General features: G+C 61.2%; 109 protein-coding genes, 1 tRNA gene and 5 pseudogenes (1 of these 115 only partly in view). 62 read left to right on the forward strand and 53 right to left on the reverse strand.

The annotated features are described in order from the left end of the window. Positions 1-49: 49 nt before the first annotated feature. The 3 genes from N2597_RS03255 (at position 50) to N2597_RS03265 (ending at position 4,555) form a co-directional block, all read left to right on the forward strand. Positions 50-736 (forward strand): PspA/IM30 family protein, encoded by a 687-nt coding sequence (locus tag N2597_RS03255; protein WP_183599121.1) that lies wholly within the window; start codon positions 50-52, stop codon positions 734-736. A gap of 47 nt (positions 737-783) precedes the next feature. Next, positions 784-1,065, forward strand: coding sequence for a YiaA/YiaB family inner membrane protein (locus N2597_RS03260; RefSeq protein ID WP_011424367.1), 282 nt, complete (start codon positions 784-786; stop codon positions 1,063-1,065). 94 nt (positions 1,066-1,159) lie between these two features. After that, positions 1,160-4,555, forward strand: a complete 3,396-nt coding sequence (locus N2597_RS03265) for an acyl-[ACP]--phospholipid O-acyltransferase (protein ID WP_183599119.1) — start codon at positions 1,160-1,162, stop codon at positions 4,553-4,555. A 516-nt stretch (positions 4,556-5,071) separates the two neighbouring features. Here N2597_RS03265 and N2597_RS03270 read toward each other — a convergent pair. Then, the gene (locus N2597_RS03270) at positions 5,072-5,356 is read right to left on the reverse strand and encodes a GIY-YIG nuclease family protein (RefSeq protein WP_039618365.1); all 285 of its coding nucleotides are present in this window, start codon (positions 5,354-5,356) and stop codon (positions 5,072-5,074) included. Between the two features lie 907 nt (positions 5,357-6,263). Between N2597_RS03270 and N2597_RS03275 the strand changes: the two genes are divergently transcribed. Further along, positions 6,264-9,239 carry an NAD(P)-dependent oxidoreductase gene (locus N2597_RS03275; protein WP_183599117.1) on the forward strand — a complete coding sequence of 992 codons (2,976 nt, stop codon included), beginning with the start codon at positions 6,264-6,266 and terminating at the stop codon, positions 9,237-9,239. Between the two features lie 140 nt (positions 9,240-9,379). On the opposite strand, the gene N2597_RS03280 is transcribed toward N2597_RS03275, so the two are convergent. Continuing rightward, positions 9,380-11,311 (reverse strand): adenylate/guanylate cyclase domain-containing protein, encoded by a 1,932-nt coding sequence (locus N2597_RS03280; RefSeq protein WP_183599115.1) that lies wholly within the window; start codon positions 11,309-11,311, stop codon positions 9,380-9,382. A gap of 363 nt (positions 11,312-11,674) precedes the next feature. Continuing rightward, positions 11,675-12,082: a hypothetical protein gene (locus N2597_RS03285; protein WP_010055906.1), complete on the reverse strand. Its 408-nt coding sequence runs from the start codon at positions 12,080-12,082 to the stop codon at positions 11,675-11,677. Positions 12,083-12,344: 262 nt separating this feature from the next. On the opposite strand from N2597_RS03285, the gene N2597_RS03290 reads away from it, so the two are divergent. The 3 genes from N2597_RS03290 (at position 12,345) to N2597_RS03300 (ending at position 13,769) form a co-directional block, all read left to right on the forward strand. Continuing rightward, positions 12,345-12,421: transfer RNA gene (locus N2597_RS03290), tRNA-Pro, on the forward strand. A gap of 212 nt (positions 12,422-12,633) precedes the next feature. Next, positions 12,634-13,341: a hypothetical protein gene (locus N2597_RS03295; RefSeq protein ID WP_183599113.1), complete on the forward strand. Its 708-nt coding sequence runs from the start codon at positions 12,634-12,636 to the stop codon at positions 13,339-13,341. Between the two features lie 188 nt (positions 13,342-13,529). Then, complete coding sequence (locus tag N2597_RS03300) at positions 13,530-13,769, forward strand: DUF982 domain-containing protein (protein WP_037143872.1); 240 nt, start codon at positions 13,530-13,532, stop codon at positions 13,767-13,769. Between the two features lie 13 nt (positions 13,770-13,782). On the opposite strand, the gene N2597_RS03305 is transcribed toward N2597_RS03300, so the two are convergent. From N2597_RS03305 to N2597_RS03320, 4 genes are all read right to left on the reverse strand, one after another. Further along, positions 13,783-14,232, reverse strand: a complete 450-nt coding sequence (locus tag N2597_RS03305) for a type II toxin-antitoxin system VapC family toxin (RefSeq protein ID WP_183599111.1) — start codon at positions 14,230-14,232, stop codon at positions 13,783-13,785. Beyond that, complete coding sequence (locus N2597_RS03310; RefSeq protein ID WP_038692314.1) at positions 14,229-14,480, reverse strand: type II toxin-antitoxin system Phd/YefM family antitoxin; 252 nt, start codon at positions 14,478-14,480, stop codon at positions 14,229-14,231. The genes N2597_RS03305 and N2597_RS03310 overlap by 4 nt, the downstream gene beginning before the upstream one ends. Positions 14,481-14,735: 255 nt before the next feature. After that, the gene (locus N2597_RS03315) at positions 14,736-14,999 is read right to left on the reverse strand and encodes a hypothetical protein (protein ID WP_009995067.1); all 264 of its coding nucleotides are present in this window, start codon (positions 14,997-14,999) and stop codon (positions 14,736-14,738) included. Between the two features lie 794 nt (positions 15,000-15,793). After that, positions 15,794-16,441, reverse strand: coding sequence for a S24 family peptidase (locus N2597_RS03320; RefSeq protein WP_183599109.1), 648 nt, complete (start codon positions 16,439-16,441; stop codon positions 15,794-15,796). Positions 16,442-16,524: 83 nt separating this feature from the next. On the opposite strand from N2597_RS03320, the gene N2597_RS03325 reads away from it, so the two are divergent. From N2597_RS03325 to N2597_RS03360, 8 genes are all read left to right on the forward strand, one after another. Then, entirely contained in the window at positions 16,525-16,758 is a 234-nt protein-coding gene (locus N2597_RS03325) for a hypothetical protein (RefSeq protein ID WP_096762549.1), read from the forward strand. 224 nt (positions 16,759-16,982) lie between these two features. Next, the gene (locus N2597_RS03330; protein ID WP_106797226.1) at positions 16,983-17,249 is read left to right on the forward strand and encodes a hypothetical protein; all 267 of its coding nucleotides are present in this window, start codon (positions 16,983-16,985) and stop codon (positions 17,247-17,249) included. A gap of 24 nt (positions 17,250-17,273) precedes the next feature. Next, the gene (locus N2597_RS03335; RefSeq protein ID WP_183599105.1) at positions 17,274-17,642 is read left to right on the forward strand and encodes a hypothetical protein; all 369 of its coding nucleotides are present in this window, start codon (positions 17,274-17,276) and stop codon (positions 17,640-17,642) included. Then, positions 17,608-18,006 carry a hypothetical protein gene (locus N2597_RS03340; protein ID WP_086156097.1) on the forward strand — a complete coding sequence of 133 codons (399 nt, stop codon included), beginning with the start codon at positions 17,608-17,610 and terminating at the stop codon, positions 18,004-18,006. Before N2597_RS03335 ends, N2597_RS03340 begins: the two co-directional genes overlap by 35 nt. Further along, the gene (locus N2597_RS03345) at positions 18,003-18,293 is read left to right on the forward strand and encodes a GcrA family cell cycle regulator (RefSeq protein WP_086156098.1); all 291 of its coding nucleotides are present in this window, start codon (positions 18,003-18,005) and stop codon (positions 18,291-18,293) included. Before N2597_RS03340 ends, N2597_RS03345 begins: the two co-directional genes overlap by 4 nt. Beyond that, a complete protein-coding gene (locus N2597_RS03350) occupies positions 18,290-18,487 on the forward strand; it encodes a response regulator transcription factor (protein WP_009988213.1) in 198 nt (65 codons plus the stop codon). The genes N2597_RS03345 and N2597_RS03350 overlap by 4 nt, the downstream gene beginning before the upstream one ends. 12 nt (positions 18,488-18,499) lie before the next feature. Further along, the gene (locus tag N2597_RS03355; RefSeq protein WP_096762544.1) at positions 18,500-19,093 is read left to right on the forward strand and encodes a hypothetical protein; all 594 of its coding nucleotides are present in this window, start codon (positions 18,500-18,502) and stop codon (positions 19,091-19,093) included. Between the two features lie 514 nt (positions 19,094-19,607). Beyond that, positions 19,608-20,063 carry a DUF2231 domain-containing protein gene (locus tag N2597_RS03360; protein WP_086156100.1) on the forward strand — a complete coding sequence of 152 codons (456 nt, stop codon included), beginning with the start codon at positions 19,608-19,610 and terminating at the stop codon, positions 20,061-20,063. A gap of 300 nt (positions 20,064-20,363) precedes the next feature. Here N2597_RS03360 and N2597_RS03365 read toward each other — a convergent pair whose 3' ends face one another. Continuing rightward, complete coding sequence (locus N2597_RS03365; RefSeq protein WP_086156101.1) at positions 20,364-20,687, reverse strand: hypothetical protein; 324 nt, start codon at positions 20,685-20,687, stop codon at positions 20,364-20,366. A gap of 137 nt (positions 20,688-20,824) precedes the next feature. Between N2597_RS03365 and N2597_RS03370 the strand changes: the two genes are divergently transcribed. After that, on the forward strand, positions 20,825-22,399 hold the full coding sequence (locus tag N2597_RS03370; RefSeq protein WP_183599103.1) for a carboxylesterase/lipase family protein: 1,575 nt from the start codon (positions 20,825-20,827) through the stop codon (positions 22,397-22,399). Positions 22,400-22,447: 48 nt separating this feature from the next. On the opposite strand, the gene N2597_RS03375 is transcribed toward N2597_RS03370, so the two are convergent. From N2597_RS03375 to N2597_RS03395, 5 genes are all read right to left on the reverse strand, one after another. After that, complete coding sequence (locus N2597_RS03375) at positions 22,448-23,143, reverse strand: class I SAM-dependent methyltransferase (RefSeq protein WP_183599101.1); 696 nt, start codon at positions 23,141-23,143, stop codon at positions 22,448-22,450. A gap of 202 nt (positions 23,144-23,345) precedes the next feature. Then, positions 23,346-24,329 carry a carbon-nitrogen hydrolase family protein gene (locus N2597_RS03380; RefSeq protein WP_183599171.1) on the reverse strand — a complete coding sequence of 328 codons (984 nt, stop codon included), beginning with the start codon at positions 24,327-24,329 and terminating at the stop codon, positions 23,346-23,348. Between the two features lie 906 nt (positions 24,330-25,235). Continuing rightward, positions 25,236-26,549, reverse strand: coding sequence for an HlyD family type I secretion periplasmic adaptor subunit (locus N2597_RS03385; protein ID WP_086156104.1), 1,314 nt, complete (start codon positions 26,547-26,549; stop codon positions 25,236-25,238). Positions 26,550-26,564: 15 nt separating this feature from the next. After that, positions 26,565-28,316: a type I secretion system permease/ATPase gene (locus tag N2597_RS03390; protein ID WP_086156105.1), complete on the reverse strand. Its 1,752-nt coding sequence runs from the start codon at positions 28,314-28,316 to the stop codon at positions 26,565-26,567. Between the two features lie 138 nt (positions 28,317-28,454). Continuing rightward, positions 28,455-33,092 (reverse strand): cadherin-like domain-containing protein, encoded by a 4,638-nt coding sequence (locus N2597_RS03395; protein WP_183599099.1) that lies wholly within the window; start codon positions 33,090-33,092, stop codon positions 28,455-28,457. A 199-nt stretch (positions 33,093-33,291) separates the two neighbouring features. Here N2597_RS03395 and N2597_RS03400 point away from each other — a divergent pair, with 199 nt between their 5' ends. Then, on the forward strand, positions 33,292-33,537 hold the full coding sequence (locus tag N2597_RS03400; protein ID WP_183599097.1) for a hypothetical protein: 246 nt from the start codon (positions 33,292-33,294) through the stop codon (positions 33,535-33,537). A gap of 41 nt (positions 33,538-33,578) precedes the next feature. Beyond that, a complete protein-coding gene (locus N2597_RS03405; RefSeq protein WP_096771765.1) occupies positions 33,579-34,079 on the forward strand; it encodes a GFA family protein in 501 nt (166 codons plus the stop codon). A gap of 333 nt (positions 34,080-34,412) precedes the next feature. Here N2597_RS03405 and N2597_RS03410 read toward each other — a convergent pair whose 3' ends face one another. Both N2597_RS03410 and N2597_RS03415 read right to left on the reverse strand, forming a co-directional pair. Next, positions 34,413-35,381 (reverse strand): IS481-like element ISRel2 family transposase, encoded by a 969-nt coding sequence (locus tag N2597_RS03410; protein ID WP_341356220.1) that lies wholly within the window; start codon positions 35,379-35,381, stop codon positions 34,413-34,415. Positions 35,382-35,465: 84 nt separating this feature from the next. Beyond that, positions 35,466-35,855 (reverse strand): winged helix-turn-helix transcriptional regulator, encoded by a 390-nt coding sequence (locus N2597_RS03415; protein WP_051649832.1) that lies wholly within the window; start codon positions 35,853-35,855, stop codon positions 35,466-35,468. A 126-nt stretch (positions 35,856-35,981) separates the two neighbouring features. Here N2597_RS03415 and N2597_RS03420 point away from each other — a divergent pair, with 126 nt between their 5' ends. Next, positions 35,982-36,830, forward strand: coding sequence for an SDR family oxidoreductase (locus N2597_RS03420; protein WP_183598855.1), 849 nt, complete (start codon positions 35,982-35,984; stop codon positions 36,828-36,830). A gap of 16 nt (positions 36,831-36,846) precedes the next feature. After that, positions 36,847-37,242: a DoxX family protein gene (locus tag N2597_RS03425; RefSeq protein WP_009986063.1), complete on the forward strand. Its 396-nt coding sequence runs from the start codon at positions 36,847-36,849 to the stop codon at positions 37,240-37,242. A 317-nt stretch (positions 37,243-37,559) separates the two neighbouring features. On the opposite strand, the gene N2597_RS03430 is transcribed toward N2597_RS03425, so the two are convergent. From N2597_RS03430 to N2597_RS03435, 3 genes are all read right to left on the reverse strand, one after another. After that, complete coding sequence (locus N2597_RS03430; RefSeq protein ID WP_183598857.1) at positions 37,560-39,191, reverse strand: putative bifunctional diguanylate cyclase/phosphodiesterase; 1,632 nt, start codon at positions 39,189-39,191, stop codon at positions 37,560-37,562. A 441-nt stretch (positions 39,192-39,632) separates the two neighbouring features. Further along, positions 39,633-39,896, reverse strand: a complete 264-nt coding sequence (locus tag N2597_RS33685) for a DUF982 domain-containing protein (protein ID WP_096762536.1) — start codon at positions 39,894-39,896, stop codon at positions 39,633-39,635. 31 nt (positions 39,897-39,927) lie between these two features. Then, on the reverse strand, positions 39,928-40,167 hold the full coding sequence (locus N2597_RS03435) for a hypothetical protein (RefSeq protein WP_141399558.1): 240 nt from the start codon (positions 40,165-40,167) through the stop codon (positions 39,928-39,930). A gap of 366 nt (positions 40,168-40,533) precedes the next feature. Here N2597_RS03435 and N2597_RS03440 point away from each other — a divergent pair, with 366 nt between their 5' ends. Next, a complete protein-coding gene (locus tag N2597_RS03440; RefSeq protein WP_183598859.1) occupies positions 40,534-42,306 on the forward strand; it encodes an SLC13 family permease in 1,773 nt (590 codons plus the stop codon). Between the two features lie 146 nt (positions 42,307-42,452). Here N2597_RS03440 and N2597_RS03445 read toward each other — a convergent pair whose 3' ends face one another. From N2597_RS03445 to N2597_RS03460, 4 genes are all read right to left on the reverse strand, one after another. Next, on the reverse strand, positions 42,453-43,019 hold the full coding sequence (locus N2597_RS03445) for an AAA family ATPase (RefSeq protein ID WP_225881427.1): 567 nt from the start codon (positions 43,017-43,019) through the stop codon (positions 42,453-42,455). A 163-nt stretch (positions 43,020-43,182) separates the two neighbouring features. Next, the gene (locus N2597_RS03450; RefSeq protein ID WP_096762533.1) at positions 43,183-44,712 is read right to left on the reverse strand and encodes a SulP family inorganic anion transporter; all 1,530 of its coding nucleotides are present in this window, start codon (positions 44,710-44,712) and stop codon (positions 43,183-43,185) included. A 4-nt stretch (positions 44,713-44,716) separates the two neighbouring features. Next, positions 44,717-45,421, reverse strand: coding sequence for a carbonic anhydrase (locus tag N2597_RS03455; protein ID WP_011424407.1), 705 nt, complete (start codon positions 45,419-45,421; stop codon positions 44,717-44,719). Between the two features lie 331 nt (positions 45,422-45,752). Then, positions 45,753-46,379, reverse strand: a complete 627-nt coding sequence (locus N2597_RS03460; RefSeq protein WP_096762532.1) for a class I SAM-dependent methyltransferase — start codon at positions 46,377-46,379, stop codon at positions 45,753-45,755. A gap of 204 nt (positions 46,380-46,583) precedes the next feature. On the opposite strand from N2597_RS03460, the pseudogene N2597_RS03465 reads away from it, so the two are divergent. Further along, positions 46,584-46,895 (forward strand): annotated as a pseudogene (locus N2597_RS03465) (VOC family protein); the annotation flags it as partial. A gap of 264 nt (positions 46,896-47,159) precedes the next feature. Here N2597_RS03465 and N2597_RS03470 read toward each other — a convergent pair. Beyond that, the gene (locus N2597_RS03470) at positions 47,160-47,621 is read right to left on the reverse strand and encodes a hypothetical protein (RefSeq protein WP_183598861.1); all 462 of its coding nucleotides are present in this window, start codon (positions 47,619-47,621) and stop codon (positions 47,160-47,162) included. A gap of 384 nt (positions 47,622-48,005) precedes the next feature. Between N2597_RS03470 and N2597_RS03475 the strand changes: the two genes are divergently transcribed. The 6 genes from N2597_RS03475 to ligD all read left to right on the forward strand — a co-directional run bounded on the left by N2597_RS03475 (position 48,006) and on the right by ligD (position 52,990). After that, complete coding sequence (locus tag N2597_RS03475; RefSeq protein WP_183598863.1) at positions 48,006-48,677, forward strand: hypothetical protein; 672 nt, start codon at positions 48,006-48,008, stop codon at positions 48,675-48,677. 281 nt (positions 48,678-48,958) lie between these two features. Beyond that, a complete protein-coding gene (locus N2597_RS03480; RefSeq protein ID WP_064830019.1) occupies positions 48,959-49,150 on the forward strand; it encodes a DUF6494 family protein in 192 nt (63 codons plus the stop codon). 231 nt (positions 49,151-49,381) lie between these two features. Next, positions 49,382-49,732 (forward strand): DUF2200 domain-containing protein, encoded by a 351-nt coding sequence (locus tag N2597_RS03485; protein WP_096762530.1) that lies wholly within the window; start codon positions 49,382-49,384, stop codon positions 49,730-49,732. Between the two features lie 262 nt (positions 49,733-49,994). Continuing rightward, positions 49,995-50,243 (forward strand): response regulator, encoded by a 249-nt coding sequence (locus N2597_RS03490; protein ID WP_341356221.1) that lies wholly within the window; start codon positions 49,995-49,997, stop codon positions 50,241-50,243. Between the two features lie 563 nt (positions 50,244-50,806). Further along, positions 50,807-51,769 (forward strand): sterol desaturase family protein, encoded by a 963-nt coding sequence (locus N2597_RS03500; RefSeq protein WP_183598865.1) that lies wholly within the window; start codon positions 50,807-50,809, stop codon positions 51,767-51,769. Positions 51,770-51,937: 168 nt separating this feature from the next. Further along, complete coding sequence (ligD, locus tag N2597_RS03505; protein ID WP_096763936.1) at positions 51,938-52,990, forward strand: non-homologous end-joining DNA ligase; 1,053 nt, start codon at positions 51,938-51,940, stop codon at positions 52,988-52,990. A 23-nt stretch (positions 52,991-53,013) separates the two neighbouring features. Here ligD and N2597_RS03510 read toward each other — a convergent pair whose 3' ends face one another. Genes N2597_RS03510 through N2597_RS03520 form a run of 3 tightly spaced genes read right to left on the reverse strand, consistent with a single transcriptional unit; the run spans position 53,014 to position 53,980 of the window. After that, positions 53,014-53,304 carry a hypothetical protein gene (locus N2597_RS03510; protein ID WP_183598867.1) on the reverse strand — a complete coding sequence of 97 codons (291 nt, stop codon included), beginning with the start codon at positions 53,302-53,304 and terminating at the stop codon, positions 53,014-53,016. Positions 53,305-53,339: 35 nt separating this feature from the next. After that, positions 53,340-53,615 (reverse strand): CopG family transcriptional regulator, encoded by a 276-nt coding sequence (locus N2597_RS03515; protein WP_183598868.1) that lies wholly within the window; start codon positions 53,613-53,615, stop codon positions 53,340-53,342. Between the two features lie 23 nt (positions 53,616-53,638). Beyond that, positions 53,639-53,980, reverse strand: coding sequence for an NIPSNAP family protein (locus N2597_RS03520; RefSeq protein ID WP_097608304.1), 342 nt, complete (start codon positions 53,978-53,980; stop codon positions 53,639-53,641). Between the two features lie 270 nt (positions 53,981-54,250). On the opposite strand from N2597_RS03520, the gene N2597_RS03525 reads away from it, so the two are divergent. From N2597_RS03525 to N2597_RS03540, 4 genes are all read left to right on the forward strand, one after another. Next, complete coding sequence (locus tag N2597_RS03525; protein WP_183598870.1) at positions 54,251-54,607, forward strand: hypothetical protein; 357 nt, start codon at positions 54,251-54,253, stop codon at positions 54,605-54,607. Beyond that, a complete protein-coding gene (locus tag N2597_RS03530; RefSeq protein ID WP_183598872.1) occupies positions 54,597-55,022 on the forward strand; it encodes a hypothetical protein in 426 nt (141 codons plus the stop codon). Before N2597_RS03525 ends, N2597_RS03530 begins: the two co-directional genes overlap by 11 nt. Positions 55,023-55,384: 362 nt before the next feature. Beyond that, the gene (locus N2597_RS03535) at positions 55,385-57,091 is read left to right on the forward strand and encodes an adenylate/guanylate cyclase domain-containing protein (RefSeq protein WP_183598874.1); all 1,707 of its coding nucleotides are present in this window, start codon (positions 55,385-55,387) and stop codon (positions 57,089-57,091) included. Positions 57,092-57,191: 100 nt separating this feature from the next. Beyond that, the gene (locus N2597_RS03540; RefSeq protein ID WP_106797317.1) at positions 57,192-57,557 is read left to right on the forward strand and encodes a DsrE family protein; all 366 of its coding nucleotides are present in this window, start codon (positions 57,192-57,194) and stop codon (positions 57,555-57,557) included. 479 nt (positions 57,558-58,036) lie between these two features. On the opposite strand, the gene N2597_RS03545 is transcribed toward N2597_RS03540, so the two are convergent. The 3 genes from N2597_RS03545 to N2597_RS03555 are packed head-to-tail and all read right to left on the reverse strand — an operon-like array spanning position 58,037 to position 61,295. Beyond that, a complete protein-coding gene (locus N2597_RS03545) occupies positions 58,037-59,464 on the reverse strand; it encodes a TRAP transporter large permease (protein ID WP_086156118.1) in 1,428 nt (475 codons plus the stop codon). Continuing rightward, positions 59,461-60,105: a TRAP transporter small permease subunit gene (locus tag N2597_RS03550; RefSeq protein WP_086156119.1), complete on the reverse strand. Its 645-nt coding sequence runs from the start codon at positions 60,103-60,105 to the stop codon at positions 59,461-59,463. The genes N2597_RS03545 and N2597_RS03550 overlap by 4 nt, the downstream gene beginning before the upstream one ends. 59 nt (positions 60,106-60,164) lie before the next feature. Continuing rightward, the gene (locus tag N2597_RS03555) at positions 60,165-61,295 is read right to left on the reverse strand and encodes a TRAP transporter substrate-binding protein (RefSeq protein WP_089152685.1); all 1,131 of its coding nucleotides are present in this window, start codon (positions 61,293-61,295) and stop codon (positions 60,165-60,167) included. Between N2597_RS03555 and N2597_RS03560 the strand changes: the two genes are divergently transcribed. Beyond that, positions 61,288-61,752, forward strand: a complete 465-nt coding sequence (locus N2597_RS03560) for a hypothetical protein (RefSeq protein ID WP_225881428.1) — start codon at positions 61,288-61,290, stop codon at positions 61,750-61,752. The two genes, N2597_RS03555 and N2597_RS03560, sit on opposite strands and share 8 nt — an antisense overlap. Positions 61,753-61,798: 46 nt before the next feature. Here N2597_RS03560 and N2597_RS03565 read toward each other — a convergent pair whose 3' ends face one another. The 10 genes and pseudogenes from N2597_RS03565 to N2597_RS03610 all read right to left on the reverse strand — a co-directional run. Then, on the reverse strand, positions 61,799-63,007 hold the full coding sequence (locus N2597_RS03565) for an MFS transporter (RefSeq protein WP_183598876.1): 1,209 nt from the start codon (positions 63,005-63,007) through the stop codon (positions 61,799-61,801). Between the two features lie 59 nt (positions 63,008-63,066). Further along, on the reverse strand, positions 63,067-64,047 hold the full coding sequence (locus N2597_RS03570; protein WP_183598878.1) for an AraC family transcriptional regulator: 981 nt from the start codon (positions 64,045-64,047) through the stop codon (positions 63,067-63,069). A 36-nt stretch (positions 64,048-64,083) separates the two neighbouring features. Continuing rightward, positions 64,084-65,358, reverse strand: coding sequence for an MGH1-like glycoside hydrolase domain-containing protein (locus N2597_RS03575; protein ID WP_183598880.1), 1,275 nt, complete (start codon positions 65,356-65,358; stop codon positions 64,084-64,086). A gap of 18 nt (positions 65,359-65,376) precedes the next feature. Next, positions 65,377-66,435 (reverse strand): ABC transporter ATP-binding protein, encoded by a 1,059-nt coding sequence (locus N2597_RS03580; RefSeq protein WP_096763945.1) that lies wholly within the window; start codon positions 66,433-66,435, stop codon positions 65,377-65,379. Between the two features lie 13 nt (positions 66,436-66,448). Further along, positions 66,449-67,306 carry a carbohydrate ABC transporter permease gene (locus tag N2597_RS03585; RefSeq protein WP_038687489.1) on the reverse strand — a complete coding sequence of 286 codons (858 nt, stop codon included), beginning with the start codon at positions 67,304-67,306 and terminating at the stop codon, positions 66,449-66,451. Beyond that, positions 67,303-68,154, reverse strand: coding sequence for a carbohydrate ABC transporter permease (locus tag N2597_RS03590; RefSeq protein ID WP_039618440.1), 852 nt, complete (start codon positions 68,152-68,154; stop codon positions 67,303-67,305). Before N2597_RS03590 ends, N2597_RS03585 begins: the two co-directional genes overlap by 4 nt. 72 nt (positions 68,155-68,226) lie before the next feature. Then, a complete protein-coding gene (locus N2597_RS03595; RefSeq protein ID WP_183598882.1) occupies positions 68,227-69,501 on the reverse strand; it encodes an ABC transporter substrate-binding protein in 1,275 nt (424 codons plus the stop codon). Positions 69,502-69,543: 42 nt separating this feature from the next. Beyond that, positions 69,544-70,554, reverse strand: a complete 1,011-nt coding sequence (locus tag N2597_RS03600; protein ID WP_183598884.1) for a LacI family DNA-binding transcriptional regulator — start codon at positions 70,552-70,554, stop codon at positions 69,544-69,546. A 298-nt stretch (positions 70,555-70,852) separates the two neighbouring features. Next, positions 70,853-70,955: pseudogene (locus N2597_RS33690) on the reverse strand (non-homologous end-joining DNA ligase); the annotation flags it as partial. 337 nt (positions 70,956-71,292) lie between these two features. After that, positions 71,293-71,601: pseudogene (locus tag N2597_RS03610) on the reverse strand (DUF982 domain-containing protein); the annotation flags it as partial. A 632-nt stretch (positions 71,602-72,233) separates the two neighbouring features. Between N2597_RS03610 and N2597_RS03615 the strand changes: the two are divergent. Continuing rightward, on the forward strand, positions 72,234-73,304 hold the full coding sequence (locus tag N2597_RS03615) for an acyltransferase family protein (protein WP_183598886.1): 1,071 nt from the start codon (positions 72,234-72,236) through the stop codon (positions 73,302-73,304). A gap of 30 nt (positions 73,305-73,334) precedes the next feature. On the opposite strand, the gene N2597_RS03620 is transcribed toward N2597_RS03615, so the two are convergent. Continuing rightward, entirely contained in the window at positions 73,335-73,838 is a 504-nt protein-coding gene (locus tag N2597_RS03620; protein WP_183598888.1) for a nuclear transport factor 2 family protein, read from the reverse strand. Positions 73,839-74,037: 199 nt separating this feature from the next. On the opposite strand from N2597_RS03620, the gene N2597_RS03625 reads away from it, so the two are divergent. The 3 genes from N2597_RS03625 to N2597_RS03635 all read left to right on the forward strand — a co-directional run bounded on the left by N2597_RS03625 (position 74,038) and on the right by N2597_RS03635 (position 76,391). Further along, positions 74,038-74,790: an AraC family transcriptional regulator gene (locus N2597_RS03625; protein WP_096771766.1), complete on the forward strand. Its 753-nt coding sequence runs from the start codon at positions 74,038-74,040 to the stop codon at positions 74,788-74,790. Between the two features lie 90 nt (positions 74,791-74,880). Continuing rightward, entirely contained in the window at positions 74,881-75,849 is a 969-nt protein-coding gene (locus N2597_RS03630) for an alpha/beta hydrolase (RefSeq protein ID WP_183598890.1), read from the forward strand. 11 nt (positions 75,850-75,860) lie between these two features. After that, on the forward strand, positions 75,861-76,391 hold the full coding sequence (locus N2597_RS03635; RefSeq protein WP_009997137.1) for a nuclear transport factor 2 family protein: 531 nt from the start codon (positions 75,861-75,863) through the stop codon (positions 76,389-76,391). A 242-nt stretch (positions 76,392-76,633) separates the two neighbouring features. On the opposite strand, the gene N2597_RS03640 is transcribed toward N2597_RS03635, so the two are convergent. Then, complete coding sequence (locus tag N2597_RS03640; protein ID WP_183598892.1) at positions 76,634-77,569, reverse strand: DMT family transporter; 936 nt, start codon at positions 77,567-77,569, stop codon at positions 76,634-76,636. A gap of 86 nt (positions 77,570-77,655) precedes the next feature. On the opposite strand from N2597_RS03640, the gene N2597_RS03645 reads away from it, so the two are divergent. The 6 genes from N2597_RS03645 to N2597_RS03670 all read left to right on the forward strand — a co-directional run bounded on the left by N2597_RS03645 (position 77,656) and on the right by N2597_RS03670 (position 84,168). After that, entirely contained in the window at positions 77,656-78,135 is a 480-nt protein-coding gene (locus N2597_RS03645) for an Lrp/AsnC family transcriptional regulator (RefSeq protein WP_009997140.1), read from the forward strand. 70 nt (positions 78,136-78,205) lie between these two features. After that, a complete protein-coding gene (locus tag N2597_RS03650; RefSeq protein ID WP_183598894.1) occupies positions 78,206-79,978 on the forward strand; it encodes an adenylate/guanylate cyclase domain-containing protein in 1,773 nt (590 codons plus the stop codon). Positions 79,979-80,137: 159 nt separating this feature from the next. Next, positions 80,138-80,665, forward strand: coding sequence for a cytochrome c (locus N2597_RS03655; RefSeq protein ID WP_086156442.1), 528 nt, complete (start codon positions 80,138-80,140; stop codon positions 80,663-80,665). A gap of 243 nt (positions 80,666-80,908) precedes the next feature. Continuing rightward, the gene (locus tag N2597_RS03660) at positions 80,909-81,484 is read left to right on the forward strand and encodes a PQQ-dependent sugar dehydrogenase (protein ID WP_210281983.1); all 576 of its coding nucleotides are present in this window, start codon (positions 80,909-80,911) and stop codon (positions 81,482-81,484) included. Between the two features lie 32 nt (positions 81,485-81,516). Next, positions 81,517-82,083 (forward strand): PQQ-dependent sugar dehydrogenase, encoded by a 567-nt coding sequence (locus tag N2597_RS03665; protein WP_341356244.1) that lies wholly within the window; start codon positions 81,517-81,519, stop codon positions 82,081-82,083. Positions 82,084-82,392: 309 nt separating this feature from the next. Further along, positions 82,393-84,168, forward strand: coding sequence for an adenylate/guanylate cyclase domain-containing protein (locus N2597_RS03670; RefSeq protein ID WP_183598896.1), 1,776 nt, complete (start codon positions 82,393-82,395; stop codon positions 84,166-84,168). Between the two features lie 176 nt (positions 84,169-84,344). Here the strand turns inward: N2597_RS03670 and N2597_RS03675 are convergent, their stop codons facing one another. From N2597_RS03675 to N2597_RS03685, 3 genes and pseudogenes are all read right to left on the reverse strand, one after another. After that, a complete protein-coding gene (locus tag N2597_RS03675; protein ID WP_096763953.1) occupies positions 84,345-84,719 on the reverse strand; it encodes a hypothetical protein in 375 nt (124 codons plus the stop codon). Continuing rightward, positions 84,704-86,671 carry a two-component system sensor histidine kinase NtrB gene (locus tag N2597_RS03680; RefSeq protein WP_225881429.1) on the reverse strand — a complete coding sequence of 656 codons (1,968 nt, stop codon included), beginning with the start codon at positions 86,669-86,671 and terminating at the stop codon, positions 84,704-84,706. The genes N2597_RS03675 and N2597_RS03680 overlap by 16 nt, the downstream gene beginning before the upstream one ends. A 125-nt stretch (positions 86,672-86,796) precedes the next feature. Next, positions 86,797-87,534, reverse strand: a pseudogene (locus tag N2597_RS03685) (response regulator); the annotation flags it as partial. A 216-nt stretch (positions 87,535-87,750) separates the two neighbouring features. Here N2597_RS03685 and N2597_RS03690 point away from each other — a divergent pair. From N2597_RS03690 to N2597_RS03720, 7 genes are all read left to right on the forward strand, one after another. Further along, on the forward strand, positions 87,751-88,773 hold the full coding sequence (locus N2597_RS03690; RefSeq protein ID WP_183598898.1) for an ABC transporter substrate-binding protein: 1,023 nt from the start codon (positions 87,751-87,753) through the stop codon (positions 88,771-88,773). A gap of 116 nt (positions 88,774-88,889) precedes the next feature. After that, positions 88,890-89,918 (forward strand): ABC transporter substrate-binding protein, encoded by a 1,029-nt coding sequence (locus tag N2597_RS03695; protein ID WP_183598900.1) that lies wholly within the window; start codon positions 88,890-88,892, stop codon positions 89,916-89,918. A gap of 67 nt (positions 89,919-89,985) precedes the next feature. Beyond that, the gene (locus tag N2597_RS03700; protein ID WP_183598902.1) at positions 89,986-92,208 is read left to right on the forward strand and encodes an ABC transporter permease; all 2,223 of its coding nucleotides are present in this window, start codon (positions 89,986-89,988) and stop codon (positions 92,206-92,208) included. After that, positions 92,205-93,266, forward strand: coding sequence for an ABC transporter ATP-binding protein (locus N2597_RS03705; protein ID WP_183598904.1), 1,062 nt, complete (start codon positions 92,205-92,207; stop codon positions 93,264-93,266). Before N2597_RS03700 ends, N2597_RS03705 begins: the two co-directional genes overlap by 4 nt. Next, positions 93,259-94,119: an inositol monophosphatase family protein gene (locus tag N2597_RS03710; protein ID WP_406549680.1), complete on the forward strand. Its 861-nt coding sequence runs from the start codon at positions 93,259-93,261 to the stop codon at positions 94,117-94,119. Before N2597_RS03705 ends, N2597_RS03710 begins: the two co-directional genes overlap by 8 nt. A gap of 121 nt (positions 94,120-94,240) precedes the next feature. Beyond that, a complete protein-coding gene (locus N2597_RS03715; protein ID WP_086156136.1) occupies positions 94,241-94,768 on the forward strand; it encodes an NUDIX hydrolase in 528 nt (175 codons plus the stop codon). Between the two features lie 285 nt (positions 94,769-95,053). Beyond that, a complete protein-coding gene (locus tag N2597_RS03720; protein ID WP_183598906.1) occupies positions 95,054-95,791 on the forward strand; it encodes a class I SAM-dependent methyltransferase in 738 nt (245 codons plus the stop codon). Positions 95,792-96,109: 318 nt separating this feature from the next. Here N2597_RS03720 and N2597_RS03725 read toward each other — a convergent pair whose 3' ends face one another. Both N2597_RS03725 and N2597_RS03730 read right to left on the reverse strand, forming a co-directional pair. Continuing rightward, the gene (locus N2597_RS03725; protein ID WP_341356222.1) at positions 96,110-97,204 is read right to left on the reverse strand and encodes an extracellular catalytic domain type 1 short-chain-length polyhydroxyalkanoate depolymerase; all 1,095 of its coding nucleotides are present in this window, start codon (positions 97,202-97,204) and stop codon (positions 96,110-96,112) included. A 446-nt stretch (positions 97,205-97,650) separates the two neighbouring features. Next, positions 97,651-98,529 (reverse strand): NAD(P)-dependent oxidoreductase, encoded by an 879-nt coding sequence (locus N2597_RS03730; protein WP_183598908.1) that lies wholly within the window; start codon positions 98,527-98,529, stop codon positions 97,651-97,653. Between the two features lie 136 nt (positions 98,530-98,665). Here N2597_RS03730 and N2597_RS03735 point away from each other — a divergent pair, with 136 nt between their 5' ends. After that, positions 98,666-99,568 carry a LysR substrate-binding domain-containing protein gene (locus tag N2597_RS03735; RefSeq protein WP_183598910.1) on the forward strand — a complete coding sequence of 301 codons (903 nt, stop codon included), beginning with the start codon at positions 98,666-98,668 and terminating at the stop codon, positions 99,566-99,568. A 40-nt stretch (positions 99,569-99,608) separates the two neighbouring features. Here the strand turns inward: N2597_RS03735 and N2597_RS03740 are convergent, their stop codons facing one another. Next, positions 99,609-100,679: a GlxA family transcriptional regulator gene (locus N2597_RS03740; protein WP_183598912.1), complete on the reverse strand. Its 1,071-nt coding sequence runs from the start codon at positions 100,677-100,679 to the stop codon at positions 99,609-99,611. Positions 100,680-100,857: 178 nt separating this feature from the next. On the opposite strand from N2597_RS03740, the gene N2597_RS03745 reads away from it, so the two are divergent. The 4 genes from N2597_RS03745 (at position 100,858) to N2597_RS03760 (ending at position 103,688) form a co-directional block, all read left to right on the forward strand. Then, on the forward strand, positions 100,858-101,934 hold the full coding sequence (locus N2597_RS03745; RefSeq protein WP_183598914.1) for a class I SAM-dependent methyltransferase: 1,077 nt from the start codon (positions 100,858-100,860) through the stop codon (positions 101,932-101,934). 272 nt (positions 101,935-102,206) lie between these two features. After that, positions 102,207-102,473, forward strand: coding sequence for a DUF2277 domain-containing protein (locus N2597_RS03750; protein ID WP_039618475.1), 267 nt, complete (start codon positions 102,207-102,209; stop codon positions 102,471-102,473). A gap of 370 nt (positions 102,474-102,843) precedes the next feature. After that, positions 102,844-103,251, forward strand: a complete 408-nt coding sequence (locus tag N2597_RS03755) for a GFA family protein (protein WP_183598916.1) — start codon at positions 102,844-102,846, stop codon at positions 103,249-103,251. Between the two features lie 179 nt (positions 103,252-103,430). After that, positions 103,431-103,688 carry a GlsB/YeaQ/YmgE family stress response membrane protein gene (locus N2597_RS03760; protein ID WP_009986535.1) on the forward strand — a complete coding sequence of 86 codons (258 nt, stop codon included), beginning with the start codon at positions 103,431-103,433 and terminating at the stop codon, positions 103,686-103,688. Between the two features lie 197 nt (positions 103,689-103,885). Here N2597_RS03760 and N2597_RS03765 read toward each other — a convergent pair whose 3' ends face one another. Next, positions 103,886-104,257 (reverse strand): ArsR/SmtB family transcription factor, encoded by a 372-nt coding sequence (locus tag N2597_RS03765; protein ID WP_183598918.1) that lies wholly within the window; start codon positions 104,255-104,257, stop codon positions 103,886-103,888. 108 nt (positions 104,258-104,365) lie between these two features. Here N2597_RS03765 and N2597_RS03770 point away from each other — a divergent pair, with 108 nt between their 5' ends. The 3 genes and pseudogenes from N2597_RS03770 to N2597_RS03780 all read left to right on the forward strand — a co-directional run bounded on the left by N2597_RS03770 (position 104,366) and on the right by N2597_RS03780 (position 106,352). Beyond that, on the forward strand, positions 104,366-105,112 hold the full coding sequence (locus N2597_RS03770) for a glucose 1-dehydrogenase (RefSeq protein ID WP_086156141.1): 747 nt from the start codon (positions 104,366-104,368) through the stop codon (positions 105,110-105,112). Between the two features lie 275 nt (positions 105,113-105,387). Continuing rightward, a complete protein-coding gene (locus tag N2597_RS03775) occupies positions 105,388-105,747 on the forward strand; it encodes a VOC family protein (protein WP_086156444.1) in 360 nt (119 codons plus the stop codon). A 264-nt stretch (positions 105,748-106,011) separates the two neighbouring features. Beyond that, a pseudogene (locus N2597_RS03780) lies at positions 106,012-106,352 on the forward strand (antibiotic biosynthesis monooxygenase family protein). A 34-nt stretch (positions 106,353-106,386) separates the two neighbouring features. On the opposite strand, the gene N2597_RS03785 reads toward N2597_RS03780, so the two are convergent. From N2597_RS03785 to N2597_RS03800, 4 genes are all read right to left on the reverse strand, one after another. Continuing rightward, a complete protein-coding gene (locus N2597_RS03785; protein ID WP_183598920.1) occupies positions 106,387-107,199 on the reverse strand; it encodes an alpha/beta hydrolase in 813 nt (270 codons plus the stop codon). Positions 107,200-107,337: 138 nt separating this feature from the next. Further along, positions 107,338-107,991 carry a glutathione S-transferase family protein gene (locus N2597_RS03790; protein ID WP_183598922.1) on the reverse strand — a complete coding sequence of 218 codons (654 nt, stop codon included), beginning with the start codon at positions 107,989-107,991 and terminating at the stop codon, positions 107,338-107,340. Next, a complete protein-coding gene (locus N2597_RS03795; protein WP_183598924.1) occupies positions 107,984-108,469 on the reverse strand; it encodes an SRPBCC family protein in 486 nt (161 codons plus the stop codon). The genes N2597_RS03790 and N2597_RS03795 overlap by 8 nt, the downstream gene beginning before the upstream one ends. After that, positions 108,462-108,794, reverse strand: coding sequence for an ArsR/SmtB family transcription factor (locus tag N2597_RS03800; RefSeq protein WP_009986347.1), 333 nt, complete (start codon positions 108,792-108,794; stop codon positions 108,462-108,464). Before N2597_RS03800 ends, N2597_RS03795 begins: the two co-directional genes overlap by 8 nt. A 169-nt stretch (positions 108,795-108,963) precedes the next feature. Here N2597_RS03800 and N2597_RS03805 point away from each other — a divergent pair, with 169 nt between their 5' ends. Together N2597_RS03805 and N2597_RS03810 are read left to right on the forward strand one after the other, a co-directional pair. Beyond that, positions 108,964-109,326: a hypothetical protein gene (locus N2597_RS03805; protein ID WP_086156144.1), complete on the forward strand. Its 363-nt coding sequence runs from the start codon at positions 108,964-108,966 to the stop codon at positions 109,324-109,326. A gap of 44 nt (positions 109,327-109,370) precedes the next feature. Then, the gene (locus N2597_RS03810) at positions 109,371-109,595 is read left to right on the forward strand and encodes a hypothetical protein (protein WP_096763968.1); all 225 of its coding nucleotides are present in this window, start codon (positions 109,371-109,373) and stop codon (positions 109,593-109,595) included. A 114-nt stretch (positions 109,596-109,709) separates the two neighbouring features. On the opposite strand, the gene N2597_RS03815 is transcribed toward N2597_RS03810, so the two are convergent. Continuing rightward, positions 109,710-110,177, reverse strand: coding sequence for an NUDIX hydrolase (locus N2597_RS03815; protein WP_096763969.1), 468 nt, complete (start codon positions 110,175-110,177; stop codon positions 109,710-109,712). A 172-nt stretch (positions 110,178-110,349) separates the two neighbouring features. Here N2597_RS03815 and N2597_RS03820 point away from each other — a divergent pair, with 172 nt between their 5' ends. Next, positions 110,350-111,246: an alpha/beta fold hydrolase gene (locus N2597_RS03820; protein WP_096763970.1), complete on the forward strand. Its 897-nt coding sequence runs from the start codon at positions 110,350-110,352 to the stop codon at positions 111,244-111,246. 88 nt (positions 111,247-111,334) lie between these two features. Further along, positions 111,335-111,789 carry the 5' portion of an aminoglycoside 3-N-acetyltransferase gene (gene aac(3) / locus N2597_RS03825; protein WP_183598926.1) on the forward strand. It continues 361 nt past the right edge of the window, so 455 of the gene's 816 nt are visible here — the first part of the coding sequence; the start codon lies at positions 111,335-111,337; its stop codon lies beyond the right edge, outside the window.

The following is a 111,789-nucleotide window of genomic DNA, read 5'->3' on the forward strand; positions in this document are numbered from 1 at the left end:
TCTGCCATAACAGCACTCGTGAACAACGTTCATAAACCGGAGGCAAGAAATGTTCAAACTGATTTCCATTCTTTTGCGGGGCAGGGCGCATGATGCCGAGCAGGCCTTTGCCGATCGCCACGCCGTGCCGCTGCTGGCCCAGCAGATCCGCGATGCCGCCCAGGCGATCCAGTCGGCGCGCCGCAGCGTCGCCGTCGCCATCGCCCAGAACGAGCAGGAGAAGGCGCAGCATCAGACGATCCTTTCCCGCATCGCCGATCTGGAGAGCCGTGCCTGCGCGGCGCTGGATAAGGGCAATGAGGGCCTGGCCCGCGAGGCGGCCGAGGCGATCGCCTTTCTCGAAGCCGAGCGCGATGCTTCGGTGGCGGCGCAGGCCCAGTTCACCACCTCGATCGGCAAGCTGAAGGCAATCGTGCGCTCGGCCGAGGCGCGGCTGCAGGAGCTGCAGCGCGGCGAGCGGCTGGCCCGCGCCACCGAGCAGGCGCAGAAGCTCGATGTCGCGGTCGCCGGCCCCGGCCTGGCGACGCTCGACGAGGCCGAAGAGACCCTGGCCCGGCTGCGCCTGCGCCAGGGCCAGAACGAGCTGACGGCGGCCGCACTGAAGGACATGGAAAGCGCCACGCGGCCGGCCGGCATCATCGAAAAGCTCGCCAATGCCGGCTGCGGCGCGCCGCTCACCTCATCGGCCGATGACGTGCTCGCCCGGCTGAAGAGCCGCATCACCCCGGCCGCCTGAATTCATCCATCCAACCATTCACCCCTAAAAATTGAAGGGTCACCAAAATGAACGACAGTTTCCAGAAACATTCCGCCAGCTGGGTCAGCTTCTCCTACATCTCCTTTGGTGCTGCCGCCTTCATGCTGGCGCTCGGCCTTTACATGATGCCGCTCGATCTCTGGGGCAAAGGCTATCTCGCCATGGGCATTTTGATGCTGGTGCAGACCACGGTGAACATCACCAAGACGCTGCGCGACAATGCCGAATCCGAGAAGCTGATCCGCAAGGTCGAGGATGCCCGCACCGAAAAACTGCTCGTCAAATTCAATCGTAGCGATGAAGATTGATCTTCCTTAACCACAGCGCAGAGTTGTTGCCGCATTCAACCAATGGGTAACAACTCTGTGGCCTTTTCATCAGGCCGAAAGAGGGACCAAGCCCGTGCAACACAATCTGATGACATCAAGGAAATTCGCGCCGCTGTTCTGGACCCAGTTCCTCACGGCCTTCAACGATAATTTTCTGAAGAACACGCTGGTGTTCCTCATTCTCTTCAAGATGTCGGCGAGCGAAGGCGCCGCCCTCGTGACGCTTGCCGGCGTCATCCTCATCGTGCCCTTCCTGCTGCTCTCCGCACTCGGCGGCGAGCTTGCCGACAAGCACGACAAGGCGAAGATCGCCGAACTCCTGAAACGCTGCGAGATCGCCATTGCCGCGCTCGCCGTCGTCGGCCTGGCCTTCTCCTCCATCTCGGTGCTGATGGTCGCGCTCTTCGGCTTCGGCGTCGTCTCGGCGCTGTTCGGGCCGATCAAATACGGCATCCTGCCCGATCATCTCGATCGCCGCGACCTGCCGAAGGCCAATGCCTGGATCGAGGGCGGCACCTTCATCGCCATCCTCGCCGGCACGATCATCGCCGCCCTGGCCTTTTCCAGCGGCGACAATGTGCTGCTGTTCGGCTCGATGATGATGGGGCTTTCGCTGCTCTGCTGGCTGGCGAGCCGGATGATCCCGCCGACCGGCTCCAAGGCGCCGGATCTTGAGATCGACCGCAATGTCATCCGCTCCAGCTATACGCTGGTCATGGAAATCCGCGAGGACAAGCGGCTGTGGCGCTCGGCGCTGATGAATTGCTGGTTCTGGCTGGTCGGCGCCTTCGTGCTGTCGATCCTGCCGACCATGGTGACCGAACTGCTCGGCGGCTCCGAGCTCGTCGTTCCCGCCTATCTCACCGTCTTCGCCATCGCCGTTGCCGTCGGTTCGGCCATTGCCGCCTGGATGTCGTCCGGCCGCATCGTGCTGCTGCCGGCCCCCGTCGGCACCGCGCTGCTCGGCCTCTTCAGCCTTGATCTCGCCTGGAACCTCTGGGGCCTGCAATCCACGAGCCATGCGACGACGTTCCTCGATTTCTTCGCCGGTCAAAACACCATCCGCGTCGCCATCGATCTCGCCGGCATGGCGATCGCGGGCGCCTTCATCGCCGTGCCCACCTTCGCCGCGCTGCAGACATGGGCGCATGAGGATCGCCGCGCCCGCGTCATCGGTGCGGCCAACGTGCTCTCGGCGCTGTTCATCACGGTCGGCCTCGGCCTCGTCGCCGTCATCCAGGCGCTCGGCGCCTCCATCCCGCAGATTCTGATCGGCCTCGGCATCCTCAATTTCGCCGTCGCCTGGCTGATGCTGAAGACGCTGCCGACCAATCCCTTCCGCGATTTCATCTCGATCCTGTTCCGCGCCTTCATGCGCCTCGAGGTCGAGGGCCTGGAGAATATCAAGAAGGCCGGCCGCGCGCCAATCATTGCGCTCAACCATGTCAGCCTGCTCGATGGCGCGCTCGCGCTCGCCATCACCGAGGAAGAGCCGACCTTCGCCGTCGATTACAAGATCGCCCAGGCCTGGTGGGTGCGGCCCTTCCTGAAAATGTGCAAATTCCTGCCGCTTGACCCGACCAAGCCGATGGCGACGCGCTCGCTGATCAAGGTGGTGCAGGAGGGCAGCCCGATCGGCATCTTCCCCGAGGGCCGGCTGACGGTGACCGGCACGCTGATGAAGGTTTATGACGGTGCCGCCATGGTCGCCGACAAGACCGGCTCGATGGTCGTGCCGGTCAAGATCGACGGGCTGGAGAAGAGCTATCTCTCCTATCTCAGCGACGGCAAGATCCGCCGCCGGCTGTTCCCCAAGGTCAAGGTCACCATTCTCGAGCCGGTGAAGCTCGAGGTGCCGGCCGAGCTGAAAGGCCGCAAGCGCCGCACGGCGGCAGGTGCTGCCCTCTATCAGGTGATGTCGAACCTGCTGTTTCAGACCGCCGATACCTCGTCGACCGTGCTTACCCGCGTCATTCAGGCCGGCCACGAATTCGGCATGAAAAAGCTCGCCGTCGAGGATCCGGTCACCGGCAGCCTCACCTATGGCAAGCTCTTGACCGGTGCCGCCGTGCTCGGCGCCAAATTCCGCGCCCGCTTCCCGGAGGCAAACCTCGGCGTCATGCTGCCGAATGCCAATGGCGCCGCCGCCACCATTCTCGGCGTCATGAGCGCCGGCAAGGTGCCGGCCATGCTGAACTTCACCGCGGGTGCTGCCAATATCCTCTCCGCCTGCAAGGCCGCCGAGGTGAAACATGTGCTGACCTCGCGCGCCTTCGTCGCCCAGGCGAAACTCGGCGCCGTTGTCGAGGAATTGCAAAAGCAGGTGACGATCGTCTGGCTCGATGATCTCAGAGCCGAAGTCAGCTTCGTCGACAAGATCCGCGGTCTCCTGCGCAAGGGACGGCCGCTGGTGAAACGCCAGCCGGATGATCCGGCCGTCATCCTCTTCACCTCAGGCTCGGAGGGCACGCCGAAGGGCGTGGTGCTGACCCACCGCAACATCCTGTCGAACGCCGCCCAGGCCGCCGCCCGCATCGATTTCCACAGCGGCGACAAGGTGTTCAACATCCTGCCCGTTTTCCATTCCTTCGGGCTGACGGCCGGCACCGTGCTGCCGCTGATCTCGGGCGTGCCGGTCTATTTCTATCCGTCGCCACTGCATTACCGCATCGTGCCGGAGCTGATTTATGCCTCCAACGCCACGATCATCTTCGGCACCGATACCTTCCTCAACGGTTATGCCAGGACCGCGCATCCTTATGATTTCCGTTCGATCCGCTATATCTTCTCCGGCGCCGAGCCGGTGAAGGCCTCGACCCGCAACACCTATATGGAAAAATTCGGCCTGCGCATCCTCGAAGGTTACGGCGTCACCGAGACCGCGCCTGTCATCTCCATCAACACGCCGATGTACAACCGCTCCGGCACGGTCGGCAAAATCCTGCCGGGCATGGAATGGAAGCTCGAACCGGTGCCCGGCATCGACGAGGGTGGCCGCCTGCATGTGCGCGGCGCCAATGTCATGGCCGGTTATCTGCGTGCCGAAAAGCCCGGCGTGCTCGAGCCGCTCGCCGATGGCTGGCACGACACCGGCGACATCGTCACCATCGACGAGGACGGCTTCGTCAAGATCCGCGGCCGCGCCAAACGCTTCGCCAAGATCGGCGGCGAAATGATCTCGCTCGCCGCCGTCGAGACGCTCGCCGCCGAGCTCTGGCCCGGCGCCCTCTCGGTCGTCTCGTCGCTCCCCGACCCCAAAAAGGGCGAGCGCCTGGTGCTGCTCACCGAAGCCGAAACCGCCACCCGCGCCGAATTCCTCGCCTTCGCCAAATCCAAGGGCGCCATGGACATGATGGTCCCGGCCGAGGTCACCATCGGCAAAGTGCCGGTACTCGGCTCCGGCAAGGTCGATTTCGTCGCGGCGCGCAAGCTGGCGGAGAGTGTGGGGCAGAAGGGGGAGGCGGCGTAGGCGTGAGTGGGATGCAGGGGAGGGCACCACCTCTCCTGTATCCCCGGATCACCACCTCCCTCCGTCATCCCAGGGCTTGACCCTGGGATCCATGCGGCTGGCACTGAGTGGACTGAGATGGCGTCCGACTCAGCGAGACAATTGAAGCCGCGCGCTTGGTCGTGGATCCCAGGGTCAAGCCCTGGGATGACGGAGAGTGTGGTGGGCGTCTCGCCAAACGCACCGCCAATGCGGCTTGCGACGCCGCACTCGGCTCAGCTTCATTGGCGCCCGGCGCGGCTGTGAGCCTCGGCACCACCTCTGCTCCGTCTACCCGCTGCCTCTCTCCACCGCCAACCAAGAACCACGCCTCCACCGTCAACCCGGCACTACCTCTCCTGCGCCACCAGGCACCACCTCTCCTCCGTCGACCTGGCACCACGCCTCCTCTTCCATCCCGAGCACCACTTCTCCTCCGTCATCCCAGGGCTTGACCCTGGGATCCATGCGGCCGGCACGACAGGAGCGCAGCCGGCATTACCAGAGCGTCAGATAAAGGTCATCCCACCCGGGATTCATCGCCTCGACCAGATCGAGCTTCCATTGCCGGTTCCAGCGTTTCAACGACTTCTCGCGCTGGATCGCACTGCCGATGTCCCAATGTTCCTCGTACCAGACGAGACGGGTGCAGCCATATTTCCAGGCAAAGCCCGGCGTCAGCCCCTCGCGATGTTCATGGATGCGTCGCTCCAGATCGGATGTCACGCCGATATAAAGCGTGCCGTTTTTCTGGTTCGTGACGATGTAGACATATCCTGCCATGCCGGCAGAGTGCTTGGTTGTGGATCCCAGGGTCAAGCCCTGGGATGACGGAGCGTGTGGCTGGCGTTCTCGCCAGACGCGCCGGCGAGGGAGCTTGCCGTGCTGCTCGCTTGATCGCAGCCGACGCGGCTCGTGGGTCGCGGCAACACCTCTCCACCGTCAATCCAAGCATCACCTCTCCTCCGTCATCCCAGGGCTTGACCCTGGGATCCATGCCGCTGGCACCAGGTGAACAGCGAAGGCGCCCCACTGCAGAAATAGAAGTCCGCGTCCGTGGCCGTGGATCCCAGGGTCAAGCCCTGGGATGACGGAGCGTGTAGTTGGCGTCTCGCCAAACGCACCGGCGGTGAAGCTTGCGGCGCGGCGCTCGTGGTTCGCTCATCGCGCTCGGCGCGGCTTTTGGTCCCGGCACTATCTCTGCTCCGTCGACCCCCGGCACCACCTCTCCACCCCCAACCGGGCACCACACCTCCACCGTCACCCTAGCACTACCTCTCCTCCGTCATCCCAGGGCCTGACCCTGGGATCCATGCGGCAGGCACCGGGCGAACAGCGAAGGCGTTCCATGCGGAGAAATAGAAGTCCGCGTGCTTGGTTGTGGATCCCAGGGTCAAGCCCTGGGATGACGGAGGGTGTGGTTGGCTTTGTTGCCAGACGCACCGGCGATGCAGCTTGCGGCACCACCTCTGCCGCGCCGTCCCGGGCGCCACTTATCCTCCGTCATCCCAGGACCGCCGATCTCCAGGCAGGAAAGCGCGTCGCGTCCCGCTGCCCATACGCGCATCATCAACGATACGGCCCCCAATGACGCGTTTCGCCTCTCCTGCGGCGCATATGAGGTTGTCTCGCCCGAGCAGTCGCTTCACCATGACGGCAACTTCAGCTTCGAAAAACAGACAGGCAGGCCATGACAGATATCGCGCAGATGCAGGAACAGCGATTGAACGCCCTTCGACAGACCGCGTCGGGTGCGCCGAAGCTGCCGTCCAACCCGTTTTTCGGCGTCGGGCCGATCACCGATGCGACGACCGACGAAGTCGATAGCCGCCTGCGGCGCATCGCCTTCGACGGGTGGATCGAGAAGACCTATCGCAAGTTCGACGACAGGGGCAACGATATCGGCGGCTTCACCACCGCCGAGATTTCCCGCAGCATGCATCGTGGCTATCCGGCCGATAAGATCCTCACCGACATGATGCGGGCGATCCATCGCTATTTCGGTTTTCCCAAGACCAACCGCATGGCGGTCGGGCTCGGCGGCGGCCATAGCGGTTTCACCGTCTGCATCCAGCACCTGATGAATGCCAATGACGCCGCCCAGCGCATCTATGTCGATACGCCGCGGCCGGAGAGCGATCCGTCCAAGGCCGCCGGCTTCTTCCGCCAGTCATGGGCGACGCAGCTGATCGAGATGCAACGCTTCGCCGAAAAGGGCTGCGAGAGCCGCATCCATTTCGCCGCCTCAGAGGGGGTGATCCCGACGGCGGCCGAACTTTCGGCCCTCGGCGTCTCGATCTTCGTCGGCGTCGGCCACGAGACGACAGGGGCCAATGCCTATACCAGCGCCGAGATCCACGAACTCCTGAACTGGCTCGACGGCGATCCGGCCAACCGCCATGCGGTGTTCGACGCCACCTCGATGCTCGGCGCCATGCCCTGGGAGCCGGAGCTCGTCAGCGCCGTCATGGCCAAATGCTGCCTGTTCATGCCGTTCCAGAAGGCGATCGGCGGCATATCAGGCTATTTCGTCGCCTCCTTCACGCCGCATGCTCTGGCGCTGATCGAGAAAAACCAGCAGGATCCCGCCTGGGCGATCCCGCGCCAGCTGAAGATCGCGCCGCCGATCGATCCCCGGCAGCCGTTTTCGGCCAAGCGCTCGGTCGATGCCGGCCCGTTCTACGATCCGGCCGAAGACCGCATGCTCGGCGGCGTCATCAACACCTACAGCGCGCTCGCCTTTGCCGAGACCACCTTCGGCCTGCTGCAGTCGGAAGCCCGGGTCGGCTCCGTCGTCGAGCTCAACCGCCGCTCCGCCGCCAACCGCGCCGTGATCGACGAATGGGTCAAGTCGCATCCGCTGCTGTCGCTGACCGTCGCCGATGCCGAGCGCCGCGGTGCGGCGGTGACGCTGCTGAAGGTCGAGGATACTGATATCACCGATGCCGGCATCCACGCCCGCATCATCGCCCGTTCCAAGCAGCTGCTCGGTTATGAGGGCATCACCCATCCGAACGGCGAATATGAGCCCGGCCTCGACGCGGCCCGCTACGTCAATGCCTTCCCCGGCACGCCGGGCGATTACCGCGCCTGGGTCGGCGGCATCCGCGAGCCCGACGATGTCGTGGCGCTGTTGGAAAACCTGCAATATGCCTATCTCAGAGCCAAGATCGTCGTGCTCGAGGAGGAGCTCGCCAAAAACGGCGTGACCTTCGAGGCGCCCACCAAGGCCGACGGCGCCGTGCGCAAGGACGATCCGAACCGCGCCTATACGGTGCTGATCGCCGATCTGGTGGGCTTAAGCTTCGGCGCCGACGGTGAGCCCGACTATAGCGAGGTCAAGGCCTATATCGAGGAGAAGGGCGGCAGCTTCCATCTCGGTCCGCTCGGTGATCGCGCCAGCCTCGAAAAGGGCCGCATCCATTTCTTCTACCAGCCGAATCTCAGCACCGAGGCGGAGATCCTGCCGCAGACCGACAAGGGCCAGTATGACGCGCTGATTGCGGCGGCGACCTTCATCCCGAAGGCTTCCGTCTTCCCGCTCGGCGGCGTGCGCATTGGTGCGGGCACCGGCAATATGGCCTCGGCCTGCTGGGGCGGCGGTAACGGCGAGGGCGGCGACGCGCCCCTGATGAACACGCCCGGCATCAACAGCCGGGCGACCGCCCAGATGGCTTTCAAGGCGATCCTGAAGGTCGTCCCCGACCTGCCGGTCGACAGATTGCACCGGATGGTCGCCGGCGGCGATTTCGATACCGGCCGCCAGCTTAAGGATTTCCCGACGGCAAAGCTCGAGGGCCGCAAGCTCGCCGTCCTCGGCTACGGCAATATCGGCCGTGAAGTCGCCAAGCTCGCCAAGGCCTTCGGCATGAAGGTGGCGATCTATGCCCGCGAGCATCACCGGCGCTGGATCGAGGCCGAAGGCTTCGGCTATGCCGCAAGCCCGGTCGAAGCGGCGAGCGGCGCCGACGTGCTCTCCGTCCATATCGGCCTCGGCCGCCTGGATGCATCGACCGGCACCTATTCCAATGCCGGCACCGTCGATGCCAAGGTGCTCGGCGCCATGAAGGACGGCGCCGTGCTCGTCAATTACGACCGCGGCGAAGTCGTCGATGCTGGCGCCCTCGATACCGCCCTTGCCTCCGGCAAGATCGCCCATGCGGCGATCGACGCCGACCTCTTCAGCGATGCCGCGACCGGCGCGCTCAGCGGGCCGATGCTTCCCTACCTGCCGCTCGAAGAGCGCCACAAGGGCAAGCTCGAACTCTTGCCGCACGCCGCCGCCGACACCGACCACCCCTCGCGGGTCACCGGCGCCAGGCAGGCGGTCGACCAGATCTTCGACGTCATCCGCTTCAAATCCGTCGTCAATCTCAAGGGCGACCTGCCGGAAGGCTACGTCTCCGGCGGCAGCCGCACGCCGGCCGGCATCGGCAAGGTGACGAAGCAGGTCGTCGCCGAAGCCGCCGGCAAGGCGGAACTTCTCGAGGAATTGCGCCAGGTCTCGGAAAAGATCGCCGCCATCACCGGCGCGCTCGCGGCCGTTTCCGACCGAGGGCACCAGGCGCGGATCGTCGAGCGTTACACCGGCCTGCTGGTCGAAAGCGCCGACCGGCAGCGGGCGCTGCTCGATCAGCTCGGCCTCTATGGGCCGGCGGAGGGGTGAGCTTTAGCGGCGGCTCGGCACAACGTCACACATTCGTTCCGTGCCTCTGTGCTCGAGGCCATTGGCCTCCGGGCGCGACGACTCCGGTCTTATGCAGCAACAGCCACCAGCGGCTCGCAAGCGGGTTGCACAGCGCTATTCTATGGTTGGCGGGGAGGGTTGGTCTTCTCCGCCTCGCATTCCGGCAGTCGCACGGGTTTGGCGAGTTTCGCCAGCGCCTCGGGCTTGGCGCATGCCGGGAAGCCGGCGAGCGGCATCGTCTCTATGAAGCGGTTGCGCTCGATTGTGCTGAGGCCGGGTTCGTTGATCATGCTCTCGACGGTCACGTCCGGGTGCTGCTTCAGAGCTTCCATGGCTGAAGCTTTGGCCTCATCGGTTCGCCCGAGTGCCGCAAGTGCGCTGCTGCGGACTACCCAGGCCCACCTTTGGTAGTTGTTGGGCGTCATACGATCCAGCATCGTCACCGCGTCCTGATGCCGCCCGGCCATGAAATAGGCCGGTGCGAAGAAGTTGGATGCCCACATCGGATAGTTCGGGTCGAGCCGCATGACCTTGTCGACCATTTGAGCGCCGCGTTCCGGCTCGTTAAAGCGGGCGGCAAAGCCGCTGTAAAACGTCAAGATCTCGGACGAGCCCGGCGCCAGGCGAAGGGCGGTGTCGAATTCCGACTTGGCACGGCCCATGTCGCCCTTGTCGGCAAGGCTCATGGCAAACACAACGTGGGCTTCAGCATCGCGCGGATCAAGGCGCACCGCGCGTTCGGCCGCATCGGCAGCCGCCTTGCGGTTGCCCTCGTAATCGACGCCAAACACGCCCAATATTTGATGAGCGTGGTAAAGTTCGACCCAGCCCCGTGCCAGCCCCGGGTCCAGCTCGACGGCGCGGCTGAGAAAGGTGACGGCCTCCTCCAAATCGGCCTTGGTGAAATTTTCAATCTTCTCGGTACCGAGAAGATAATAATCATAGGCATTCAGGTTTTCAGGCCTTTTGCGTTTGGCTGCAGCCCGCCCGGCCTCCTGAATCAGTCCCATGCCGCCGCCGAGGCGGTTGGCGACCTGCTCTGCGATTTCGGTCTGAACAGCGAACACGTCCTCAGCGGGCCGGTCCCAATTCTCCGACCAAAGATGGCGGCCGGTTTTGGCATCGATCAACTGCGCCGTGATCCTTACCCGGCCGCTCTGCCGCTGGATCGAGCCTTCCATGACGAAGCCGACATGGAGCGCACTTGCGACCTGGCGGGCATCCACCGGCTTGCCTCTATAGGCTTCCGTCGAATTGCGCGCCACCACCTCGAATTCGGGAAATCGTGCGAGGTCGGTGATGACGTCCTCGGTCAGGCCATCGGCCAGACGCCCGCTCGCTTCGTCGCCGCCGTAATTGTTGAAGGGCAGCACCGCCACCGACGGCTTGCCGCTCAGAGGTTCCGGCTGGAGGAACCACCAGGCGGCCCCGCCGCCTGCCAGAGCCAAGGCGACGATCGCCGCCGCAACCGTTTTGGCCGAGCGCGATCTCATTGCGAGAAACGGGCGATGCGCCCGTTTGCCGTCGAGCCTCAGCCGATACATCCGCACCGGGCGGCTGATGTTCCTGACCTGCTGCTCGCCGGCGAAATCGAGCGGCCAGTCGAGTTTGCCCTGGAGATGATCATATGCCGTGCCCGACACCATGACGCCCCCCGGATCAGCCAAATGCTCCAGCCGCGCGGCGACATTCACCCCATCTCCATAGAGATCGCCATCCACCAGGGCGACGTCGCCGAGATTGATCCCGACGCGGAACACGATACGCTCAGCTTCGGGCAGGTCGGCATTGCGTGCCGCCACGCTCTTCTGAAACTCCGCGGCGCAGGCAACTGCATCAACCACGCTGTCGAAGGCGACGAGCGTGCCGTCGCCCATCAGCTTGATGACGGTGCCATGGCGCTCGGAGATGGCGGGATTGATCAGTTCGGCGCGGATGGCCTTCAGTCGCCTGATGGTGCCGGCCTCATCGGCCTCCATCGCCCGGGAGTAACCGACCATGTCCGCCGCCAGGATCGCGAGCAGCTTCCGATCGAGTGCGAGGGTGCTCATCATCGTTGCCTTGCATGAACATGCAACAGTGTCGGCAGTCTACACCCGAGGAAGCGCCGCAACCAGCATATCGCCAAAACGGCATGTCCGCTTGCGGCGGAAAATGGCCACGAACTGGCTTCGGCCTCGGCAAATCTCGGGTCGAACCGGACAGGACAAGCTCAAAAACGAGGAAAGGGGGATGGCTGAGCTTATTGTGGCTCGAGGCGGCACTCGGGCCGCCTGCTGCTCGAACAGGATGATTTTAGGCCCGGTTGGCCTAAAATCTGAATCCTGTTCTATATTAAAGAGTTAGAGCATGATGTCGTCCGAAAACCGCTCACACTTTTCGGCATCATGCTCTCATCCCATACGAACCGCCCGTTACTTCTGTTCAGGCGCCAGGAACTCCGCGCAATAGGACGGGCCGTTGACACCCGGAATATCGGCGACAGTGCGGATGTCGCGGATCGTATAGTCGGAATTGGTGGTGATTTCGGCCTGGCAGCGCAGATAGGCGGTGCGGGCGGCGGCGATCTGCTTGCCGCGCTTGCCATCGGCGCCTTCAGCATATTTGGCCGGAATGCGCACGGTCTTGTAGCCGCCGCGCCAGGTATAGATGGTGCTCGCACCTTCCTCGCGGTCGCTGATCGGCGGCCCGTAGGCGGCAAAGAAGATGCCGGCCGATTTGCCGACCCAGCGGGCCTCGATCGGATTGCCGGCGGAAGGAATGGTCGTGCATCCGGCAAGCGCAATGGCAAGCCCGGCCGCGGTGATGGTGCGGAGTTTCATCGTGTCGTCCCTGATCTCTGACGCATTGGCCGCGAAGCCGCCGTCGCGGCGGTTTCGCCTGTCCCGCCGAGCCCTTTAGCGCGGAACCCGGCAAAAGAAAATTGCCGCTTTCGCACTTCCGATTAATTTGCCCGGGGTGTGTCTTTTTGCTGCAGCAGCTCCTTCCGGCCTCTGTCATCAACCCGTCAAAAATTCCCTCGGATTTTTGAAATTTGGCGCTTGTGCAAGCAGATAGGCTGTTCTATAGAAGCGCCGCTGGTCACGGAGTGTAGCGCAGTCTGGTAGCGCACCACGTTCGGGACGTGGGGGTCGAGTGTTCGAATCACTCCACTCCGACCAGCTAGAAACCCCGCTCCGGCGGGGTTTTTCGTTTCCGCTGATATTCTCTCGAAATCTCAAGGTAGCGCTTGTGTCCTTCCAGGATCCGAAAATATCGATCCTGACGCACATTGCATGCCGACCAGGCCGATCGGTCTGTGACGGCCCGCGGATTCGACTTGATGGCGAATTCGGCCGCGGGTAGCATTCCCACAACCGGGGGGATGAGAATATTGGGTTTCATAAAGCGCTGGAACGACCGTTGGAAATGGGAAACATCTGTTCTGGGGCAGGCGCTTGCTGAGCATACCCAGAAGTTCTTCAATGAAACGATCCTGTCGGGGCTGCCTCAAGATCGGAAGGATCGCGTGATTGGCGATTTCTACGAGCGGCTCGCCGCCATGGCGCAGTCTCCGGCTGGCTTCCTCGATCTGCGCAAGTCTCTCGCCGGATGGGTCGCCGACTATGCCAAATATCAGGTGCTGTGCCTGACCGAGTCCGAGAAGGCCGTCGCCTCCTACCGCGAAAATCAATATGTCTCCGGCGAGCTGTATCATCACATCCGCGCCGCCGCCGCGGAAAACGACTATCTCGCCCAGATCATACGGTCGGATAGGAATGTTGCCGATCGCGAGCTGATTTCGCTCGCCAACACGGAATGCGCTCGGGCACTTTACTACGCCAACGGCTTCAACATGGTCCGCATCGAGACGGGGGACAGGAGCAAGCCGGATTGGTACAAGCCCTTCGTCGAAGCGATGCTCGTCTACTACGAAGACAATGTCAGGACATCAATCAAGCTTCCGCAGTTGCTGCCCGAAAACAGGTTTGGAGTCCTCTACTCCGGATTCTTCAATCTGGTGTTCAACGGCGAGGAAGATCCGTTCTTCACATGGGCACGGGCGTGCCCGGGTTACTATCTGGCATCAGGCGCGCCATAGGCGCCACCAGCCCGGCCTTTTCCATGGTTATAACTTTCCTGCAGAAAAGTTAAAATGGCGCGCGATTCGCACCGCATCGCACTGCATCAGCGCTGGCCGACTCAGCTTTCTGCGTCGCGCTTTCCGAATCAACCGGAACGAGTCTCAAAGTGATTCGTTGAGTCGCGTTCCGTGTGAGATACTGGGCCATGAGCAGGCGGCGAAGCTTCAAACCGGTGAAGATCACCATCAATGGCAAAACCCGGACGGTCTATAATGTCGTTCAGGCCGGCAATATGCTGCTGAGCGAATGGCCGGAGCAGACGCCGGCGGCCAAGGCTGCCGAGTTGCTTGTGCTTGACGTCTTCAACGATGCCGCCGGGCCCGAGCAGGTGCGCCGCGCCTTTATAACGGCGGCCAAGGCGAGCGACATCAAGTTCAGTTCATGAACGGTTTAGCCGATCACGCCAGCCGGAAAGCGGCCGGAAGATCGACGGGCACATCAAGCGGCTGGAAATGCCGCAGATTTTCGGTGACGACGGTGAGGTCATAGGCCCGCGCCGTCGCCGCAATGATGAGATCGCCGAGGCCGGGATGACAGCCCTTGCTTTCCGCCTCATCTTCCAGAGCGCCGGCGACCCGCGCGACGACGGTATCCATCGGTAATATCCGATCCCCGAATGTGTCGGTGACGACATCAAGCCATTCCGCAAGCCGTTTTGCCCGCTCGATTCCGCCGCGGCGGTGAAGGCTGCGCATTCCCTTCTCGATCTCCGCCACGGATAGAGCCGAGAGGAAGAGAGCCTCGGCTTGTCCCTGATCGTGGAACCATCTCCGCACCGGATCGGACGGCGGCGCCTTGCCCGGCGCGAACTTCGAAATGATATTCGTGTCGAGAAGGTAAGCCGTCACAGATCGATGTCCCTCATTTTTGAGGGGTTTCGCTCCAGTTCGACGCCGCCCGGGAAGGTCAGCAGGAAATCCCCGAAATTCGGCCGCGGTTTGTTCAAGGCCTTCTTCGCAGCCTCGGCCGCTTCGACCGACACCAGCACGGCGGCGGGTTTGCCATGGCGGGTGATCGTCACGAATTCGCCGTTTGCGGCTTCGTCCACCAGGCTGGCGAAACCGGCCTTTGCCTCTGCCACGCTGATTGTCGACATGACGCTCTCCCGATTGATGTGACCATTTATGGTCATAATAGGTTTGCGGACGTTGGAATCAAGGGAAATACCCATCCAGGCGGCCGAAACGATCGCTGCGAGGACGCCGAAGGCGATGCAGGTGAGGGCCTGGATCCGCCAGGAGACGAAGGTGAGCGGCGCCGGGGTGGCGGGCTTTTCCACGCAATGACCGGGCGGGCAGGAGCAGCCGGAAAAGGCCTTGATGATGCAATCGGCCGACATCTCCGTCCTCCCTCAGGCGTAGAGCTGATCGCGGTCGGTGATGCCCATGATCTCGCGGGCATAGCGGTAATGCGTTTCGACGCTGGCGGTGGCGCCGCGCAGCCAGGACGGACCGCGAACCGAATGTTCGGGGCGGCTGAGATAGGCAAAGCCGAGGGCGCCCATGCGCTGGGCTTCGTTCGCCATATAGGCGGCGCAGTCGTCGAGCCCGCGGGCGGCATTCCAGCGGGCGTCCCTGAGGCTCTGCTCGGTCTCGATCTTGCGGAAATGCTGCATTGCTTTGCCCTCTCATGCTGGCTGATGGCAGGTGAGGTCAAGGTATATATAATACCTCTACGCGTCAACAGATAGGGATATAAAAAATACCTCACATGTTGACGGGGTACGAATCATAGGCGTATGGGTGGGTGCAGTGATTGGGCGACCGGGTGCAACTCCCGAGCTGACGAAGCCCAGCGGCGTGGGAAGCGAAAGTCCTTAAGTGCGCTGTCAGAAAATCAGGACGAGGGCGAAGCGAATGGCCCCTCTGGCACGTGTCCCATCCCGGCTCCGGCCTTCAGGACATGGCCAATGCTCCCCCGGCTTCATGGGCTCTGCTCATGGGGTAGGGGGAAGCTTTGGCCGGAACCCTCCCTCACCAGCCTTCAGGAACGGGAAAGAGATGGAAGAGAGAAGGAGGAAAGAGAGATCAGGATACCACGCGCGGGCGGCGGCGGTGACCGAGCTCGGAGGCGCGTCGCGGTCTTTCAGTTTCGATGCTTACGCTCGAAAGCTGGGTGCCAGGCGGGCCGGTGTCGCAAGCGCGCCGCAGGGCTTTGCGCGCGGTGATTTGAAGCGCCGGCGAGACGCCCGATGCGCTTCGATCTTCGCGGCTCCTTCAATGCAGCATCGCCTGCGCGGCGCCGAAAGCGATGAGCAGCACGGGAAGGCTCACGATATAGAACCAAGCTCCGCCGGCGTGTGAGGAAGGGCGTCATCTTGATTCTTTTTCGCAAGAGATTGGCATTTTGCTGGAATTATTAGTTCTATGTCCCGGGATAAATTATGCTTTTCGAGAAAAGCTGGGACCCTCACATCTCGATCACCGAGCGGCGGACGCGGCCGATGATGGTGACGGCGCCCTGGAATTCCGGCGGCGGCACATCCTCGTAGGAGGCGGGCTGGAAAGGCGGATTGTCGTTCGGGCGGTAGCGCTTGTAGGTCGCAGCCCCGGTCTCGTCGGCGACGACATAAAGCGCGTTCGGGGCCAGGCGCTTATCGCGGCGGTTGACGAAAATGATCGAGCCCGGCGGCGAGATCTTGTTCATCGAATTGCCCTCGACCTCGAGCGCGATCCAGTCGCCGTCCGGCAGATCGAGGGCGGCGACCGTCGGGAATTCCGAGAAGTCGGTGATCGGCGCCTGCTCGGTCAGCTGGCCTGCGCTGACCCAGGAGATCTTCGGCACGTCGGCGACGGAGACCGGCCGCTCTTCCGGATCGAGCGCGTCGCCGGTTCCGAACTGCAGCCAGTTGAGATTGACCTTGAAGGCCTTGGCATATTTCTTCGCGTCGGCGATGCCGAAGCCGTTGCGGCCCGACTCATGCGCCTTGTAGACATTGGCGTTCCAGCCGAACCGATCGACGATCGCCTTCGGCCCCGCAAAGCCGGCGTTCTTCCTGGCCATGACCAGACGCTTTGCGCGTTCTTCGCGCTCAAAATGTTCCTGATCTTTCAACATGATATAAATTATACCCTAAAAAAAGGTACATGTAATCCCCTAAGTCGCTTGACGTGCGAGGTATTTTACGTACCCTTATCGCCATGACACAAGCACATATCATCAACAACCGGCCCCGGCTTTCGGGCTTCGCCAATCATCGGGGCGCCCGCTACACCGGCTGCCCGAGCTGCGGCAGGGCGCTGTCGATCGCCGAGGTGATCGAGCGCCATTGCGAAAATTGCGGCCGGCAGACCAATCCGGAAGAGATGCGGCAGACGACGATCTTGCCCTCTTCCTTGCCGATCACCAGATCCGACAGCCTCACTCCTCCCTGACGGCTATCGGTCGCCGGCGTCGCTGCCCTCCCTCGGCGACGCCGGCATCTCCAGGACGCGACTCGTCGCGGCCATAGGGCAACAGCCCTGAGACGACGACCGGAGCCTTGCTCCCGCAACAGAGCCGGCTCCTGTTGTCAGCAGCGAACTCGAAAAATGAAGCACGGCCAAGGCCCTCTTTGCCGGGAGCATCCGGCCGTGTCCGAGGGAAAGAGGATCACGCGATGAGCATCGCCCCAGCCTGTCAGGGCACATACATGAACGCCCTCGAGCTCTTCCGCACCGGCCGCGACTATATCGAAATCTCAGCCATTCTTGGCCTGTCGGTGCCGGCCGTGGAAATGGAGATCCACCGGCTGCGTAGCGCCGAGAAGGGCGACACCGCCCAGGAGGATTACGCCGCCGGCAGGGTCCGGCGGTTTGCCGGCCCCGCCGCCCGGCCGGGCGCTGCAGTCAATTTCGCCGGCGGCCGGCGTCGGCTGCCGGTCTGAGTGGGCGAGCGGAAAGGGATGCGCATGGAAAGGGAAACGATGGACAAGGACATCATGGAGATCCTCAGCCCGGTGCTGGGGCAGGAGCTGGCGGCGGCGATCATCGAGCATCGCAGCCGCACCCTGAAGAAGCCGCTGACGGCTTACGCGGCGAAGATCCAGGTCAAGGAATATCTGAAGACCGGCAATCCGGTCGAGGCCGCCGAGATGCAGATCCTGCGCGGCTGGCGGGCGATCAAATCGGATTGGTATTTCAATGAGAAGGCGAGGGAAGCGGGATCGGGTGATGCAAACAGGGGCAGAAGGACATTGGTCGATGCCGCACGAGATTTCCTCTCCGGTGACGATCATAGCGGGGATGCTTTCGGGCTTTCCGGTCTCCGCCGGCATTGATCCCGACATGCAGATCCGCGCCTATCTCGTCGCCATCGACGGCATTCCGGCCGAGGCGGTCTGGCGCGCCGCCAAGCTGTTCCTCGCCGGAAAGGTGAGGGATCACAACCGCGCCTTCGCCCCCAGTGCCGCGAGCTTTGCCGAACTGGCCCGCCAGCAGCAGGCGGTGATGACAAGGGAAAGCCGGCCGCCGATCGAAGTGCGGCCGGAACCGTCGCAGCCGAAGGTCGCGGCCTACAAGATGCAGCTGCTGAGACAGGCGGCGAACGGCAGCCTGAACGCCAGGCGGCAGCTCGCCAGCATGTTTCCCGACAACCCGGTCATCGCAAGGGCCGCACGAGACGCACAGGAGACGATGGGATGAGAGAGCTGTTCTGGACCGAAGACAAGATCGCCGAGGCGCAGAAATTCTGGCAGGCGGGCTTTTCGGCACGAGAGATCGCTGAGCTGTTCGGCTCGAAGAAGAACACCGTCATCAACATGGCGCACCGCAACCGCGACCGGTTTCCCTCGCGCCAGCTGGCGCCCAGGCCGCCTGACGCTGAGGTGTCCGCGCCGACCCGCCATCCCGACCGGGTGACGCGGGTGACGCTCTCAGGCGCCCATGTGACGATGCCGCGCGTGCCGACCATCGACGGGCCGGCGCCATGAGCGCCGTCACCCCGCGCGAGCTCGAAATCATCGGCTGGATGGCGGCAGGCAAGACCGCCGCCGAGATCGGCGCCATCCTCGGCATCTCGCCGATTACCGTCAACACCCACATTTCAAACGCCAAGGCGAAACTCAGCGTCTTCAAGGAGACCGCCCTGGTCGCCGCAGCGCTCCGAAACGGCATCATTCGATAGGAAGGAATTTCCATGGGCGGCAAGGCCACCAAGGTGAAGACACAGCGGGTAAACAAAGGCGCCGGCCGGCCGCGCAAGGCGAATGTCGAGCGTTTCCCCTGCGGCAAGATCAAGCCCTTCGAGACCGAGAAGGACAATGTCAGTGTCGCGGTCGCCGCCCGCCGCCGCATCCACGGCTTCAGCAGGACGGTTGATGACGAGACGGTCAGGAGCCCCTATGCCGGCTACACGCTCGGCCGCATGTTCCTCGACGGCGTCATCACCGACGAACAACGCCAGGCCGGCGACGACTATGCCGAAGCCATGGCCCGCTACCACAAGACCACGGGCATCCCGGCCCCGAGCCCGAGGGCCCAATCGCTCTTTGCCGTCAAGGGCCATGAAGGTGAGGTGACCGAAAGCCTCGCCGACCGCGCCCGCAAGGCCAGCAACCGGATGATGGCGCTGCAGGCGATCCTGCTTGCCTGCGAGGACGGCCCGCAGGTGAGGAGCACGGTCTATAATGTCGCGGTGATGGACTACGACCATCTGCGCCACATGCCGCCGCAGCAAGTGCTGTGGCTGCGGCGAGGGCTGATCGCGCTGCGGAAATCAAGGGGTGGGTGAAGCTTGTTGCGGCAGAGCTCACCCCCTCCGTCGTCCTCAGATTGGCCCCTCACCCTAGCCCTCTCCCCGTTCTGACGGGGAGAGGGGACGTGCCTTGCAAGAGGCTGGAGAGAGACCGAGAGGTTGCGGCATGTCCCCTTCTCCCCGCGGGCGGGGAGAAGGTGGCGGCAGCCGGATGAGGGGCAGCCCTCGCCGATCTCCAGGCCGGGCTTGTCGACTGCGGCCACGGTTTTCGGGCTCAAGGTCCGGAACGGCGGAGCGCGGGAAGGGCCATCGGCAAGAGGCGCAACGACGCCGCTGCTATTCCCTCAACCACCGCTGGATTTGCCACGGAGCCCACCCCCTCCTCCGTCGTCCTCGGGCTCGACCCGAGGACCCATCGTCGACTGCGGCGATAGATTCCCCAATGCCTGGGATGACAAAGAGTGGGCGCCTCCGCACCCGCGACAGGCCGGGAACCGACGATGCCTTCGATTGTTAGGAAGCGCACAACTGAAACCGTCGGAGGCAGCAGATGAACCCGAAAAGCACGTTGAGCATTGCCGGCCATCCGATTCATCCGATGTTGATCCCGTTCCCGGTCGCCTTCTTCGCCGGAACGCTGGTCACCGACATCATTCACAGCCAATCCGACAATCCGTTCTGGCCGGCGGCGTCGAACTGGATGCTCGCAGCCGGCCTCGTCATGGCGGCACTGGCAGCGCTCGCCGGACTGACCGATTTTTTGGGGGATGCCCGCATCCGCGCCTTGCGGGATGCCTGGCTCCACATGATCGGCAATGTCGTCGTCGTTCTGATCGAAGCCGTCAGCCTTTGGCGCCGGCTCGTCCAGGGCCCGGATTTCATCGTGCCGACCGGGCTGGTTCTGTCTCTGCTCGCCGTTGCGCTTCTTTTGTTCAACGGCTGGAAAGGCTGGGAAATGGTCTACCGCCACCGGGTCGGCGTCAGCGAAGAGACCGACATCCGCTGAGGTGAGGCAGAGGGCATGTGATCGGCCGAGCGGCTGATGGGCAACTTCCTTGCTGCCTTTGCCGCGCTCCCACGCAAACATCTGCGCCGATGCCGCCGCAGCTGCCTTGGCTGCGGCAAGGTCCAGGTGCGGCGGAGAGGGTTGAGGGCCTGGTTTTTAGCGGGGCGGGCCGCACAGAGTATCGAAGTGCATGGCTGTGTTATCAGCACCTCCGCACGGCCCACCATACTTACGATTGGCGGAGCTTCTTGTTCCCGCTCCGACGGAATATTCTGATCAGCCGCATCGATAGTCTCCGCTCTATGCCCCGGGGAATGCAAAGGCGATTTCATATTCGGGATAGGCCATACCCAAGATAACGACGGTGATTTCATTCAGGCTTTCGTTGAAATCTTCGATCGCGACGCCTTTGCACCGGATAGGACCGAACTCTGCTGAATGTGCGGAAAGCTGGGCAACGCCAGCAATATCCTTGTAGTCACCGTCAACTACAAAAGCATGAAAGCTCGGATCGTACTCTGGTGTCGGATCAAACCGTCCCCCTGCAACGCCCATGGACGGGTCGATCGGAGCGAGATTGCAATGCCCGATTACCTTTCCGTTGTTCAGAATGTCGACTCTCATCGCTCTTCCTTATGCCTTCACCGCCGAGAAGAAAAGGAACCGCGGGGTCACGCTGCGGTCGGACGAACTCTTTTCGTTGCCGCTCTACGAGAGTAATTTGCACTCAAACTGTCTCAACTTTGCGGTGGAGAGTGGCGGTGTTTATGGACGGCCGTCGCAAGTTCCTGCTCCTTTTAGTCGTCGCATCGTGTCAGATGGGGTTCGCGCCAAGATCAGGTGCGGCGGACGATATCGTGACGATCGACAGCGGAATGCTGAAGGGTGAGAGGTCGGGCACGGTCGTCAGCTTCAAGGGCATACCCTATGCGGCGCCACCGGTTGGTGATCTCAGATGGCGCAATCCGAGACCCGCGGAGGAATGGAGCGGCATCAGGGATGCCCGCGATTTCGGTCCGTCCTGCATGCAGACCGACGACCTGCCGAAGTCAGAGGATTGTTTGACCCTCAATGTCTGGACCCCCGCCAAGCGGCCGCCGACACCGATGCCGGTGATGGTTTGGATTTCCGGCGACGCTCTTGTCCATGGAAACACCGCTCAGTATCCCGGTGCCCAGCTGGCCGCCCGGAAAGTCGTGTTCGTCAGCATGAACTACCGCATGGGGCGATTGGGTTATTTTGCCCATCCGGCGCTGATGAAGGAATCCCCTGACGAGCCGGTCGGCAACTATGGTTATATGGATCAGCTGGCCGCCCTGAAATGGGTCCGGCAGAATATCGATGCCTTCGGCGGTGATCCGAAGAAAGTGACGATATTCGGACAGTCGGCCGGTGGCGGCTCGGTGATGGCGCATATGATATCGCCATTGTCACTGGGGCTTTTCCGGGGCGCCATTCTGCAATCACCGGGCCTGCCGACGGCGCGTGCTGAGATCACGCCCTTGTCACCTTTGAAGGAAGCAGAAAAAACCGCCTTGGACTATGCGGCTTCTCTCAGAATCCACGGCAGCGATGCCGACGCTCTCACCGCCCTTCGGGCGCTGCCTGCGGAAAAGCTGACCGAGGGTGCATCGGCGCAGGAGGTGCTGGCGGGAATGGCGACAGGCAAGCCCGTCATCGGCATCTCAGGCCCGATGATTGACGGACGGTTTTTGCTCGAAACGCCGGAAGCGGCTTTTGCGGCAAGCCGTCAGGCGCCGGTTCCGGTTATTATCGGGGCCAATGATCGCGGTCTCGGTCTCGGTCAGGCAGCGACGAAAGACGATCTCTTCGCGCTGTTCGGAAGCCGTGCCGCCGAAGCCCGCAGCCTCTACGATCCCAGCGGCCAGCAGAGCCTCGATGAACTGAAGCAGCAGGTTCTGGCCGACAGAACGCTTGTCGAGCCATCCCGCCACCTCGCTGACGAGATCGCCCGCACCGGGCAGCCGACATGGTGGTATCGTTTTTCCTATGTCGCCGAGGCCTTACGCGATGATCCGACATGGAAAGGCGCTCCGCACGGCGCCGAAATTCCCTATATTTTCGACATGCCAAACGCGCTGGTGAAAGACGGAGTGACGCCAGCCGACTGGGCCATGGCCACATTGGCGAGTGCTTACTGGATGGGGTTTGCTGCGAATGGTGACCCCAATGGAGGCTCACGGCCCAAATGGCCCAACCACAACGCCGCCGTCGACAGGGTGGTCGACTTCACCAATCTCGGCGTGAAGGTAGGAGCCGATCCGCTGAAGCTCCGGCTCGACCTCTGGCAAAGCCATTGGGAGGAGAAGAAGTGACGGCCCGATGCACAGGGCGAGGCAGGGATAGTGCCGTCATCCATATCGTCATGCCTTCACCACCGAGAAGAACAGGAACCGCGGCGCAGTCGTCAGGCTCTGATAGGCTTTGGGAAAAAGCGTGGCAGCTTGAGGATCGGGCTTGGGCTCGCTGACGGTATCGATGTGAAAGCCGGCCGATTTCAGTGCGTCGAACATGGCATGCAGCGGCCGATGCCAGAAGCGCATGGCGATCTCCTGTCCGCCGCGCTGCCAGGTCTCGTCGAAACTGTAGGTCTCGAAATAATTGTCGTGGCCGCTCGACGGGTGATCCATGAAGGGGTGGTGGGTGGAAAAGACCAGCCGGCCGCCTTGCGGCAGCAGCCGGTTGAATTCCGCGAGCGGCCTCGACCAGTCCGGCAGATAATGCATGACAAGCGAGGCGAGGATCAGGTCGAATGCCTGATTTTCGAACGGCAAGGCCTCGTTCAGATCCGCCGACAACAGGCGGGCGCGCCCTTCCAGGCGCCGCTCTGCGCTCTCGAGCATGCCGGCGCTGGCATCGATCCCGGTGACGACGGCGCCTCGCTCGACGAGCGCCGCCGCATGCGCCCCGCCGCCGCATCCCGCATCGAGCACCGAAAGCCCGGCGACTTCGCCAACCAGGGACAGGATTGCCGGACGCTCGTAATAGGCATTCCAGGCGTTCGCTTCATTATCGGCGTCATAGGCCGCCGCGAAGGCATCATAATCATTCTCGGCCATATTTGCTTTTCCAGAGATCGTCTGAAGACTCTCTTTGCTAAACTGGCAAGCGGGTAAGGGGCGGACACTGCCATTTTTGCGAGCGCCGCTGCAAAAAGGCAAGTCACCAGGAGATACCAGCTCGCTCGTCCAGGTCGCCAAGCCTGCCGAGACGAGGCCGGTGGTGTGATCAGCGGGCGCGCACCGCTGATCAATCTTGTTGTCAGAACAGATTGCGGCTATCGCTCCTTGGATCACCTTCGACATGGTGTGGCGCGTAAAGGTCAGCACGAGCCTTCCGCCGCCACGGTCTTGCAGGATGCTCCGGATCGGTCCGTATGTCCGCGACGGCAATCCCGGCTTCGCCATTCGTGGGGCACAGCGCAGCCCATTGACCATCCGGGGCAGCTATCCCTGCGGGAGCAACGATGCTCTGCGGCGCATGCGCTGAAAAACTGACCCAGTATGAATTGCTTGCAGCGTGGCCGAGTGCTTCGGCGGCGAAGGCCGATGATGGTCTCTCGCCTGAGGTGGAGAACAGAACGCAATCGACATCATGCCGCTCATACTCGATGAAAATTTCCGGATAGTGCACCTCCATGCCGAGCGAGCAACCGAAGCGAAACCCGTCTACCGCGAATGTCACCGGAATTTTCCCCGGTGAATACATGTAGGAGATCTTCGTATTCGACAGCAGTCGCTCGTCGTAGCGGGTCACCAGTTCGCCGCGCTCGGAAATGACGTAGAGGCTGTTATGCGGCCGGTTCGGCGCGGTAAGCTGGTGCACGGAGCCAAAGACCGTCCATAGTTTTAGCTGGCACGCAAGCTTTCTGGTCGCCTCCACCTCCTCGCGAAGAACGCCCCACTGGCAGCGGGTCCAATCGGACGGACCGATCTCCCGGGGGCCGTTCTCGGACATGATGCGCTTGTTGGGGAAGCAGGTGGCGCCTTCCGGAAAGTGGATGAGGCGAGCGCCTGCCTTATGGGCTTCCTTCATCAGATGGCGCATCTCCGCTCCGGCGGAATGAAGCGCCGAAATGTCACGGGGATCATCGAACACGGAGGTTTGCGCTACAGCCATCCGCATCGAACCGATCGAGGGATTGTCCTCAGGCTTGCGAATGTGTTGGAGAGCGGCGGTGTAGGATTCGCCGGTTTTGGCTGCGCGGGCACGTATACGGCGTTTAAGATTTCCGTTTCGGGTCATCGTGTGGCCTTTCACGTCCCGGACGCAGTTCCCCAGCAACCCGCCCGAAACGATCGGACCAAGACAGCGGCCTGAGACTGAAGTCCCTTTGCCTCCGTTGAAGACCATGCTGGGGAAGGTCCAGGAGGTTAGGCGATAGGCCACGCCGCAGTCAGAATGTCGGCCCGACCCCGATTCGTCAACATGTCGCAATGTCTGGTATCCGCGCGAAGCGATGCGGCCATCAATCCGCCGAAACTGTTCAGACCGCTCCCGTGGCCGACCTCGTCCCTCGAGGCCCTTGCAGGGCACCTCAGGATGAGGTCGGAGAGAGGGCGCGGCCCCCTCTAACCTCCCTCATCCTGAGGCGCGCAGGCCAAAGGCCGGAGCCTCGAAGGACATGCTCCAACGCTGCTCCTTGCACTCATCATCAACGGCGGTGGCCGACCTCGTCCTTCGAGGCCCCTGCGGGGCACCTCAGGATGAGGTCGGAGAGAGGGCGCGGCCCCCTCCAACCTCCCTCATCCTGAGGCGCGCAGGCCAAAGGCCGGAGCCTCGAAGGACACGCTCCTGCGCTGCTCCTTGCACTCATCATCAACGCCGGTGGCCGACCTCGTCCTTCGAGGCCCCTGCGGGGCACCTCAGGATGAGGTCGGAGAGAGGGCGCGCGGCATCCTCCAACCTCCCTCATCCTGGGATGAAGTCGGAGAGAGGGCGCGGCACGCTCCAGCCTCCCTCATCCTGAGGCGCGCAGGCCAGAGGCCGGAGCCTCGAGGGACATGCTCCAACGCCGCTCCTTGCATCAGAATCGAATCAGCTCCGGCGGGGCTGGACGATCTGAAGACGACTACCTTCAGCTGCCGGAGTGGGTCGCTCATGTCAGGAGGGTCGCCGCGAGGCCGCAAGGCAGATGCGCCTTAGGACGCCCTATTCATCCCGGAAGGCTCGCGTGAGCTGGTCGGTGAGCGGTTTGACCAGATAGGATAGCGCGGTACGCTCGCTGGTCTGGATGAAGGCTTCGGCCGGCATGCCCGGCAGCAGCGTCAGGCCATCCAGCTTCTGCAGTTCTTCCGGCGGCACCGCTATGCGCACGAGGTAATAGGAAAGCCCGCTGCGCTGGTCGGTGGTGAGGTCGGCGGCGATGAGGCTTACATGGCCATTCAGCTCCGGCGTGGTGCGCTGGTTGAAGGCCGACATGCGCAGCACCGCCCGCTGGCCGATCTGCAGTTGATCGATGTCCTTCGGCGCGAGCCGCACTTCCAGCGCCAGGCTGTCATTTTCCGGCACGATCAGCATGATCGGATCGGCGGGCGTCAGGACGCCGCCGATCGTATGCGCCTGGAGCGAATGGACGATGCCGGACTGCGGAGCAACGATGTCGGTACGCTTCAGCTCGTCCTCGGCGGCAATCTTGCGCTCGACATATTCGCCGATCTGCGCCTGCGTGTCGCGCAGTTCCCGTCCGACCTCGGCCTTCAGATCCTGATCGACCTGGAGAATCTGCAGGTTCGTCTCGGTGATGCGGCCGGCAGCCTGCGCCTGGGCGGCGATCTGCTCGCCGCGGTCACCGCCGAAGGTGGCGCGCTGGGTCTTGAGGCTGTTGAGCCGCTGGTCCGATACCGCACCCTGCATGCGCAGCGAGGTGAGGGAGGCGATTTCCCTGTCGAGCACCTCGATGCCCTCGCTATAGGCGATCTCCTGCGCCTTCACGCCCTCGATCTCGTGCTGGTACTGAAGAATGCGTTCGCGCAATTGCGCCGTCTTGCTTCGCAGCGCCTCGCGGCGGATGGCGAAGAGCCGTTCTTCTCCGCGCAGGATCGCGACGATTTCGGGATCGTCGCTTCGAGCGAGCAGGCTGTCAGGGAAGACGATCGCCGGCAGGTCGTCGCGTTCGGCTCCGAGCCGCGCGAAGCGCGCCTGGAATTCATCCAGCCGCCGTGTGACGATCGCCAGATTGGCGCGCGTCGCCGTGGCGTCGAGCCTGAGCACTACGTCGCCGGCTTTCACCTCCGAGCCCTCGTGAACCAGGATTTCGCCAACCACGCCGCCGGTCGGATGCTGAACCTTCTTGACATAGGAGTCGACCACGAAACTGCCGGAGGCCACCGCGGCGCCGGCAAGGTTCGTCGACGATGCCCAGCCGCCAACGCCGATGACAAGGCCGCCACACATCACCAAGCTGGCGAGCAAGTGCCGGCGAATGGAAGCGGAAAGGCCGCCGTCCCTGTCAATCCCGGTCATGGATGTCCCCCATCATCATTTTGTTTCAAGCGCTCCAAGCTGTCTGCGCGCCGTATTCGTCTGGAGCCTGTTGCCGGCCTCTGCACGGCCCCTTGCGGCGGAGGCCGGAGCAGGAGCCACCTGCAGAACCTTGGACAGCACCTCGTCTTTCGGACCGAAGGCGCGCTGGCGGCCAGCCTCCATCATCAGCACCTTGTCGACGACGCTGATCGCGCTCGGCCGGTGCGCGACGACGATGGCGATGCCGCCGCGCTCGCGCACCGAGACGATGGCCCTGACCACGGCTGCCTCGCCCTCGGCGTCGAGGTTGGCGTTCGGCTCGTCCATCACCACGAGGAAGGGATCGCCGTAAAGCGCGCGGGCGATGCCGAGACGCTGGCGCTGACCGGCCGACAGCGCCGAGCCGCCTTCGCCGATGCGGGTCTCATAGCCCTTCCCGAAGGAAAGGATCAATTCGTGCGCGCCCGCCGCTTTCGCCGCTGCCACGATCGCCTCCGGATCGGGATCCTCCTCGAAGCGGGCGATGTTCTCGGCGATGCTGCCGTCGAACAGTTCGACGCCCTGCGGCAGATAGCCGATATGGCGGCCAAGCGCCTCCCTGTCCCAATGGTCGAGGCTCGCCCCGTCAAGGCGGACATTCCCGGCCGCCGGCGCCCATGCCCCGACCAGCACCCTTGCGAGGCTCGACTTGCCGGAGCCGGACGGCCCGATGATGCCGAGTGCGGTTCCGCGCTGCATGACAAAGCCGACGCCGGCGACATTCGGCCTGCGTTCGCCGGGGGGAATGATGGTGAGCTCTTCGGCGCGCAGTTCCCGCACCGGCTTCGGCAGCGGCAAGGCGCTCGGTTGTTCCGGCACCGTCTTCAGCATGTCCTGCAGCCGGGCCCAGCTCTGCCGCGCCATAAGGAAGGGCTTCCAGTTGGCGATAGCGAGATCGACCGGGGCAAGCGCACGGCCCATCATGATCGAAGCGGCGATCATCACGCCGGGCGTCGCGACCTGATCGATGACCAGCCATGCGCCAACGCCGAGCATCGTCGATTGCAGGATGGCGCGCAACGCCTTGGCAAGGCCGCCAAGGCCGCCCGTGACATCGCCCGCCCGGCGGTTCGCCTTGAGATAATCGGAATTGGCTTTCTGCCAGCGCGCGCCGATCCGGCGCGAAAGACCCATCGCATGGACGACCTCGGCATTGCGGCGAGCGGCTTCCATCAGCCCGTTGCGGGCCATGTTGTGGGCCGTCGCCTCCTTGATTGCCTTCTGCGAAAGCATGTTCGTCAGCAGCGTCAGCGACACCAGCACGATCGCCCCGGCAAGCGCTGTCATGCCGAGCCAGAAATGGAAGATGAAGCAGATGGCGAGATAGAGCGGGATCCACGGAAGGTCGAAGAGCGCCGTCGGGCCGGCGCCCGACAGGAAGCCGCGCACATTATCGAGATCGCGCAGCGGCTGCAGGCCGTCGCCGGGCATGCGGGCGATGAGCGGCAGGCGCGTCACCGCCGCATGCACCCGGTCGGACAGGTCCCGGTCGAAGCGCTCGCCGATGCGCAGCAGGATGCGCTGGCGAAGGATGTCGAGCGCCGCCTGAAAACCGTAAAGCCAGAGCGCGAGAACACCGAAGCCGACCAGCGTCGGAACGCTTCCGCTCGCCAGAACCCGGTCGTAGATCTGCAGCATGAACAGCGGCGAGGTCAGCGCCAGCAGGTTGATGACGAAGCTCGCGGCAACAAGACCGCCGAAAACACTGAGGTTCAGGAAAGCAAACATGATACTTCTTCTTTCAAGTACCGCAGGCGGCTTTTACCCGTGCTTCCGTCATGCCGATCGAAAAGATCGGCTGTGGGCCCGTCACCGCGATGAAACCGCCGCGGTGGCGAGATGGCCGAAAGCTGGCCGCCCTTTTGATCAGAGGAGGAAGTCCGAATCCGTCAAGCCCAGGTTTGTGCCTGTCAAGACGATCGTCGTTTCGTCGGTATTCGCGTCCCCGTTGGTATCGAAGTGAAGGATCGTGTTGCCGCCGCTTTCCGTGTACCAGGCACCGTGGGCCGTCACCGTTGTTCCACCCCAGGCGAAGGCTTGATCGCCCGGGATGCTGGGATTGACCGTGTAGGCGTCGAGCCCGCTCACGTCGATCTTGTCAAACCCATGGTGGAAGTCACGGATCGTGTCCGGGGAGACGGACGTGCTGTCGCCCACTGAGGTGAACACAAAGGTGTCATTGCCGGAGCCACCCCAAAGGTCATCCTGCTCGCCGCTGCCATTGAGCGTGTCGTTGCCGGAGCCGCCGTACAACGTGTCCAAGCCTTGGCTTCCGATCAGTATGTCGTTACCTGCCTGGCCGTAGAGCTTATCGGCCCCGTTATTTCCATTCAGCGTGTCGTTACCTGCCTGGCCATAGAGGATATCACCAGAGTTGCCGCCGCTGATTGTATTGTCACCCGCATTTCCGACCTTGGTATCGACACCGTTGGTTTCGCCCCAATTTGTCGTGGTGGCGGTCGCTGTATCCGTATCGTGGTCATTGCTCGTATCGCTGTCGCTTTCGATCACGTCGGTGATGCCGAGATGGAAGTTATGCGAGGCATCCGGCGTGCCGCCAACCGTTGCGTCATTCACATCAACGGTCACGTCGTAGCCGGCCTTCGCTTCGAAGTCCGCGCCACCATTGAAGTAGAGCGCCCCGTTCAGGATCGTGAATGACGCGGCGTCACTTCCAGACAGCGACAATACGTTGTTGCCGGAATCGACATCCGTCACCGCGATATCGGCAACTTTGATCAAGCCCCCATTTTCGGGCGCCGACGTCACTGTGTTCGACAACACAACCGCCGTCGGCGCGTCGTTGACGGCATCAAGCGTGAAGCTCTGCGTTGCCGGCACATTGCCGCCGTTTCCATCGGTGACGCTGTAGCTCAGGCTGACCGGGCCGTTGTAGTTGGCATCAGGCGTGAAGGTCCAGGTGCCGTTATTGTTGTCAATGAGCGCGCCATGGTCGGCGGTGAGGCCGGCAACCGACAGCTGGTCGCCGTCGACATCGGTGAAGCCGGCAAGCAGGTCAGCGCTGCTGAACGTGTAGGGCGTGTCCTCGGTGCCTGCCGCCAGCGTCGCCGCATTGCCGCTGAGAACAGGTGCGTCATTGACCGCATCAAGCGTGAAGCTCTGGCTTGCCGGCACACTGCCGCCATTGCCGTCGGTGACGTAGTAGCTGAGGCTGACCGGGCCGTTGTAGTTGGCATCAGGCGTGAAGCTCCAGGTGCCGTCATTGTTGACGATGAGGGCGCCATGCTCGGCGGTGAGGCCGGCGACCGACAGCTGGTCGCCGTCGACATCGGTGAAGCCGGCAAGCAGGTCGGCGGTGCTGAAGGTGTAGGCCGTATCCTCGCTGCCCGCCGCAAGCGTTGCCGCATTGCCGCTGAGGACTGGCGCGTCGTTGACCGCCGTCAGCGCAAAGCTCTGGCTTGCCGCGACACTGCCGCCGTTTCCATCGCTGACGCTGTAGCTGAGGCTGACCGGGCCGTTGTAGTTGGCATCAGGTGTGAATGTCCAGGTGCCGTCATTGTTGTCGACCAGGGCGCCATGATCGGCGGTGAGGCCGGAGACCGACAGCTGATCGCCGTCGACATCGGTAAAGCCGGCAAGCAGGTCGGCGGAGCTGAACGTGTAGGCCGTGTCCTCGGTGCCTACCGAAAGCGTCGCCGCATTGCCGCTGAGAACAGGGGCGTCATTGACCGCATCAAGCGTGAAGCTCTGGCTTGCCGGCACACTGCCGCCGTTGCCGTCGGTGACGGTGTAGCTGAGGCTGACCGGGCCGTTGTAGTTGGCATCAGGCGTGAAGGTCCAGGTGCCGTTGTTGTTGTCGACCAGGGCGCCATGGTCGGCGGTGAGGCCGGCAACCGACAGCTGGTCGCCGTCGACATCGGTGAAGCCGGCAAGCAGGTCAGCGCTGCTGAACGTGTAGGGCGTGTCCTCGGTGCCTGCCGCCAGCGTCGCCGCATTGCCGCTGAGAACAGGTGCGTCATTGACCGCATCAAGCGTGAAGCTCTGGCTTGCCGGCACACTGCCGCCATTGCCGTCGCTGACGCTGTAGCTGAGGCTGACCGGGCCGTTGTAGTTGGCATCCGGCGTGAAGGTCCAGCTGCCGTCATTGTTGTCGACCAGGGCGCCATGCTCGGCGGTGAGGCCGGAGACCGACAACTGATCACCGTCGACATCGGTAAAGCCGGCAAGCAGGTCGGCGGAGCTGAACGTGTAGGCCGTGTCCTCGGTGCCTACCGAAAGCGTCGCCGCATTGCCGCTGAGAACAGGGGCGTCATTGACCGCATCAAGCGTGAAGCTCTGGCTTGCCGGCACACTGCCGCCGTTGCCGTCGGTGACGGTGTAGCTGAGGCTGACCGGGCCGTTGTAGTTGGCATCAGGCGTGAAGGTCCAGGTGCCGTCATTGTTGTCGATGAGCGCGCCATGGTCGGCGGTGAGGCTGGCGACCGACAGCTGGTCGCCGTCGACATCGGTGAAGCCGGCAAGCAGGTCAGCGCTGCTGATCGTGTAGGGCGTGTCCTCGGTGCCTGCCGCCAGCGTCGCCGCATTGCCGCTGAGAACAGGTGCGTCATTGACCGCATCAAGCGTGAAGCTCTGGCTTGCCGGCACACTGCCGCCATTGCCGTCGCTGACGCTGTAGCTGAGGCTGACCGGGCCGTTGTAGTTGGCATCAGGTGTGAATGTCCAGGTGCCGTCATTGTTGTCGACCAGCGCGCCATGCTCGGCGGTGAGGCCGGAGACCGACAGCTGGTCGCCGTCGACATCGGTAAAGCCGGCCAGCAGGTCGGCGCTGCTGAAGGTGTAGGGCGTGTCCTCGGTGCCTGCCGCCAGGGTCGCTGGGTTGCCGCTGAGGACGGGGGCGTCGTTGACGGCATCAAGCGTAAAGCTCTGGCTTGCCGGCACACTGCCGCCATTGCCGTCGGTGACGTAGTAGCTGAGGCTGACCGGGCCGTTGTAGTTGGCATCAGGCGTGAAGGTCCAGGTGCCGTTGTTGTTGTCGATGAGGGCGCCGTGGTTGGCGGTGAGGCTGGCGACCGACAGCTGGTCGCCGTCGACATCGGTAAAGCCGGCAAGCAGGTCGGCGCTGCTGATCGTGTAGGGCGTGTCCTCGGTGCCTGCCGAAAGCGTTGCCGCATTACCGCTGAGAACAGGCGCGTCGTTGACCGCCGCCAGCGTGAAGCTCTGGCTTGCCGGCACACTGCCGCCATTGCCGTCGCTGACGCTGTAGCTGAGGCTGACCGGGCCGTTGTAGTTGGCATCCGGCGTGAATGTCCAGGTGCCGTCATTGTTGTCGACCAGCGCGCCATGCTCGGCGGTGAGGCCGGCAACCGACAGCTGATCGCCGTCGACATCGGTGAAGCCGGCAAGCAGGTCAGCAGTGCTAAAGGTGTAGGGCGTGTCCTCGGTGCCTGCGACCAGCGTCGTCGCATTGCCGCTGAGAACAGGGGCGTCGTTGACGGCATCAAGCGTGAAGCTCTGCGTTGCCGGCACATTGCCGCCGTTTCCATCGGTGACGCTGTAGCTCAGGCTGACCGGGCCGTTGTAGTTGGCATCAGGCGTGAAGGTCCAGGTGCCGTTATTGTTGTCAATGAGCGCGCCATGGTCGGCGGTGAGGCCGGCAACCGACAGCTGGTCGCCGTCGACATCGCTGAAGCCGGCAAGCAGGTCGGCGCTGCTGAACGTGTAGGGCGTGTCCTCGGTGCCTGCCGCCAGCGTCGCCGCATTGCCGCTGAGAACAGGTGCGTCATTGACCGCATCAAGCGTGAAGCTCTGGCTTGCCGGCACACTGCCGCCATTGCCGTCGATGACGGTATAGCTGAGGCTGACCGGGCCGTTGTAGTTGACATCAGGCGTGAAGGTCCAGGTGCCGTCATTGTTGTCGACCAGGGCGCCATGATTGGCGGTGAGGCCGGAGACCGACATCTGATCGCCCTCGGCATCGGTAAAGCCGGCCAGCAGGTCGGCGGTGCTGAAGGTGTAGGGCGTGTCCTCGGCGCCTGCCGCCAGGGTCGCTGGGTTGCCGCTGAGGACGGGTGCGTCGTTGATGCCGTTGATCATAACCGTCAGCGTGCCGACGCTGAGCGTGCCGTTCGACATCTTGATCGTGTACTGGATCGTGTCCTTGAACATTTCTCCGGCATCGAGCGCGTTGATCTGCGCGCTTATACCGGCTGCGTCATAGTGGATCTTGTTGTCACTGCCGATCCAGAATGTTGCACCCATCTGGCTGGTTTGGCTGAAGCTAATGCCGACGCCGTCCTGCATCAGCAGGTCCTTGTTGTAATCGACAAACGCCTTGTTGGTGACGATGATCGCTGCCCCTCCGTCATCGTTCTTGAAGCCGTCATCCACCGAATAGATCGTCGTCTTCACGCCGCCGCCGCTTGCGGCCAGGACGTCGAACGTGAACTGAAGGCTGCCGTCCTCGGTGCCGGATTGTGTCAGATTGGCTGCCGCACCTGAATTCGAAAACGTGACGGTCGTGCCTGAAACTGTCGTAGTCGCCATTTACTATTCCCCCCAGTGATACTGCGGACGACGAAAGTGTTCGCCGCCCAATTACTATTTCCAATCTGGGTGCCCCACCACGTCGCCGAAGAAATCGCGGAATAAACATGCCCCATCTGCACGGTATATTATATTTTTCCAAATAGTAACCCAGAAGATGCATAAAATGGTATCAACTATACAATAGAGTTAAAGTTGATTGTGGATAAACTCGCTCGCCAATTCATATGATTATTTACGCCAGCGTCCGAATGGCCCGCACTTTCCGTTTATCGACACGAAAGAGTTCCCCACCGCCGACGGCGTGGTGCGCTGCGCGGATAAAGGTTGGAACCTGCTGCGGGAACTCTGCTCCCAGAATACGCGAGCGAAGAGCTTCGATGGTGCGGACAAATCCGTGTCGACGCAGGCGATGGATCTGGACGATCGGAAGACGACAACCTAAAAGAGATGCGGCCAAACCCGCTTCTTGCAGGAGAAGAAAAAATGCAGCGCATCGAGAGGGAAGTGAGCGGCGGCTGCCAGTGCGGCGCCGTGCGCTACCACGCAAGCGCCATGCTCGACAATTCGCATCTCTGCCATTGCCGCATGTGCCAGAAAGCCTCGGGCAACGTCTTTGCCGCGCTCGTCGCCGCCCCCGATGATGCGCTGACCTGGACACGCGGCAAGCCGAGCCTCTGGAAGAGCTCGGAACTGGTCGAGCGCGGCTTCTGCGCCAATTGCGGCACGCCCTTGTTTTTCCACCACCTGGAGAACGGCCGGACCAACCTGATGATCGGTTCGCTTGACGATCCCAACGCCTTCCCGCCGCTCGCCAATACCTGCACCGAGAACATGGTGGCCTGGTTCGATACGATCACGGGATTGGAAAATACCGGTGCGACCGAGACCAACGGCGCCGACTGGGCCGCGGCGATCAAGGCGAGCAACAACCAGCACCCCGATCACGATACCGCCTCATGGGCGGCGAGGGGGCGCGACGGCTGAGACCTGCGCTGTCGTAAGATGGCGCCATCTCCGCTCTGGCGGAATGAAGCACCGAAATGGCGCGGGGATCATTGAACATGGCGGTTGCGCTACAGCCATCCGCATCGGCGCCCCTCCCGCAGATTTGCCTGGCAAATCTGCAAGACTTGGCAATCGCCGGACGCACCGATCGCTTCGCCACGGCGAAGGGGTGCGGCCGGAGGGCCGGGCATGTTTCCGCCAGGATCAGAGGCGACCGGCTCGGACGTACCTGGAGGTATGCCCACCGCCAATTGCCTCTGCCCTGACGAAAACCTGCTCCGGCAGAATGCTTCAAGCTAATCCGGAAAAGCTCTAGCTGTGGAGCCTCAACAGGTTGTCCTGGGTAAGAGCGAGCCTAGTGATTGGTGGTTTTGAGTTTAGACTTCCGTGAGGCCTGTGCCAATTGTAGCGATGAAGCCATCGTGGCAGTTCGGCGGCGCGCATGTCCGAGTTGGGATAGGCGACGGCGTAGGCCCACTCTCTGAGGGCGGTCTGGATGAAGCGTTCGGCCTTTCCGTTGGTTTTAGGCGTATATGGTCTGGTGCGAACGTGCTTGAGGCCGTTGTCGCGACAAGCTTGGCCGAATGGCTTTGATGTGTAGCAGGGACCATTGTCGGTCATGACGCGCTCGACCGCGATCCCGAGGCTGGCATAATAGGCCAATGCCGCCTTCAAGAAGGCCACGGCGCTTTCTTTCGTCTCGTCCGGCAATATCTGTGAGAAAGCGATGCGAGAGGCATCGTCGATGGCCACATGAACGCATTCCCAACCGGCGCCCCAACTCTTGCCTCTGCGCGAACTCTGGCGAGTGCGATCGCCGGTGATGCGGTGGCCGACCTCATGAAACCGGCCGAGCTTCTTGATGTCGATATGAATCATCTCGCCGGGAGCCTGGCGTTCATAACGACGCACAGGCTCGGCCGGCTCGATATCCTTGAGGCGGGAGTGGCCTGCGCGCTTGAGAACCCGGCTCACCGTCGCTGCAGATACACCGGTTTCGATCGCGATGTGCTTGCCAGTCAGGCGCTGGCGGCGAAGCGTGATGATGCGCTCCGCCAGCGCCTGACTGGTCTGCCGGGGCATGGCATGAGGTCGGGAGGAACGATCGAGCATCGCCTCTCGACCACCGGCCTTGAAACGCTCGACCCAACGGGCGACGATCTTGGCCGCGACGCCATAGGCCTGTGCTGCCTGAGCCTGGGTCAGATGCCCTTCGATAACAGCAAGCGCCATTTGTTCCCGGCGCAACGGCGTCAGTCGGGCATTCTTATGAATGTTCATTCGCGGCGATCCTTCCGACTCGAGGTGTGATAGCTCCAGTCTCCTAAATCCGCTTTGAATGGACAACCTCCCGAAAGCTCACATCTAGCGGTTGTCGAAGTCCGCCCGAGCCTTCTCGATCACAGGGCGATTGTCGATTGCCCAATCGCTGAGTACCCGCAATGGCTCGATCAGCGAACGCCCGGCGTCGGTGAGAGCATATTCCACCTTCGGCGGGATGGTGGCATAAGCCGTGCGCGACACCAATCCATCGCGCTCAAGACTGCGGAGAGTGAGGGTCAGCATCCGGTGAGACACGCCGCCGATCTCGCGCATCATCTGGTTGAAGCGCAACGGTCCCCGTGACAGCACTCCGACAACCATGATGGTCCACTTGTCGCCAATGCGATCAAGAATCTGGCCGAGCGCACGGCAGTTGTTGTGATCTTCGCTCGCAGGCAAGTCCCCGGCCTGCGTGGCGGCGGCGGTGTTCATTGGCAACTCCATCGAGGCACGCACATCCATGTGCGTGGCGCACTTTCGTGTGCATTCTTGTGCATGTACCCGATATCGATCATATCGTCACGTACATTTTGTTCGTTAACAGAAGAGGACGACGACATGAAGATCGGCATCAACGGCGCAAGTGGGAAACTGGGTGCGGCCATCATCGAAGAACTCAGCTCACGCGGAGGCGGCCACCAAATCGTCGCCATTTCCCGCTCGCCGGAGAAGGCAGGTAGCGGGGTTGAGGCTCGCAAGGGTGACTATGACCAGCCAGAGACGCTTCAGGACGCCTATGCCGGGCTCGACCGTCTGGTGCTGATCCCAAGCGCAGACCTGCGTCCGGGCGCGCGCGGTGCACAGCTCAAGTCCGCCATCGACGTGGCCGAGAAGTCAGGTGTGCAGCATATCGTCCTGCTGTCGGCGGCAGGCACACGCGAGGCTGCCATTCCTGCACTCGGCGAGTCCTACTGGACAGCCGAACAGCATCTGATCAAGTCAGCTCCACACTGGACGATCCTGCGCATGAACTACTTTGCACAGTCCATGATCGACGAGGTCATGATGTCACAGAGCCAAGGAATGCTCGCTGGACTTGGCGAAGATCGCGTCGCGTATGTCTCGCGCAACGACGTGGCCGCAGCGACAGCAGGAGCCGTATTGGGCGAAGGTCACGCGGGCGCGATCTACAATCTGACGGGACCAGATGCGCTAACAGGGCATGACGTCGCCGCCGTTGCTTCGGAGGCACTTGGCAAGGCCATCGTGTTTGCCTCGATTACCGAGGAGCAACTGCGTGGCGGCTTAGGCCAGGCCGGGCTGCCCGATCTTGTTGTCAATGCCATCATGGACATCAAGAAGACCTTTGTCGAAGGACACTTCGATGTGCTTACACATGATGTCGAGCGGCTGTCGGGCCGTGCGCCTGTCTCTTTCCGCAACGTGTTCGCGGCAACGAAGTCCTGAGGAAAACCGCGTAAACATGACCCGCAAATACATTTATTGGATCAGCACCGCGCTTCTTTCGGCGTTGTACCTTATGTCCGCCACCTTCTATCTCACCCAAAGCGACACGGTGCGACAACTGTTGGGTCAGCTTGGCTTTCCTGGCTATCTGGTGCCGCTCCTGATTTCGGTCAAACTGTTGGGAGTGGCGGCGATCCTTTCCCGCGTCAGCGTCGGACTGAGCGATCTCGCCTATTCCGGAATGTTTTTTCACCTGCTGCTGGCGCTATCGGCTCATCTGAACGCGTCCGACTACGCCGGATCCGTTCCGGCACTCCTCGGTCTGGGCGTCCTTGTCGTGTCTTTCACGACCCAAAATGCCGCACGAGCAAAGCCATCGCCGTATGCGGCCTCCCAGCCGGTCGAAAGCTGAAACTTTTGCGATCTGCGTCCCGATCCAGTTTCGGGCGCAGTCGTCGATGATTGCCGCCATGACGGGCCGGCTGCTTCGCGCCCTCATCTCGGCCGTAGCGGATTCGCACGCCCCTGGAGTCCGAAGCAGCGGAATGATTGGTGTATCCGGCGATCGGTTGTCCCGTATATTTCCGACCGGTCTGTGAACTGACGGATCAGCCGCTCTCATGGCTTCTTTTTTCTCGTTCAGGTCGTCAAGCAGCTTCGAGGAATTGCCTTGAAAGCGTCAAGCTTACCGCCCCGCCGGGGCCCATGCACCATCGGCTCTTTATCGGATTAGCCGACCCAACCCGTGGCGAACGACCCCTGACGCAGAAAATCGCCGATGGCATCCGAAGACATCGGCGCGCCCAAAAGATGTCCCTGTAGTCGATCGCAATTTTCTCTTCTAAGCCACGTCGCCTGACCGGCCGTTTCGACGCCTTCGGCCGTAATCCGCATCCCCAGCCCATGTGCAAGCCCGATGACGAAGCGCACGATGGTCTGGCTCTTCGGATTGGTCTCGATGTCCTTGATGAAGTGCCGGTCGATCTTGATCGTATCGAACGGAAAGTTCTGTAGGTAGCTGAGGGATGAATAGCGGGTGCCAAAGTCGTCGAGCGCGATTCGGACGCCCAGAACCTCCAGGGTATGGAGTATGTCGAGATTTTTTGTGGTGCGTTCAAGCAGGACGGTTTCGGTTATTTCGATCTCCAACCTTTCGGCAGGAAACTCGACCGCGTCAAGAATTCCGGATACGCGATCGGTGAAGCCGCGGCGGAGGAATTCAGCCGGTGAGAGATTGACCGCCACGATGAAATGCGAGGGCCACGTCGACGCCTCGCGACAGGCCTGTTCAAGCACCCACGCTCCAATATCTCCCATGAGGCCATCGGCTTCGGCCATCGGGATGAAAACACTCGGCGGAACCACTCCGGCATAAGGATGGCGCCAACGCAGCAGCGCCTCGAAGCCGACGATCCCCTCCGATAGCTCCACCAGCGGCTGGTACTCGATGAAAAACTGCCGCTCCTTGAGGGCCACACGCAAACTGCGCCGCAACGTTTCACGCTGCTCCAGCATGATCATCATCGAGCGGTTGAACGTCCTTGCCCGGCCGCGGCCATCGTTCTTGGCAGCATAGAGCGCAATGTCGGCTGCTTTCATCAACTGTTCGCCGTCATTTCCATCGGTCGGCGCAATGGCAATTCCGACGCTCGCGCCGACGAACACATCGATCCCGCCGATGGTGAATGGCTCTTTGAACGCACGGACCAGGGATCCAGCAAGACCTTCCGCCTCCCCAGGCTGGTCCCCGCGCCGCTGAATGACGGCGAACTCATCGCCCGCGAGTCTGTAAGCTGTCTCACCGTCGCGAAGCACCGCCTGGATTCGTTCCGCCGTCATCTTGAGCACCATGTCGCCGGCGCCGTGCCCAAGCGTGTCGTTGACGGGTTTGAAGTCATCGAGATCGAGCTGCATCAGCGCGAGCTTTTGACTTTTCGGCACCGGAAAGCTTGCCTCGAGATCACTGGTGAATTGGCGACGGTTTGCCAGTCCCGTCAGAACGTCATGCCTGGCTTGATGAAGAAGGAGGGCGCGATCGGCTTCCCCAGTCGACGCTTCCGAACTCGCGCTTGCATCGCGCGTCTCGATGACCCCAAGGCCTCGTTCAGTGCCGAAAACGAGAAGACTGCGACTGTCGCCGGACGAACTGGATCCGATCTCGATGTTGCGGGGCAGGCCGCCGGCGAGCACGGCTTCGATCATCGATCTGGCGCCAGGATCAAGCAGCTCCGGATATAGATCCCATAGGGTCGCACCTGGAGCCGCTGCAGTTTTGTAGGCCTTCGAAACCGCCAGAGAGCATTTGGCAAGTTTCAGGCTATTGCCATAAAACGACACGAGCTCATCAGGTTGACCGGACATAGGCGCTCCGCGTTGGATCTTTCATCTCCCAACTTGTTGAGTCATGTGCGAAAGCTAACATCCCAGTAGAAATATTCAATCTTGCCCTGTGGATATCAAAAGTACGGCTTTGATGCCTGCCGCTATGCAAGCGGCCTTCTTCTCTTGAAATAGAACGTGAACAGTCGTGCTGCGGCCACACCCGCGCTCGCGTTGGAGCGAAGGAACTGCGGAGCGGTGCCTAATGGCTGCCGCCTCTCGGGCAACCTGCGCGTCGAGGCCGGCCGTGCCTTTGAAGTGGAGCCAACAAGTATCGTTCCGCGATGGGGAGGGTGCGGATGTCATTGCGACAAATGAAGATAAGCGTGTCGGTCAACCCCGGCTACTGCGTTCTTACTGTCAGCGCCGCAATGCCTGCCGGCTTTGGCATGCGACCAATTTATAGTCCCGTGTTCGTTCGCCTCATTCTATATCGGTCGAGTAGGGGATTGCGGCTTCCTTCAAAGCCAACAGGAACAACTCCCGGGCGCTTTCGTCTGAAACATGTCCGTCCTCGGCGCCTTCACAGGCTTCAAGAGCCGCGATGTAAGCCTTTCCGTCAGAGACTGGCCAACGGGCCGATAGGAGGTCGAACGCCTGTTTTGCCGATCTGACGGTGGTCGGCTTTCGCAGACGTAGAATAACGACACTCTTCCACAAGACACAGGCTCCATCGCCAGCGGCCAACCCAAAGGCGCCGCTTCACCCCAACCAGGGTCTACGATGAAGGTTCCTCGCGCTTTTTTTCAGCCATTCTGACGTCGAGCGCCTGTCGCAACTGGCCCGCTGACAGGTTTGTGTTTGCACTTAAAAGATCAACGGCGGCAGCGTATGCGGCTTGCGCGCAATCCCCGCCTGCGTCGACGGAGTTCGCGTCGCACCAGTCGGCAATTACCTTCGCGAGCATCTCTATCTGCCGCTCGGAGAGTTCCGGAAGATTTAAGAGGTTTAGAGACATTCTTGTGGCCTCACCCAAGGCAAGAGCACGTCGGATCGCCCAGTCGGCATCGCCCTGTAAAATCGCCGACTGGAGTACTATACCCTTTATTCGGCGCGATGATATGGCGATCCCGCAAAGGGCCGAATTCCACGGAGTGGCAGCGGCCGCGACCAATCGGGTGACACTCGCATCAGTCCGCCGGCCGTCAACATGTTGCAATGTCTGGTGGTGGCGGCCCGCCGGCGTGTCCAGCTTATCCGCTCACGCACATGCTGGTCAGGAGGTTGATCAGGACGGCAGGGAACTTGCGCAAGCAAACGACGTTCAGGAATATCGTCTTCCGCTCGGTTGTCGGCAAACATCCCAGCCTCTTTCCAGGTTCGCATGACGACACAGCAGATCATCGCATTTTCTGTCATCGGGCTCATGATGGCGGTCTTTATCTGGGATCGCTTCCGCTATGATGTCGTCGCCTGTTGCGCGCTGGTTCTGGCGGTCGTGACGGGGATCGTCCCACCGGAAAAGGCCTTTTCCGGCTTTTCGGATGACATTGTCATCATCGTCGGCAGCGCCCTGATCGTCAGCGCCGGCGTTGCCCGCTCGGGCATCGTCGATGCCGCGATCAAGCGGTTTTTCCCGAACCTGAACACGCTTCATACCCAGCTCGCGCTCCTGATGATCGCCGTGGCCTTGCTGTCCGCCTTCATCAAGAATATCGGTGCGCTCGCCATCATGATGCCTGTCGCCTTTCAGTTCGCCAGGAAATCCGGCGCTTCTCCGTCGAAATACCTGATGCCGATGTCCTTCGCTGCCCTGCTCGGCGGACTGATGACGCAGGTCGGCACCTCGCCGAACATCGTCGTATCGCGGCTTCGCCACGAGATGACGGGAGAATCCTTCACCATGTTCGACTTCACGCCGACAGGCGCCATCCTGACGGTCGTCGGTATTACCTTTCTGTTGTTCTTCCACTGGCTGGTGCCGAGCCGCACCAAGCAGGACCACGCCATCGAAGATGTGGTGGAGATCAAGAACTACACCAGCGAAGTCGCAATCACCGGCCAGTCGCCGCTGCTGGAGCGGGCATTGAGCGATCTCGTGAAGCTCGGCGATGGCGAGGTCATCGCCACGGCCGTCCTGCGCGGCGGCACCAGGATGGCGCCCTTTCCTGATCTGACCCTCCGCTCCGACGATATTGTGATGCTGGAAGGTCCATCGGCGGCAATGGACCGCATCGTATCACAAGGCAAATTGAAGCTGTCCGGCAAGCCGCTGACGAAAGAGGGTCAGCCGGACACGCATATTATTTCGCTCGAGGCGATCGTCAGCCAGGACTCGTCTCTCGCCGGTCTTTCGGCCAAGGAACTGGCGCTTTCCTACACGCGCGGGGTCAACATTCTGGCGATCAGCCGGCGCGGGGAACGTCTCAAGGAACGGTTGGGCAGCATGACCCTCGGCGTCGGCGACGTTCTCCTCCTGCAGGGCAGCCGGGCAAGCCTGGCCGCACTTCTGCAGGATTTTGGCCTGTTGCCGCTCGCCCAGCGCGAGGTAATGCTCGGCACCCGCCGCCGTGCCTTCATTCCGCTTCTGATCCTGGCCCTCGCCATGGCAACGACCGCCGTCGGCCTCGCACCGGTTCCGGTGGCTTTCTTCGCCGCGGCGCTGGGCATGGTCGTCTTCCGGGCCATACCACTGACTGATATCTATAAAGCAGTCGACGGGCCGATCCTGGTTATGCTCGCCGCCCTTATTCCCGTCTCGGATTCCTTGCGCACCTCCGGCGGCAGCGACCTGATCGCCGGCTGGCTGGGTGCGGTGGCGATGAACCTGCCGGCATGGGGGGCGCTCGGCCTGATCCTGGTCAGCGCCATGGCCGTTACACCCTTCCTCAACAATGCCGCCACCGTTCTCGTCATGGCGCCGATCGCCGCGAGCTTTGCAACCAGCCTCGGCTTCAGACCGGAAGCCTTCCTGATGGCGGTGGCAATTGGCGCCGGCTGCGACTTCCTGACCCCGGTCGGCCATCAATGCAACACGCTGGTCTTCGGACCCGGCGGCTACAAGTTTTCCGACTACCCGCGTCTCGGCCTGCCGCTGTCGGCATTGATCATCCTGGTCAGCGTGCCGACGCTGCTCCTTGTCTGGCCGGTGAAATAGACCGCTGGGGCGGCAGCCGCGGGGCCTGACGGATTTGGGTCTGATTGCCGGCTTCCCCTTTCAGTCAACCCGGAGGGGTCGAGCACCTCTGGATGAGAGGCGATAACCTGCTCTGGCAGGATGCTCCAATCTGACCACGAATGGTTCTAACGCTGGGCAGCGGCGGATGGGATTGTCAGGCTCAGGACACGAGAGACGGCTTGCTCTACCGACATGGCAGAGGTGTCTAAAATCTCGCATCCACGCGCTCGCGCCTCCTCTCTGAGGTAATTCGCCCAGTTCATCATCTCGGGATTGGCGAGTTCGGGCTGTCGCCGGTGAACAATCAGCCGAGCTGCTCTTGTGATATCATCGCAGTCGACAAGTATCGGAACATAGTCGTGCCAAGCTGCGGCGACCGCCCCTTCAGCCAAGAACGAAAGCCGTATCTGGCCTTCAAAGACGATCCTTCGTCCCGTCTTGGTAATTTCGGCGATCCTCTTCATCCATTCGACGGTCTTGGCAAACTGCCAGGCTTCGCCTGATCCGTACTCCCTTATCATCTCCTCAGCGCTCGGCACGCCTATCGTGTCAAAGAAGAGAACATCCGTATTGTCGGGAGAGCGCTCGGCGATTGCCCGAGCGATGGTTGTTTTGCCGGAACCAGACGCTCCGATCAATATAACTGCGGGCATGGTGTCCTCGATCACTTCTAGACGGCTGTCGATGTCCAATCATCGCATCATCATTGAGAGACTTGAAGTTCGCTCGAGCATGGCCTCTGGGATGGCCAGTCGGAAAGAGCTAGTGGATGCCTGGCTGTACTTCAGACCTCCGTTTGAAGCCTCATGGACAGGAAGTGAATTGGGGAGGGGCGTTTGCCCTCCCCAGATTTTATCAGGCGACTTCGGTCGCAAAACGCCGAAACAGCGGTGTCAGGCGGGGGTGGCGTGCCGCCGGCGGCGGATGGATTTCAATGGCGCGACCGGCCTTTGCCTCGCGTCGTAGCCATTCGCTGATGGTTTCGGCGCTGGTGTGATCCATGTAATGGAGGTCCTCGCCGACAATCTTGACCTTGCGGCCCTCGGGCAGCTGCTCGAGCGTGTTGAGCAGAACGGGCACGTCCTTGCAGGTGGCTGCGCCGCCGAGCTGGACATGGATTTCCTCGTCTATCTCTGCGTGTCTGATCGCGAGTTTGCGCCTCAGGTAGGGCACGATCTCGATGATCGACAGCGCCAGGCCGAGCGCCACGCCGACCAGCAGGTCCTGCAGGACGACCATGGCGACGGTCACCGCCCAGATGCCGACCGGAACCAACCCATGATGCTCGAACAGGTGTCTGACATGGCGCAGGCTGATCAACCGCCATCCGGTGACGAGCAGAACCGCGGCGAGGGCCGACAAGGGAACCAGGGTCAACAGGCTTGGCGCCAGCGCCACCAGGGCCAATATCCAGATCCCGTGGAAGATGGCGGAGGCCCGCGTGCGTGCGCCGGCCTGAATGTTGGCCGAGGAACGGACGATGACGCCGGTGATCGGCAATCCGCCGAGCAGGCCGCAGAGTCCGTTGCCGACGCCCTGGGCAAACAGCTCCTTGTTGAACCGGGTGCGCACGCCGTCATGCATCCGGTCGACGGCGGCGGCCGAGAGAAGGGTTTCGGCACTGGCGATGACGGCAATCATCACCGCCATGAGAATGACGCCGGGCTCCAGCAACCGGGCGAAGTTTTCCGCGGTCGGCAGTGTGATGCTGTCGACGAGCGAGGTGGGGACCTCGACGCGCGCGATCGGCAATTGCAACGCGGCGGCAAGAACCGTCGCCGCCGCGACACCGACCAGCGCTCCCGGAACCAGCGCCAGCGATTTCGGACGGCACTTCTCCCAGCACACCATTGCCAGCAGGGATATGAGGCCGACCTTCAAAGCGGTTGCCTGGCTCGTCAGGCCAGTTCCCCAAAGACGGGCGAGACTGTCCTCCATCGCCGCGACGTTCTCCATCCCGCCGGCAGCGGGCTTGGCATCCATCAGCACATGAATCTGCCCCAATATGATCAGGATTCCGATGCCGGCGAGCATGCCATGAACGACGGCCGGCGAGATTGCCCGGAACCAGGATCCGACCCGCAGGAACCCGCCGGCGATCTGCAGGAAACCGACGGCGATCAGGACGGGGGCGAGCATGGCGACACCGTATTCCTCGACGAAGCCGAAGACGATGACGGCAAGTCCGGCGGCAGGTCCGGAGACCTGCAACGGCGAGCCCGACAGGACGCCGACGACGATGCCGCCGATGATGCCGGAGATCAGGCCCATCGACGCCGGCACGCCGGAAGCGATGGCGATCCCGAGGCACAGTGGGATGGCGACGAGAAAGACGACCAAGGACGAGGCGAGGTCGCGCGAAAAGGCGGAGCTGATTGCTGTCATGGCGCTACTCCGCGGCAAGCATTGCTGCGATTTGCGGCATGACATGCGGCCGATCGCGGCCGGTCACTGCAACCGGCAGCGGCTCTCCCTCCTGCGGCACCGTGAAGGTCGCTTTCGCCCCGTCATAGACCTGGACTTCGCCGGTCTCGATGTCGAAGAACCAGCCATGCAGGGTGATCTCGCTGGTGGCGAGTTTCGCGGCCACCGAAGGATGCGTCTTCAGGTGATCGAGCTGAACGACGACGTTTTCCATCGCCACTGCGCGCACGCGATCACTTTCGGAAAGGTCGTCCGGATAGGCCCGGCATACGATCGAATAGGCGGCGTGGCTGTGGCGCAGCCAGGCTGCGACATTGGGCATCGGCTCGAGCAGCTCCGGATGGCACAGGCCCTTCATTGCGCCGCAATCCGAATGGCCGCACACGACGATGTCGCTGACGCCGAGCGCCAGGATCGCATATTCGATGGCGGAAGATACGCCGCCGTTGAGGGTCGAGAAAGGCGGAACGATATTGCCGGCATTGCGGCAGACGAAGAGATCGCCGGGACCGGCCTGCGTGATGGTTTCGGGCATCACCCGGCTGTCGGCGCAGGATATCATCAGAGCCTGTGGTTGCTGGCCTTCCCGCGCCAGCTTGCGATAAAGCGCCGACTGGTTGGGAAAAACCGCGCCGCGAAAACTGGAGATACCTTTCAGGAGATCGCCCATGTTCGGATCCTCTTTCTGGCCGGACGTCGGACTGGGAGGAATGTCTCTCGTCCGGCGGGTTACAGAAGCGAGTTGTTCGCAAGTGCGAAAAGAACAGCAAAAAGTGTGCGGTGCAACCAGCCGATGCGAGATCGCGATCAACAACACGTGAGGAGGGTGCCGAGGTCCGACGAGGGCGGGCCATTCTTTCGGCTGGAACGCAAGGTCAGCAATGCGTCCTCATCTCGGCCACAGTGGCGATCTTTGCCTTCGCCCGGAAGCCGACAGTCCGGTGATCACCTCGAGTTCATGGTCGCGCCACAACCGGCCATTCCCAGAAGTTCTGTTTGCCTCAGGCCCGATTCGCCCGAACGCTCAGCCACCGATCATGGGGTTTTCCAACGTACGGAATTACATTGCTAACAATCCAGCCGGCGTCTGTGAGTGCCGACCGCAGGGCAGGCTCGCGCCAGTACGTCTCGACGTAGCGCCGGGGCGCTGCAGCACTGCCGTGTGTGGACACATCCTCGCCTTCGCCCTCCCGAACCGAGACGTGCAGTTTGCCACCGGTCCGGGTCGCCTCGGCAAGCCGTCCAAGCACCGTGCCGAAATCCTCGCGCGCGACATGAATGAGGCAGGCACAGGCCCAGATCCCGTCATACTGCATGCCGGGACGCTGCGGGTCGGCCAGGTCATCGGTCAGCGGGTCCAACAGGTCGGCCTCGAAGCCACTTTCGCGCAGCAGTTCGACGAAACCCTTCGAAATGTCGGTGCGCCGGACGCTGATGCCCCGCTTCTCAAGCTCAAGTGCATCTCGCCCGCCACCGCTTCCGATCTCCAGCACTCTGCCCGAGCCGGGGAGCCCGGTCACGAACACATCGATCTCTGTCGCGACCCATTCGGGCATCACCGCGGCCTCGGCGGCGTACTCCGCCGCGACCGCATCATAGGACCGCACAGTATCCCGGTCGGTGCTCATCCCAGCGCTCCTCCTTCAAGACAACAGCCTATCAGCCCATTGCGCCCTTCACACTTCGGCAGTTGGTGACATCGCGGGCGATTTCCTCCCCAGCTTTAGCAGAAATGAGGTCAGAAACACCACCGAAGGACTGCCAATGCTGCCGACGACAATGCGCCATAAGCGGACATTGCTTCAGGCGCAGGGGCCTGACTGGGGTAATCCAGAGTCTGGGAAGATTTAACACCCGGCAGTGATGATCAGCCTATCGGCTACGGACCACCAAACTCCGGAGACAAGTTCGCCATTAAGCTTCGCGCTGGTGCCGCGATCTCCGGTGGCTCAGGGCACCATCTGGCCCTTGCAGCCCCTAGCCGAGAAGCGGTCAACGCATTTCATCTCGCGGCATTGGAGCACGGCGGTGTAGATAACGGAGGTCCGGGTCTTTGGCCGCACTACGGTCCGTATTACTACGCGGCCTTTGTCATTGACCCAGATGGAAACCATATTGAGGCTGTTTGCAAATCTCCCTCGTGAAGACCGTTTCGGGCCGACAGGAGACAGAAGGCCCTCGACCGGAAAGCGCCATCAGTGGACATCCTGTCGTGTGCTCGCAAAATTCTGCTGCCCTTATCGCAACGATGTCGTGGATCGCGGTTCTAGATAATTCTTTCAGATCAGCGAAAAGCTCTGGGGCAGCGGCCCGCCGTCCTTCAGAAACCTTCAGGCAAAAAAGTGTAATGTCCAACGCCCCCGCTCAGAACCTCGGACTTGCAATGAGGGATGTGTTCGGACACCCGCTCACTCGAACAATTGCGACACCGACACTTGCCGGATGCGCCGTTCGTCCGAGGTGAAGCTTAGAAGCATCCGCTTGTCTCCAAGCACCCAGCGATCGTTTTTCAAACTACCACCGCTGCTCCATTCCGGCTCCCCGAACTTTGCTCGCGCCTGCTCCCGGGTCATGGTCATATCGAGATCGAAAGGCGTTCCATCGATCGGTCTTCCTGCTTCCTCCGGAAGAACGAAGAATGTACGCAGAACCAACTCCCCTTCCGCAAAGCGCGTCCCGTTCGGCAACTCGCTTCCGAGAGTAAAGAGCAGTTCAATCTGTTGACCGGGGATCTCGACGTTCGTTTCCTTCTCGCCGCGTGGCGGCCGCTTGAGCGGGAGCGTCGCACCCAGCGACTTCAAGTAGTCCACGACCGCTGCGTCGGTTTCCGACTTTCCCAGCAATGCCAGCGCGCCCTTGTAGATTGCCATGCAACAGCTCCAATGCTTACCTGCGACGTTTGCCATGAGAATAGGTACCGGGGGACGCCGCGAAGACCCTGTCAATAATGAGCAACGACGATTGGGACAAGTCGCTCAAGAAGATGATCCGGAGCAATTGAGAAGGCAGGTGAAAACATGAATGCAGATCGACTGTTTACCCAAACTGAATTGCACTGACCGGAATGCGCCAATTTCGGACGTCCTTGAAGCGTTTAAGTCGGTCTGCTCCCGAGCAAGGCGAAGATAGCGGCTGATCTCTGATCCGCCGCAAGCGGTCATTCCCAGCAGAACAAGTTGCGTGTAAATCAGATATCGAATCCTATCGCGGGATAGGCAGCATTTCGACTAGCGGACCGTAGTGGGGGGGCTCGATTGCAGACAGACGACCTTCCCAACTACCGCTTCACTGCGAAGATCCCGAGGTATCGCGATACCCCGCAAAAGGTCGAGATGGCCTACGTCATCGAGGACCGGGGCCTCTCGGTGACGCGAGGGCGGTCCGTCAGCCTCGTCCCGTGGACGTCGCTTCGATTCCTGCACCTCCACGTCACGAGTGGGGTCGGCACCACTGGCTTTCCAGTCTACAGCGCGCGCCTAAGGACGCTCTTCGTGTCAAGGGAAATCTCCTCGCTCGATTGGCTCGGAGAAACGGGCGTCGATCGGTCCGCCGACTACGTTCGCTTCATGGAAGAACTGATTCCGTTTGCGGCCGCACGGAACCCACCGCTCCGCTTGCGATACGGCGGCGATCCCATGTTGGAAACGGCGATTCCGATGGTGCTGACCCTCTTCGTCGCCCCGCTCGTCCTCATCCTATTCTTCGTCGTGAAGTTGCCGCTCGGTGTTCTTGCAATCGCGTGGAAGAAGCCCCTTGCGAAGCTCGCGCCGTTGCTTTTCAGCACAGGGTTCGGCGTGGCGTTGAACGCGCTCCCCTGGTCCAGCGGGAAACCGTTCGAGGCGCACGATCTGCCTGCGGCCGAACTTCCGATGAGATATCGGGAAGGTGCCGTCTACAAGAGCCATGTCGATCTTGACCAACGGTGACGCACTAGCCCTCCATCGTTACTCTCGGGAACCTGGCGCATCGCGGCTTGGCTGGCACACGCAACGTCGCCTTTTGCCCGTTCAGACCCTGAAGCTGACCGGTCGCTAACCACCCCATCGCAGACAAGAGTGAACCACTCCCGAATGCCCGCTTTGGGCCAGGAGCGGTCATCTGTCGCCGAAATTTTTCGCGTCAGATTCTGGGGCCTGGGGCGTCATTGCTGCTTCCTTGACGATTTACCTTCCATTACAATCCCTTCCGCACATAGAGGAGTTCCGCCATGAGCGAAGACGCCTTCAACATGTCGATCCGCAAGTTCCTGAAGGAAGTCGGCGTCACGTCGCAGCGCAAGATCGAGGAGACGGTGCGCAAGGGGCAAGTCGGCGGCAAGACGTTGAAGGTCCGCATGACGCTAACGGCGGAAGGCACCGGCCTCAACCACGTGGTGGACGGCGAGATCGAGCTTCCGTAGGCCGGGCGAAGCGATCGCACGAACCGTCCGGCTGCCCCAAGTTCATTGTCCACGTCCGCGCGTAATCGAAGCATGGCCGCTCTGGGCCGACAGCAGACGAGTGGCTTCGGCTGGATTGCGCCATTTGCGGTCATGGCCGGCGGCGCTGTAGAGTTTGCGTCCATGAGCCAAGCTTCCCTGGGCCCCGCCGCAGGAGGGTTGCTCATTGTCGGCCATCGGCTCGGAGGACGCATGACGAAGCATCGCATCTATTCGGTCAGTGTCGCGAGCGTCTATCCCCACTATGTCGCCAAGGCGGAGAAGAAGGGGCGCACAAGGGCGGAGGTCGACGAAATCATCTGCTGGCTGACGGGCTATAGCCGAGAGAGCCTGGACGATCAGTTGGCGAGGAACACCAACTTCGAGGATTTCTTTGCGCAGGCACCTGAGATGAACCCCGCCCGATCGCAGATCACAGGCGTGATCTGCGGCGTCCGCGTGGAAGAGATCCAGGAAACCACCATGCGGGAAATCCGCTACCTGGACAAACTGATCGACGAGCTTGCCAAGGGCAGGGCGATGGAGAAAATCCTGCGAAAATAGGCGGCGAGGAGACCGGCCGCATCTGGAGAGTTAAAGCCTTTCCTGGTTAGATTGAAGCATTCTGCCGGACCAGGTTTTTGTCAGGGCAAAGGCGATTGGCGACGGCCATGCCCCTTGGTACGCCCAAGCCGATCGCCTCTGATCCTGGCGGAAACATGCCCGGCCCTTTCCTTGAGCGACACATAGTCTGCCCGATCGCAGCGCTGGCAACGGAACCGGCTTGGCAGTCGATCGAGGCTGATATTCTTGGTCAGCTTCAACAGTGCTGGTCGTCGAGGACGAATTTTTTATTGCACATCAACTCCAAGACGCACTTGAGGCAGGAGGATTTCGGGTGCTTGGCCCAGCCGCAACAGTTTCGCAGGCGGTGGAACTGATCGACGGTGAACGGCCTGATGCAGCGGTATTAGACTTCAATCTCGGCGGTGAGAGCGTCACACCGGTAGCACTCCATCTAAGGACGCTCGGAGTGCCTTATGTCCTCACTACGGCGTACGACAAGCGCGGTTAGCCTCGAGCTTCCTCTTCGCCGACGCTTTGAATCTCGGGAAGCCAACAGATTTGCAGCGTCTCGTCGAGACGATCCGGTCTCTTTAGGTCAGCACAGGGTATCCCGCGATCGGCTGTGCAGCTTCTCGAATACTTCCTGCCCCGCGTCGAGGCCCGCGATAATCCATCTGGGTCAATTGCTTTTTAAGCTGTTGCTGATGAACTGCCGGCATGACCAAGCCGCCTTGCAAGCCTGCCAAGCCGCTGCTCAGCGAAGCCGAAGCACCGCTCCGCAGCCGGCCGAAAGAAGCGCGACCCCGCCCACTCTCAGCTACTTCTCGACCCGATGCCGCCGCGCATCGAAACGTGCCTACCTAATTGCTCTCGTCCTGATAGTACTTTTTGTGAACCCTTCGGCCAGTTGTAATTTTTTCGCAGTGCTCCTCGACCCTCCTGCATGCCTCCTGGGACTGCACTTCCACCGCCGGTAATACATCAAAAGGACGCCCCGATCGTCCTTTGAGCAATCTGGCAACAAGCGCATCGTCAAGACTAAGCTGTACGGGTTCGTGTTTGGAGTAAGCCATGTGGCTGGTTGAATACTGCGTACACAAGCTTGGAAGCTTTTTTTACAACACTTACTATCTGAATGGTAAGGCAATGGCGCTCAGTTTCGCCATTTCCATTGGCTTGGTTCTGACGGTTTTCGCGGTGGAACTCACCTATGTGGGGTTCGGCAATTCCGGGTTCCGTCGGGTTCTCTTCGAACGCAGCAAATCCACAATCACCGACATCGTCTATTTCGTCCTTCAGGCGACGGGAATGATTACGCTCTTCGCGGCGCTCGCATCATTTGGTCTGTCCTATGCCATTACCAGCGCGGCTCAGGATGCCCCCCACCTGGACCTTGCCCGGACGCTGCCGGGCTGGGCACATGTTCTCTTGTTCCTAGTACTGACAGACTTCTTGAGCTACTGGCAGCATCGGTTGATGCACCGGCTGCCCGTACTATGGCGGCTGCACGAATTTCACCACGCAGCCGAAGAGTTCAACGCGCTGACTTCGTCGCGGGAGCATCCGCTGGAGAAGGCCATAAATGTGGCCATTATGGTCGTTCCGGCGCTGCTTATCGGCCTGCCAACGGCCGAATTCGCCATCGTGACCATCGCCTTTGGCGCCATTGGTCTGGTCAAGCACAGTGCCATCCCCTGGCATGGCTGGTTTGGCAAATACGTGATCCAGTCACCACGCGACCACTTCATCCATCACTCCCGAGTGCGGGAACATCACGACAAGAATTTCGCCAATTATTTCCCGATCTGGGACCATTTGTTTGGCACCTATTACGAGGGCGATGCACACGGTGCAAAGCTCGGTCTGGACCGCGACTACTTCAACAAAACCGATCCGTTCCGCGAAACCGTCGCCACAGAAATCCGTTTCTTCCAGCGCGCGGGGCAGGCTGCCAAGGCCAAGTTCGGCATAAGCCGCATAAGCGGAAAACCTGCCTCGCCGCAGGGACTGTCGGGCTCGGAACAGCGCCCCTAGCGCGAAGCTGGCATCGCTCTGTTGTGCTAAGCGGCAGCTTTCTGGAATCCACGAACTCGCTCCGATTGACAGAAAAGGTCGATCGCCGCCGCCGCTTGTCGTCTTAGTCGAAGTCAATAACACGTATTAGGCAATTGCTTTTTAAGGCATTGCTGATGGGATGGTGGCATGACAAAGCCGCCCAGCAAGTCTTCCAAGCCGCTGCTCGGTGAAGCCGAAGCGCCGATCCGCAGCCGGCCGCGGAAGAAGCGTGATCCGGCCCAGCCTCAACTTACTCTCGATCCAATGCCGGCGCGCATCGATCCCTGCCTCGCTCTCCTCAAGCCGAAGCCGCCGAAAGGCAGGCAGTGGGCTTTCGAGGTGAAATGGGATGGTTACCGTCTGGCGGTGCACATCGAACCGTCTGGAGTGCGGATCGTGACGCGGGGTGGGCACGACTGGACGGCCCGCTTTCCCGCAATCCTGGCGGCTGCAAAGCGCCTTCCTGTCGCGACGGCGATATTAGATGGCGAAGCCGTCGTGTTCGACGAGCAGGGCCGGTCGGACTTCGGCAGGCTTCAGCAGTCGCTCGGCGGCCGCGGCGGGAATAGGGTGTCGCGGGAAGCGGTCATGATGGCGTTCGACGTCCTCTATTTTGACGGCCGTGATCTGACCGGAACGGAACTCACCGCCCGGCGCCACCTCCTCGAGGGGCTGGTGCCTGCCGGCGGCGAGGATGCCATTCGGTTGTCAGAGGAAATCGAGGCGGATGGAGACGTGCTCCTGCTCACCGCCTGCGAGCATGGACTTGAGGGCATCATCGCGAAGGACCGCAACAGCACCTATCGCAGCGGCCGTGGCGGCGAGTGGCTGAAGATTAAATGCATTCAGAGCGATGGTTTCGCAATCGTCGGCTATCAGCGCTCAAGCGCGGCGTTCGGGAATATCGGAGCGCTTCTGCTGGCTGCTCGAAAGGGTGGAGAGCTGGTTTACGTCGGATCTGTAGGAACGGGCTTTAAGGCAGACGAGGCAATGAGGCTTCGCGCAACGATGGACAAGATCAAGGCGACCAAACCGGCCGTCAAATATTCCGGTGGGCGCAAGAACCTGATCTGGATAAAGCCTAAGCTGGTCGCCGAGATCCAATACGGAGGCTTGACGCATGACGGCAAGCTGCGCCACCCGTCATATAAGGGGCTGCGCGATGCAGCTGATAATGCAAGCGTTAATGAACTAGAATAATTCGTCCAGCGCCACTTAGGCTCTCAATTGTGGCTAGGCTTGATAATTCCCAGCAAAGCCAAAGTAATTGGGATCAAATTGGCAGTGGTAACAATTACGAAAACAGGCCACGCTACCAAGAACTTCTCTTTAGGTTTCGCCGTAAAGCGTTCGTCGTCTGGGAATTCCGAAATTTTAGGGCCGAAATCTTCGCTGAAATCGAAGCCATTTCTATAATAGAAAATGAAAGACCTGATATACCAATACCAGCTCCAAGCACACACGCCTCCGACAAGGCAGAACGGCAGGACCCAAAAACGAGCTTCAGCAGCCATTTTATTCCCTCACGGACTGACTGAACCCGGACCGCTCAAGCCGTGCCATCTACGTCGCCGTCTTCATCAAGATTATGCACCGGCAGATAGGTGTTGTTCTCCATCCACTCCGGGACGATCAGCCTGACGGTATCGTTGCGCGTCTTGCCGAACTCGCCGGACAGATCCCGAAGAGCTTCTTCAATGTCGTCTTCGGAGTTCCGCAACAGCAGCGCGGCGCGGCGCCGCATGATCTGCAGATCTGCCCGGGAAATGTCGGCGATGCGACCGGCGGCGTCTTCAAGGAGGGCGGCGGTGTCGGGCACGGTCATGGGGTCTCCGCCGGCGGTAACCGTTATTCCGACGGGTTGGAGAAGCCGCGGTAGAAGCGTGTCGGCTTCAGTAGCGAACTGACGATGTTGGCGACGATCGGCCCATCCGCCTCGCTCTTCGCCTTCGCTTCCTGCCACTCTGGATCGGCGATGAACTCGGCCCATTTCTGCTCGCGCTCCGCCAGCGACCGCCATTCGATCAGGTAGGTCAGATCGTTGCTGGAAGAACCGACCATCGTCGTCCAGAAGCCGAGTGAGCGGATGCCGAGGCGTTCCCAGATCGCCAGCGTCGCGGTCTCGAAACGCTGTTGCAGTGCCGGCAGCCTCTCCGGTAGACATGTATAGATGCGCAATTCGTGGATCATCGGATGCTCCTCATGCCGGATGCCCTTTGGAGCGTCCTAACAAATGAGCGGCAGCTTATAAAATTCCATAAGGTAATCAATAGTCCCGGCGGCGCCCTTCAGCATGACGGGAAGCTTCGGCATGCGTCATTTAAGAGGCTGCGGGAGGATCAAGACGATGCCCCGGTGTTTGCAATTGCTAACACCGGTGCGTCCAAAGATCTTTGAAAGACAATTGCTGTGGACGCTACTTCTGATATACAAGCTGGAGTCGAGCGCGGATAGCTAACCTTGGATATTTTGTCACTTCTGCCAGATGCCATTCTGTGGGCATCTCTTGGTGCCGTAACATACTCCGTTTACAGCGCGATCAGGCAATATCGGCAGGCAGCATCTAAATCTGAAATGGTGCAATCAAAGCTGGACGCCCTCACGGTTGATTCAATCGAGAGGCATCGAGATGCCCAGCGTCAAATCGATTCCAGCCGCGACGAACTTCTCGACATCAGGAAGTCTCTCGACACCTTCGTGAAAGAACTGGAAGACGAGCTGGGCGTTAAGGAAGCCGAGATCAAACTGCTGCGAGATGAGGTTGCGCGGCTAAAGAGCGAAAATCGGAAGCTTGCCGGAGGTGCCAATGGCTCCTAGGCGGCTGCAAGCTGGAGTGCAGAGTTCCAAGCTATCGGCAAGCGATATAGCTGCCGGCGGCGGTAGCGGCGGCATACTTGTGTATCTGATCAACGGCTGGATAGACGATCCAAGTCTAAAGAGCCTGCTGCTCTATCTTGTTCCCGCGGTCTCCATTTTGATAACGGGAGCATATGCGGCTGTTGTAACTTTCGCGCTTAACAGTTTGGAATACAATTTCGCTCGGCGGGCTCTTAGCCAGGCAAGAAAGCATCTAGAAGAAATCGAGAAAGACGAAAGGGCTTCAGAGCCTCATAAAAAAGCTGCCAGGGAACGAGTGGAAGAGGCGGAGCGCGATGTTATGATGATCAGTTTGAAAGGAGTGCCCAAGTCGGCTACGCAGCCATCGAGAGGACGGCAGCCGCGTTGTTTTTAATCCCTGAAATCGGTTTCCAATTCGCCATATGTTCTCGGTGGGTTTTCGCGGTTTTTACGAATGCCATTGGAAACCGAAATCCTTGCGTCGCAGGCCGTTCGAAATTTTTTGATTACTCTCAATCAGCGGGTCGTAGTTTCGAGCCCTACATCACCCACAAAAACCTCTTGATATTATTGCATAATTCGCGAATGTGAGTGGGTTTTTTGCTGTCTGGTTTCCAACAATTTGGAAACGGTTTCCAGCTCGCGGCGCGGAAGTTGGAAACGGTTTTAACGAACGGTCCGACCTCTTGCCACTTGTTGACTGACCCGTATTTGAGCAATAACTTATGGACCCCCGGTCGTTGGGCTTGTCCTCACATGACGGATCGATTTCTTCAGCGTCGCCTTGCCGCCATCGTCGTTGCCGATGTGGTGGGATATTCACGCCTGATGGAGGCTGATGAAGCGGCAACGCTTGATAACCTCAGGGAACTCCGTTCTGGCGTCATCGAGCCGGCTGTGATGCGCCATAACGGTCGCATCTTTAAGGTCATGGGCGACGGATTCCTGATCGAATTCGCTAGCGCGGTGGACGCGGTCGCTGCAGCGTTGGAAATGCAACAGACCACCACTGCTGTCGAGGCTTCCGGAGACCGGCGCCTGCTTTTGCGTATCGGCGTCAATCTGGGAGATGTCATCGACGATGGTTCAGACATCCTCGGCGACGGCGTCAATGTCGCGGCGCGCCTCGAGACGCAGGCCGCACCGGGAGGTATCTGCATTTCAGGCAGCGTTCACGGCGAGATCGTCGGCAAGATCGACGACCGGTTCTTTGATGCAGGCGAACGCTACCTGAAGAACCTTACTCGCCCGGTTCACGTGTGGCATTGGCCGGATGCGCTGCAGAGCATATTGCCGCTGCCCGAATCTCCCTCGCTCGCTGTACTGCCGTTCACGAATATGAGTGGGGATGAAGCGGACGCGTCTTTCGTCGACGGCTTGACCGAAGACCTGATCACCGACCTTTCCCGTACGGCTGGCCTGTTCGTCATCGCCCGCAATTCCGTGTACGGCTACAAGGGCAAGCCGGTCGATGTACGGCTGGTCGCCCAGGAACTCGGCGTCCGCTACGTCCTGGAGGGGAGCGCCAGACGCGCAATGGGCCGTGTCCGCATCAATGCCCAATTGGTCGATGCGCTTGGAGGCCAGCACCTGTGGGCCGAACGGTTCGACAGGACGGTGGAAGATGTTTTCGAGTTACAAGATGAAGTCAACGCCAAGATCGTTGAAGCCCTCGTCGGCCGGCTGACCATCCCCGCGCCGCGCAATCGGCCGAAGAACTTTGAGGCCTACGATCTGTGTGTGCGCGCCCGCCTCCTGACGGAAGAGTCGCCGCAAACCGAGCGTGAGGCCTATATGCTGCTCCAACGCGCGGTTAAGCTTGATCCATCATATGCCGAGGCGCTCGGTCTGCTCGCCTATAACCGTTGGCTTGCCTGGACTCATTTCGGCGAGCCCGAAGATCCTAACCGTCGGATGGCGGTGACATCAGCGCAGAAGGCGGTAGACTTGGATCCCAACGATGCCGGCTGCCGTTACGTCCTGGGTACCATTTTGGCTTATGAGCGGCGATGGGAGGAATCGGATGCCGCCTTCGCCAAGGCCCTGGAGCTGGACCCCAACCACGCCGACACCTGGGCGGCCATGTCGGACATGTCCGTGCTGGACGGCAGGGTTGCCGACGGACTGGCGCAAATCGAAAAAGCCCTGCGGCTCAATCCCCATCCAACCTGCTGGTATCTTTGTCATCTTGGGCAGGCGCAGTATGCGGCGCGTGACTATGAGGCGGCAACCGCTACGCTCCGCAGGAAAGAAACCTATCGTACCAACTCACGCAAATTCCTGGCTGCTGCGCTTGCCCAGTTGGGCCACAGCGAGGAGGCGCGGCGAGAAGCAGAATTGTTTCTGATCTCCCACCCTCATTTCACCATCGGCCATTGGCTCAGCTCCCAGCCGCTGCGCGATGCAGCTGTACGAGACCACTTCGTCGACGGCTTCCGAAAGGCCGGCCTGCCGGAGATGTGACAGCGGATGAGGCCACGAAGGCGAAGATCGACGAAATCATCTCCGGAAACTTTAATCGGGGTGATATGGTGGCTTTCGCCCATTTCCAGGGAGGGTGATGATGGCAAAGATACTCGTGCATGTGACCGTAGGGCCGAGCGACCCGACAAAGGCTGCTCTTGCATTCTTCGTCGCTAGAGCTGTCATCGAGGAGAGCCAGCAACTGGTTCTGTTTGTCGCCGGCGATGGTGTGCATCTCCTCACCGCAAAGAGTGCAGCAAGCGTGGAAGGACTCGGCAGCGGAAGGCTTTCCGATCACTTCGAGGCGATCAATGCCGCCACCACAACCGAGATCTACTATTCGGGGATGTCGGCCAAGGTCCGCAACATTGCTCCCGATGACATCGTGTTGCGGGGTGCTACACCGGGCAACCCCAACAAGTTGGTGCAATTGATTGCAGAGTGCGACAAGGTCATAAGCTATTAAACGACGCAGGCCGCCGACATCTTGAAAAGGCGGCCGAGCCAGCGGGGGCTGCAGCGAACTGCTGGGCTCATCGCGGACGTCGCGCCCCGACACCTTCTCGATGCGAGTTAACCGGAGTTCGCGTAACGACGGTGCCTCTCGCTTTCACAGGGAGAGGCCACGGGTGATCAATTTCCAAGCCAAGAGCCCGTAGGTCGATGGACGAACGGGCTTTTTGCAGTGGATTACCGTCACGAAAGGGCGGCGGTTGAACGATTGCAGTCTATCCAGACGATTTCGACGGGCGTCGCCGAAAGAGCTGATCCCAGATGTCGTACCCCGCAGGGACAATCCCGATCAGCAGTGCAGCGGCCAAATCGAACCGTGGAACAAACGCCAGGATGACCGCGCAGAACGCGACAAGCGTCACGAATGGAAATATTGCAAAAAACCGGCTTCTGTTCATCGGTCTATCCTTTCGGAATGGGCCAGACACTGCGTCATCTCTGTCCTCCATAGAGTAGATTTGGCAGCATGTAGACGATGCCCGGGAACAGATAGATGACCACCATGCAGAAAATGACGATAAACATATACGGCATCATGCCGCGGAAGATGTCGGCCAGTTTGACATGCCGAGGCGAGACCCCCTTCAAGTAGTATGCCGACATCGCCATGGGTGGTGATAGGAAGGCCGTCTGCAGGTTGATTGCCACGAGGATACCGAAGAACAGCGGATCGATCCCGAAATGCGGCAGCAGCGGAATGAAGATCGGGATGAAGATGACGATGATTTCAGTCCATTCCAGAGGCCAGCCGAGAATGAAGATGATGATCTGGGCCAGGATCAGGAACATCAGCGGCGACATGTCCAGGCCGGTCACGAAGTCACTGATGAACTGTTGGCCGCCGAGATAGGCGAATACCGATGCGAAGGTCGCCGAGCCGACGAACAACCAGCAGACCATCGCGGTCGTTCGCGCCGTCAGATACACCGACTCCTTCAGTCGCTGCCAGGTCAGCGCCCGATAGGCCGCAGCAAGCGCCAGTCCCCCCAATGCGCCGATTGCGGCGGCCTCCGACGGCGTTGCCAGGCCAAAGAGAATGGCACCCAGCACCGCAAGGATCAGAAAGGCGAGCGGCGCGAAGGATGTAAGCATCATCCAGGCGAGTTGGACCGGCGTGTGCTCGCCCACATCTTCTTTCGTTGGCCGCGGCGCCAGTTGCGGCTGCAGCATTGCTCGCACCACGACATAGATGAGATAAAGCCCCGCCAGGGCGAAGCCTGGCAGGATTGCCGCCGCATACAATCGGACGACCGAAATCCCGGAGGTGGCCGCATAGACGATCAGCAGGATGGAAGGCGGGATCAGGATCCCGAGCGTGCCGCCCGCGCAGATCACGCCCGTCGCGTAGCGCACGTCATACTTTGCCTTCAGCATCGCTGGCAGGGCGAGCAGTCCCATCAACGTCACCACGGCCCCGACGATGCCGGTTGCCGTGGCAAAGAGTGTGCAGGTGACGAGGGCCGCGACCGCCATCGAGCCGGGCACCCGGCGCGTGACGCTGAATAGCGTCGAGAACAGCCGATCGACGATGTTGGCTCGCTCGACGATGTAGCCCATGAACAGGAACAGCGGGATAGCCGTCAGCACGTCGTTCTGGATGACCGAGTAGGTCTGATTGACGAACAGATCGAAGATCCGGTTGTTGAAGAAACCGCCGATCCAGGTCTGCGCCAGTGTAAACGTATCGCCGCCGGATTCGAGCGCGCGGTCATAGCCGCGCCACATGCGGCCGGCATCGAAATAGGCATAATATCCGAAGCCGACACCCAGCGCCATCAAGGTGAACGCCACCGGGAAGCCGAGGAAGATGGCGAGGATCAGGATGAGGAGCATCCCGACGGCGATATGTGCATCCGTCATGTGTCCCGATCCCGTGGTTCACGTCCAGCGTCAAGTTCCCGCGATGGAAGGAAACCCTCGTCCTCGGTCTTGAGCACGTCCAGGCTTTTTGTTTCCAGTAGTACCTTTTCCAGTTCTTCGACATCTTCGGCCTGCTTCGGCCATTCGCCCGTCCTTATGCAGAGAATGCAGCGGAAGACCTGCGCCACGCCCTGCAGGAACAGGAGAATGCCGGCGGCGACGATCACAGCCTTGAACTGGAAGATCGGCACGCCGGCGGGACTGTTGGAACTGACCTCCAGGTAGCGCCAACTGCGTGCGGCATATTTCCAGCCCGAGAACACAAGCGCGGTTATACCGGGAAAGAAAAAGAGGAAGTACAACACCAGTTCCAGCCTGGCCTGCGTGCGCGGTTTCCAGAGCCGGTAGATGAAGTCGCCGCGCACATGGCCATCACGCGAGAGGGTATAGGCTCCCGCCATCATGAAGATCGTTCCATAGAGCATGTAGCTCAGATCGAAGGCCCAGGGGGTCGGCGCGCGAAAGAGGTAGCGTGCAACAACCTCATAGCCGACGCCGAAGGCCATGATGAGTATCCCCCACGCGAACACCTTGCCGAACCACGCCGACAATTCGTCGGCGAATGCAATGTAACGGAGCATGCAAGCGCCTCCCTAACCTCGATGAGGGACGAGGCCCGGAAATACCGGGCCTTCACCATCTATTTTCCGAGGTTCAATTTTCCGGGGAAATAGTGCTCATAGGCGAGTGCGAGATCGGCGGAGTTCATCAATTCGTAGTAGACGACCCTCTCCACCCACTGCCGCTGACTGTCGAGCACCTTCTTCATGAACGCATCCGCTTCAAGCGTCGGGATGATCGCATCCCAGGCCTTCAGTTGCGCATCCAGAATTTCCTTTGGAGTGCGGTGCACGGTCACGCCATGTTCGGCCTGGAGTTTTTGAAGGTCGCTTGAATAGTTGTCCATCGCGGACGCTGTTATCGCCGTGCTTGCTGCCTCCACGCCATATTCCAGGATCGCCTGCAGATCTTCGGGAAGGTCGTCAAACACATCCTTGTTGAAGAGGAACTCGAAAGATTCGCTCGCTTGATGGTAGGACGACAGCACGTAGTTCTTCGCGACATCCTGCGAACCAAACCGTATGTCAGAGGAGGGATTGTTGAACTCGAAAGCGTCGATGACACCGCGCTCCATTGCCGGCACGATCTCGCCGCCCGGAAGTTGAGCGACGCTCATGCCCATGTTCTGCATGAGATCGGCGGCGAGCCCGACCGTACGATATTTGAGGCCGTTGATGTCGTTCACGGTCGCGACCGGGTTCTTGAACCAGCCGAACGGCTGCGCGGGCATCGGGAAGCCATAGAAGCCGTAAACGTTCAGCCCCATGATGTCCTGGGTGAGTTCTCGGTAGAGATCCTTGCCGCCACCTTGATGGAACCATCCGAGCATGGTGGTTGCGCTGCCGCCAAAGACCGGCCCGGTACCGAAGAGGGAAGCTGCCTTGTGCTTTCCGTACCAATAGACCGGAACGGTGTGGGCTGCGTCGATCACGCCATCGTTGACGCCGTCGAGCACCTGAAACGCGCCGACGACCGTACCGGCAGGCATGAGTTCGAACTTCAGGCGTCCGCCGGACATTCGTTCGACCCGTTCGACGTACAGGCGGGCAAAATCCATCCAGATGTCCGACGCGGGCCAGGATGTTTGCATTTTAATGACGGTGGGTGCCTGGGCCAGCACGGCTGGGGCGGCAAGAGCCCCAACTGCGGTTGCTCCAACGAGGGTAGATGCTCCCAGCAACTCTCGACGCGATACTGCCTTTTTGTTCATTGTTCTTCCTCCCTGGATTGTAGTCGAATTCTCCCTGCATTTCCTGATGGTCTGCTCAGTTGAAGAGGAGGGCTCCCAACCTTTTCGCGACCAGTATCAACAACTGATTGTTCTCATTTGTCTATTATGCACACTTTTTGCAATTCTGACAGACGTTCAAATGTTGTTGATGACAGCTTGGGGCTGTGGTCCAACGGCCAAGGCACAGTACCTCTACTCCGCGTTGTCCGGACTACCTCAGCTTGGAAAGAAAGAGCTGCTTTCGCCCGTCGACGATGAACTGGAGCCATGTGCTGAACTGGAACCAGGTGCTCGTCGGCGCTACGGCTTCGAGCCGCTTGGCGCGATCCAGGCCGGTTCGTCGCTTGAGGCTCGCCCGATGTTGCGAGGTCCGGTTGAGCTTCAGTTCGATCCGATAGATCGTGGCAATGCGGGGCCCTTTGCCGAGGGCCCCTAGTCGCGTGATAGCGATGATCTGCTCACCTTGGCCGGAGCTCCAAGAGTCAGCTGCGGGGCTGAAGCAAGGCCAGTACGATAGTCGATGCCGCCAAGACGGCTGTAAATGCCAATGGCGCTGAGGCACCGAAGTGATCGACCACATAGCCGCCGAACAGCGCACCTATGCTGATGGCGACCTGGAACGAAACGACCATCAGGCTGCCGGCAGCCTCCAAGGCGTCTGCTGCGCCCCGGGACAGGTTGGTGGGCAGTACCACCGGAGCCATCCCGAAAGCGAAGCCCCAAAGTGTCACCAGGGCAAACGCGATGCCGCTCTGTGCACCCCAGAGTACGAGAGCAAGCGCCGAAAACGCCATCAATACGCCGGTGACAGCGAGCGCCGTGTGGATATTGGCGTCTGCCAATCGACCGCCGGCGACATTGCCGATCACAGAGGCGATGCCAAACCCGAGGAGCGCCAGGGCAATCGGGCCGGTGCCAAGGAGCGTCACTTGTTCGAGGAAGGGTCGCACATAGACCGAACCGGCAAAATGTCCCGTCATCAGCAAGAGGATGGCAAGCATTCCGAGTTGAACAGTGCGCCGTTTCGTCAGCCGGAAGACGTCGGAAAGACTATTGCTTGTGCTTGCGGGCAGCGTCGGCAAGCTGAGTATCTGCAGCAGCATCGCAATCGCTGCAAGCCCTGCGGTCATGGCCGTGGCGGCACGCCAGCCGATCCAGTCGCTGATCAAGGCACCCATGGATGGTGCAGCTATGGTGGCAAGAGAGACACCGAGGGTGACGATAGCCATACCCCGACCTGTCGCATTGGTGCCAACCAATCTCGCCACGACGGCAACCGAAAGCGCCCAGAAACCACTGAGCGCGACGCCAAGCCCGGCCCGGCCCAACAACAATAGCCAAAAATCCGTCGCGAGCGCGGCCAGGAGATTGGAGCCGATCGCCAAGGCGCTTAGGCCAACCAGGACAGTCTTCCGGTTCAGTTTGCCGATGAGAACATTGCTCAACAAGGCCGTCACCGCGCCAACAGACGCGGTGGCGGTGACAACCTGACCGGCGGTTCCCTCGCTGACGCCAAGGTCGCGCGCCATTGGCGTCAACAGACCTGCCGGCAGAAATTCAGCTGAGACGAGCGCAAAGCTTGTGGCTGCCATTGAAATAACGGCAAACCAGGTTGTTGGGCTCCATGGACTCGGAACGGCAGAATCGACGCCGATCGCGGGGCCGTCAAGCTGTGATGTTGTGTCCGTCATTGAAGTACCTCCAAGTGTTGGAGGTCTTAATAACGCAGTCTTTCAGGATGATATGTGTCCTAAAGTCCGAATTCCATATCCGTTCGTCCGGAAATGGTGCGGCGCACAACGCCAGGAGAGACGCTGGTGATGCGCTTGAAGGCGCGAGCGAAAGAAGCTTCGGATTCATAGCCCAGTTGCGAAGCGACCGCGGCAACCGACATGTTTTGACCGAGCAGCTCTCGTGCAAGCTGCATGCGCAGTCGGGCGAGATAGCGTGCCGCGCCTTCCCCCAAGATGGCGCTGAAGCGTTCCGCGAAGATCGAGCGCGATTGACCTGCCACGCCGGCAAGGGTCTCGAGCGTCCAGTCATGGCCGGGATCTCGGTGCATGGCTGCCAGCGCACGACCGATATGAGGATCACGGATCGCTGCGAGCCAGCCGCTGGTGGAGGCGCCGCTGCAATTGACCCAGCAGCGAATAAGCCGCGCGACGAGGACATCAGCCATGCGTGACAAGACCGTGGCGCTGCCTAGCTGGGGCTGCGACGCCTCTGCCGTCATGGCGGCGAGGAGGGGGCCGACGATCGGATCATTGCCGGCAACGTCACAACCCTTGATGATCGGTGGCATCAGAGCGATCAACGGGTTGAGGGCATTCGCCCCCAAAGCCATGGAACCGCAGAACAAGGTGCTCGTCGCTCCTGTTCCTTCCTGCACCACGTCGCAGACATTGCCGCCCAGCTTGGTGACCTGGCAGCTCTTGAGCGAGTCCCCGACAACATCGGGCTTGCTGGCCAGTCGGTGTTCGACACCTTGTGGCAACAACACCAGATCGCCGCCTTGCAACTCCTGCCACCCTTGAGCTTCGGTATGGATCCAGCACGGCCCCTCACTGACGAAATGAAAGCGAAGCAGCGGTTGCTGCGCAAAGGCGATGCTCCATGGATGACGCAGCTCGCAGCGGCCGTAGTTGACCCCACTCAGGCGAAAGTCCCGAAGAATTTCGCTGAGTGCGTCCGTAGGAATTTGCGTCGGAGACTGGGATGAACGATCAAGCATTGGGATAATTTATATGCCGACCGTCCGGATTGCAAGTCAGGCACAGGCGACGCTGACGTGTCGCTCAAGCCACAGATAGGACGCAGCCGTCCAGGAAAAGCCGAGGCCGCCGCAGCCTTGGCCGGTGACCGGGTCGAAATATTCGGCGAAACCTTCCGTCTCGATCGCGGCGAGGGTGGATTTCCGCAGCTCTTCGGCGACAGCCGTGTGGCCATTGCGCTTCAGTCCGTCGATCAGCAGCCAGTTGATGATCGCCCAGGCGGGGCCGCGCCAGTAGCGCTTGGGCTCCCAACTGGCTATGCCGGGTTTGGTCGTCGGGAAGGCGACCTTGAGATCCTTGGACCAGGCTTTCATTTCCGAGACCAAGGCGTCGGCAACCTGCTTGTCGAGGTCCAGCGAGAGGAGGGGGATGAAGCCGGCTTGCGTGGCGGCTTCGACATCTTCGCCGGAGATCAGGTCTCGAGAGACGAAGCGGGCAAGCTCCGGCCGCCACTGGGCCATTAGCGCCTTGCGGGTGCGGTCGTTGAAGGCAGCGATCTCGATCGCCTCCTCGGTCCGATCGAAAAGGCTGGCAAGGTGTTCCAGATCTTCGCCGGCCTTGAGCAGAATGGCGGTCGTCTGGATCTCGGCGACCTTGAAGGACGCCTTCTCCCATTGTTTCGCCGGATCCCAGCCGCAGGCGGCATAGGTATCGACCAGATGAATGAAGCGGCGGTAATCCTCGTCGCGCGGACGCATGTCGGCATTGACATGGCCGGTATCCTTGCGCACGACAAGGGTATCTGTGGTCGTGGGTACACGAGCGAGCGCGATGTCCCAGGCGGGAGAATTGTCGCTGCCGCTTTCCCAGGGATGCAGGAGCGCGACGAGCCCGGTGCCATCGGGATCGCGGGCGGAATACCACCAGCGGTGCCATTTCAGCGCCGCTTCGTAGAGCGGCAGGGTACGGGCTTCGGCCCCCTTGCCGGCGGCTTCATGCAGCTTGCGCAATGCGATCGCGAAGACCGGCGGCTGGGTTATGCCGGAGGTCGGGATCGCGTGTTTCGTGTGCCAGACATCCGGTCCAGGGAAATAGGTTTCGCTTGGCGCGTGGAAGACGATATGCGGGATCATCCCGTCCGCCCACTGGCCCTCGACCAGCCGTTCCAGCTCGCGATAGGCGCGATCGGTATCGTAGAGCGCGAATCCCATGGCGACGAACGCCGAATCCCAGTTCCATTGAAAGGGATAAAGCCGGTCGGTCGGTACGGTATAACCGCCGCGATCGTTCTGGGCGAGGATGCGTTTCGCCTGGTCGATATGCATGTTCATTTCGATGCTCCAGTATTCTCAGGCCAAGACGGCCGGAAAGGACTTGCCGCTTTCGGGCGAAAGCCAGGTGATGCGCTTCTGGTCGAGCTTCAGACCGATGGTCTCGCCGCTCTTCACGGTCTCCGAAGCCGGCAGGATGACGCGGACCGGCTGGTCATGGATCGACCCAGTCAACAGCAGATGCGAGCCCATCGGCTCGGCCACGCGAACCCGCATTTCGAGACCCTGCGGCAGCGGCGCGAGTTCGACGGCCTCGCCGCGCAGGCCGAGGACGATTTGATCGCCGGATTCCTGCGGCGCCACGAGCCGTTCGTCGCCTACCGCCACCTGGCCGTTCTCAACCGGCACCTTGATGAAGTTCATCGGCGGATTGCCAATAAAACCGCCGACGAAACGTGTTGCCGGGTGATTGTAGATCTCGACCGGATGGCCGACCTGTTCGACCACGCCGCCATGCATGACGGCGATGCGGTCGGAAAGGCCCATCGCTTCCGTCTGGTCGTGGGTGACATAGATCGTCGTGGTGCCTGCCGATTGCAGCACGGTCTTGAGCTCGGTGCGCATTTCGAGACGGAGCAGCGCGTCGAGGTTCGAAAGCGGCTCGTCCATCAACAGAACCTTCGGTTCGACGGCAAGGGCGCGAGCGACCGCGACGCGCTGGCGCTGGCCGCCGGAAAGCTTGTTCGGGTAGCGGTCGAGATACTGTTCGATATGCAACAGGCCGGCGGCCTTTTCGACCTGCGTCTTCACGCGTGCGTCGTCGACCTTCTGCATCCGCAGCCCAAAGGCGACGTTCTCGTAAACAGTCATATGCGGAAAGACGGCGTAGTTCTGGAAGACCATCGCAAGGCCACGATCCTTAGGAGGCAAGCCGATCACCGACTTGTCGCCGATGCGGACATCGCCCGATGTTGCGGTCTCGAGGCCGGCGATGATCCGCAGCAGCGTGGTCTTGCCGCAGCCGGACGGGCCGAGCAGCGAGACGAATTCGCCGTCGTTGATCGTCAGCGAGACCTCTTTCAGCGCCTGGAAGGCTCCGAAACTCTTGCGGATGCGGTCGATGACAATATTGGCCATGTCGATGGTCCCGTTATTTGGAGGAAATGCCCCAGATCGCGAAGAGGTAACGCCTGACCGCGAAGATGAAGACAACCGAGGGAAGGATGAGCATCAGGCCCCCGGCAAAGCGGTAGTGCATCGGGCTTTCCGAGAGCACCGTCAGCAGGTAGGCGGTCAGCGTGCGGTTGCGCACCGTCAGCACCGACGCGGCAAAGACCTCGTTCCACGAGATGACGAAGGCAAAGACCGCTGTCGCGACGATGCCGGGCAAAGCCAGGGGCGCGACCACCTTGAAGAAGGCCTGGATGCGGGTGCAGCCGAACACCCAGGCCGCTTCTTCCAACTCTCTGGGCACGCCGAGGAAAATGCCCTGCGTGACGAGTGCCGCGAACGGAAGCGCCAGGACCGTATGGATGAGGCCGACGCCGACGATTGTGTCGTAGAGGCCGAGCCGGATGAAGGAGACCGTCAGCGGCAATGCCAGGATTGCCAGCGGAAAGGCGCGGGTCAGCAACACCAGGAGGCGGTAGCTGTCCTTTCCGCGGAAATCGTAGCGGGCGAGCGCGTAACCGGCCGGCGCGCCGAGCAGGATGGAAAGCGCCACCGTGATGCCGGCTGCCCCCAGCGAGTTGAGAAAGGATTGGACGACGCCTTCGGTCTTCAGGAAGAGAATGAAGGGATCCAGCGACAGGCCAGTCGGCAATCCCGTCTTAGGCCAGACATAAACACCCTGGCGGCCGCCGAGTGCGCCGAGCGCGACCAGATAGATCGGCACCAGCACCCAGGCGCAAAGTGCTGCGATGCCACTCCACAGCAGCCAGCGCCGCGAGGAGACGAAGCTGGCGGCGTTGCGGGTGTCGGCGCTCGTGTTGACGGTATCCGCGGTCATGGCAGGCGCTCCGGATCGACCTTCAAGGCTTTCAGATAGATGAGCGTGGCGGCAAGCGAGATGATCATGATCAGTACCGCGTAGGCGGCGGCGACGCTGTAATTCTGGTTCTGGTTCTGCCAGTTATAGGCCTCGCCGACGAGAACCGGGAAGTTGCGTCCGCCGAGCGCATAGACCACCGCAAAGACCTCGAAGGCGAGCACGGTGCGCAGGATCAGCGCCGATTGCAGGGCGGGGCGGATCAGCGGCAGGGTGATGCGCCAGAAGCGCGTCCACGGGCCAGCCCCGAAGATTTCGGCGGCTTCCTTGAATTCCTTCGGCACCTGGTTGAGACCGGCGACGATGATGACCATGACGATTGCCGTGCCGCGCCAGATTTCAGCAACCGCAATCGCGATGAAGAGCGCGACCGGCGTCTGGTAGGAGAGCCAGCTTGCCTGCCTGCTGATGATGCCGAGGCCGAAGAGCAGCGAATTCAGATAGCCGGTATTCTGCAGGATCGACAACCAGACGAGACCAGCGGCGAGGTCGGAAATGCCGAGCGGGATCGTCCAGATCCACAGGATCGTCTCGCGTCCGCGGCCGACCTTGGCGACCATCGTGCCCATGGCAAGCGCGATGGCGATCTGCACCGGTACGACCGCGATCGTCAGCAGGAAGGTGTTCTTCACCGAGCGGGTGAAATTGATGTCCGTTACCATGCGCTCGGCATTTGCGAGCGATGGCGCGCCATTGTCCGAAACCGCCAGCCAGATTGTCTGTACCAGCGGCACGACGAACAGCAGCGCCAGGAAGGCGACGGATGGTAGGATCAGCAGATAAGGGATCCAGGGTCGGCTGTTGGTCATCGGCTCCGGCCTTGACGAGCAGAGAGGTGAAAGGGCGTCCGGGCAGTTTGTCCGGACGCTTGCTACGTGGATTTATTGAACCGGGCAGGGGCCATCGCTCTTGGCATCGGGCGCCCAGCAGGCAGCCTTCGTGTCGGCCATCAGCTTGGCCATGGTGGCGCCCTGGGCCTTCAGCACGTCTGCAACGGGCTCGTTCTGCAGCACGATGCGCTGAAAACTGTCCATGTAGACTTTGTTGAACTCGCCGCCCTTGTCACCGAGACCGACCGGGAGCAGCGAGATGACCGCGTCCTTGGAAGCCTGGGTGGCAGTGACCGCACCGGCGAGCAGGGCGACGCCGGCATCGAGATCCGGCGGCAGCTTGACGTTCAGGGTCGGGAAGAAGCCGACCTTGGAGGCGGTCAGGAGCTGCGTGTCCGGCATGGACAGGTGTTCGATGATTTTTTCTGCACCGGCCTTGTCGGGCGCGCCTTTCGGAATGGCGAGACCGGCAACCACCGGCATGTAGCCGCGACCCTTCGGACCGGCGGGGGCGGGGAAGACGACATAATCATCCGGTGCGGCGGAAATGGCATTCTTCAGGCGGGCGATATGATCCCAGGCGACCATGACTTCGCCGGCAGCCAGCGGCTCCTGCATGAAGTCGTAGCTGGTGGAGTTCGGTGTCACATAGGCCCACAGCGCCTTCAACTTCTCCCAGCCGGCAGCCGCGTCGGCGCTCCGGAAGGTGCGCACGACACCTCCGGTGAATGACGGATAGAAATAGCCCTGGAAGTAACGCGCCATCAGCCCTTTCGGGCCGGCCGGAAAGCCGATCTGCGGCTGGCCGGTCGCCTCCTGCATATTCTTGCCCCACTCGATCAACTGATCATAATTCAATGCGTTTACGTCAGCGCCGGCCGGCAGGTATTGCAGCGCCTCCTTCTTGGCAGCCATCACATAGGTCGCTTGCATCCACGGGATATATTGCTGGGTCGACTTGCCGAGCTTGCCGAGGTCGAGCAGCGACTGCGGCATACCACTCGCCGCCAGCTTCTTGGCGAGGTCGTCGAGCGGTTCGAGCGTGTCCTTGTCGGCGAGCGGCGAAAGCTCGCCATGCAGCGCGCCGACGAGGCTGACGGTGCGCTTGCCGGCCTGGCGTTCGGCTTCCATGCGGACGGCAAACTGCGGCGGCTCTTCGACCACGTAATCGACCGGGCCGACGTCCTTCAGGAGTTCCTCGCGCACGACGGTCGCCTCCTCGATCGGGCGAAGCTGGGTGGACACGAAAACCGTCTGGGCGAGCACCGGCGAGGCGAAGGCCAGCACGGTGGAAGCCAGAATTCCAAATGACATGATATGTTTCATCTTCTCCTCCTTCATTGTTCTTTGTTTGAGATGCACTGCTGCCTATGCCGCTCTAAGCGGACGGCGATGGCTGTCGCGATCGACGAATTCGATCGCGTGAAGCTCCTGGAGTTCTTCGGCGGGTTCGCCACCAATGGCGCGCAGCAGCAGCGAGGCGAAGCTCGCGCCGAGGTGTTCGCCAGTCATGCGCATGGTCGAGAGCGGCGGGCTGGTGAAGGCGCCCATCGGCAGGTCGTCGTGGCCGACAATGCTGATCTGGTTGCCGCCATCGACCTCGCGCAGTGCGCGGAGTGCCCCGATCGCCATTTCGTCGGTGGCGCAGACGAGTGCGGTCGGACGCGACGGTTGGCGCAGAAGTTCGAGTGCTGCGAGATAACCGCCCTGTTCCAGCGGCGCGCCCTCGGCGCAAAGATCGGTCGCAAGGCCGCATTCCTCCATCGCCGCCCGCCAGCCGCGGCAGCGGTCATGTGCGAAGTAATATTCCTGCGGGCCCGCGATATGGCCGATGCGGCGGTGGCCGGCGGCATGGAAGCGCAACGTCGCGTCCCGGAAGCCGGCAAAACCGTCGCCATCGATATAGGGATGGGGCATCAGGCTTTCTGTGCGGCCGTTGGTGACGAAGGGGATGCCGCGCGACTGCAGGAATTCGACGCGCTCGTCCTTCCGCTGGGTGCGAACGAGAAGCATGGCATCGACGCGGCGGCCATCGACGAAGCGGCGGCAGATGTCGAGTTCGCTCTCGCCGCGCGGTACCGGCGCAATCACCAGATTGAGGCCGGCAGTAGCAAGATGTTCGGCGCAGCCCGACAACATATCGAGGAAATGCGGAGGGCCGATATGACCAGGATCGCTCGGCAGCGTGACGGCAACCAGTTCGGCGCGCTGCTTGCGGAGGCGGCGGGCCGAAGCATTCGGCCGGTAGCCGACCTTGTCGGCAGCCTCGCGAACTCGCTCGCGCGTGACGGCCGACACATCGGCATAACCGTCGAGAGCTCGCGACACAGTGGTGATCGAAAGCCCCAAGGATTGCGCGAGTTGTTTAAGATTGGCCAAGCTCTTCCTCCCGAAGCGAAGAAACGATTGTCCAAAACGTTTTGGCAGTCAAGCCAAAACGTTTTGGACTTGCTCTATGACCAGCGACTTGCTGCCTCGCGCCGTGGCATCGGCACATTTACGCGGCGCTCTTCCGTCGCCGGCAAGCGGTGAAGCTGTTGATGATCGCGCCGGATCTGTGGGCCATGTCGGAGGTCACGAGCCGCCTGAACTGAGGACGTTCATCAGATAGACGTCCACGCCGGTATGCCATTGCTCGTCGGTAATTTCGATACTGGGCGCGCGGACCATGGCCGGCATGGCCGGCGATCATGAAGCTCTCGCTCTGGACGCATTTATTTTCAGCCAGCGCCCGCGCGGCCACTGCGGTAGGGGCGGTCGCGATGCTTGGCGATGATGCCGTAGCCCGAACTTTCCAATGCGCTACGTGAGGTAGACACGGATCTCATTGACCAACTGGGCTCAATACGCGGGAGATGTTGAAAACATTTACCCGCGTTTAAATCTAGTCGCTAGCGCTGGATTGGCCGCGGCAGGGCGCGAGGCGCAAGCGGAAATTATATCCCCCGCATCGTCACGGGAGCCCTATGGTTCGACGATCGTCTCCGCGGCGGGGGAGCCGGTGTCGGAGGCAAACGAGCTTTGGCGATCATAGCTCACGCTTTGCGAGCCCGCGACGTGATCTCGCAAGGGCAACGCTAGGCTGACAGCCGAGCGGCTGTTCGGCAGAGGACTTACCTCACGCTGCGAGGACATGCTCGGTCGCCGCACGGACGTTGGTGGCTGCTGGACGACCGCTAGAACTGTGATACCCGCCTCATTGGCCGCACGCAAAAGGGCCTCCCGGAATCGCTCCGGGGCAATTTTCCCGGTAATCGCGTCGACGCAGGCTTTTACGGCGGCGACATATTCCTCGCCATCGTCGGAAGGCCAGTCTTTGAGCAGGAGATGCGCTGCGTCGCCCAGCGTCCGAACGATCTTGCGCGTTGCCGGGCCGCGCAAAGCAAGCGCGACGGGCGTGAATGCCGATGACGTATTCCAGCCCATGTCTCCAACCCCTCAAGACACCGATACTGCAACCCCGTCTGCAATATACGCGCGTATTCTGAAATTTGGAATTGAAAAAAGTACAAGCCGCGCTGCCTGAACGCGAGCCGCGATCGCAGAAGAAGGCAGGCGGGATTAACGCGTCCACCGGCAACGACAAATTCGCCGCCAACTTCCTCAAAACGGCTCAACCCGGCTCAATGCGGCTGTGGTTTGATAGCGTGCTGCGACCGCATCCTTGCACGAGAAGAAGAGGGCAGCAGCCCGCCGAGATGACGCCGATCGGAAATTCGGACCCATATTGGTCGGCCCCCGACTGTCGGACGCAAGCGTCTCTGACGAAAGCCGCGCCTATCGGCTTAACGTCCGCCGCTTCCAACGCATAGCGCGCGTAACGGAAGTCACGGATCGCAAGCAGCGAATCCCCGGCCCAGTTGAGAACAATGAAATAAGCAGGGGTGCGCAGGACAGCGCCCTGCTCAAACACCAACGCGGTGGGGCGACCCTCAACCAGGCCGGGGGCGAGCCGCCACCGGTGGACCAGAGATTATCGCGCACTGTTGCACAACGTCTCGTGACAACATTCAAAGCCCACCTTAATGCTCTGCGGAATTGTCAAAGCGGGGAATCGCATGCCCGGGCGCGGGGTCACAAGGCCATTTTACCCAAACGTCAACATCATCAGGCTCATCGCAGCCTCCACCGTTATCTTCTCGCATGCCTTTCTCATCTCGGAAAAGACCGAGGCCAACGAGCCCTTTGTGCGGTTGCTCGGCGACGACAAGATCCTTGGCATATTCGGGGTCTATGCATTTTTCATCACGAGCGGTTTCCTCGTCACGCAGAGCGCGCAGTTCGGCAGCGTCGGCGGTTTTCTCTGGCGACGGGCGCTGAGGATCTATCCGGCGCTTGTCGTCTGCATCCTGCTCAGCGTGTATGTTCTGGGCCCGTTGTTCAGCCCGCTGGGCATCAGGCGTTACTTGCGCTGGTCGAATCCCCTGGAGACGACCGTGCTCTCGGTGCTCAATCCGAGCTATGGCATGAAACTGCCGAATGTGCAGTTCTATGATCCTGCAATCTCCTGGCTTGCCACCTTCACCAACGGCTCTCTTTGGTCGATCAGCCAGGAAATCTTCTGCTACCTGATCCTTGCGGCGTTGATGGCCATCGGTCTTCTGCGAGCGCCGTTCATGGCGCTTGCCCTTGCCGTGGGCGTGACCTGGCAGCTTTTCTTCGAGCATCCGTGGCCGGACACACAGTTGATAACGGATTTCACTTTTATCGCGCCCTACTTCTTCTGCGGTTCGCTTCTCTGGTTCGTGATGGAAAAGTGGCAGCCGAACCTTGTCCTGGCGTCGATCTTCGCGGCGCTCGGCGTGCTCTGCCTCGTCTTCTTGCCCGCCTATTCTTACGGGCCGATGTTGTTTGCCTATCCGCTTGTCTACATCGCGATCTCGCCGAGCATACAGCTGCCGACTCTCGACCGATTGGGCGATGTTTCCTACGGGACCTATCTCTACGGCTGGCCAGTGGAGCAGGTGGTGAACCATGCCCTCGGTCAGTACAGCACGTGGTGGACAGTGTTCGGCCTTTCCCTGCCGATAACATTGTTGCTCGGCTGGCTTTCATGGCATCTGCTGGAAAAGCATGCGCTGCGGCTGAAGCGAATCTCATTCCTCCAACGGCAGCCTGTCAGTCCGTGAGCGATGGCCCCGAGCCATACTGTCTGATGCTCACTCAGTCTTCAGACGGTCGGGCAGCGGTTTGAGCCGATATGCTTGCCAGAAGAAGCTGTCCGCGGCGGCCTGATCGAAAGAAAAGTTGCGGGCTTCTTTGATCTTGCCGTTCTCGATCTTGAACGCAAGGACCCAGATCGTATCGACATTGGCAAGGCCGTCACGGTTTGACCAGCCGCGATGCATATCGATGACCCAGTTCTCGCCCGCTATCAGCGCGATCAGCTCTGCCCGGAAATTGCCTTTTCCGAGCTGCTGAAAGAAGGCGGCCACTTCCTGCTTGCCGCGCATGGTGCCGGCGAGCGGATGGTGGCCGGGAATGTGCCATAAAATGTCGTCGGCAAAAAAGGATGCGACCTTGTCCATGTCGCCCGAGGCATAGGCGGCGTAATAGTCGGCAATCATCTTGCGGTTCTCTTCGGGGCTTGCCGCCCGGGCGATCCCGCCCATCAGGATAAAGGATGTTAACACGGCGCCGCCGGCGATGGCTCTGGGTGACATTGATGGTCCCTTTCCCACATGGTTTCGCGGCAAGGGTGCCGGAATGCCGGCGCTGCGACATGCGCAATTCTTGCGCGTCTTTGGGCGATTGTTGCTTTTGGTGAGGGGGCCATCGTCGATGAGCGCACATGCAGGTTGATTTTCCGCAGAGCCTCACCAGCTTCTTTCCATGGGCAATGCAGCACGACGCGACTGGGGAGTGACGGCATGCAGGTACGATGTTCCTGCCGGCGGCGGCGCTTTCGCACTGTCGGATCTGACGATCGGCCTGTTTTTGGTCGCGCAGGACGAGCATCGCCTGGCCCTCGGCTCGGACCGCCGTCACCATATTCCACTTTCCGCCGATGAGGGCTGGATCCTGCCCGGGGGCGCCGCCGGCATATGCGAATTCGACGACGCCCATTCTTATCTGACGGTATCCTTCGACAAGCACATGCTCGACGATGTCGGGCTGGATACGCGCACGGCGTTCAGACCGCACGTCGGAGGCCTGGAACCACTTCTAGCGCAGCTCGTCCGGCTTGCCGCGGATCGCGGGGAGGATTCGTCTTCGCTCTATCGGCAGACGATGGATTTGGCCTTGGCCACCCATTTGGCCCGGTTGCTGGCGCCGCATGCCGAACTTTGCGCCAGTCTCGATGACCGCCGGCTGAGGAAGGTGATTGCCTATGTCCAGGAGCATCTGACCGACGATATCTCGCTTGACCAACTCGCCTCGGAGGCGGCCATGAGCCGGTATCACTTCGCGCGCGCGTTCAAGGCCGCGACGGGCAGATCGCCGATCCAGTATGTCATAGACGAGCGCCTCGACCGGGCACGGCTTCTGTTCAAGACCACGTCGGCAACGGTCGCCGAGGTCGCTTACCGCGTCGGCTATGCCGATGTCTCGCGTTTCGGCCAGCATTTCCGCAAGCGGGTGGGCATCACGCCCGCACAGTTCCGGTCGCAATAGCAACATACGCCGTAAGTCGAGCAATTTTCGCGCCTGCACCGCGCCGGCGATCCTGGCACTCTCGCCTTGTTCAACCAGCGGAGAGTTCAGATGAAACAGTTTGCACTTGCGGCAATCCTTGCCACTGTGGCGGCAACGACGGTGAGCGCAGCGGAAGTAGCCGCCCGAAAGGTCACATTTCCAAGCAATGGTGAAACAATCGTCGGCACACTCTACGTGCCATCGGACACGGCTGCCGAAACACGGCGGCCCGGTGTCATCGTCGCCGGCGCTTGGACCTCGATCAAGGAGCAGATGTCGGGCCTTTATGCCAAGGAAATGGCCGAGCGAGGCTTCGTGGCGCTGGCTTTCGACTATCGTGGCTGGGGTGAATCGAGCGGCACCATCCGTTTCAAGGAAGACCCGGCGACGAAGACTGCAGACATCATCGCCGCCGCCGATTTCTTGTCGACGCTGTCGGAGGTCGATCCGGACGCGATCAACGGCCTCGGCATATGCGCCTCGGCCGGCTATATGGCCGATGCCGTCAGCGGCAATCCGAAATTCAGGTCCCTATCGCTCGTCGCGCCATGGCTGCACAACAAAGCGATCGTCGAAGAGGTCTATGGCGGTGCCGAGGGCGTCGCCAAGCTGATCGCTGTTTCGCGCAGCGCCGAGCGCGCTGAAGAGAAGGGAAGCCCACGGGTCATCCTTGCGGCCAGCGCCACCGATGAATCCTCGCTCATGTACCAGATCCCCTATTACACCGAAGCCGATCGCGGTCTCGTTCCCCAATATGACAACAAGTTCAATCTCGGCTCCTGGGAGCCCTGGCTCACGTATGATTCTGTCGCCACCGGCTCGCGCGTCGACAAGCCCGTCCTGCTGGTCCATTCCGAGGCAGCGGCCGTGCCCGAGGGCGCGCATGCCTTCCTTGGCCTGTTGAAGGTCGATGCGACGACGCGCTGGTTCGAGGGCGTCACCCAATTCGATTTCTATGACCGCCAGCAGCATGTCGACGCCGCGGCCGACGCAGTGGCCGAGCACATCGAAAAAGTTCTCGGCCGACGGTCGAATTGAGGAGCGGGCCCATGAAAATGATCGTTGCAAGTCTCGTTGCCGTCATGATGATGGTGGCACCCTCCATCGCGAAGGCAGTTAGCATGAAGCCCGAAGACCGCCTCGCCATCATTGATGCCATCACCGACATCGCCGCCGGCGCCGACCGCCATCAATGGCCGCGGGTGCGCGGCGCCTTCGCCGAGAAGGTGACGCTCGACTATACCAGCCTCTGGGGCGGCGAAGCTGTCACACAGTCAGCCGATGAAGTGGTCGCGCAATGGTCGAACTTCCTGCCGGGCTTCGACAGGACGCTGCATCTCGTCACAAACCACGCGATTGTGGATGCATCCGGCGACACGGCGACGGCCGAGGCCGATTTCCAGGCGACGCATAGTTTAGGCAAGGATCTGTGGGTTCTCTCCGGCCACTATCGCTACGGGCTGGTGAAATCAGCCGAGGGCTGGAAGGTCACACATATGACGATGACTGCCACTCACGAGACCGGTGATCGCAGCCTTGTCGGCAAAGCCGCCGAGCGCGCTGCGAAGAAGATGGACTAGGCGGAATCTCCGCGGCCCTGATGTGCTCTTTGCCGTTTCCGTGGCCAGGCTTCAAACGATGGCCCTTCCAGACAGGTCCGGCTTGCCGAAGCCGGGCGGCCGCTTTCGCAAGTCTTTGCGCATCATTCAAGAAGTGAGCTCGGAACCGAAAAAGCAATGTGAGGCAATAATCGCCGCGGCCCTCCCGGGTTTCACGCGCCCAGCGGCCGGGTTGTACGACAAATCATGCGACGTAGCAGATACTAGGACTGTTGCGACACTTGGACCAGCTTCGCAGGCTTGCTGAAAACTGCGATGGCGGAACAGACGCCGGCGAACTGCATAATCACTCCGATCGCCTCGGCGGGAGAAGGAAACCGGCCCTCGAACATGAATCCATAGGCGAGGCCGAAGACTGTTTCGGCAACGATGAGCTGGGCCGCGAGCGCCAGCGGCAGGCGACGGGAAGCGATCACCCAGCACCAGGTTGCAAACCACGAGCCGGCCAACCCCATCACCAACGCCCATACGACGAAGCTGGCGATTTCTGAGGCGGAAGCCGTGTTCGCGACATCGAACGAGGCCAGCGGCAACAGGAGAAGGCTTCCGATCGCCGCGCCTATGCCTTGCAGCCCTGTCCATTGCAGACCGGCCGGCGCGTCCGCTGACCGCATGACAGCTGCATTCGCCAGACCGTAGGCGATCCAGATCACCAGCGCGGCCGAACTGGCAAGAACACCGCGAAGGATCGATGGCGTATCCGCAACGTCGGCCGCGCCGATCGTCGCGGCGTTTACGATCGTCACGCCGATCGCGATCAGCGTCAGGGGAAGCGTCAGTGCCTTCCATGATGCGGAGCGGTCCCGAATATTGGCGATGATCGCCAAGAACACCGGCATGGTGCCGATAATGACAGGCGGAACGGCCGCACCGGCGAGTTGGACGGCAAAGGCCGCGCTGATGAAGTATCCGACATAACCCGCGCCGCCGAGCAGCAGGCCGGTCAGAAGCCGCGCGGGGGCCATGCCGACTGGCCGGAACCGTCGATCGGCCATCAACAGCAAGCAGGCTAGGCCGAAGACGCCATAGCGGGCAATGGTCAAATCCCATGCCGTGAGCGGTGCGACGGCGCGCGGGGCAATGAAAGTCAGCCCCCAGAGGGCGCAAGTGATGAGGCCGGCGACGATCCCAAGCAGCATGGTTTTCTCCTACTGGAGCCATCATGCAATAGGCTGCGTCTCGATTTATATGGAAGTGCAAGAGCTAATCGCGTAGTTTGACCGCTATGTCGAAGGCAAAAGCACCTCGGAACCTTCAAACTGCAAAATCTGCGCTGGACGCGACGGACGCGCAGATTCTTGCCGCGCTCGATTCCGATGCTCGCCTCTCGATGAGCGAGCTTGCCCGCCTGGTTGGCATGTCCGCGCCAAGCGTGTCGGAGCGTGTTCGCCGGCTTGAGGCGGCGGGCGTCATCCGAAGCTTCACTATCGACGTGGACACGCGCGCCATCGGCTACCAGATCAGGGCGATTGTAAGAATCCGGCCGCTGCCCGGCAAGCTCCACCTTGTCGAACGGCTCATTCAGGAGCGGCCGGAGTTTGTCGAATGTGACAAGATCACCGGCGATGATCCTTTCCTTGCTCGCCTCGTGGTCCACACGATCGAGCAGATGGACGATGTTCTTGAAGCCCTCTCGGAGCACGCCGTCACCAGCACAGCCGTCATCAAGGGAACTTCCGTTAAACGACGCCTGCCGCCCCTGTAGAGGAGCAGCGGCTCAAAGTTCTTTCTTGCCTTCTGTCTCCCTGCTATCGTGGAAGCGAGGAGACGGCGCCATGAGCGAGACCCGAAAGCTGGCTGCAATCCTGGCCGCTGATGTGGTTGGGTACAGCCGACTTGCCGGCGCCGACGAGGACCGCATCCTGGCGAGGTTGCGGGCACTGCGCAGCGATCTCATCGATCCGACGATCGCCGTGCACCATGGCCGGGTGGTGAAGCGCACCGGCGATGGTGCGCTGGTCGAGTTCCGCAGCGTGGTGGACGCCGTACGCTGCGCCATCGAGGTGCAGAACGGCATGGTGGAGCGCAATGACGGCGTGCCGCAGGACCGTCGCATCGAGTTCCGGATCGGTATCCATTTGGGCGACGTCGTCGAGGAAAGCGACGGCGATCTGATGGGCGACGGCGTCAACATCGCCTCGCGTTTAGAGGGCGTCGCCGCGGCGGGCGCGATCTGCCTGTCCGAGGATGCCTATCGCCAGGTCAAGGCGAGGCTCGACCTCTCGGTCAGCGATCTCGGCAACACGCAACTCAAGAACATCGCCGAGCCGATCCGGGTCTATTCGCTGCAAGTCGGCAGCGCCGGGACCAGGGCAGCCGCGACCTCGGAAACCGCGACGAGCCGACCGGCGACGGCAGCGTCGCCGAAGCTGTCGATTGCCGTCCTGCCCTTCGCCAACATGAGCGGTGACGCCGAACAAGACTACTTCGCCGACGGCATCTCGGAAGACATCATCACGGCGCTATCGAAGCTGTCGCAGCTCTTTGTCATCGCCCGCAATTCGTCGTTCACTTTCAAGGGCAAGAACGTCGAGGTGCAGGAGGTGGGCACGAAGCTCGGCGTGCGGCATGTCCTTGAGGGCAGCGTACGCAAATCGGGAAACAGAGTCCGCATCACCGCGCAGCTCATCGACGCGACCACCGGCGGGCACCTATGGGCAGAGAGGTTCGATCGCGAGCTCACCGACATATTCGCGGTTCAGGACGATGTCACGCAGCAGATCGTCGACGCGCTGGCGGTCAACCTGACAGAGGGCGATCGGAAAAGACTGGCGCCGGGGCAGACCCGGCATCCCGAGGCGTATGACTGCTTCCTGCGTGGCCGGGAGCTGTGGCACCGGCTGACGAAGCAAACCAACAGCGACGCCCGCAAGCTTTTGCAACGTGCCGTCGAGCTGGACCCGAACTTCGCCTCAGCGCACGCCTTCCTGGCCCTCACCCACGGGCTCGACTACCTGAACCGGTGGAGCGAGTCGCCGCAGCGCTCAATCGAGCAAGCCGAAGAGGCCGCGACGCTGGCGGTAGCGCGGGATGATAGCGATCCCGTCGCCCACTGGGCACTGAGTGTGGTCAAGCTTTACACGCGACAGCACGATAGCGCCATCAGCGAGGCCGCGCGTGCGATAGTCCTCAATCCGAACTTCGCCGAAGGGCAGGTCAGCCTCGGCGAGGCACTCATCTATTCAGGCAGATCCGGGGAGGCACTCGCCTATTTCGATCGGGCGAGGGTCCTGAACCCGTACTTTCCGGATGTCGTTCTGCATTTTCAGGCCTTGGCCCTGTTTCAACTGCGAAGGTACGAGGAGGCCGTCGAACCGTTGCTGCAGCGCGTGAACCGCAACCCCGTCACCGATGTCTCGCGCGCGCTTCTGGCCGCCTGTTACGGACATCTCGGCCGTTTCGAAGAGGCCCGCGCGAGGTGGCAAGAGGTGTTGCGCGTCAATCCCGACTACTCCTTGGAATACCGTCGCAAAGTCTTGCCCTTCAAGAACCCCGCCGATTTCGAGCTCGTCATGGAGGGGCTGCGCAAGGGCGGGGTCGTACAATGACGGGTCGATGTCCGATCTTGAACCTGTCGCCGCCATTCGCCCCGAGGATGAGCAATAACCAGTCGCAATCTTCGTTAATTCAATATGGCTAATATATGAAACATGTTCATCGTGATATTCAGTTCGATGGCCGTTGCGAGCTGTATCATGGAGGGGATGATGTTTCGATTGAGCGTTCGGTTGGCTTTTTTGGCCGCCTCAGCATTGGGGCTGCACTCGAACATGGCAGCTGCCGACGATACGCAGACTGCGCGCGGCGAATATCTCGTCACGATCGGCGGCTGCAACGATTGCCACACACCGGGATATTTTTTCGGAAACCCGGACAGCTCGCGATTTCTGGGTGGATCGGATGTCGGTTTTGAGATCCCGGGGCAGGGTGTTTTCGTCGGCCGCAACATTACGCCTGACAAGGAGACCGGGATCGGCAGCTGGACCAGGGAACAGATTGTGACGGCGCTTCAGACCGGGCAGCGGCCGGATGGCCGCCTCCTGGCGCCAATCATGCCGTGGCATGCATTCGCGCAGCTCACTGAAGAAGACGTGACATCAATTGCAGTCTTCCTTCAAAGCCTGAAACCGGTCAGCCATCAGGTCCCTGGACCTTTCAAGCCGGGGGAGAAGGTTTCAACCTTCATGTTTCGAATCTTGCCGCCGGGTGAAACCGCGGCTGCCGCACCAAACTAGAACAGCGCCACCGCACGCGGACAAGTGGAGAAAGCACAATAGCAGCGACCGCTGCATTACTCGATGGTTGTCCGCCTCCACATCGGCGTGCGCGGTCCTGGAGTCCGCGTCAGCCAAGTTCGGCATCAACGCTGGAAAGGCTGGGAGATGGTCTACCGGCATCGCGTGGGTGTGGCTGAGCGCGAGGCCGGACCGCTGAGGCACTCGACAGGTCTGGCAGCGCCGGAGATTGGGAGAGCAGATATGACCAGAAAAGCAGCTATGCTGTTGAGTGTCGCGCTTGTTTCAGCATCCGCCTGGGCGCAGCAAGAAGGCGTGCTCCACAAGGTCGAGACGAATGTTTTCAGGCCGAAGCATCAGCCATTCAGCGAGGATGCCGTCAAGCGGCTCAAGGTTCCGGAAGGATTCGAGGTCAGCATCTTTGCCCGTGACCTCGGCAATGCCCGCATGATGGCGGTCGCCGAAGACGGCACCGTCTACGTGACGCGCCCCGAGGAAAAGGACGTGATCGCCGTCAAGGAAGGCGATCCGAAGCCTCGCACGATGGCATCTGATCTCGACGGCATCCATGGCATTGCAATCCGGGACGGTCGTATCTTCCTTTCCACGGTCCATGCCGTTATGGCCGCCGATCTGAACGATAACGGGACGATCGGCAAAATGGAGAAGATCATCGACGACCTGCCCGACGGCGGCCAGCACGGGCGGCGGACGCTCGCCTTCGCGCCCGACGGAGCGCTGCACATCAACGTCGGCAGTTCCTGCGACGCCTGCTTCGAAGCAGCGACGAAAAGGCTGCCAACCTTCGGCTCGACATAAAAGACAAGAAACGCACGGTCTTCGCGAAGGGGCTGAGAAACATGCTCGGCTTCGATTGGCATCCGGAGACCGGGGTCATGTGGGGCGTCGACCACGGTGTCGACCACCTCGGCGACGAGCTGCCGGGCGAGGAACTGAACAAGATAGAGCAAGGCTCCCACTACGGCTGGCCGTTCTGCTACGGCGACAGGCAGCCCGACTGGGCGAGTTTCACCATGCCGGAGGGTACGCCCAAGGATGATTTCTGCAAAACCAAGACCGCCGCGCCAGCGCTAACTTTTGATGCGCATGCGTCGGTGATCAACATTCGCTTCTACGATGCGCAGCAGTTTCCGGAGGACTATCGCAACGATGCCTTCGTCACGCTACGCGGTTCAGCGAACCGGGCCGATCCGGCCGGATATAAGGTCGTGCGGGTCAACTTCGACAAAGGCGAGCCGACGAGCACGGAGGACTTCCTTACTGGCTTCCTGAGCGAGGACCGGAAGACTGAATTTGGCCGCATCGCCGGGCTGGCGATAACTCCGGACGGCTCGCTGCTCGTCTCGGAGGATACGAACGGCGTGATCTACTGGGTGAGCTACAAGAAGGGCGGATAGCCTTCGTCCGTGTGGCGTCTCCCGCCGTCGCATCGCCTGGCGGAGCTGTTCGCAGCCTGACAACGAGCAGGTTGAAGCCGACGGTTACGGGGGACCATCCGCTCTGTAGCCCTTTGCGCATCGCACACGCTGTTGCGACCGGGCGTTCCCGCTCGGCATCGGAAAGCCGAAGAGAGAAGCGGATCCCTCGGGTGCAGCATCAGCCCATTCGCTCTGGATTTTTCTTTCCTAGCCTGATTCGCCCGGCTCCGGAGCGCTTTCGTATTTGCTTATCAGGAGTTAGTGTATTTTCCTCGCGGAGGGGCAAGCGTGGAACGTCGTCTTACCACAATAATGGCGGCCGATTTGGTCGGCTATTCTCGTCTCATGGCGGCGGACGAGGAAGGCACCATTTCGCGGCTGCGCGACGCGCGAACCTCCGTGATTGACCCGGCAATTATGGAGGGCGGTGGCCGCATCGTCAAAACCATGGGCGACGGGCTCCTGGTCGAATTCCCATCGCCGGTGTTGGCGGTAAGAGCGGCCCTTCTCATGCAGCGCAATTTGATCTCGCGCGAGTCTCCTCAAAAGGAAGACCGACGTCTGCGTTTCCGCATCGGTATTCATCTCGGAGATGTGGTGATCGATGGCGACGACATCCTCGGCGACTGCATCAACATCACTGCGCGTTTGGAAACCATCGCACCCGCCGGAGGCATCTGCATATCTCGTGCAATCTACGATCATGTGCAAAGCAAGATAGACGCTGGGATGACGTGGCTCGGGCCACAGTCCGTCAAAAATATCCCCGAACCAATTGACGTGTGGCAGGTCGAGCTGGACGGCACGGCGCCCAGCCCGGTTCGGCTCTCTGGACAGGTACGTGCTTCGATCGCGGTTCTCCCATTCCAGAATTTTTCTGTCACCCCCGATCAGGACTTCTTTGTCGACGGACTGGTCGAAGACGTCATTACGGAACTAAGTCGCTTTCGATGGTTGTTCGTGATCGCTCGCAACTCGACTTTCGCCTACAAGGGGACAGCCAAGGACGTACGCAAGATCGCCCGGGAACTTGGTGTGCGCTATGTCGTGGAAGATCGGTTCGGGCGGTCCGGTGAACGGCTGAGGATCACTGTACAGCTAATCGACGCGCTGTCGGGAGCACACATCTGGGCCGAGCGCTGGGATCGTCCGATCGCCGATTTTTTTGATGTGCAGGACGAGATAACGCGCCGGATTATCGCGGGCATCGAACCAGAGCTGGGAGCGCACGAACGGAGCCTCGCCCTCGCCAAATCGACGGACAACCTTACTGCTTGGGAACTTTGTCACCGCGGCTTCGCTGAATTGCTTTCCTTCGAAGCAGGCTCGCAAGCCACTGCCGAGAAGTTCCTTCGACAAGCGCTCGAACACGATCCGAATTTTGCACTTCCCTACGCCTATTTGGCTCGTCACCGATACGCACTCGTCCTTTGGGGGCGTGCCGCAGATGTGCCGGTCGCCATCGAGCAAGGACTATCGTTCGCCACGAAGGCCTTGGAAATCGACAGGCGGAGCGATATCGCCTACGCGGTGATGTCCCTCCTTCTTACGGTGGGTGGGCGAGCGGCCGAGGCCATGCCTGTCGCTGAACAGGGCCTTGCATTAAATCAAAACTACGCCTTTCTTCACTTCGCACATGGAATGGCAGCCGTGCGGCTCAGGGACGCCGATACAACGATTAGAGCCGCACAAAATGCCATCGATCTCAGCCCTCACGATCCGTCTATGTTTGCGTTCAAGACACTGCTCGGCATTGGCTTGATGCTGAGAGGCGAGCCCGATGACCTCTCAACGGCCCGGATGCATCTACGGGAAGGCGCGTCCTTCGAACGCACAACCTATTATCCATTCATTGGGTCAGCGTTGCTCGCCCTCAGGGCGGGCAATAGCGATGAGGTGAGGACGTGGATCTCTGATGCTTTGAAGAAGTTTCCAAACCTGAACGCGGAATCCGTCCGAGCCGCAGCCCACCCATTTTATGAAGGTAGTCCTTATTGCGACTACCTCGACAGGTTGATCGAGCACGGGCTCCCACCGGGAGAGAAGCGTCTGATCGAAGAATAATCGCGTCACTTGGAACACTCCTGTTCCCGGCTTCTATGGTAACCGGTGTTCCGCCCCCACGGTGTCCTCGCCGCCCTGATCTGTGATCGCCTTTCCATGGATTAGCAAAGCGGCGATGGAGGGCAGATCACCTGTACTTCGCGCCGGCAATTGCTTGGGTATTCAGGTGGATTCGATCAAACGCAAGTGCTCTCGAAGAAACTGCCGTGACTTGATGAAGCTCCAAGTTTTGGGAGTGCCCGCGAATGGGCCATCCTCATCGAGGAATTGGTTGATTGGGCAGCCAACAGTTGGAACGCCTCATTTCGATCCGGCGCATTTTCCGCCCCAGCTAATATGCTCGCAGCAACCGACTTGCTCGGCATGAGAAGGGTCAATTCGGGATGGCGAAACACTGGGTCGTAAGCGAGACCAATACCGAAGGAGGTGGACCGGTCGATGTCTGGAACAGCTATTTCCTCCTCCACTTCCCGCTTTGCTTCATTAAACAGGTCGATGTGCCCGCGTTGGCTTTCGCGCCCTGGTTTGGAGAATTTCAGGCCGGAAACCAAAGTTCAACGACCGTCCCCTTTCCCGGCAGTGAGGTGATACGAGCGTCGCCGCCGCTTTGACGTACGAAGCCATAGACTATGGCCAGCCCGAGACCGGCGCCGCCTTGTGCATCGCGGGTGGTAAAATAGGGCTCGAACGCCTTGTCGACTGCCTCGGGTGTCATGCCGATACCGTCGTCCGCCACGTTAACGGTCATGCCAGCCTCGCTGCGGGCGCAACGGATGCGGATCGTGCCGCCTGCCGGCATGGCCGCGGCGGAGTTGAGGCAGAGATTGAGGATCGATTGTTCGAAAAGCGCCGTGTCGATGAAGATCATGGGCAGGTCGTCGGCGATCTCGAAGTCAAGCCGGCATTTCTCGCCGATGGCGATCTCCAGCACGTCGGCCATGCCGCGCAGCACCGAGCCGAGTTCTACCTCGCTCGGGTGGATCGGCTGCTGGCTGCCGATGGAAAGCATGCTTCCGGCAAGCGACCTGCCACGGTCGGCCGCCTTGCGAATGCGGGCGAGGTGTCGCTTTTGCCGGTCGTTGAAGCCCGTTTCGCGCTCCAGTAGGCCGAGGCTTCCGGTGATAATGCCGATCATGTTGCCCACCTCGTGGCTGACCTGGTGGGTCATGCGCATGATGCCGTCAAGCCGTTGGATCTTCGCTGCCTCGGTTTCTTGCCGGTCGATCTCGGTGATATCGCGCGCCAGCAGCACGATGCCGCCATCCGGTTGCCGGGATAGCGACACCTCCGTCACCCGTCCGGCATCAGCGCGGTGGCGCAGCACATACCGGTCCGCTAACAGGCCAGGATCGTTCTCGGCCGGCAGGAGTGCCAGATCGATCTCCGGCAGCGGCATGACGAAGCTGCGGAGCGGCAGTTTTCTGGCCGAACCAGACCAGCCGAGCAGCGCGATGACGCGGCGGTTCATGGTGATCGGTCGGCCGCGCGGATCGAATAGAGCGATGCCTTCGTTCATGCTGCGGAAGGTGGAGCGGATGGTGCGGGCGGCCGCTTCCGCCGTGCGTCTCAGCCGCGTGACGCGCTCGACGCTCTCCCGGAACGCGCGGAACGCTTCGAGCAGACGCACCAGCTCAGTTTCCGTGCCGTCATAACGCGGCGCATCGACATCCTTTCGCCCCTCAGCCAAAGCATTCATGCCGTTTGAAAGGGAAACGATGCCGCGCGAGACGCGCATGACGGAACGGATTGAGACTACGGCCATTGCCAGCACGAGCAGCGAAGCGACGGCGACGATAACAAGGATGCGGCTCAGGGCATCAGAGGTCGATCCGAGGTCGTCGCTGAGACTGCGGGCAACGGTCTCGCTTTGGGTCTCCGTCGCATGCGACAGATCGCGTGAGACATTATGCAGGCGAGAGACAGCGCTGCGGATGGCGAACATTTCAAGCAAGTACTGCGTCTGTGCATCGAAGATCCGTTCGTAAGGTGCGAGCTCGGCGGCAGCAATTCTGATATCCGGGGCAGCGGGTTGCAGACGCGGGGCGGTCTCGGAAACGTAGCGCCGGCGCAGTTCCCCGAGCTGAAAGAGACTGTCCGAATTGGAGGCGGCCTGTACGATGGCATTCAGCCGACCGCGAAATTCAACATCCGCAATGCCGCTGCCAGTTGCAATCTCGCCGAGCGCTGCCGCAGCCTCCGCCTTATGCTGCTGGGCGGATTCTGCGTCGTCGGCAAGTGCCGTCGTTTGCGTGCGGATCGTCTCCAGCAGCTCCACGATGCGGCCGCTGCCAAAACCCTTGGCAGCGACTTCGCCGTTTTCAGGTTCCATCGCCCGGATCAGCGCGTCGACCTGCACGACAACCGAGCGACTTTCGCTGGAGACGCGGTAGGGGGAGGTCGCATTCATCAAAAACGGCGCGCTCGAGACAAGATCCGAAACCTGCCGCGACACCAGCGAAGCCTTTGCGAGGCTCGAAAAAGCTTGCAGGCCATAGGCTGCCATTTCCTGGCGGGCTCGTTGCAAGCCGTAAATAGCGATGGCCGCCAGGCTGAAGACGAGGATACAAATGAAGACGATCGCAAAAGGCAGCCGAAAGGCGATGGAAGAGAGGAAGGGGCGGCTGATGAAGGTGCAATCTCGCCATCGTCCGTATCGAGAACATAGCCCTTGCTGCGTCGCGTTTTAATATGTCGTGGCAGGTCCGGATTGCGCTCGATCTTGCGACGCAGGCGCAGCACGAGTACGTCGACATTGCGGTCGATATAGCGTTCGCTTTCCGCGCCGAGCCGGTCGAGAATATGGGCGCGGCTGACGGGGGTGTTCGGCGTCTCAGCGAGGATCTCGAGCAGGGCGAATTCGGCGCTGGTGAGCGACTTTGCAGGGTCAGTGCGACACGTGGCGCGCCGATTCTTCAGATCCACCGACCAGTCGCCGAGCTTCAAGGAGGTGGGCTCATGCTCACGTTCGCTTTCCCGCTCCGGCTTGAGCGAAGGGATCGTCCTGCGCAGCACGGCCTTGATGCGGGCCGTCAATTCGATAGGTTCAAAAGGTTTAACGACGTAGTCGTCCGCCGCCGTTTCGAGGCCGAGAACCCGGTCCGCGGCGCTGCCGGCAGCCGTCACCATGACGATGCCGATATTCGTCTGCGCGCGCAGACGCTGCGCGAGGGTGCGGCCGGAGGTGCCCGGCAAATTATGGTCGACAAGCACGAGATGAACGGTTTCGCGCGAAAGCACGATCGCCGCATCCTCCGCCGATGGCGCTGTGAGCGGGGTCCAGCCTTCCGCCTCCACGAGGTCGGAGATAAGCTCCGCCATGTCCGGGTCGTCCTCGACGATCAGAATGCTTATCTTCTCATTCAACACATGCACGTCCTCCCGCATCCATTATAGGCAGGGCCTTCAAGATCTTCAAAGCAGCCTCTTGTTATGCGATTTGTCACATTTGTAACCTTTGTCATCTTTTCGACCGCAAGACCTCTCCCCGCTGTAAGAACCGTAACCATTCTCCGATTGCGCGGGGCGGTAGATGTGACATCCTGACTGTGGAGATTGGGACGTAGCGTCCAATGGGAGGTAATCGTGAGAGGCATCACCGCTTTGAGCGCGGTCGCGGCTCTGTGGTTGGCGAGCGCCGGCACCGGCACGACTGCCCCATCCCTCACCGTTCTATGCGGTGTCGACGAGACGTGGTGCGCCGCGATGAAGACAGCCTACGAGGCGAGGAGCGGGCTCGAGATTTCGATGACCCGCAAAAGCACTGGCGAGATCTTCAATCAGATCCGCGCAGAGAAAGCTGCGCCAACCGTCGACGTCTGGTGGGGCGGGACTGGCGATACCCATCTGCAGGCTGGTTCCGAAAATCTTCTCGAGCCCTACCAGCCGGCTCATGAACGCGACATGCTGCCTTGGGCGCAGAATTTCTTTGCCATGTCCGGTGGCAGGTCTGCCGGGATTTACGCCGGTGCTCTCGGCTTTGCCTACAATGCCGATCTGCTACGCGAACTGAAGCTTCCTGCCCCGACCTGCTGGAAAGACCTGGCGGACACCACTTATCGAGGGCGCATCCAGAGCGGGAATCCGAGTTCGTCCGGGACCGCTTTCACGACACTTGCGACGCTGGTGCAGCTCTTCGGAGAGGATGAGGCTTTCCGTTACCTCGCTGCGCTCAACCGCAATATCGAGCGCTATACGACTTCGGGGGCTGCGCCCGTCAAAGCGGCAGCTCGCGGAGAAACGCTGATCGGCATTTCTTTTATGCATGATGCCGTCACGCAGAAGCAGGCGGGCTTTCCCCTCGTTATCGTCGCACCCTGCGAAGGCACGGGCTACGAGATCGGCGCGGTGAGCATCGTCAAAGGGGCGCGTAATCTCGCGGAAGCCAAGCATTTCGTCGACTTCGCGCTCAGTCCGGAAGGACAGGGTACGGGTGCAGCCTCCGGCCAGAACCAGGTGCCGTCCAATGCGAATTCCAGCCTGCCGTCGGCAGCCCCTGATATCTCGATGATCAAGATGGTGGATTATGACTTCGCCACCTTCGGCTCCCCGGACGAACGAAGTCGACTGCTCCACAGGTTCAATGCGGAAATCGCCGCGACGAACTGATCGAGTCCTTTAGACAAAACGCAATCCGAGATCGTGAAGGCGCCGACGGGCAGGCCGATGGCCCCGCTGTGGCTTGTTCACGTGAAGAATCAACCAAGGCAACAGGAGGATGCCCCATGAAAATGAAGACCTTTTCCATCATGCTCTTCGCCGGCTCTGCCCTCACTGCGCTACCCGCGCAGGCGGCTGGCGAATTGAACCTCATCTGCTCGGCCGATGTCGTCATCTGCGAACAGATGAAGGGCGATTTCGAGAAAGCCCATAGCGACATCAAGGTAAACATGGTTCGTCTCTCGTCCGGCGAGACCTATGCCAAGGTGCGCGCCGAGGCTCGCAATCCGAAGACCGACATCTGGTGGGCCGGCACGGGCGATCCGCACCTTCAGGCGGCTTCGGAAAACCTGACGCTGGAATATAAGTCGCCGAAGCTCGATGAACTCAACGACTGGGCGAAGAAGCAGGCCGAAAGCTCCGGCTACAAGACGGTCGGCGTCTATGCCGGCGCGCTCGGCTGGGGCTACAACACAGATATCTTCAAGTCCAAGGGCTATAAGGAGCCGGTCTGCTGGGCCGACCTCCTGGCGCCGGAACTGAAGGGTGAAATCCAGATCGCCAACCCGAATTCTTCCGGAACCGCCTATACGGCGCTCGCCTCTCTCGTTCAGATCATGGGCGAGGACCAGGCCTTTGACTACCTGAAGAAGCTGAACACCAATGTTTCGCAGTATACCAAATCCGGCTCGGCGCCCGTTAAGGCGGCGGCACGCGGGGAGACGGCGCTCGGCATCGTTTTCGTGCACGATGCGGTGGCGCAAACGGCGGAAGGCTTCCCGGTCAAGTCAACCACGCCCTGCGAAGGCACTGGCTATGAAATCGGCTCCATGTCGATCATCAAGGGCGCACGCAATCTCGACAATGCCAAGATCTGGTACGACTGGGCGCTGACAGCTGAAGTCCAGTCGCGCATGAAGGATGCCAAATCCTTCCAGCTGCCTTCCAATAAGAGCGCGACAATCCCCGAGAAGGCGCCGCGCTTCGAGGACATCAAGCTGATAGACTACGACTTCAAGACCTATGGCGACCCGGCAAAGCGCAAGGCGCTGCTGGAGCGCTGGGATCGGGAAATCGGCGCCGCCGCCAACTAATGTGCCAACCGGCGGCGCCCATGTCAGCGGGTGCCGCCTCCCTCAACTCAAAGACAGCGAGGTAGCCATGAGACATGGCAATCGCAGGCTGGATGTCGTCCTGGTCCTGGGCGCGGTCGCATTGACCTTATTGCCCTGGTACCGGATGGAGACCGGCTTCTTCGGACTCGGATGGTTGGCCGGCTTTCCCCTTTCCCCGGAAGCAGCCCCGGGTCTCGTGCAGATTTTTTCCTATGGCCGTCTGTGGCTTGCCGGTGCGCTTGTGCTTCTTTTCCTCGCGTTCGCAGCCCGCGGAATGGCGGAACCGATGCGCCGCGGCGCGGTACTCGCCTGGCTCGGTGCGCTCGGCGTTTTCTTTCTTTCGCTCCAAGGCCTCGCCATAGGCATTTCGGGCTGGACCTGGTCCTTGAGCGAAGCGCTCTTCGGCACGCTCGCGGACGGCCAGCCCTCCATGGGGGTGGGCGCGGTGCTCTCTGCTATTGCCTTCGTGCTACTCTTTGCCTTCGGCCTTGCCGAGCGCGGTGCCATGAAGGGCGATGCCTTCGTCGTCAGCGCGATCGCACTGCTCGTCTTCCTCGTCACGGTCTTCGTGTTCTACCCGATCGGCAGTATGTTTGTCGGTTCGGTGCAGGATTTCGACGGCTCGTTCAATGCGGATAACTTTATTCGCAACGTGCAGGACCCCAGCATCTGGAGCCTCAACTGCGTGATCGGGGCCGGTCGCTGCGGCGTCGCCTGGCGCACGCTGTGGCTAGCCATCATGACCGGCCTCGGCTCGACCTTGCTCGGTCTTGCCTTCGCGCTTGTTGCCACCCGTACGCGTTTCCCCATGAAAAAGGGTCTCAGGCTGCTGACGATCCTGCCGATCATCACGCCGCCCTTCGTCATCGGCCTGGCCCTTACACTGCTCTTCGGTCGTGCCGGTGTCGTTACGCAGGGGCTATCCGATCTGTTCGGCATTGAGCCCGGCCGCTGGCTTTACGGGCTGACCGGCATCTGGATCGCGCAGGTGCTGTCCTTCACGCCGATTTCCTTCCTCGTGCTGATCGGCGTCGTCGAAGGCGTCAGCCCGTCGATGGAGGAAGCGTCCACGACGCTGCGCGCTGACCGTTGGCGCACCTTCTGGCGGGTGTCGCTGCCGCTGATGAAGCCGGGGCTCGCCAACGCCTTCCTCATCGGCTTCATCGAAAGCATGGCCGATTTCGGCAATCCGCTGGTGCTCGGCGGCAGCCATGGCGTGCTGTCGACTGAAATCTTTTTCGCCGTGGTCGGTTCGCAGAACGATCCCTCGCGCGCCGCCGTTCTCGCCACGGTACTGCTCGCCTTCACGCTGTCTGCCTTCCTCGCTCAGCGCATCTGGCTGTCGGGCAAGAACTTTGCCACCGTCACCGGCAAGGGCGATAGCGGCTCCCACATTGCCCTCCCACGCGGGTTGTCGATCGCCGTTCATGCCGTGGTCATCCCGTGGATCCTCTTCACGCTGGTTATCTACGGCATGATTCTGATCGGCGGCTTCGTGAAGACCTGGGGCCTGGATAATTCCCTGACGCTCGACCACTACGCCAAGGCCTTCTCGATCAGCTTCGAAAGCGGAATTGCCTGGACGGGCGTTGCCTGGAACTCGTTCTGGACAACGATGGAAATCGCGTTGATCTCCGCGCCCTTGACGGCCGTCGTCGGTCTGCTGACCGCCTACATCATCGTGCGTCAAAAATTCGCCGGCAAGAACGCCTTCGAATTTGCCCTGATGATGAGCTTTGCCATCCCTGGTACCGTCATCGGAGTCAGCTACATCATGGCCTTCAACCTGCCGCCGTTGGAAATGACCGGCTCGGCGCTAATCCTGGTCGCCTGCTTCGTCTTCCGCAACATGCCGGTCGGCGTGCGGGGTGGCATCGCGGCGATGAGTCAGCTCGACAAGAGCCTCGACGAAGCCTCGCTCACGCTGCGAGCCAACAGCTTCCGCACGATCCGTAAGGTCATTCTACCGCTCTGGCGTCCTGCCATCACCGCCGCGCTCGTCTATTCCTTTGTGCGTGCCATTACTTCCATTAGTGCCGTCATCTTCCTCGTCAGCGCGCAATACAACATGGCCACCTCCTACATAGTCGGCCTCGTGGAGAATGGCGAATATGGCGTGGCGATCGCCTATTCCTCCATGCTGATCGTCGTGATGATCACCGTCATCGCCGGCTTCCAACTTATGGTGGGCGAACGTCGCCTGCGCCGTGAAAACCGCGTCGCCGGCATTGCCACTTCTGCTCCCTCTCGTCAGGAGAAAATAGCATGATCAACCAGAAAGCCGGTTCCGTCGTCTTCCAGAACGTGCGCAAGACGTTCGGCGCCTTCACTGCCATCCCAGACCTCTCCCTCACCATTGAGCCTGGCACGCTCGTCACCCTGCTTGGCCCTTCAGGTTGCGGCAAGACGACGACGCTGCGCATGCTCGCCGGCCTCGAACATCCTTCCGCCGGAAAAATCCTCATCGGCGGCAAGGACGTCACGATGCTGCCGGCCAATGAGCGCGATGTCTCGATGGTGTTCCAGTCTTATGCGCTGTTTCCGCACATGAATGCCCGCGACAACGTCGCCTATGGCCTGGAATCCTCGGGCCTCAGTCGGAAGGAAGCACGGGAGAAGGCGGAGGAGGGGATGGCGCTGGTCGGCCTTGCCGGCATGGGGAGCCGCCTTCCCGCCGAACTGTCAGGCGGTCAGCAGCAGCGCGTTGCTGTTGCCCGCGCACTGGTGCTGGAGCCGCAGGTACTGCTGCTCGATGAGCCGCTCTCCAACCTCGATGCGCGCTTGCGCCGGAAGGTGCGCACGGATATCCGCGAGCTTCAGCAGCGTCTCGGCTTTACCGCCGTTTATGTCACGCACGATCAGGATGAGGCTCTGGCGGTATCCGATCGCATCATCGTCATGAAGGATGGCGAGATCGCCCAGTCCGGCACACCGCGTGAGCTTTACGAAGCGCCCGCCTCCTCCTTCATCGCCGACTTCATGGGAGAGGCGAATGTCATTCCCTGCGAGGTGATCCGCATTGAAGGTGCGGAGGCGCTCATCCGCGTGGCTGGTGTGGACCATCGCCTGCCGGGGCGCAGCGCAAAGCCCGGCATGGCGAAACTCGCCGTCAGGCCCGGAGCGATCACCATAGCGGCGCCAGGCCAGCAGGGCCTGGCAGGACGCGTTCTCCACAGTGCATATCTCGGCGGACATGTCGAATATGAGATCGAGACCGACGTCGGGACGCTCTTCATCATCGACCATGCCGTCGAGAGAAATTTGCCGCCTACGAGCGATGTAACGCTCGGGTTTGAGAATCGCGGCATCGCGCTGATCAATGCCTGAAACATTCGAAATTCGATTAAAGGATCGCAGTATGATCGTACTTGACGCAAACCTGGAGCAACGTTTCGCTCTCGCAAAATCTCTCGCCGAGAAAGCGGGTGCGCTTGCGCTCGACTATTTCAACAAGCGGGACACTCTCGTGATCGAGACAAAACGCGATCTTCAGGATGTCGTGTCGATAGCGGATCGAGACGTCGAGACTTTCCTACGGGAGCGGGTCGCTGCAGCATTTGCCGACGACGGCTTCCTCGGGGAGGAGTTTGGCCATCAAGTCGGAAGCTCGGGCTACACCTGGGTTGTCGATCCGATTGACGGGACCGCGCCTTTTGTCAACGGCATGCCGACCTGGTGCGTTTCGATCGCTGTCCTGCATGGCGGTCTTCCCGTTGTCGGCGTGATCCAGGTCCCCTGCGCCAATGAGCTGTATGCGGCGGCACTGGGCCTCGGTGCAAGCCTGAACGGAGAGATGCTGTCGCTTGATCCATCCCGAACAATTCAGAACGCGATGACCGGCATCGGCTGCAATACGCATGTGGCGCCGGAGCGTGTCGGTTCGATCATATCGGCCGTGCTCAAGAACGGCGGCACCTTCATCCGAAACGGCTCCGGCGCGCTTATGCTCGCCTATGTGGCTGCAGGTCGACTGGTTGGCTACTATGAACCTCATATGCGGGCCTGGGACTGCATGGCCGGTTACTGCCTGGTCAAAGAAGCCGGAGGTCAATATCTGCCGTTTTCGACCGTGGGAGAAGATTTGCTGACGGGACAACCTGTTTTGGCGAGCAACGTTTCGGCCTTTACCGAGTTGTTGGCGATCCATAATGCGAATGGCGGCAATGGGCCCGGATCGTGAGCTGGGTTAGGGGGCGCCTGCTTCGCCTCCGGCCGGCGGTTTGGTCCCGCCCTTGATTGTCATCACCTGTCATGAGTCTCAGACAGGTGAAGCGCTTACAACACTCGGCGATGACAAGCACATGAAGACTCCAAAAAGGCCCAGCAAACCCCGGCCGGACAAGTCTCAGCCACTGCTCCGCCAGCTTGCCACCGTCCCCGCGAAACTGTTCTCCGGCGCGTTCCGTCAACAGTATGGGGCGCTGTGCTTCCGCTACGCCGAGGGTGAAGTCGGGCTCCAGATCCTTGTGATCACGTCGCGCGACAGTGGGCGCTGGGTCATTCCCAAGGGCTGGCCGATGAAAGGCAAGAAGCCCTTCGAAGCTGCGGCCGTCGAAGCTTGGGAGGAAGCTGGCGTGCGCGGGTCGGTGAGGAAGAAGCCGGTCGGCCGCTATACCTATCTGAAAGAATTCGACGACGGCGACATCGCCCCCTGCATTGTCGACGTGTTTCAGGTGGAAGTCACAGAGGTCGGTGACGGTTTCAAGGAGCAGGGACAGCGTATTCTCGAATGGGTCGACCCCGACGAGGCGGCACGACGCGTTCGCGAGGTTGAACTCAAAACGCTGCTGGTGGAATTCAAGGTTCGCGGCCGCAAGAAGGGCGGTTAAGGTACGAGTGGCACCCCGCTCACAGAAAGTCGCTCGCGAAAGCTGATGTTGTGACGATTTCGACCTGAGCGTGGCGGTTGATTTCCTCGGGTGCGTTGCTAAAATGTCGTTCATGGTCGAGCAGGACACCCATATTGTCTCCCGGTTTGCCGGTATTCCGTTGGCGGGATACCGGGATGTCGACCACACAATCTAAAACACGCGGATCGTTGCCTGGTCTCGCCCATAGCGGATGAGGTGCGTCGACGTTGCAGCCTTGTCCTCCTTATTTTCCTGGAGATTAACATGGCACAGAATATCTACGACAATCCCGATTTCTTTAGCGGTTACAGCCGGTTGCCTCGGCAAGTGCACGGGCTGGACGGCGCACCCGAATGGCCCGCGATCAAAGCGATGCTTCCAAGCCTAGAAGGCAAGTATATTGCGGACCTGGGCTGTGGATTCGGTTGGGCCTCGCGATGGATGCGTGATCAGGGCGCGGCTTCAGTTATTGGATACGATCTTTCCCAGAACATGATTACCCGAGCGAAAGCCGACACGGCAGACGCCGCCATCGACTATCGCTTTGCCGATCTCGATATTTTGGAATTGCCACATGCAAGCTTCGATCTGATCTACAGCGCCCTGGCGTTTCACTACGTAGAGAACTTCGACAGGCTTGCGCGGATGATTTACGATGCGCTCATCGCAGGGGGAGACTTGGTGTTCACCATCGAGCATCCTATTTTCATGGCAGCTCGTCATCCGCATTGGATTCTGGATGAGGACGGTCGCAAGACCTGGCCGGTGAATGGCTATTCTATCGAGGGAGAGCGCCGTACAGACTGGTTCACGAAAGGGGTTGTTAAACACCACCGGACCCTGGCGACGACACTCAATACCCTGATCAAGGTCGGCTTCAAGCTGATCCAAATCAATGAGTTTGCGCCGACGTACCACCAGATTGCTGCGATACCGGAATTGGTCGAAGAGCTCGAACGTCCGATGATATTACTGCTTTCGTTTCGCAAGCCGGAAGCTTAATGCAGATGCGCCGCTCATCGACTGTGCCTTGGAATCTCAATTTGTCGACCTAGGGCTTTTGGGCGTTGTCTGCAGGGATCAAGCATGTTCGGTAGTTAAAAGCTCGACGCCATAATTCTGACATTTTGCAAATGTGCCCTGGCAGCATCGTTTACCTTCTATACCGTTTTCAGGCAGAAATTCCACTTATACCCCTGTCCAAGTTTCCCAATCCAGCTCTGGACGTTGCGTCGACGGCATTGGAAGGCCGGCGGAAGCAAACACCTTCGCACGCGCGGACTGGGTCAGCAGAAATGTATGGCGGAGTGTCGCTGATGGCTATCGCATCAGCCCTGCCGCTCGAAGCGCGTCGTTTATGACCTTGGCGATCTTGCCGTCGGGGGCGGCGCTCGCGGCCTTGGCGCGCGGCCTGGCATAGCGCGATGCTCTTCCTGTCGTGGATGAAGCGGCGTCGGGCTCTTGCCCGCGGACGAAGTCTCCGCCTGCCTCAGCCTCCTCGACGTCTGCTTCCGTCGCCAGCTTCCATGCATGGGCTATACGAACGGTCGAGGAAATCCCTGCCTCGAGCATATGCGGGCCGGCTCTGCCGATGGCGCGATCGCCGCTCGTCGCCAGGGGAACGCCGTGGCCCATGCCCTTGACGAGATAGATCTCAACGGCCTCCCTGCCTTTCACGTCGAGCCAGACTTTGCGGCTATGGCCGTGTATCAACTCGTTCCGCGTCGGCTCGACGGCAAGGGAATGCACGCCGCTCCATTGCTGGGCGATCTGATCGGCATTCCTGGCTCGGACCGTCTGGTCATGCGTGCCGTGCCAGATCGAAATCTTGGGCCAGGGCCCGCGGTGGTTCGATGCGCGCTTGAGGGCCGATTGCAGCCTGGAGACAGTCGGCGGGTTGCGGCCTTGCATGCGCTCGAAAGCCTCTGCCACGGTGCCTGCCACGCCATAGGGCAGCCCGCCGATGATGGCGCCGCCTGCAAATATCTCAGGGTAGGTCGACAGCATGACGTTCGCCATCGCACCGCCTGCCGACAGGCCGGTGATAAAGATACGCTTGGGATCGATGCCCTGCGACTGGACGAGATGGCCGATCATCTGCCGGATGGACGATGCCTCGCCCGCATCCCGGCTGATGTCGCCGGGCTCGAACCAGTTGAAGCAGAGATTGGCATTGTTCGACCGCTGTTGCTCGGGATAAAGCACCGCAAATCCGCGCCGCTCGGCGAGCTCGGACCAGCCGGAACCGGCGGCATAGCCCTCTGTCGTCTGTGTGCAGCCATGCAGCGCCACGACAAGCGGGGTGCCGGGAGCCATGATCGAAGGCAGATACAGCCACGCCTTCAATGACCCCGGATTGGAGCCAAACCTCCCGATTTCGACCAAGCTGTGATTTTGTGGGGGCTTGTCGAGCACTGTCGTCTCCTATGGCCGCCAATCGGCCTGAGCTTTCGATGTGGGGACGATTGCTGCGCCGCACAATGGAGTTCTCAAGTTAATTCGCCCGCGCGCAGATTTATCCGAGGTCTTACCGGCGCTGAAAATTCCATTGGGAGCGGCAGAACAGCCGAAAAATCAGGGGCAGGAATCCCCACCTGTCCCGCAGATCGTTGCAGCGAGTGCATAGCTGCAGTGCAACATAGACGCTGGCGGATGGCGCCGGTGCGAGTATGATTACTTCAATCGAAGCGATGCACCTCCTCCCGCAACGCTTCGACATTCAGACGGCCCACTCCTCCTCCCGAAGGGACGTCTGTTGGAACAGCGGCACTCCTCCTCCCAAGTCGCTGTTCGGTTCTTTTAGGAAAGCCTGCCGCACCTCCTCCCGCGGCAGGCTTTTCTATTTGGGGAGATGGAGCCCTTCAGCTCACAGCGCTGTTCCTGCTCCGGATCAGCTCAAACACGCCTGAAATGTCTTCGTTGCCATGTCCGGCACCGTCGCGCTTGCGGAATAGGTCCAGCATCGGGTCGAGCAGATCGGTGGCGACGCCCTGCTCGCGGGTGGCGGTGAGGATGTTTTCGAGCGCTGCGGTTTGCATCGCCAGATTCGACGCGACATTGACGCCGTGGCGGCCGGTATCGATCTTCTCCGCATAGCCGGGAAGCTCACCCATCATTGCGGTCATCCAGGGGCCGAGCAGCTTCAGAAATGCACTCGCGCCGACGCCTTCGGAACCGACAAGGGCGGTGGCGTGAAAGAAGCCGGCAAAAAGGCCGTACATCCCGCTGAGAAGGGCGAGATCGTGGAGCGATGCCAGTCCGGCATCCGCACCGAGATAGGTGGCGGCGCCAAGCGCCTCGAGCGTGCCGACATGCGCCTCGAAAGTCGCCTTAGAACCGCTGTAGAGGATAAGTGCATGTTCGCCTCCGATCATCGGAGGCGTCGCCATGATGCCGCCGTCGAGATAGGCGGCGCCGAGGCTTTCGAGCCGCTCGGCGGTGGCGCGTGCCTGAGCCGGCGTGCCATTGGTGAGATTGACCACCGCACGCCCGGCAAGCACCGAGGCCGCACTGTCGAGCACAGAGTTCAACGCGGCGTAGTCCATTACGCAGATCACGGTGACGTCGCTCGAGGCGATGGCGTCTGCCGGGCTGCTGCTTTCGCGAGCGCCTTTGGCAACCAGAAAGCCAGCCTTGCCGGCCGTGCGATTCCAGATGGTGACCGAATGCCCTTGCTGCAGAAATCGGGCGGCCAGCGCCTGCCCCATGGCTCCCAAGCCGAGAACCGAGATATTGGCCATATGTGTCATCCTTCCACGTTCCGGTTGCAATGCCGCCCCTGTGGGCGATTTGGCGAAAGATGCAATATTGGACGAGCGCGGAGTAGTGGGCTATTTGTGGATCCATCGTCTGTAAATTGGAACGACGGACAGGTGAATGCTCAATCTCAACGACCTGCTGGTTTTCGTACAAGTCGTGGATCACGGCGGTTTCGCTGCAGCCGGTCGCGCGCTGCGCCTTCCCAAGTCCACGCTCAGCAAGCGGCTTTCCGAGCTGGAGCGGAAGATCGGCGTCCGCCTGATCCAGCGGACCTCGCGCAGTTTCGCCGTGACCGAGATTGGCCGGGATTTGTATCGTCATGCCGCCGCCATGCTGATCGAGGCGGAGGCGGCCGAGCATGTCATCAAGGGCCGTCTGGCGGAACCAAGCGGAACTGTCCGGATCACCGCATCGCTGCCGATTGCCCAATTCCGTTTGGCGGCGCTGCTTCCGCGCCTGGCAGCGAGCTATCCGAAAATGCGCATTACGCTCGACGTTTCCGACAGGTTCGTTGATATCGTGCAGGAAGGTTTCGACATCGCGATCCGCAACCATTTCTCCCCGCTGCCCGACAACGACCTCGTGCAACGCCGGATCGATGACGACCCCACCTGGCTCGTCGCCTCGCCGGATTATATCAGGGAGAAGGGCGTGTGTTCGCGCCCCGAGGAAGCGAGTGAGCTCGATGGGCTGATGGCATCGCCCTCGGAATCGGTTTGGACCCTTCGCAATGGCGAAGGCACCGTCGCCAAGATCACACCTTTGCCGCGCTACGTGGCCAACGAGACGATCTCGCTCCTGGAGGCAGCCAAGGCCGGACTCGGCGTGACCTGCCTTCCGAGCAGCTTCTGTGCACAACTCATTGCATCCGGCGCACTTGTTCGCATTTTACCCGAGTGGACGGGAGGCGGCGTGACGACAACCCTGCTGATGCCGCATCGCCGCGGGCAGCTCCCCTCGGTTCGAATGGTGGCGGACTATTTAATCGCAGAACTCTCCCGGCCACGCCAAGACGCCTGATCGTGGCGCGGAGGCGCTGGGAAGCGACGGAAGGGCCGCCTCAGCCGTGCTGCTGCGATGACGGCCGCTTGGCATAGGCCGGCACCTGAAACCGGCGACGATAATTCCCCGGAGCCAGGCCGGTTATCCGCCTGAACAGACGTCGAAAGAAGGCGGGCTCCTCGTAGCCGACCTGCCAGCTTATCTCGTCGACGGAAGCTTCGGTTCGCTCCAGCCGCCGCTTCGCCTCCTCGATCCGCAGCCGTTGGACATAGGCGATCGGGCTCATGCCGGTCGCCCGGGTGAACCGCCGCTTGAAGGTCCGTTCCGTCAGCCCCGCCTGCCTGACCATCTCCTCCAGCGGATTGGCGACCGAAAAATGCGCGGCAAGCCAGTCCTGTGCAGTCTGGATCGCCTGGTCGCCGTGGTCGCGCCGCCCCTCGAACACCATGTAGGGAGCCAGCCCGTCCTGGTGCCATTGCAGCGCAAAATAGCGCGCCACCGTCTGCGCCGCCGTCGCCCCGGCATGGCGGGCGATCAGGTAGAGCACGAGATCGTGCCATGTCATCGAGGCGCCTGATGTAATCAACTCGTCCCGCTGGCCGGCGACCACCAGCACCTGCTCCGGATGGATCGTGACCTCAGGATAGGCGTCGCGGAACGTCTGGGCATAGCCGAAATGGACGGTGGCAGCGGCGCCATCGAAGACGCCGGTCTCGGCAAGCAGGAAGATGCCCGAACAGGCCGAGCAGATCAGCGCCCCCTTCGCGTGCATGCTCCGGCACCATTCCACCAGTTCAGGATAGCGGCGCTTCACCCAGCCTTCCGGCCCGAGCACGACCGACGGCACGATGACGATGTCGGTCCGCTCGATTTCGGCGACCGGCCGTTGCACCACCAGCGGCACGCGGCTGGCGAGCGTCAGCGGGCCGGCCCTTTCGCCGACGATCTCGACGTGGAAAGGAGGCGTCTTCGTAATGCCGTCCTCCGGCGGGACGATGGAAAAGGCGTTCATCACATCAAAGATGCCGCTCAGCGTCGAGACTGCCGCCTCCGGCAGCGCCACCAGGCTGACATGGAGCGGCTGCGGCCCCGGCGCCCGCTTCGCCTCCTGCTGCGTTCCCGTCATCATCGGTTCCCCCTCGGCAGCAATGATAACCCCGGAGCGCAGCTGGGGGCCACTGCGGCGACAGCTTGCTGGCGTGGCGCAAATGGCCCGATCATGGCCGGCACCGCTCTGCCGCTCATGCCAACGGTCTGCAATCCTTCCCCGGACCTCGAACGGAGGTTTGCAAACAGGGAGAAACATCATGGATACAATGCAAAGCAGGACCATCGACAGTGCGAAGCTCGACACGCTGGTCGGCCGCGTCGTCAGCGATCTTTCCGCCGGCTATGGCGGGGTCATGGTCAGCCTCGGCCACCGCCTCGGTCTATACAAGGCAATGGCCGACCGCGGTCCGCTCACGTCTCGCGAGATCGCCACCCGTGCCCGCTGCGCCGAACGATATGTGCGCGAATGGCTGAACTCGCAGGTCGCCGGCGGCTATGTCACCTATCATGCCGTCAGCGGCACCTATGAGCTGACGCCGGAACAGGCTTTCGTGCTGGCGAACGAGGACAGCCCCGTCTTCATCCCGAATGCCTGGGCAACGCCGGCTTCCATGTGGGCCGACGAGGAAAAGGCGGTCGAGGCCTTCCGCACCGGCGCCGGTATCCCTTGGGGTGACCATGATGGCCGGCTCTTCTGCGGCGTCGCTTCCTTCTACCGCAACGCCTACCGCGCCAGCCTGGTGCCGGAATGGCTGCCGGCGCTCGACGGCGTGGTGGAGAAGCTGAAGGCAGGCGCACTGGTCGCCGATGTCGGCTGCGGCCACGGCCATTCGACCGTGCTGATGGCGCAGGCCTTCCCGAAATCGAAATTCCACGGCTTCGACACGCACGAAAAATCGGTCGACGAAGCCCGAGAGGTGGCGGGCGAGGCGGGCGTTTCCGATCGCGCCACCTTTTCGACCGCGCGGGCGGAGACCTATCCGGGGACGGGCTATGACCTCATCTGCTTCTTCGACTGCCTGCACGACATGGGCAATCCGGTGGCAGCCGCTACGCATGCGGCCAAGGCCCTTGCCAAGGACGGCACGGTGATGCTGGTCGAGCCCTTCGCCAACGATCGGGTGGAGGACAATATCTCGCCGGTCGGCCGGCTCTATTACGCCGCTTCGACGACGATCTGCTGCGCCCATGCGATTTCCGACGGCGGTCACATCGTGCTCGGCGCCCAGGCCGGCGAGGCAAGGCTCAAGGACGTCTTCCGCAAGGCGGGCTTCACCCGCTTCCGCAAGGCCATGCAGACGCCCTTCAACCTGATCCTCGAAGCCCGCCTCTGACCAGGCCGGTGCTGAGGGCGCCGGACTTCCACCCACCCTCCGTCGTCGTCGGGCTTGACCCGAGGAGCCATGCCGGCAGTTGATTGCGGCCGTGGATCCCAGGCTCGAGGCCTGGGATGACGGAGGGTGGGGTGCTGTTGCTGCCATACTTCGGCTGCCGCGTGTTTGCCGAGTGAGTTGCTGACGACTAGACTGTTTGTCATTTCCGCTCGCGCGACTAGTTTAGGGGAAGCAATCCTCCCGAATGGGAGGGAGACGACCGGGAGCAAGTCATGTGCCGAAATATCAAGCCTCTCTTCAATTTCGATCCGCCGGCGACGGACGAGGAGATCCACGACGCCGCACTTCAGTTCGTGCGGAAGCTGAGCGGAACCAACAAGCCTTCGCAACGCAATGAGGCCGCCTTCGAGCATGCGGTCAATGCCATCGCGAAATGCGCCCACGAGCTGCTGCATTCGCTGGAGACCTCGCAGCCGCCTCGCGACCGCGCCGAAGTCGCGGCGAAGGCGCGTGCGCGATCAGCAATGCGCTTTGCATGAAGGCCCGAGGGGAGGCAGCAGAGAATTCGCGTGATCTGACGCGATGTCGCCGCAGCCGCCTTCATGCAATCCCGCATCCATCCGCCACGCCGGCAGCAAGCATGGCACCAACCGCCCCCGTCTCCGTCATCCCAGGCCTTGAGCCTGGGATCCACGGCCGCAATCGACGAGGCCGGCATGGGTCCTGGGGTCGAGCCATAACGAAGGGTGGGGTGAGCTGGGGCGCGGCACCGCGGCGTGTCACTGTGCTCTATTCACGGAGTGATCTTTGTCCCGCCGGTCTCGCTTTCGGCAAGGCGGAAATTTATGCTGTAACCTGTCAACCCCGCAGCCGTGAGGTCGACAAGTGTTTGTCAGCCCGAGGATCGACATGCCCATCTTTCATGCCAAGTGTCCCTGCGGCGCCCTTTCGCTGGAGGTCGATGGCGACCCCTTGCACAACCACATCTGCACCTGCACCCGTTGTCAGCGTGCATCCGGCAGCGCGCTGTCACACAATGTCTGGTTCCGCGAGGGGGATGTCCGGATCGTCTCCGGCGACTATTCGACCTGGTTTCCGCAAGGCGAAAGCACGCCCGATGTGATGAAAGCCTTCTGCCGGATCTGCGGCGGCGGTGGATTCTCGAAATCCGGAGATTATTTTCCCGGCTCCGTCATCATCGCCGGCGGCACATTCGCCGATCCGGCCGTTCCCGCCCCGGATCATGTCCATTGGTGGAACAACCGTCCGCACTGGATCGGCCTCGCCGAGGCGATCGAGCGTCATGGGGAGGGTTGAACTTATCCGGGAGACGCTTGAATTGCGTCCGAGAAGCCGCGGCGTCGGCACGCACCGCCTTGGGGGCGGGGGCTTACGGAACCAACTCGCCTCGCTGAAGGTTATAGTCTTGTCGCTTGGCCATCGTCGCTCGATCTGCGGGACAGCCGGCGCTCAATGATTCACAATGGGGAAATCCTATGGAAAATGAAGGTATCGGCTGGATCGCCGCAATCATCATCGGCGGCATCGCCGGCTGGCTCGCCGAGATGTTCATGAAGAGCAACATGGGCGTGCTGATGAACGTTCTGCTCGGTATTGTCGGCGCCATCGTCGCCAACTTTATCCTGTCGCTCTTCGGCGTCGCCCTTGGCGGATGGCTGGGTTATCTGATTGCGGGCTTCATCGGCGCCTGCATCCTGATCGCTATTGCAAGAATGATCAGACGTCCGGCCTGACGAAACAGGAGGCGCCGCCAAACCGGCCGCCTTCTTCACGCACTCCTGCCGCCCGCGAGCGTGGCTTGAGGCGTGGTCATCTCGTGTTCAAGGCGCCTGGCGAAGCTGGGCGCGGCGCATGCGTCAAAGCAGCCGCACCAGGGGCGGATCTCCGTCTCATCGGTCAGGCGTAAAGCCTCGGCTAATACCGCTTCGGCTCATTGCCTGTCGCGGCTTTGTTCCCCCGACATCGTCTCCAGCTGCCCGGGAAACAGCCCGTAAGCCACCAGAATCGACTTGATCAGCCCCGGAAAGCGCGCGTCCAGTTCGGCGCAGCGGGTCTGGTTGCGCATCTCCACCCCCTGGCGCTCGCTGCGGATCAGGCCGGATTCGCGCAGCACCTTGAAATGGTTTGACAGCGACGATTTTGGGATGACGCGGTCGCCGAGGTCGGCCAGCGCCGAGCACGTTCCACCGCAGCCGGCGGTAGCAAGCTTCGCGAAGATAGCGACGCGTTCGGGATCGGAGAGCGCGTAAAGAATCGCCTCCGGCCGTATGTCCTCCAAGGCTGGGTGAAAGAGCGGTCGCATGAATTTTATATAGCGCCCCTTGACATCAAGATCAACAGTTCCGAATTTCTGAACTATGGAACAAGCTGCCACTCCCGGCGGCAGTCCAAGTCAGAAGGAATCGAAAATATGGCCAAGCTCACGGGTAAAGTCGCAGTGGTTACGGGGGCCTCCAAGGGGATTGGCGCCGCCATTGCCAAGGCGCTGGCGGCCGAAGGTGCGAAAGTCGTGGTGAATTACGCCTCGAGCAAGGCGGGAGCCGATGCGGTGGTCGAAGCGATCGGCGCGGCCGGCGGCAAGGCGATTGCGGTTCAGGGCGATGTTTCCAAGGCCGAACAGGCCCAGGGCGTGGTCGATGCCGCCGTCAGGGAATTCGGCAAGCTCGACGTCTTGGTCAACAATTCCGGCGTCTACGAATTCGCCTCGATCGAGGAAGTGACCGAGGAACATTATCGCCGCATCTTCGACGTCAACGTTCTCGGCGTTCTCCTGACCACCCAGGCGGCGGTCAAGCACCTCGGCGAGGGCGGCAGCGTCATCAACATCTCCTCGGTGGTCACCAGCATGGCGCCGCCGTCCTCGGCCGTCTATACCGGCACCAAGGGCGCCGTGGAGGGCATCAACAGCGTGCTCGCCAAGGAACTCGGCCCGCGCAAGATCCGCGTCAACGCCATCCTGCCGGGCATGGTCGAGACCGAGGGCACACACACGGCCGGCGTCATCGGCTCGGATCTCGAGCAGACCGTCGTCGCCCAGACGCCGCTTGCCCGCATCGGCCAGCCGGACGATATCGCCGGCGTCGCCGTCTTCCTCGCGTCCGACGACGCCCGCTGGCTGACCGGCGAACGGCTGGCCGCCAGCGGCGGCTTCCGTTGAAGGCATTTCCGTTCTCTTCGGATCACAGAGTCGGGTGTTTAGGCCGGGGTCGGCCTGAAACCTCGATCCTGTTCTGAATAAAAGAGTAAGAGCATGATGTCGTCAGAAGCCGCTCACGCTTATCGGCATCATGCTCTCGCAGTGCTCGCGGTTGTAAGCGCCCCGGCCGTGATGATCGCATTGGCGATACTGCAAACTCAATGCCCGTCCTAATTGACAGGTTGCACGCGCGCCCGAGCGATTGCATTGTGCTGTTGCAAGGTGAGGAGAATTCTATGCCAAAGGCCATTGGAATCGGCGGTCTGTTCTTTAGGGCGGCGAACCCGGCTGGCCTGGCGGAATGGTATCAAAAGCATCTCGGTATTGACGACCTGCACAAATCGGTATGGCAGCAGGAGGCCGGGATGACGATATTTGGTCCGTTTTCGAAGGACACCAATTATTTCGGTCGCGCGGAACAACAATGGATGGTCAATTTCCGCGTTGATGATCTCGATGGGCTTATGGCCAGCCTAACGGCAAGTGGGATCGCGGTGGAAACTCGGGATGAGTGGAACTCGGAGGTAGGCCGCTTTGCCCGCATTCACGATCCCGAGGGCAATCCAGTCGAGCTGTGGGAGCCGGCGCAGGGTTGATGGCAAATGGCCGCTGCTCGTTGGCCGCTCCCGATGATTCACGCGCCTTTAGGCTGGGAAAGGGTTTCGCCACGCATCCAGTTCTTCAAGCCGTCCGTTCCACCTTCGAATATGCCGGAACTCGGTGGTCAGGCTTCCCGCCGAACAACGGCCTCCTCGGCTGTGGCCATGGATTCCAGGATCAGCGCCCGTATGAACGTTGCGGGATTGACCGCCCGGCGGATGGTTGCAAAGATCTCTGTCTGTCCGCAACGAGAGGTTGGCATGTCTATCGCGACCTTACCTGCACCGCCCTATTACGTCGTCTGCTTCTCATCGCAACGAACGGAGGTCGAAGACGGCTATGGTGACGTCGGCGCTGCGATGGTGGAACTGGCGCAGCAGCAGCCCGGATTCTGGGTTTCGAAAGCGCCCGCCGTGCCGACGGATTCGGCATCATCAACTCTTATTGGCGGGACGAAGAAAGCATCCGGGCATGGAAAGCGGTGGTCGATCACGTCGAAGCGCAACGCCGGGGCCGGGCAGACTGGTATGAGCGTTATGAAATCCGTGTCGGGCTGGTTCAACGCGCTTATGGATTCGAAGCGGAAGCCGTCAGACTATAATGATTCTTCGCCCTTGGTGCCGTCCGTGACTCATTCAAGGCCGGTTTTCTTCCAGCGCTTCCACGAAACGGATGTCGTCACCGACCATGTTATCGTTGAAGATGTCGTTGTGACCCGCACCGTCATAGATCACCATCTGCTTGGGCTCGGGTGCGAGGCGGTACAGCGCCTCGCCTGAAGAAAGCGGGATGCTGTCATCGAGCCGGCCGTGCAGGAACAACTTCGGTTGTCTGACTTTGCCGATGTTGAGGTCCGAGCGGAAGGGATCCTTGAGAAGAACCGCGACCGGGAGGAACCGATAACGCGTCTGCGCAACCGACAGAACCGACAGGTACGGAGACACAAGAATGACCCCCGCAGCCGGCCTGTTCGCGGCCGTATTGACGGCAACGCCGGTGCCAAGTGACCGGCCCAGCACAACGATGCCGCTTCCGGCCTTGGCCGAAAGCCAGTCGAAGGCGGCAATGCCGTCTGTCAGCAGCCCCTGTTCGCTGGGTGAGCCGGTCGATCCGGGATAGCCGCGATAGGAAATCGCCAGCAGTCCGATCCCCCGCGTGGCCAGCGCCTGCGCGAGAAAGGCGTAATTGTCGACGCGGTCACCGTTTCCGAAAAAGAGCAGCACACAGGGCTTGTCGCTGTCGCCCTGGCTGTACAGCCCATGAAGCATCTCGCCGTCGGGCGTTTTGACGTGGACCGTCTCGCCCCAGCTCGCGGGCTGCGGCAGAGGTGCGGCGCCGGCGCCGGGATAAAGCAGCGACCGCTGAGAAAAAAAGACCAGAGCCACGACCGCCATGTAGGCGATAGCCGCCATCAGCGGCAAGATCAGCAAGTACCTTGTAGCGCTCACGAAGAATGGACCCACTGTTTGGCAATGCCCGGAATGTTTCGCAGCAACCGCGGCCCGTTGCGGCGTGGTGTGCTCAGCGCAGCGGCAATCTTTGCACAAAGCCTTCCGATGGAGAAGAGGTCGAGACGCGTTACGCCTTCACGCTCGCAGAAGGGCTTCGCCTCTGGCCTCTGAGGCTGGGAAAGGGTTTCGCCACGCATCCAGTTCTTCAAGCCGTTCGTACCACCTTTGGATATGCCGAAACTCGGCGAGTGGAATTTCGGCGGCGGCTGCATAAGGAAGTGCGGCCGCCAGGGCAAAATCCGCAACGGTCAGCGTCTTGCCGACAGCGACGCTATTGGTGGCCAAATGCTCATCGAGCACGCGAGCGTGCAGCCGAAAACTCGCCTTCGCATCGTCGATCACGGCCAAGTCAGGCTTCCTGCCGAACAACGGCTTGATCAGGGTTTCAAACCACAGCGTTGCTCCGTGCAGGGTGAAATGACTGGCATCCCAGCTCAACCAGCGCAGCACGTCGATCTGCCGGTGGTCATGCGGCCAGAAATCAGATGCGACTGTGTCAGACAGCCTGCACATGATGGCGTTGGCTTCCCATAAGGTTCCGGCATCATCCTGCAGCACCGGGACTTTCCCGTTCGGGTTAAGCGCCAGGAACTCTGCGCTGCGCTGTTCTCCGCCTGCGAGGTCAACCCTGACGAATTCGACATCTGCCTGCAGAAAACGAGCGGCGGCGCAGGCCTTGCGGGGATTGAGCGTCTCGCAATAATAGAGCTTCATCGCCGCCTTACGCATGGTTCCGCCCTTCGGATTCAGTCCCGACAAAAGAGCTCAATCGCTCGAAACTTTCCGACCAGCCGGATTCATGACCCGCAAGGGAGGATGCGCTTTCGAAGCCAATTTGGCGAAAGGTCATTTCCGTGCCTCCGTCACTTTCCCTGAAGGTGATGGTGACGAGTGTTTCGGGACTGGTTTGCCCGGTTCCGCGCTCCCAGGCATGTGTGAAGACAAGCCTGTGCGGCGGCTCGACCTCCAGATATTTTCCGCCGACCCAATGCTCTTCTCCATCCGGCGCAATCAGGCAGGCGCGGTGTCTGCCGCCGGGCCAGGCTTCAAGTCTGTCGCCCACCGCCTTGAAACCGTGAGGACCACACCATTGCACCAGGGCTTCCGGGTCGGTCCATGCCCTGAAAACGAGATCGCATGGGGCATTAAACCTTCGCACAAGAACCAGGTCGCGGCTGTTGTCGGTGGCTGTTTCCGGATTAGTCATTTTCGTATCCTTGTACCTTGGACAGATAGTCATCGAGGCGATCGAAGCTCTGATCCCAGAAGCGTCTGTAATCGCCCATCCAATCGGCAATCGTCTTCAACGCTGCCGGTTCGAGGACGCGGGGACGCGAATTCGCTTCACGGCCGGAGCGGATCAATCCGGCTTGTTCCAGGACCTTGAGATGTTTTGATATGGCAGGCTGAGACAACTCGAAGGGATCAGCGAGTTCGGCCACCGTCGCCTTGCCCGTCGCAAGCCGCGCGAGAATGGCTCGCCTTGTGGGATCGGAGAGTGCCGAGAAAATCGCGTCGAGCCTGTCGTCCATACATCACCATATAGCTATATAGCCAAATGGATATATTCTGTGCGGCGAAATGTCAAAAGCTATTTCGCGTGCTTTTCAGCCGAAGCGACGGAATTTCGATTGCGACCTCATCTCAGGCAGGAACTTGAGGGGAGTTACTGACGTTTCCCCCGCTCGAAAGGAGCCCGTCATGGCCAAAATGAAAATCCCGAAGAAGATCGGCGGATACAAGATCCCGAAGACAATCCGAAAGAATTCCATTCTCAAGGGCATGCTCGCCAACAAGGCGGGACGTGATGTTCTCGCCAGCGCCCTGGTTGCTGGTGCGGGCGCGGCGGCGGCTGTCCTTGTCGAAGAGCGCGAGGAGATCGCGGATACTGCAAAGACTGCCGGGCGCAAAGGCGCAAACACGCTGGGCTTGATCGGAGAAGCTTTCCAGCGTGCATCGGACGCAGCAATCGATGTCGTGCGCGATGCAGCCGGCGATATGCTGCCGAAAAAATCCAAGAAACTCGCAGATCAAAACCCTCGGAAGGGCGTCGCCGTTCACTAGCGACCGCGCCGCCCCGGAAGAAGAAGCGCCGGCTGGAAGCCTTGATGCGCGATCGCGCCGACGACGGAGTGCTGGAGCAGGCCAAAGCGGCCGCTACAGCAAAAATGATCGGGAAACTGCTGCGTAAGCACCCGCTGATCGCCGCCGAACTGGTCGCTTCGGGGGCGGCGAGAGGGCTTGCGGTTGGAGTCAGCGAAGTCGGCAAACGGATCTTGGGTGGTGACGCCACCAAAGAGAACGGGAGCGTGGATGAAGGAGAGGAATCTTAAAGGACGAGGCGAGGCGATACTCAAGACGCTAACGCGCAGAAGCGCGATCGGGCTTTAAGCTGGCAAGCCGATCGGCAGCTCTCATAAATGCGCTTCTCTCGGCAGGCGCTGGGGTTAAGCAAGATACTGTTTCCTCGGGTGCGACCGGAGGCGGTGAAGCACATCCCTCAGCCCCGGCTCATGGACGTGGCGGGCGGCCTCCGCCAGAGACACCCATTTGCGCCGCCGTTCCGCGCTCTCGGGGAAATCGTCGTCGACCTCGGAAACTTCCAAAGCGTGAACCGTGACATGATACGGCCAGCTGCGGCCGGGTTTGCGGTAGGTGAACGTACCCAGGACCTCATCGCTTACGTGACCTCGCACCCCTGCCTCTTCGTAGCTCTCGCGCGCTGCCGCTTTTGAGCTCGTCTCGCCGATGTCGATATTGCCTTTCGGAATGCCCCATCTGGCGCCGCTCCGGTTGCTCAACAACAGGACCTCACGTCCGTTCTTGGTTTTCCGGACGCATAGAGCTGCCGCTTGGGCATGTCCGTGCAGCAGGAGCCGAATACCACCAGCTGCGATATGGATAAGGCGATCCATCGCGGTTCCCTCCTATACGCCAAACTAACCAGCGCGGATGAAACCGGTTCCATCGCCGCGCACAGTGTCCCGAGCCCTGCGGTGATGTCCCGGCGACGGCGTAAATCACACATTATCAGTCGCTTGCGCTCTCGCCGCCGGAACTTTTGCCGGCCTGTCGGGTTTGCTGCGCATGTTGAAGAAGCACCCCACCCAGCCCAGACTCGGGACGATCAGCGTCATCGATGACCGAGAGGTTCATGTTCTTGAAAGCGGTTCGCCAAACGGAAGCCCGGTTGTTGTTCTGCATGGCTGCGGCAGTCTGGCGGAGGAGGTGCTGCTCCCGCTCGAAAACAGCAAACACCGGCTGATCGCCATCGATCGTCCCGGCTACGGCTTGAGTTCCCCGCTGCCACCACCGGAACGGGGGCCGCTCGGCCAGTCTTTCTGGATTGAGCGCTTTCTCGAGACCTTGGCGGTCGGGCCTGTAACGATCGTCGCCCATTCGATCGGCAGTGCCTCGGCCCTTCATCTGGCTGCCCGCCGATCTGAGCTCATAAAAGCACTCCTGTTGATCTCGCCTTGCTGCAGTCCGCTTCCTCCGAAGCCCTTGATCCTGCTGCGCGCCGCGGTTGCGCCTTTGATAGGGCCGCCGATCCGCCGCCACATCATGCCCCGCTGGGCCTCCTTCTTTCTCCGGCACGGGCTTCGGTCATCCTCATTCCCCAATGCTCTTCCCGCCCATCTGAACCTGTTGCCTGCCGGCCATATGATCCGGGCAGGAGCGATCGAGACGATGGCCGACGAGCTGCGAGTTTTCAACCGGGACATGGCTCTGCTGGCAGGCGAGCCCGAGCAGCTTCCCGTCCATGTGCTCTTCGGCTCGCAAGACCTCATCGTCGATCCGAACCGGCACATCGCTTGGCTTCGGCAAAGATATCCCGGCCTTCTTGTGAAACGCCTTGAAGGCGTCGGCCATATGCCGCATCACGTCGCCCCGGCTGTGGTGTTGCGGATGCTGAACGCGATCATCGAAGAGCGTTCTCCCTTATCGGCGGTCGATCCTCCGCGATTGACGGACGTCGCGTGAACCCTGGAGATCGGCCGCAGTTGCACGCGGACCGATCATTTTACGAAGAAGCATTGACTCCCGCAGGCGGCGCCAGGATCCTTGGCCGATGACCGTCCCGCATTTTCACACGCGCCTTTCGCTCGGCCAAAATCTCCAGCAGCTTGGCCTGCGCGCCGGCGACATGGTCATGGTGCATGCCGCAATCAGCAGGGTCGGGCGGCTGCTCAGCGGTCCCGACGTCCTGATCGATGCGCTGCGCGATGCGGTGGGGCCTTCGGGCACGATCGTCGCCTATACCGACTGGAACGGCGCCTATGACGAATTGCTCGACTGTGATGGACGCGTTCCCGAGGAATGGCGCGCCCATATCGCGCCCTTCGATCCGGCTCTCTCCAGGGCCATCCGCGACAACGGCGTCTTCCCCGAATTCCTGCGCACGACGCCGGGGGCGCGACGCAGCGCCAATCCGGGCGCCTCGGTCGCGGCAATCGGCGCCAGGGCCGAGTGGCTGACCGCCGACCATCCGCTCGACTACGGCTACGGGGAGGCGTCTCCGCTCGC

The sequence above is a fragment of the Rhizobium sophoriradicis genome, assembly GCF_025200795.1.
Classification (GTDB): domain Bacteria; phylum Pseudomonadota; class Alphaproteobacteria; order Rhizobiales; family Rhizobiaceae; genus Rhizobium; species Rhizobium sophoriradicis.

What these genes read in the sequence shown, in the direction of transcription:
- N2597_RS03575 (WP_183598880.1), bottom strand. Translation starts at nt 65,358, where the DNA reads ATGAACATGCATATCGACCAGGCGAAACGCATCCTCGCCCAGAACGAT.
- N2597_RS03470 (WP_183598861.1), bottom strand. Translation starts at nt 47,621, where the DNA reads ATGGCAATCTACAAGGGCGCGCTGGCATTGCTGGGAAAGTCGGAAACC.
- N2597_RS03325 (WP_096762549.1), top strand. Translation starts at nt 16,525, where the DNA reads ATGACACAAGCACATATCATCAACAACCGGCCCCGGCTTTCGGGCTTC.
- N2597_RS03410 (WP_341356220.1), bottom strand. Translation starts at nt 35,381, where the DNA reads ATGAACATTCATAAGAATGCCCGACTGACGCCGTTGCGCCGGGAACAA.
- N2597_RS03440 (WP_183598859.1), top strand. Translation starts at nt 40,534, where the DNA reads ATGACGACACAGCAGATCATCGCATTTTCTGTCATCGGGCTCATGATG.
- N2597_RS03510 (WP_183598867.1), bottom strand. Translation starts at nt 53,304, where the DNA reads ATGGCTGCTGAAGCTCGTTTTTGGGTCCTGCCGTTCTGCCTTGTCGGA.
- N2597_RS03480 (WP_064830019.1), top strand. Translation starts at nt 48,959, where the DNA reads ATGAGCGAAGACGCCTTCAACATGTCGATCCGCAAGTTCCTGAAGGAA.
- N2597_RS03655 (WP_086156442.1), top strand. Translation starts at nt 80,138, where the DNA reads ATGTTTCGATTGAGCGTTCGGTTGGCTTTTTTGGCCGCCTCAGCATTG.
- N2597_RS03585 (WP_038687489.1), bottom strand. Translation starts at nt 67,306, where the DNA reads ATGACCGCGGATACCGTCAACACGAGCGCCGACACCCGCAACGCCGCC.
- N2597_RS03795 (WP_183598924.1), bottom strand. Translation starts at nt 108,469, where the DNA reads ATGACTAATCCGGAAACAGCCACCGACAACAGCCGCGACCTGGTTCTT.
- N2597_RS03275 (WP_183599117.1), top strand. Translation starts at nt 6,264, where the DNA reads ATGACAGATATCGCGCAGATGCAGGAACAGCGATTGAACGCCCTTCGA.
- N2597_RS03640 (WP_183598892.1), bottom strand. Translation starts at nt 77,569, where the DNA reads ATGCTGCTTGGGATCGTCGCCGGCCTCATCACTTGCGCCCTCTGGGGG.
- N2597_RS03620 (WP_183598888.1), bottom strand. Translation starts at nt 73,838, where the DNA reads ATGTCACCCAGAGCCATCGCCGGCGGCGCCGTGTTAACATCCTTTATC.
- ligD (WP_096763936.1), top strand. Translation starts at nt 51,938, where the DNA reads ATGACAAAGCCGCCCAGCAAGTCTTCCAAGCCGCTGCTCGGTGAAGCC.
- N2597_RS03365 (WP_086156101.1), bottom strand. Translation starts at nt 20,687, where the DNA reads ATGAGAGTCGACATTCTGAACAACGGAAAGGTAATCGGGCATTGCAAT.
- N2597_RS03340 (WP_086156097.1), top strand. Translation starts at nt 17,608, where the DNA reads ATGCTTTCGGGCTTTCCGGTCTCCGCCGGCATTGATCCCGACATGCAG.
- N2597_RS03360 (WP_086156100.1), top strand. Translation starts at nt 19,608, where the DNA reads ATGAACCCGAAAAGCACGTTGAGCATTGCCGGCCATCCGATTCATCCG.
- N2597_RS03775 (WP_086156444.1), top strand. Translation starts at nt 105,388, where the DNA reads ATGCCAAAGGCCATTGGAATCGGCGGTCTGTTCTTTAGGGCGGCGAAC.
- N2597_RS03755 (WP_183598916.1), top strand. Translation starts at nt 102,844, where the DNA reads ATGCCCATCTTTCATGCCAAGTGTCCCTGCGGCGCCCTTTCGCTGGAG.
- N2597_RS03550 (WP_086156119.1), bottom strand. Translation starts at nt 60,105, where the DNA reads ATGCTCCGTTACATTGCATTCGCCGACGAATTGTCGGCGTGGTTCGGC.
- N2597_RS03430 (WP_183598857.1), bottom strand. Translation starts at nt 39,191, where the DNA reads ATGTCCGGTCAACCTGATGAGCTCGTGTCGTTTTATGGCAATAGCCTG.
- N2597_RS03540 (WP_106797317.1), top strand. Translation starts at nt 57,192, where the DNA reads ATGGCAAAGATACTCGTGCATGTGACCGTAGGGCCGAGCGACCCGACA.
- N2597_RS03805 (WP_086156144.1), top strand. Translation starts at nt 108,964, where the DNA reads ATGGCCAAAATGAAAATCCCGAAGAAGATCGGCGGATACAAGATCCCG.
- N2597_RS03315 (WP_009995067.1), bottom strand. Translation starts at nt 14,999, where the DNA reads ATGCAGCATTTCCGCAAGATCGAGACCGAGCAGAGCCTCAGGGACGCC.
- N2597_RS03450 (WP_096762533.1), bottom strand. Translation starts at nt 44,712, where the DNA reads ATGACAGCAATCAGCTCCGCCTTTTCGCGCGACCTCGCCTCGTCCTTG.
- N2597_RS03385 (WP_086156104.1), bottom strand. Translation starts at nt 26,549, where the DNA reads ATGACCGGGATTGACAGGGACGGCGGCCTTTCCGCTTCCATTCGCCGG.
- N2597_RS03435 (WP_141399558.1), bottom strand. Translation starts at nt 40,167, where the DNA reads ATGTCTCTAAACCTCTTAAATCTTCCGGAACTCTCCGAGCGGCAGATA.
- N2597_RS03630 (WP_183598890.1), top strand. Translation starts at nt 74,881, where the DNA reads ATGAAACAGTTTGCACTTGCGGCAATCCTTGCCACTGTGGCGGCAACG.
- N2597_RS03590 (WP_039618440.1), bottom strand. Translation starts at nt 68,154, where the DNA reads ATGACCAACAGCCGACCCTGGATCCCTTATCTGCTGATCCTACCATCC.
- N2597_RS03380 (WP_183599171.1), bottom strand. Translation starts at nt 24,329, where the DNA reads ATGACCCGAAACGGAAATCTTAAACGCCGTATACGTGCCCGCGCAGCC.
- N2597_RS03310 (WP_038692314.1), bottom strand. Translation starts at nt 14,480, where the DNA reads ATGTCGACAATCAGCGTGGCAGAGGCAAAGGCCGGTTTCGCCAGCCTG.
- N2597_RS03770 (WP_086156141.1), top strand. Translation starts at nt 104,366, where the DNA reads ATGGCCAAGCTCACGGGTAAAGTCGCAGTGGTTACGGGGGCCTCCAAG.
- N2597_RS03635 (WP_009997137.1), top strand. Translation starts at nt 75,861, where the DNA reads ATGAAAATGATCGTTGCAAGTCTCGTTGCCGTCATGATGATGGTGGCA.
- N2597_RS03720 (WP_183598906.1), top strand. Translation starts at nt 95,054, where the DNA reads ATGGCACAGAATATCTACGACAATCCCGATTTCTTTAGCGGTTACAGC.
- N2597_RS03405 (WP_096771765.1), top strand. Translation starts at nt 33,579, where the DNA reads ATGCAGCGCATCGAGAGGGAAGTGAGCGGCGGCTGCCAGTGCGGCGCC.
- N2597_RS03255 (WP_183599121.1), top strand. Translation starts at nt 50, where the DNA reads ATGTTCAAACTGATTTCCATTCTTTTGCGGGGCAGGGCGCATGATGCC.
- N2597_RS03285 (WP_010055906.1), bottom strand. Translation starts at nt 12,082, where the DNA reads ATGAAACTCCGCACCATCACCGCGGCCGGGCTTGCCATTGCGCTTGCC.
- N2597_RS03350 (WP_009988213.1), top strand. Translation starts at nt 18,290, where the DNA reads ATGAGCGCCGTCACCCCGCGCGAGCTCGAAATCATCGGCTGGATGGCG.
- N2597_RS03330 (WP_106797226.1), top strand. Translation starts at nt 16,983, where the DNA reads ATGAGCATCGCCCCAGCCTGTCAGGGCACATACATGAACGCCCTCGAG.
- N2597_RS03660 (WP_210281983.1), top strand. Translation starts at nt 80,909, where the DNA reads ATGACCAGAAAAGCAGCTATGCTGTTGAGTGTCGCGCTTGTTTCAGCA.
- N2597_RS03270 (WP_039618365.1), bottom strand. Translation starts at nt 5,356, where the DNA reads ATGGCAGGATATGTCTACATCGTCACGAACCAGAAAAACGGCACGCTT.
- N2597_RS03715 (WP_086156136.1), top strand. Translation starts at nt 94,241, where the DNA reads ATGAAGACTCCAAAAAGGCCCAGCAAACCCCGGCCGGACAAGTCTCAG.
- N2597_RS03345 (WP_086156098.1), top strand. Translation starts at nt 18,003, where the DNA reads ATGAGAGAGCTGTTCTGGACCGAAGACAAGATCGCCGAGGCGCAGAAA.
- N2597_RS03515 (WP_183598868.1), bottom strand. Translation starts at nt 53,615, where the DNA reads ATGACCGTGCCCGACACCGCCGCCCTCCTTGAAGACGCCGCCGGTCGC.
- N2597_RS03500 (WP_183598865.1), top strand. Translation starts at nt 50,807, where the DNA reads ATGTGGCTGGTTGAATACTGCGTACACAAGCTTGGAAGCTTTTTTTAC.
- N2597_RS03700 (WP_183598902.1), top strand. Translation starts at nt 89,986, where the DNA reads ATGAGACATGGCAATCGCAGGCTGGATGTCGTCCTGGTCCTGGGCGCG.
- N2597_RS03485 (WP_096762530.1), top strand. Translation starts at nt 49,382, where the DNA reads ATGACGAAGCATCGCATCTATTCGGTCAGTGTCGCGAGCGTCTATCCC.
- N2597_RS03650 (WP_183598894.1), top strand. Translation starts at nt 78,206, where the DNA reads ATGAGCGAGACCCGAAAGCTGGCTGCAATCCTGGCCGCTGATGTGGTT.
- N2597_RS03615 (WP_183598886.1), top strand. Translation starts at nt 72,234, where the DNA reads ATGCCCGGGCGCGGGGTCACAAGGCCATTTTACCCAAACGTCAACATC.
- N2597_RS03535 (WP_183598874.1), top strand. Translation starts at nt 55,385, where the DNA reads ATGACGGATCGATTTCTTCAGCGTCGCCTTGCCGCCATCGTCGTTGCC.
- N2597_RS03790 (WP_183598922.1), bottom strand. Translation starts at nt 107,991, where the DNA reads ATGCGTAAGGCGGCGATGAAGCTCTATTATTGCGAGACGCTCAATCCC.
- N2597_RS03595 (WP_183598882.1), bottom strand. Translation starts at nt 69,501, where the DNA reads ATGAAACATATCATGTCATTTGGAATTCTGGCTTCCACCGTGCTGGCC.
- N2597_RS03375 (WP_183599101.1), bottom strand. Translation starts at nt 23,143, where the DNA reads ATGGCCGAGAATGATTATGATGCCTTCGCGGCGGCCTATGACGCCGAT.
- N2597_RS03710 (WP_406549680.1), top strand. Translation starts at nt 93,259, where the DNA reads ATGCCTGAAACATTCGAAATTCGATTAAAGGATCGCAGTATGATCGTA.
- N2597_RS03260 (WP_011424367.1), top strand. Translation starts at nt 784, where the DNA reads ATGAACGACAGTTTCCAGAAACATTCCGCCAGCTGGGTCAGCTTCTCC.
- N2597_RS03705 (WP_183598904.1), top strand. Translation starts at nt 92,205, where the DNA reads ATGATCAACCAGAAAGCCGGTTCCGTCGTCTTCCAGAACGTGCGCAAG.
- N2597_RS03280 (WP_183599115.1), bottom strand. Translation starts at nt 11,311, where the DNA reads ATGAGCACCCTCGCACTCGATCGGAAGCTGCTCGCGATCCTGGCGGCG.
- N2597_RS03570 (WP_183598878.1), bottom strand. Translation starts at nt 64,047, where the DNA reads ATGCTTGATCGTTCATCCCAGTCTCCGACGCAAATTCCTACGGACGCA.
- N2597_RS03355 (WP_096762544.1), top strand. Translation starts at nt 18,500, where the DNA reads ATGGGCGGCAAGGCCACCAAGGTGAAGACACAGCGGGTAAACAAAGGC.
- N2597_RS03580 (WP_096763945.1), bottom strand. Translation starts at nt 66,435, where the DNA reads ATGGCCAATATTGTCATCGACCGCATCCGCAAGAGTTTCGGAGCCTTC.
- N2597_RS03390 (WP_086156105.1), bottom strand. Translation starts at nt 28,316, where the DNA reads ATGTTTGCTTTCCTGAACCTCAGTGTTTTCGGCGGTCTTGTTGCCGCG.
- N2597_RS03815 (WP_096763969.1), bottom strand. Translation starts at nt 110,177, where the DNA reads ATGGATCGCCTTATCCATATCGCAGCTGGTGGTATTCGGCTCCTGCTG.
- N2597_RS03695 (WP_183598900.1), top strand. Translation starts at nt 88,890, where the DNA reads ATGAAAATGAAGACCTTTTCCATCATGCTCTTCGCCGGCTCTGCCCTC.
- N2597_RS03745 (WP_183598914.1), top strand. Translation starts at nt 100,858, where the DNA reads ATGGATACAATGCAAAGCAGGACCATCGACAGTGCGAAGCTCGACACG.
- N2597_RS03765 (WP_183598918.1), bottom strand. Translation starts at nt 104,257, where the DNA reads ATGCGACCGCTCTTTCACCCAGCCTTGGAGGACATACGGCCGGAGGCG.
- N2597_RS03425 (WP_009986063.1), top strand. Translation starts at nt 36,847, where the DNA reads ATGACCCGCAAATACATTTATTGGATCAGCACCGCGCTTCTTTCGGCG.
- N2597_RS03395 (WP_183599099.1), bottom strand. Translation starts at nt 33,092, where the DNA reads ATGGCGACTACGACAGTTTCAGGCACGACCGTCACGTTTTCGAATTCA.
- N2597_RS03335 (WP_183599105.1), top strand. Translation starts at nt 17,274, where the DNA reads ATGGAAAGGGAAACGATGGACAAGGACATCATGGAGATCCTCAGCCCG.
- N2597_RS03420 (WP_183598855.1), top strand. Translation starts at nt 35,982, where the DNA reads ATGAAGATCGGCATCAACGGCGCAAGTGGGAAACTGGGTGCGGCCATC.
- N2597_RS03455 (WP_011424407.1), bottom strand. Translation starts at nt 45,421, where the DNA reads ATGGGCGATCTCCTGAAAGGTATCTCCAGTTTTCGCGGCGCGGTTTTT.
- N2597_RS03460 (WP_096762532.1), bottom strand. Translation starts at nt 46,379, where the DNA reads ATGAGCACCGACCGGGATACTGTGCGGTCCTATGATGCGGTCGCGGCG.
- N2597_RS03800 (WP_009986347.1), bottom strand. Translation starts at nt 108,794, where the DNA reads ATGGACGACAGGCTCGACGCGATTTTCTCGGCACTCTCCGATCCCACA.
- N2597_RS03520 (WP_097608304.1), bottom strand. Translation starts at nt 53,980, where the DNA reads ATGATCCACGAATTGCGCATCTATACATGTCTACCGGAGAGGCTGCCG.
- N2597_RS03565 (WP_183598876.1), bottom strand. Translation starts at nt 63,007, where the DNA reads ATGACGGACACAACATCACAGCTTGACGGCCCCGCGATCGGCGTCGAT.
- N2597_RS03645 (WP_009997140.1), top strand. Translation starts at nt 77,656, where the DNA reads ATGTCGAAGGCAAAAGCACCTCGGAACCTTCAAACTGCAAAATCTGCG.
- N2597_RS03820 (WP_096763970.1), top strand. Translation starts at nt 110,350, where the DNA reads ATGTTGAAGAAGCACCCCACCCAGCCCAGACTCGGGACGATCAGCGTC.
- N2597_RS03555 (WP_089152685.1), bottom strand. Translation starts at nt 61,295, where the DNA reads ATGAACAAAAAGGCAGTATCGCGTCGAGAGTTGCTGGGAGCATCTACC.
- N2597_RS03740 (WP_183598912.1), bottom strand. Translation starts at nt 100,679, where the DNA reads ATGATGACGGGAACGCAGCAGGAGGCGAAGCGGGCGCCGGGGCCGCAG.
- N2597_RS03810 (WP_096763968.1), top strand. Translation starts at nt 109,371, where the DNA reads ATGCGCGATCGCGCCGACGACGGAGTGCTGGAGCAGGCCAAAGCGGCC.
- N2597_RS03415 (WP_051649832.1), bottom strand. Translation starts at nt 35,855, where the DNA reads ATGAACACCGCCGCCGCCACGCAGGCCGGGGACTTGCCTGCGAGCGAA.
- N2597_RS03750 (WP_039618475.1), top strand. Translation starts at nt 102,207, where the DNA reads ATGTGCCGAAATATCAAGCCTCTCTTCAATTTCGATCCGCCGGCGACG.
- N2597_RS03680 (WP_225881429.1), bottom strand. Translation starts at nt 86,671, where the DNA reads ATGGCAGCCTATGGCCTGCAAGCTTTTTCGAGCCTCGCAAAGGCTTCG.
- N2597_RS03300 (WP_037143872.1), top strand. Translation starts at nt 13,530, where the DNA reads ATGAGCAGGCGGCGAAGCTTCAAACCGGTGAAGATCACCATCAATGGC.
- N2597_RS03545 (WP_086156118.1), bottom strand. Translation starts at nt 59,464, where the DNA reads ATGACGGATGCACATATCGCCGTCGGGATGCTCCTCATCCTGATCCTC.
- N2597_RS03320 (WP_183599109.1), bottom strand. Translation starts at nt 16,441, where the DNA reads ATGTTGAAAGATCAGGAACATTTTGAGCGCGAAGAACGCGCAAAGCGT.
- N2597_RS03760 (WP_009986535.1), top strand. Translation starts at nt 103,431, where the DNA reads ATGGAAAATGAAGGTATCGGCTGGATCGCCGCAATCATCATCGGCGGC.
- N2597_RS03530 (WP_183598872.1), top strand. Translation starts at nt 54,597, where the DNA reads ATGGCTCCTAGGCGGCTGCAAGCTGGAGTGCAGAGTTCCAAGCTATCG.
- N2597_RS03735 (WP_183598910.1), top strand. Translation starts at nt 98,666, where the DNA reads ATGCTCAATCTCAACGACCTGCTGGTTTTCGTACAAGTCGTGGATCAC.
- N2597_RS03730 (WP_183598908.1), bottom strand. Translation starts at nt 98,529, where the DNA reads ATGGCCAATATCTCGGTTCTCGGCTTGGGAGCCATGGGGCAGGCGCTG.